General features: G+C 70.5%; 101 protein-coding genes, 2 tRNA genes and 6 pseudogenes (2 of these 109 running past the window's edge). 58 read left to right on the plus strand and 51 right to left on the minus strand.

The features are described from left to right. Positions 1-500: the 3' portion of a DMT family transporter gene (locus ACFVVO_RS23795; protein WP_390057597.1), read on the plus strand. It extends 493 nt beyond the left edge of the window; the window shows 500 of its 993 coding nt (coding positions 494-993); its start codon lies off the left edge, out of view; its stop codon occupies positions 498-500. A 77-nt stretch (positions 501-577) separates the two neighbouring features. Here ACFVVO_RS23795 and ACFVVO_RS23800 read toward each other — a convergent pair whose 3' ends face one another. Together ACFVVO_RS23800 and ACFVVO_RS23805 are read right to left on the minus strand one after the other, a co-directional pair. Next, positions 578-2659: a SpoIIE family protein phosphatase gene (locus tag ACFVVO_RS23800; RefSeq protein WP_390057598.1), complete on the minus strand. Its 2082-nt coding sequence runs from the start codon at positions 2657-2659 to the stop codon at positions 578-580. A 172-nt stretch (positions 2660-2831) separates the two neighbouring features. Then, a complete protein-coding gene (locus ACFVVO_RS23805) occupies positions 2832-3761 on the minus strand; it encodes an amidohydrolase family protein (RefSeq protein WP_390057599.1) in 930 nt (309 codons plus the stop codon). Between ACFVVO_RS23805 and ACFVVO_RS23810 the strand changes: the two genes are divergently transcribed. The 4 genes from ACFVVO_RS23810 to ACFVVO_RS23825 all read left to right on the plus strand — a co-directional run bounded on the left by ACFVVO_RS23810 (position 3755) and on the right by ACFVVO_RS23825 (position 5831). Then, positions 3755-3940: a hypothetical protein gene (locus tag ACFVVO_RS23810; RefSeq protein WP_390057600.1), complete on the plus strand. Its 186-nt coding sequence runs from the start codon at positions 3755-3757 to the stop codon at positions 3938-3940. The genes ACFVVO_RS23805 and ACFVVO_RS23810 overlap by 7 nt on opposite strands. A gap of 194 nt (positions 3941-4134) precedes the next feature. Then, entirely contained in the window at positions 4135-4779 is a 645-nt protein-coding gene (locus ACFVVO_RS23815; RefSeq protein WP_390057601.1) for a lytic transglycosylase domain-containing protein, read from the plus strand. A gap of 66 nt (positions 4780-4845) precedes the next feature. Next, positions 4846-5343, plus strand: coding sequence for a hemerythrin domain-containing protein (locus ACFVVO_RS23820; protein WP_390057602.1), 498 nt, complete (start codon positions 4846-4848; stop codon positions 5341-5343). Between the two features lie 95 nt (positions 5344-5438). Next, positions 5439-5831, plus strand: coding sequence for a DUF2267 domain-containing protein (locus tag ACFVVO_RS23825; RefSeq protein ID WP_390057603.1), 393 nt, complete (start codon positions 5439-5441; stop codon positions 5829-5831). A gap of 60 nt (positions 5832-5891) precedes the next feature. Here ACFVVO_RS23825 and ACFVVO_RS23830 read toward each other — a convergent pair whose 3' ends face one another. Beyond that, a complete protein-coding gene (locus ACFVVO_RS23830; RefSeq protein ID WP_390057604.1) occupies positions 5892-6317 on the minus strand; it encodes a DUF6003 family protein in 426 nt (141 codons plus the stop codon). Positions 6318-6729: 412 nt separating this feature from the next. Between ACFVVO_RS23830 and ACFVVO_RS23835 the strand changes: the two genes are divergently transcribed. Then, positions 6730-7041, plus strand: a complete 312-nt coding sequence (locus ACFVVO_RS23835; protein WP_390057605.1) for a hypothetical protein — start codon at positions 6730-6732, stop codon at positions 7039-7041. Between the two features lie 146 nt (positions 7042-7187). Here the strand turns inward: ACFVVO_RS23835 and ACFVVO_RS23840 are convergent, their stop codons facing one another. From ACFVVO_RS23840 to ACFVVO_RS23850, 3 genes are all read right to left on the minus strand, one after another. Next, positions 7188-8951: an MOSC domain-containing protein gene (locus tag ACFVVO_RS23840; RefSeq protein ID WP_390057606.1), complete on the minus strand. Its 1764-nt coding sequence runs from the start codon at positions 8949-8951 to the stop codon at positions 7188-7190. A 193-nt stretch (positions 8952-9144) separates the two neighbouring features. After that, entirely contained in the window at positions 9145-9825 is a 681-nt protein-coding gene (locus tag ACFVVO_RS23845) for a hypothetical protein (RefSeq protein ID WP_390057607.1), read from the minus strand. A gap of 419 nt (positions 9826-10244) precedes the next feature. Beyond that, on the minus strand, positions 10245-10574 hold the full coding sequence (locus ACFVVO_RS23850) for a helix-turn-helix domain-containing protein (RefSeq protein WP_359556594.1): 330 nt from the start codon (positions 10572-10574) through the stop codon (positions 10245-10247). Between the two features lie 100 nt (positions 10575-10674). Here ACFVVO_RS23850 and ACFVVO_RS23855 point away from each other — a divergent pair, with 100 nt between their 5' ends. Beyond that, a complete protein-coding gene (locus tag ACFVVO_RS23855; RefSeq protein WP_390057608.1) occupies positions 10675-11223 on the plus strand; it encodes an STAS domain-containing protein in 549 nt (182 codons plus the stop codon). On the opposite strand, the gene ACFVVO_RS23860 is transcribed toward ACFVVO_RS23855, so the two are convergent. The 6 genes from ACFVVO_RS23860 to ACFVVO_RS23885 form a co-directional block, all read right to left on the minus strand. After that, positions 11145-12839 (minus strand): RecQ family ATP-dependent DNA helicase, encoded by a 1695-nt coding sequence (locus ACFVVO_RS23860; RefSeq protein WP_390057609.1) that lies wholly within the window; start codon positions 12837-12839, stop codon positions 11145-11147. The genes ACFVVO_RS23855 and ACFVVO_RS23860 overlap by 79 nt on opposite strands. Before the next feature lie 200 nt (positions 12840-13039). Next, positions 13040-13966 (minus strand): SDR family oxidoreductase, encoded by a 927-nt coding sequence (locus ACFVVO_RS23865; RefSeq protein ID WP_390057749.1) that lies wholly within the window; start codon positions 13964-13966, stop codon positions 13040-13042. Positions 13967-14606: 640 nt separating this feature from the next. Further along, on the minus strand, positions 14607-14876 hold the full coding sequence (locus tag ACFVVO_RS23870; RefSeq protein WP_390057610.1) for an HU family DNA-binding protein: 270 nt from the start codon (positions 14874-14876) through the stop codon (positions 14607-14609). A 212-nt stretch (positions 14877-15088) separates the two neighbouring features. Further along, a complete protein-coding gene (locus tag ACFVVO_RS23875) occupies positions 15089-15313 on the minus strand; it encodes a hypothetical protein (RefSeq protein WP_390057611.1) in 225 nt (74 codons plus the stop codon). A gap of 283 nt (positions 15314-15596) precedes the next feature. Then, entirely contained in the window at positions 15597-16076 is a 480-nt protein-coding gene (locus ACFVVO_RS23880) for a DUF3618 domain-containing protein (RefSeq protein WP_390057612.1), read from the minus strand. Continuing rightward, positions 16073-16504 carry a phage holin family protein gene (locus ACFVVO_RS23885; protein ID WP_390057613.1) on the minus strand — a complete coding sequence of 144 codons (432 nt, stop codon included), beginning with the start codon at positions 16502-16504 and terminating at the stop codon, positions 16073-16075. The genes ACFVVO_RS23880 and ACFVVO_RS23885 overlap by 4 nt, the downstream gene beginning before the upstream one ends. Positions 16505-16863: 359 nt before the next feature. Between ACFVVO_RS23885 and ACFVVO_RS23890 the strand changes: the two genes are divergently transcribed. Continuing rightward, positions 16864-17343 carry an ATP-binding protein gene (locus tag ACFVVO_RS23890; RefSeq protein WP_390057614.1) on the plus strand — a complete coding sequence of 160 codons (480 nt, stop codon included), beginning with the start codon at positions 16864-16866 and terminating at the stop codon, positions 17341-17343. A gap of 149 nt (positions 17344-17492) precedes the next feature. On the opposite strand, the gene ACFVVO_RS23895 is transcribed toward ACFVVO_RS23890, so the two are convergent. Continuing rightward, entirely contained in the window at positions 17493-18482 is a 990-nt protein-coding gene (locus ACFVVO_RS23895; protein ID WP_390057615.1) for a magnesium and cobalt transport protein CorA, read from the minus strand. 224 nt (positions 18483-18706) lie between these two features. Between ACFVVO_RS23895 and ACFVVO_RS23900 the strand changes: the two genes are divergently transcribed. Beyond that, on the plus strand, positions 18707-19624 hold the full coding sequence (locus tag ACFVVO_RS23900) for a class I SAM-dependent methyltransferase (RefSeq protein WP_390057616.1): 918 nt from the start codon (positions 18707-18709) through the stop codon (positions 19622-19624). A 47-nt stretch (positions 19625-19671) separates the two neighbouring features. Here the strand turns inward: ACFVVO_RS23900 and ACFVVO_RS23905 are convergent, their stop codons facing one another. Further along, positions 19672-20286 carry a TetR/AcrR family transcriptional regulator gene (locus tag ACFVVO_RS23905; RefSeq protein WP_390057617.1) on the minus strand — a complete coding sequence of 205 codons (615 nt, stop codon included), beginning with the start codon at positions 20284-20286 and terminating at the stop codon, positions 19672-19674. A 73-nt stretch (positions 20287-20359) separates the two neighbouring features. Between ACFVVO_RS23905 and ACFVVO_RS23910 the strand changes: the two genes are divergently transcribed. Then, positions 20360-20968: a peroxiredoxin-like family protein gene (locus ACFVVO_RS23910; RefSeq protein WP_390057618.1), complete on the plus strand. Its 609-nt coding sequence runs from the start codon at positions 20360-20362 to the stop codon at positions 20966-20968. Between the two features lie 31 nt (positions 20969-20999). Here ACFVVO_RS23910 and ACFVVO_RS23915 read toward each other — a convergent pair whose 3' ends face one another. Beyond that, the gene (locus ACFVVO_RS23915) at positions 21000-21569 is read right to left on the minus strand and encodes an ATP-binding protein (protein ID WP_390057619.1); all 570 of its coding nucleotides are present in this window, start codon (positions 21567-21569) and stop codon (positions 21000-21002) included. 178 nt (positions 21570-21747) lie between these two features. On the opposite strand from ACFVVO_RS23915, the gene ACFVVO_RS23920 reads away from it, so the two are divergent. Further along, the gene (locus ACFVVO_RS23920) at positions 21748-22356 is read left to right on the plus strand and encodes a TetR/AcrR family transcriptional regulator (RefSeq protein WP_390057620.1); all 609 of its coding nucleotides are present in this window, start codon (positions 21748-21750) and stop codon (positions 22354-22356) included. Positions 22357-22544: 188 nt separating this feature from the next. On the opposite strand, the gene ACFVVO_RS23925 is transcribed toward ACFVVO_RS23920, so the two are convergent. After that, positions 22545-23810, minus strand: coding sequence for an MFS transporter (locus tag ACFVVO_RS23925; protein WP_390057621.1), 1266 nt, complete (start codon positions 23808-23810; stop codon positions 22545-22547). 141 nt (positions 23811-23951) lie between these two features. Between ACFVVO_RS23925 and ACFVVO_RS23930 the strand changes: the two genes are divergently transcribed. Continuing rightward, positions 23952-24074, plus strand: coding sequence for a hypothetical protein (locus ACFVVO_RS23930; protein ID WP_390057622.1), 123 nt, complete (start codon positions 23952-23954; stop codon positions 24072-24074). Here the strand turns inward: ACFVVO_RS23930 and ACFVVO_RS23935 are convergent. Both ACFVVO_RS23935 and ACFVVO_RS23940 read right to left on the minus strand, forming a co-directional pair. Further along, complete coding sequence (locus ACFVVO_RS23935; RefSeq protein WP_390057623.1) at positions 24049-25230, minus strand: cysteine desulfurase family protein; 1182 nt, start codon at positions 25228-25230, stop codon at positions 24049-24051. The genes ACFVVO_RS23930 and ACFVVO_RS23935 overlap by 26 nt on opposite strands. Continuing rightward, positions 25227-25907, minus strand: coding sequence for an ArsR/SmtB family transcription factor (locus ACFVVO_RS23940; RefSeq protein WP_390057624.1), 681 nt, complete (start codon positions 25905-25907; stop codon positions 25227-25229). The genes ACFVVO_RS23935 and ACFVVO_RS23940 overlap by 4 nt, the downstream gene beginning before the upstream one ends. An 87-nt stretch (positions 25908-25994) precedes the next feature. Here ACFVVO_RS23940 and ACFVVO_RS23945 point away from each other — a divergent pair, with 87 nt between their 5' ends. Further along, complete coding sequence (locus ACFVVO_RS23945; RefSeq protein ID WP_390057625.1) at positions 25995-26255, plus strand: hypothetical protein; 261 nt, start codon at positions 25995-25997, stop codon at positions 26253-26255. Beyond that, positions 26252-27532 carry an MFS transporter gene (locus ACFVVO_RS23950; RefSeq protein WP_390057626.1) on the plus strand — a complete coding sequence of 427 codons (1281 nt, stop codon included), beginning with the start codon at positions 26252-26254 and terminating at the stop codon, positions 27530-27532. Before ACFVVO_RS23945 ends, ACFVVO_RS23950 begins: the two co-directional genes overlap by 4 nt. Positions 27533-27819: 287 nt before the next feature. Here ACFVVO_RS23950 and ACFVVO_RS23955 read toward each other — a convergent pair. After that, positions 27820-28014 (minus strand): annotated as a pseudogene (locus ACFVVO_RS23955) (helix-turn-helix domain-containing protein); the annotation flags it as partial. A gap of 154 nt (positions 28015-28168) precedes the next feature. After that, the gene (locus ACFVVO_RS23960; protein ID WP_390057627.1) at positions 28169-29209 is read right to left on the minus strand and encodes a zinc-binding dehydrogenase; all 1041 of its coding nucleotides are present in this window, start codon (positions 29207-29209) and stop codon (positions 28169-28171) included. A 52-nt stretch (positions 29210-29261) separates the two neighbouring features. On the opposite strand from ACFVVO_RS23960, the gene ACFVVO_RS23965 reads away from it, so the two are divergent. Further along, positions 29262-29429 carry a hypothetical protein gene (locus tag ACFVVO_RS23965; RefSeq protein WP_390057628.1) on the plus strand — a complete coding sequence of 56 codons (168 nt, stop codon included), beginning with the start codon at positions 29262-29264 and terminating at the stop codon, positions 29427-29429. Between the two features lie 177 nt (positions 29430-29606). On the opposite strand, the gene ACFVVO_RS23970 is transcribed toward ACFVVO_RS23965, so the two are convergent. Beyond that, the gene (locus ACFVVO_RS23970; RefSeq protein WP_390057629.1) at positions 29607-30272 is read right to left on the minus strand and encodes a hypothetical protein; all 666 of its coding nucleotides are present in this window, start codon (positions 30270-30272) and stop codon (positions 29607-29609) included. A gap of 251 nt (positions 30273-30523) precedes the next feature. On the opposite strand from ACFVVO_RS23970, the gene ACFVVO_RS23975 reads away from it, so the two are divergent. Both ACFVVO_RS23975 and ACFVVO_RS23980 read left to right on the plus strand, forming a co-directional pair. Further along, positions 30524-30679, plus strand: coding sequence for a hypothetical protein (locus tag ACFVVO_RS23975; protein WP_390057630.1), 156 nt, complete (start codon positions 30524-30526; stop codon positions 30677-30679). A 692-nt stretch (positions 30680-31371) separates the two neighbouring features. Further along, positions 31372-32556 (plus strand): type III polyketide synthase, encoded by a 1185-nt coding sequence (locus ACFVVO_RS23980; protein WP_390057631.1) that lies wholly within the window; start codon positions 31372-31374, stop codon positions 32554-32556. 37 nt (positions 32557-32593) lie between these two features. Here the strand turns inward: ACFVVO_RS23980 and ACFVVO_RS23985 are convergent, their stop codons facing one another. After that, a complete protein-coding gene (locus ACFVVO_RS23985) occupies positions 32594-34756 on the minus strand; it encodes a SpoIIE family protein phosphatase (RefSeq protein ID WP_390057632.1) in 2163 nt (720 codons plus the stop codon). Positions 34757-35084: 328 nt separating this feature from the next. On the opposite strand from ACFVVO_RS23985, the gene ACFVVO_RS23990 reads away from it, so the two are divergent. The 5 genes from ACFVVO_RS23990 to ACFVVO_RS24010 all read left to right on the plus strand — a co-directional run bounded on the left by ACFVVO_RS23990 (position 35085) and on the right by ACFVVO_RS24010 (position 41898). Further along, positions 35085-35312 (plus strand): hypothetical protein, encoded by a 228-nt coding sequence (locus ACFVVO_RS23990; RefSeq protein WP_390057633.1) that lies wholly within the window; start codon positions 35085-35087, stop codon positions 35310-35312. Positions 35313-35670: 358 nt separating this feature from the next. Then, a complete protein-coding gene (locus tag ACFVVO_RS23995; protein WP_390057634.1) occupies positions 35671-36588 on the plus strand; it encodes an aminoglycoside phosphotransferase family protein in 918 nt (305 codons plus the stop codon). Between the two features lie 255 nt (positions 36589-36843). Next, positions 36844-37788 carry an ABC transporter ATP-binding protein gene (locus ACFVVO_RS24000; protein ID WP_390057635.1) on the plus strand — a complete coding sequence of 315 codons (945 nt, stop codon included), beginning with the start codon at positions 36844-36846 and terminating at the stop codon, positions 37786-37788. After that, entirely contained in the window at positions 37785-39140 is a 1356-nt protein-coding gene (locus tag ACFVVO_RS24005; RefSeq protein ID WP_390057636.1) for an ABC transporter permease, read from the plus strand. Before ACFVVO_RS24000 ends, ACFVVO_RS24005 begins: the two co-directional genes overlap by 4 nt. Before the next feature lie 4 nt (positions 39141-39144). After that, entirely contained in the window at positions 39145-41898 is a 2754-nt protein-coding gene (locus ACFVVO_RS24010) for an alkaline phosphatase family protein (protein ID WP_390057637.1), read from the plus strand. Positions 41899-41977: 79 nt separating this feature from the next. Here ACFVVO_RS24010 and ACFVVO_RS24015 read toward each other — a convergent pair whose 3' ends face one another. Continuing rightward, positions 41978-43006, minus strand: a complete 1029-nt coding sequence (locus ACFVVO_RS24015; RefSeq protein ID WP_390057638.1) for a hypothetical protein — start codon at positions 43004-43006, stop codon at positions 41978-41980. Positions 43007-43503: 497 nt separating this feature from the next. On the opposite strand from ACFVVO_RS24015, the gene ACFVVO_RS24020 reads away from it, so the two are divergent. The 3 genes from ACFVVO_RS24020 (at position 43504) to ACFVVO_RS24030 (ending at position 47066) form a co-directional block, all read left to right on the plus strand. Further along, positions 43504-44202 carry a hypothetical protein gene (locus ACFVVO_RS24020; RefSeq protein ID WP_390057639.1) on the plus strand — a complete coding sequence of 233 codons (699 nt, stop codon included), beginning with the start codon at positions 43504-43506 and terminating at the stop codon, positions 44200-44202. A 31-nt stretch (positions 44203-44233) separates the two neighbouring features. Then, positions 44234-45907 carry a hypothetical protein gene (locus ACFVVO_RS24025; RefSeq protein ID WP_390057640.1) on the plus strand — a complete coding sequence of 558 codons (1674 nt, stop codon included), beginning with the start codon at positions 44234-44236 and terminating at the stop codon, positions 45905-45907. A gap of 187 nt (positions 45908-46094) precedes the next feature. Further along, the gene (locus ACFVVO_RS24030) at positions 46095-47066 is read left to right on the plus strand and encodes a hypothetical protein (RefSeq protein ID WP_390057641.1); all 972 of its coding nucleotides are present in this window, start codon (positions 46095-46097) and stop codon (positions 47064-47066) included. A gap of 308 nt (positions 47067-47374) precedes the next feature. Here ACFVVO_RS24030 and ACFVVO_RS24035 read toward each other — a convergent pair. Next, positions 47375-47474: pseudogene (locus ACFVVO_RS24035) on the minus strand. Between the two features lie 359 nt (positions 47475-47833). Between ACFVVO_RS24035 and ACFVVO_RS24040 the strand changes: the two are divergent. Continuing rightward, positions 47834-48580: a dienelactone hydrolase family protein gene (locus ACFVVO_RS24040; RefSeq protein ID WP_390057642.1), complete on the plus strand. Its 747-nt coding sequence runs from the start codon at positions 47834-47836 to the stop codon at positions 48578-48580. 369 nt (positions 48581-48949) lie between these two features. Here ACFVVO_RS24040 and ACFVVO_RS24045 read toward each other — a convergent pair whose 3' ends face one another. Both ACFVVO_RS24045 and ACFVVO_RS24050 read right to left on the minus strand, forming a co-directional pair. Continuing rightward, entirely contained in the window at positions 48950-49498 is a 549-nt protein-coding gene (locus ACFVVO_RS24045) for an ATP-binding protein (RefSeq protein ID WP_390057643.1), read from the minus strand. A gap of 332 nt (positions 49499-49830) precedes the next feature. Next, positions 49831-50262 carry a response regulator gene (locus tag ACFVVO_RS24050; protein ID WP_390057644.1) on the minus strand — a complete coding sequence of 144 codons (432 nt, stop codon included), beginning with the start codon at positions 50260-50262 and terminating at the stop codon, positions 49831-49833. 472 nt (positions 50263-50734) lie between these two features. Between ACFVVO_RS24050 and ACFVVO_RS24055 the strand changes: the two genes are divergently transcribed. From ACFVVO_RS24055 to ACFVVO_RS24065, 3 genes are all read left to right on the plus strand, one after another. After that, a complete protein-coding gene (locus ACFVVO_RS24055) occupies positions 50735-52321 on the plus strand; it encodes an ATP-binding protein (RefSeq protein ID WP_390057645.1) in 1587 nt (528 codons plus the stop codon). 23 nt (positions 52322-52344) lie between these two features. Next, positions 52345-53529 (plus strand): PP2C family protein-serine/threonine phosphatase, encoded by a 1185-nt coding sequence (locus tag ACFVVO_RS24060; RefSeq protein WP_390057750.1) that lies wholly within the window; start codon positions 52345-52347, stop codon positions 53527-53529. Positions 53530-53890: 361 nt separating this feature from the next. After that, positions 53891-54337, plus strand: a complete 447-nt coding sequence (locus ACFVVO_RS24065; protein ID WP_390057751.1) for an ATP-binding protein — start codon at positions 53891-53893, stop codon at positions 54335-54337. A gap of 251 nt (positions 54338-54588) precedes the next feature. On the opposite strand, the gene ACFVVO_RS24070 is transcribed toward ACFVVO_RS24065, so the two are convergent. Continuing rightward, a complete protein-coding gene (locus tag ACFVVO_RS24070; RefSeq protein ID WP_390057646.1) occupies positions 54589-54957 on the minus strand; it encodes a gas vesicle structural protein GvpA in 369 nt (122 codons plus the stop codon). 108 nt (positions 54958-55065) lie between these two features. Here ACFVVO_RS24070 and ACFVVO_RS24075 point away from each other — a divergent pair, with 108 nt between their 5' ends. After that, complete coding sequence (locus tag ACFVVO_RS24075) at positions 55066-55332, plus strand: hypothetical protein (RefSeq protein ID WP_390057647.1); 267 nt, start codon at positions 55066-55068, stop codon at positions 55330-55332. A gap of 361 nt (positions 55333-55693) precedes the next feature. On the opposite strand, the gene ACFVVO_RS24080 is transcribed toward ACFVVO_RS24075, so the two are convergent. The 3 genes from ACFVVO_RS24080 to ACFVVO_RS24090 are packed head-to-tail and all read right to left on the minus strand — an operon-like array spanning position 55694 to position 70487. Further along, positions 55694-56782 carry an alpha/beta fold hydrolase gene (locus tag ACFVVO_RS24080; protein WP_390057648.1) on the minus strand — a complete coding sequence of 363 codons (1089 nt, stop codon included), beginning with the start codon at positions 56780-56782 and terminating at the stop codon, positions 55694-55696. Positions 56783-56805: 23 nt separating this feature from the next. Beyond that, a complete protein-coding gene (locus ACFVVO_RS24085) occupies positions 56806-59271 on the minus strand; it encodes a thioester reductase domain-containing protein (protein WP_390057649.1) in 2466 nt (821 codons plus the stop codon). After that, entirely contained in the window at positions 59268-70487 is an 11220-nt protein-coding gene (locus ACFVVO_RS24090) for an HAD-IIIC family phosphatase (RefSeq protein WP_390057650.1), read from the minus strand. Before ACFVVO_RS24090 ends, ACFVVO_RS24085 begins: the two co-directional genes overlap by 4 nt. Before the next feature lie 1085 nt (positions 70488-71572). On the opposite strand from ACFVVO_RS24090, the gene ACFVVO_RS24095 reads away from it, so the two are divergent. Continuing rightward, complete coding sequence (locus ACFVVO_RS24095) at positions 71573-72649, plus strand: fatty acid desaturase family protein (RefSeq protein ID WP_390057651.1); 1077 nt, start codon at positions 71573-71575, stop codon at positions 72647-72649. Positions 72650-72722: 73 nt separating this feature from the next. After that, positions 72723-73070 (plus strand): annotated as a pseudogene (locus ACFVVO_RS24100) (TrmO family methyltransferase); the annotation flags it as partial. Positions 73071-73223: 153 nt separating this feature from the next. On the opposite strand, the gene rph reads toward ACFVVO_RS24100, so the two are convergent. After that, positions 73224-75821, minus strand: a complete 2598-nt coding sequence (gene rph / locus ACFVVO_RS24105) for a rifamycin-inactivating phosphotransferase (protein WP_390057652.1) — start codon at positions 75819-75821, stop codon at positions 73224-73226. A gap of 313 nt (positions 75822-76134) precedes the next feature. On the opposite strand from rph, the gene ACFVVO_RS24110 reads away from it, so the two are divergent. Next, positions 76135-76830 carry an alpha/beta hydrolase gene (locus tag ACFVVO_RS24110; protein ID WP_390057653.1) on the plus strand — a complete coding sequence of 232 codons (696 nt, stop codon included), beginning with the start codon at positions 76135-76137 and terminating at the stop codon, positions 76828-76830. Positions 76831-76883: 53 nt separating this feature from the next. On the opposite strand, the gene ACFVVO_RS24115 is transcribed toward ACFVVO_RS24110, so the two are convergent. The 3 genes from ACFVVO_RS24115 to ACFVVO_RS24125 form a co-directional block, all read right to left on the minus strand. Beyond that, the gene (locus ACFVVO_RS24115) at positions 76884-77066 is read right to left on the minus strand and encodes a hypothetical protein (RefSeq protein ID WP_390057654.1); all 183 of its coding nucleotides are present in this window, start codon (positions 77064-77066) and stop codon (positions 76884-76886) included. 64 nt (positions 77067-77130) lie between these two features. Then, positions 77131-77640: a tetratricopeptide repeat protein gene (locus tag ACFVVO_RS24120; RefSeq protein ID WP_390057655.1), complete on the minus strand. Its 510-nt coding sequence runs from the start codon at positions 77638-77640 to the stop codon at positions 77131-77133. Continuing rightward, a complete protein-coding gene (locus ACFVVO_RS24125) occupies positions 77612-78028 on the minus strand; it encodes a helix-turn-helix transcriptional regulator (protein ID WP_390057656.1) in 417 nt (138 codons plus the stop codon). Before ACFVVO_RS24125 ends, ACFVVO_RS24120 begins: the two co-directional genes overlap by 29 nt. Before the next feature lie 293 nt (positions 78029-78321). Between ACFVVO_RS24125 and ACFVVO_RS24130 the strand changes: the two genes are divergently transcribed. Together ACFVVO_RS24130 and ACFVVO_RS24135 are read left to right on the plus strand one after the other, a co-directional pair. Then, the gene (locus tag ACFVVO_RS24130; protein WP_390057657.1) at positions 78322-79221 is read left to right on the plus strand and encodes a PIG-L deacetylase family protein; all 900 of its coding nucleotides are present in this window, start codon (positions 78322-78324) and stop codon (positions 79219-79221) included. 77 nt (positions 79222-79298) lie between these two features. Beyond that, a complete protein-coding gene (locus tag ACFVVO_RS24135) occupies positions 79299-79991 on the plus strand; it encodes a DUF4232 domain-containing protein (RefSeq protein WP_390057658.1) in 693 nt (230 codons plus the stop codon). Positions 79992-80205: 214 nt separating this feature from the next. On the opposite strand, the gene ACFVVO_RS24140 is transcribed toward ACFVVO_RS24135, so the two are convergent. Continuing rightward, positions 80206-81120 carry a GlxA family transcriptional regulator gene (locus tag ACFVVO_RS24140; RefSeq protein ID WP_390057659.1) on the minus strand — a complete coding sequence of 305 codons (915 nt, stop codon included), beginning with the start codon at positions 81118-81120 and terminating at the stop codon, positions 80206-80208. A 277-nt stretch (positions 81121-81397) separates the two neighbouring features. Here ACFVVO_RS24140 and ACFVVO_RS24145 point away from each other — a divergent pair, with 277 nt between their 5' ends. Next, positions 81398-82228, plus strand: coding sequence for a dienelactone hydrolase family protein (locus ACFVVO_RS24145; RefSeq protein WP_390057660.1), 831 nt, complete (start codon positions 81398-81400; stop codon positions 82226-82228). A gap of 80 nt (positions 82229-82308) precedes the next feature. Here ACFVVO_RS24145 and ACFVVO_RS24150 read toward each other — a convergent pair whose 3' ends face one another. Next, positions 82309-83394, minus strand: a complete 1086-nt coding sequence (locus ACFVVO_RS24150) for a DUF5937 family protein (protein WP_390057661.1) — start codon at positions 83392-83394, stop codon at positions 82309-82311. 100 nt (positions 83395-83494) lie between these two features. Between ACFVVO_RS24150 and ACFVVO_RS24155 the strand changes: the two genes are divergently transcribed. The 5 genes from ACFVVO_RS24155 to ACFVVO_RS24175 all read left to right on the plus strand — a co-directional run bounded on the left by ACFVVO_RS24155 (position 83495) and on the right by ACFVVO_RS24175 (position 88255). Further along, positions 83495-84721: an MFS transporter gene (locus ACFVVO_RS24155; RefSeq protein WP_390057662.1), complete on the plus strand. Its 1227-nt coding sequence runs from the start codon at positions 83495-83497 to the stop codon at positions 84719-84721. 169 nt (positions 84722-84890) lie between these two features. Then, the gene (locus ACFVVO_RS24160) at positions 84891-85670 is read left to right on the plus strand and encodes a hypothetical protein (RefSeq protein ID WP_390057663.1); all 780 of its coding nucleotides are present in this window, start codon (positions 84891-84893) and stop codon (positions 85668-85670) included. After that, positions 85667-86053 carry a GntR family transcriptional regulator gene (locus ACFVVO_RS24165; protein ID WP_390057664.1) on the plus strand — a complete coding sequence of 129 codons (387 nt, stop codon included), beginning with the start codon at positions 85667-85669 and terminating at the stop codon, positions 86051-86053. The genes ACFVVO_RS24160 and ACFVVO_RS24165 overlap by 4 nt, the downstream gene beginning before the upstream one ends. 222 nt (positions 86054-86275) lie before the next feature. After that, complete coding sequence (locus tag ACFVVO_RS24170) at positions 86276-87598, plus strand: phosphatase PAP2 family protein (protein WP_390057752.1); 1323 nt, start codon at positions 86276-86278, stop codon at positions 87596-87598. A gap of 156 nt (positions 87599-87754) precedes the next feature. Continuing rightward, entirely contained in the window at positions 87755-88255 is a 501-nt protein-coding gene (locus tag ACFVVO_RS24175; RefSeq protein ID WP_390057665.1) for a GNAT family N-acetyltransferase, read from the plus strand. An 88-nt stretch (positions 88256-88343) separates the two neighbouring features. Here the strand turns inward: ACFVVO_RS24175 and ACFVVO_RS24180 are convergent. Beyond that, positions 88344-88535, minus strand: a pseudogene (locus ACFVVO_RS24180) (transposase); the annotation flags it as partial. Positions 88536-88745: 210 nt separating this feature from the next. Here ACFVVO_RS24180 and ACFVVO_RS24185 point away from each other — a divergent pair. Next, positions 88746-88988: a DUF6411 family protein gene (locus ACFVVO_RS24185; RefSeq protein WP_390057666.1), complete on the plus strand. Its 243-nt coding sequence runs from the start codon at positions 88746-88748 to the stop codon at positions 88986-88988. A 654-nt stretch (positions 88989-89642) separates the two neighbouring features. Here ACFVVO_RS24185 and ACFVVO_RS24190 read toward each other — a convergent pair. Then, a complete protein-coding gene (locus ACFVVO_RS24190; RefSeq protein WP_390057667.1) occupies positions 89643-90476 on the minus strand; it encodes a PIG-L family deacetylase in 834 nt (277 codons plus the stop codon). A 265-nt stretch (positions 90477-90741) separates the two neighbouring features. On the opposite strand from ACFVVO_RS24190, the gene ACFVVO_RS24195 reads away from it, so the two are divergent. Next, entirely contained in the window at positions 90742-91080 is a 339-nt protein-coding gene (locus tag ACFVVO_RS24195) for a hypothetical protein (protein WP_390057668.1), read from the plus strand. 45 nt (positions 91081-91125) lie between these two features. Here ACFVVO_RS24195 and ACFVVO_RS24200 read toward each other — a convergent pair whose 3' ends face one another. The 3 genes from ACFVVO_RS24200 to ACFVVO_RS24210 form a co-directional block, all read right to left on the minus strand. Beyond that, positions 91126-91515, minus strand: a complete 390-nt coding sequence (locus ACFVVO_RS24200; protein WP_390057669.1) for a VOC family protein — start codon at positions 91513-91515, stop codon at positions 91126-91128. Positions 91516-91681: 166 nt separating this feature from the next. Then, complete coding sequence (locus ACFVVO_RS24205) at positions 91682-92014, minus strand: sensor histidine kinase (protein WP_390057670.1); 333 nt, start codon at positions 92012-92014, stop codon at positions 91682-91684. Positions 92015-92223: 209 nt separating this feature from the next. Further along, positions 92224-92397 (minus strand): CsbD family protein, encoded by a 174-nt coding sequence (locus ACFVVO_RS24210; RefSeq protein ID WP_390057671.1) that lies wholly within the window; start codon positions 92395-92397, stop codon positions 92224-92226. Between the two features lie 246 nt (positions 92398-92643). Here ACFVVO_RS24210 and ACFVVO_RS24215 point away from each other — a divergent pair, with 246 nt between their 5' ends. Then, the gene (locus ACFVVO_RS24215; protein ID WP_390057672.1) at positions 92644-92814 is read left to right on the plus strand and encodes a hydrophobic protein; all 171 of its coding nucleotides are present in this window, start codon (positions 92644-92646) and stop codon (positions 92812-92814) included. A 775-nt stretch (positions 92815-93589) separates the two neighbouring features. Here ACFVVO_RS24215 and ACFVVO_RS24220 read toward each other — a convergent pair. Beyond that, positions 93590-94258 carry a response regulator gene (locus tag ACFVVO_RS24220; RefSeq protein WP_390057673.1) on the minus strand — a complete coding sequence of 223 codons (669 nt, stop codon included), beginning with the start codon at positions 94256-94258 and terminating at the stop codon, positions 93590-93592. After that, positions 94230-95420, minus strand: coding sequence for a sensor histidine kinase (locus tag ACFVVO_RS24225; protein WP_390057674.1), 1191 nt, complete (start codon positions 95418-95420; stop codon positions 94230-94232). The genes ACFVVO_RS24220 and ACFVVO_RS24225 overlap by 29 nt, the downstream gene beginning before the upstream one ends. Positions 95421-95608: 188 nt before the next feature. Here ACFVVO_RS24225 and ACFVVO_RS24230 point away from each other — a divergent pair, with 188 nt between their 5' ends. From ACFVVO_RS24230 to ACFVVO_RS24240, 3 genes and pseudogenes are all read left to right on the plus strand, one after another. Continuing rightward, positions 95609-96211: a hypothetical protein gene (locus ACFVVO_RS24230; protein WP_390057675.1), complete on the plus strand. Its 603-nt coding sequence runs from the start codon at positions 95609-95611 to the stop codon at positions 96209-96211. Positions 96212-96214: 3 nt separating this feature from the next. Next, complete coding sequence (locus tag ACFVVO_RS24235) at positions 96215-96547, plus strand: hypothetical protein (protein ID WP_390057676.1); 333 nt, start codon at positions 96215-96217, stop codon at positions 96545-96547. Beyond that, positions 96490-97407, plus strand: a pseudogene (locus ACFVVO_RS24240) (IS5 family transposase). Before ACFVVO_RS24235 ends, ACFVVO_RS24240 begins: the two are co-directional and overlap by 58 nt. 192 nt (positions 97408-97599) lie before the next feature. On the opposite strand, the gene ACFVVO_RS24245 reads toward ACFVVO_RS24240, so the two are convergent. Then, a complete protein-coding gene (locus tag ACFVVO_RS24245) occupies positions 97600-98910 on the minus strand; it encodes a lanthionine synthetase LanC family protein (protein ID WP_390057677.1) in 1311 nt (436 codons plus the stop codon). Between the two features lie 302 nt (positions 98911-99212). Between ACFVVO_RS24245 and ACFVVO_RS24250 the strand changes: the two genes are divergently transcribed. Further along, positions 99213-99983: a serine hydrolase domain-containing protein gene (locus tag ACFVVO_RS24250; RefSeq protein ID WP_390057678.1), complete on the plus strand. Its 771-nt coding sequence runs from the start codon at positions 99213-99215 to the stop codon at positions 99981-99983. A 381-nt stretch (positions 99984-100364) separates the two neighbouring features. Here the strand turns inward: ACFVVO_RS24250 and ACFVVO_RS24255 are convergent, their stop codons facing one another. From ACFVVO_RS24255 to ACFVVO_RS24265, 3 genes are all read right to left on the minus strand, one after another. Next, positions 100365-101036, minus strand: coding sequence for a pyridoxamine 5'-phosphate oxidase family protein (locus ACFVVO_RS24255; protein WP_390057679.1), 672 nt, complete (start codon positions 101034-101036; stop codon positions 100365-100367). Beyond that, positions 101033-102184, minus strand: a complete 1152-nt coding sequence (locus ACFVVO_RS24260) for a globin domain-containing protein (protein WP_390057680.1) — start codon at positions 102182-102184, stop codon at positions 101033-101035. Before ACFVVO_RS24260 ends, ACFVVO_RS24255 begins: the two co-directional genes overlap by 4 nt. Before the next feature lie 663 nt (positions 102185-102847). Next, positions 102848-103264: a hypothetical protein gene (locus ACFVVO_RS24265; protein WP_390057681.1), complete on the minus strand. Its 417-nt coding sequence runs from the start codon at positions 103262-103264 to the stop codon at positions 102848-102850. Positions 103265-103476: 212 nt separating this feature from the next. On the opposite strand from ACFVVO_RS24265, the gene ACFVVO_RS24270 reads away from it, so the two are divergent. The 3 genes from ACFVVO_RS24270 (at position 103477) to ACFVVO_RS24280 (ending at position 106323) form a co-directional block, all read left to right on the plus strand. Then, positions 103477-103743 (plus strand): DUF6199 family natural product biosynthesis protein, encoded by a 267-nt coding sequence (locus ACFVVO_RS24270; protein ID WP_390057682.1) that lies wholly within the window; start codon positions 103477-103479, stop codon positions 103741-103743. Positions 103744-104384: 641 nt separating this feature from the next. Next, positions 104385-105563, plus strand: a complete 1179-nt coding sequence (locus ACFVVO_RS24275) for an acyltransferase family protein (RefSeq protein WP_390057683.1) — start codon at positions 104385-104387, stop codon at positions 105561-105563. Between the two features lie 304 nt (positions 105564-105867). Continuing rightward, a complete protein-coding gene (locus ACFVVO_RS24280) occupies positions 105868-106323 on the plus strand; it encodes a hypothetical protein (protein ID WP_390057684.1) in 456 nt (151 codons plus the stop codon). Positions 106324-106430: 107 nt separating this feature from the next. Here the strand turns inward: ACFVVO_RS24280 and ACFVVO_RS24285 are convergent, their stop codons facing one another. Next, the gene (locus ACFVVO_RS24285; protein ID WP_390057685.1) at positions 106431-107429 is read right to left on the minus strand and encodes an ArsR/SmtB family transcription factor; all 999 of its coding nucleotides are present in this window, start codon (positions 107427-107429) and stop codon (positions 106431-106433) included. A 429-nt stretch (positions 107430-107858) separates the two neighbouring features. Here ACFVVO_RS24285 and ACFVVO_RS24290 point away from each other — a divergent pair. Next, positions 107859-107935, plus strand: a tRNA-Met gene (locus tag ACFVVO_RS24290). Between the two features lie 225 nt (positions 107936-108160). Here ACFVVO_RS24290 and ACFVVO_RS24295 read toward each other — a convergent pair. Next, a complete protein-coding gene (locus ACFVVO_RS24295) occupies positions 108161-108814 on the minus strand; it encodes a TetR/AcrR family transcriptional regulator (RefSeq protein WP_390057686.1) in 654 nt (217 codons plus the stop codon). Positions 108815-108900: 86 nt separating this feature from the next. On the opposite strand from ACFVVO_RS24295, the gene ACFVVO_RS24300 reads away from it, so the two are divergent. The 4 genes from ACFVVO_RS24300 (at position 108901) to ACFVVO_RS24315 (ending at position 110264) form a co-directional block, all read left to right on the plus strand. Continuing rightward, positions 108901-109332, plus strand: coding sequence for a DUF4345 domain-containing protein (locus tag ACFVVO_RS24300; RefSeq protein WP_390057687.1), 432 nt, complete (start codon positions 108901-108903; stop codon positions 109330-109332). Between the two features lie 325 nt (positions 109333-109657). Beyond that, positions 109658-109861, plus strand: coding sequence for a cold-shock protein (locus ACFVVO_RS24305; RefSeq protein WP_390057688.1), 204 nt, complete (start codon positions 109658-109660; stop codon positions 109859-109861). Between the two features lie 49 nt (positions 109862-109910). Beyond that, positions 109911-109984 (plus strand) — tRNA-Met (locus tag ACFVVO_RS24310). Positions 109985-110045: 61 nt separating this feature from the next. Next, positions 110046-110264, plus strand: coding sequence for a hypothetical protein (locus tag ACFVVO_RS24315; RefSeq protein WP_390057756.1), 219 nt, complete (start codon positions 110046-110048; stop codon positions 110262-110264). Between the two features lie 13 nt (positions 110265-110277). Here ACFVVO_RS24315 and ACFVVO_RS24320 read toward each other — a convergent pair. Further along, positions 110278-110503: pseudogene (locus ACFVVO_RS24320) on the minus strand (IS110 family transposase); the annotation flags it as partial. 228 nt (positions 110504-110731) lie between these two features. On the opposite strand from ACFVVO_RS24320, the gene ACFVVO_RS24325 reads away from it, so the two are divergent. After that, positions 110732-111097 (plus strand): DUF805 domain-containing protein, encoded by a 366-nt coding sequence (locus ACFVVO_RS24325; RefSeq protein WP_390057689.1) that lies wholly within the window; start codon positions 110732-110734, stop codon positions 111095-111097. A gap of 331 nt (positions 111098-111428) precedes the next feature. Continuing rightward, a complete protein-coding gene (locus tag ACFVVO_RS24330; protein ID WP_390057690.1) occupies positions 111429-111590 on the plus strand; it encodes a hypothetical protein in 162 nt (53 codons plus the stop codon). 296 nt (positions 111591-111886) lie between these two features. Here the strand turns inward: ACFVVO_RS24330 and ACFVVO_RS24335 are convergent, their stop codons facing one another. After that, on the minus strand, positions 111887-112674 hold the final stretch of the coding sequence (locus tag ACFVVO_RS24335; protein ID WP_390057691.1) for an SCO7613 C-terminal domain-containing membrane protein. 1594 nt of this gene lie beyond the right edge of the window; only the last 788 of its 2382 coding nucleotides appear in the window; the start codon falls outside the window, past its right edge — the gene reads right to left on this strand; it ends in the stop codon at positions 111887-111889.

Consider the following 112674-nt stretch of genomic DNA (forward strand, 5'->3'; position numbering starts at 1 on the left):
TGCTCGGGGTCGGCCTGGGTCTCGTCGCGGCCGCGACCTACGCCCTGTACTCCTGGGCCGCGCACCGGCTGATCACCAGCGGGATCCCCTCGCGTGCGGCGATGGGCGCAGTGTTCGGCCTCGGCGGTCTGCTCCTCGTCCCCGTCCTGCTGGCGACCGGCGCCCCGCTCGTGGACTCGTGGTCCAACGCGGCCGTCGGCTTCTACATGGCACTGGTCCCGATGTTCGCCGGCTACGTCCTGTTCGGCTGGGGGCTCGCACACGTGCCGGCCAGCACGGCCACCACCCTGTCCCTGCTCGAACCGGCCGTCGCCGCCGTCCTCGCCGTCCTGGTCGTCGGCGAACGCCTCCCCGTGGCCGGCTGGACCGGTATCGCGCTCGTCATCATGTGTCTCGCCGTCCTCACCGCGCCGACCGGCGCCGGCGCCACGGTGAGGGACGAGGTGACACACCCGAGCGACGCGCCCGTGCCGGCGCAGGCGCGCACGGCCGAGGGATGATCGGCTGAGCGCCAGGAGGTTCCAGGAGACCGTGCACCCAGGACGCATCCGGGTCGGAGCGCGCCGCCCGGGGCCGGCTACGGCGCCAGTGGTTGGGCACGGGCGATGAGCAGGGCGACGTCGTCGTGGCCGGTCGAGTGCCGCAGCCGCAGCAGGAGCCGGTCGCAGGTCTCCTCCACGGTGCGGCCCGGCTCCGCCAGCAGGCGCAGCAGGGCGTCGAGACGGTCGTCGATGGCGTCGTCGCGGGTCTCGATCAGGCCGTCGGTGTAGAGAACCAGCTGGTCGCCGGGCTCCAGGGTGAGGGTCGTGGTGTCGAACGGGGCGCCGCCGACCCCCAGCGGAAGACCGGTGGGCAGGTCCAGGAGTTCGGGCGGTCGCCCGGCCCGGATCAGGACCGGGGGCAGGTGTCCGGCGGAGGCCAGGTGGAGCCGGGTGCGACGGGGGTCGTAGACGGCGTAGAGGCAGGTCGCGATGTAGGGGTCGAGACTCAGGGTGATCCTGTCGAGGTGGGTGAGGACGCGGGCGGGGTCGAGGTCCAGATCGGCGAGGGTGGAGGTGGCGGTGCGCAGGCGGCCCATGGTGGTGGCGGCGTCGATGCCGCTGCCCATGACGTCGCCGACGGTGAGGACGGTTCGGTCGCCGTCGAGGGGGATCACGTCGTACCAGTCGCCGCCCACCTGGCTGAAGGCCTGGGCGGGCCGGTAGCGCGCGGCCACCTCCAGGCCGGGATGGCGGGACGGGAGTCGCGGGAGCAGGCTGCGCTGGAGGGTCTCGGCGGCGCTGCGGATGTGCTCGTGCAGGACGGCGTTGTCGATGCTCAGCGCGGCGGTGGAGGCGAGCTCGCAGGCCAGGGCGAGGTCGTCCTCGTCGAACGGCTGGGGGTTGCGGGCGCGGGCCAGGCCCATGACGCCGATGACGTTGTCGCGGGCGATGAGCGGGATGGCCATGTCGGTGTGCACACCGGCCCGGGCGAGCAGGCCGGCCTTCTCGGAGTCGGCGGCGATGCGGTCGTGGCCGCCGCTGTCCACATGGGTGATCAGCAGGGGCTTACGGGTGCGGACGCAGTGGGCCGCCGGATGGTCGGCGTGGTACGTGGTGAGGCAGCCGGGCGGAACGATCGCCTCGGCGGCGTCGGTGGGATAGGCGGTCTTGACCGCCAGGGCGCGGAACTGGGCGGGGCCCTCGCCCAGCTCAGCCCGCCCCGTCTGCAGGACGGAGTCCAGGAGGTCCACCGCGACCATGTCGGCCAGGCCGGGCACCACGACGTCGGCCAGTTCCCGCGCCGTCCGCTCCACCTCCAGGGTCGTGCCGATGCGAGCCGAACCGTTCGCCATCAGACGCAGCCGCTGCTGAGCCCGGTCGGCTCTCCGTGCGGCCTCGTAGCGGTCGGTGACGTCGATGACGACATTGGCGATGCCCAGCACGTGCCCGTGCGTGTCCTCCAGCCGATAGAGCGAGACCGCCCAGGCGTGGTCGTTGTCCGGGTCGGCCGCGGTACGGCCCACCACCTGCCGGTCCACCATGGGCACGCCGGTCGCCAGGACCTCGCGCATCGCGACCTCGGCACTCCGGAACGGATCACCCGGCAGGACGTCCCGGAACCTCCGGCCGACGTGCTCGGCCTCGGGCCACCCGTGCATCTGGGCCATCGCAGGGTTGACGGCCAGGTACCTCAGGTCGTTGTCCAGGACGGACAGTCCGACCGGCGCCTGGGTGACCAGCCGGGTGGACAGGGCCACCTTGCGTTCCACCTGTCGCAGCGTGGCCCGGTCGGTGGCGAGCCCCAGGGCGTAGTGATCGCCCAGGTTGTCCGTCAGCCGCATGTTGCGGAACTCCACCATCCGGGTACGGCCGTCCTTGTGCCGGACGGGAAACGCCCCCGCCCAGCCCCGGCCGGACTCCATCACCCCGGCGAAGAGCGTGATCGCCGCGTCGCGGTGCTCGGGGTGCAGGAGCAGCGGGGCCGCGTACTGCCCGACCGCTTCCTCCCCGGTGTAGCCGAACAACTCCTCGGCCTGCGGGCTCCACATGTCGATCCGGCCATCGGCCTCCACCAGCACCGCCGCGACACCCAGCAGGTCCAGCAACCCGCTCGGCTCCGCGACGGCACTCTCCTCGCGGTCCGTCGCCCACTGCGGGCGCTGCTCGGCTCGGCTCATCGGCATCGCTCCCTTCCCTCGCCGCAGAGGCACCCCTCTCAGCAGAGCACGTAAGGAAGCCGCCCGCCGCCTCCACCGCCCCGCCGACGGTGCGGCGGCGAGCGCCTCCCACCGGGGTCGAGCCGGCGGACGGCACCCGCGCCACGGAGTGACCACGGCACATCCATCATGCTCACAGCCCGAACAGCTTCGCCGCGTTGCCGTGGCACACCGCCCGCAGCCACTCCTGGCCCAGATCCAGTCGCTCCAGGGCGTGCAACTGGTGCGCGTACGTGTAAGGGATGTTGGGGAAGTCGGAACCGAGCAGAACGCGGTCGCCGAGCCTGGCGAGCCGGGGCAGGGCCCGGCGCGGGAACGGCATGAGCTCCTCGGTGAAGTCGGTGAACGCCATCGTCGTGTCCAGCCGCACCTCCTCGTACCGCTCGGCGAGACCGAGGAAGTCCTCGTACTCGGGCATTCCCAGATGCGCGACGATCAGCCGCAGCCTCGGATGCCGCGCCAGTACCCGCGTGATCGGCCCGGGACCGGTGTACCTGCCCGGCGCGGGCCCGGAACCGCAGTGGATCACCACGGGAACCTCGGCCTCGGCCAGCACCCCCCAGGCCGGCTGGAGCAGCGCGTCGGCCGGGTCGTACGCCCCGACCTGCACATGCGCCTTGAACACGCGGGCGCCCGCCTCAATGGCCTCACGGACGTACGCCTCGACGCCCGGCTCGGGAAAGAGCGTGGCGGTGTGCAGACAGTCGGGGGTGCGGCGGGCGAAGTCGGCCGCCCAGCCGTTCAGCCACCGGGCCATGCCGGGCTTGTGCGGATAGAGCATCGCCGTGAAGGCCCGGACACCGAACTCCCGCAGCAGGGACGTCCGTTCCTCCTCCGCCCTCCGGTAGGCGATCGGCCACTCGAGGCCGGCGGTCAGCGGTCCCTGTTCGTCGAAGTAGTCCCAGACCTTGTGCAGGACACGCTCGGGCATGAAGTGCGTGTGGACGTCGATCAGCCCGGGAAGCCCGAGCCGGCCCCAGAAACGGCGGACCTCCCCGGCCTCGTCCGCACCGGCGGTCACGTCACTGGTGGAGCCTCGCGAACCGGTAGCCGCGGGTGGCATGTGGTGATCACTCATGCCGCCCACGATCGGCCCTGGCGACGGGGCGGGTCCACCCCCTGACGCTGATCGCGCTCTTCCTCGGCGAGGAGACCAAGGACGTCTCCCTGGACGACGGCGAGAGCGCAACGGCGGACGACGGTATCCGCGCCAAGGCCGCCGCCTCCGCGGTCACCCCGTAGCTCCGGCGCCTCTTCCCCCGGCTCGCACCTCGCTCTTCAGCCCCCGGCCCCGCATCCCAGCAGCGCCGGGGGCCGTCGTACGCCCGACCGCCGCGTTGGATTGAGGGTCGGGCGCGCGGGCAAGCGGACGTCACGACGGCGGAGCCCGGGCGGGTCGCCGCGTCCGCCGAGGAGACCAGGGAGAGTGGGCAGGGATGACGCGGGAAACGATCGCGGCGTCGGGAGAATCGTCCGGGCGGGCCGACCGGGGCGACGCCCCGACTCCGCCGTTGCGGCCGGGCGGGTACGACCCGGGCGACTACGCCGCGCTCGTCGTGCGCAGCGCCGAGGAGGCCGGGGTGCCCGCGCTGCTGCTGATGGGCGTGCTCCACAACGAGGCGTACAAGCCGCACCACCCGCTGCTGGAGCGGCTGTGGCACTGGTGGAAGCCCGAAGCCTCCTTCGGTATCGCCAACATGCACCGGGCGACGTTCGAACAGGTGCGGCGTGCACACGGCCTGACGGGCCGATGGAAGGACCTGCGCGACGACCCCGCGTTCGCCGTGCGGACGGCGGCCCTGCACCTGAAGGACCTCGACCGGCGACTGCCGCAGCGGCATGTGAGCCGCTACAGCCGGGACGAACTCCTCGCCCTGGGCTACAACGCCGGTGAGCGCAACATGCGGGCCTTCGCCCGCGGCGTGCCCCCGGGCCCCATGGCCCGGTCCTACCTCCGCCGCCTGCGGGCCAACCGCCGCCGGTCGGCCGAGGCCCTCGCGTCGGTCGCCGGCCGGGGCGCCGCGGCTTCCGAGACCACGCCGATGGCGCCGACCAGGCGGAATCGGGCAAACGGGGTATAAAGGGCATTCGTGGCGGGGGTGCGGGTAACGGGATGTGAAAGTCACTCCTACAAGGAGGCGCATCCCATGACGCCGACTCAGGATGTCGTCGAGATGATCCTCGAGGATCACCGGACGATGGAAGATCTGCTCCGCCTGATGCGCAGCACGGAGTCCGACCGCCAGAGCGCGCTCCACGATTTCGCGCACCTGATGATCGCGCACGGTGAGGCCGAGAGAACTTCGGTCCACCCCGTTCTGCTGTCCTTCGAGGACGCCGACACCGTCGAGCTTGTCGAGGCCGCGCACCAGGAAGCCGTCAAGGTTCTCTTCGCACTCCTCCAGGTGCGCCGGATCGGCTCCGTCGAATGGGACTGGAGGCTGCAGCAGTTGGCCTCCGTCACCGCCCGCCACACGGACGCGGAGGAGCGCACCCTGGTCAACCGGGTTCGGCAGAGCCTCGGTCGGCAGTGCCGGGAGGAACTCGGCGCCGGTTTCGCCAGGACGGAGGCCGAGTTGCTGACGGCACGATGCGGCAGTGTCGCCAACGTGCACCGCATGGTCCACGACGCCGCACCCGCGTGATGTCTCGTCTGCTTCGTGAAGACCCGGCGACCGGACCGTCCCGGTCGCCGCGGAGAAGAGAACCACGACAGAGGGAACCACGACAGGAGGCTGTCATGAACTGGACCCTGGACACCTTCCTCACCCAGGTCACCGAACGCGCGGGCTACGACGGGCCGGAACAGGGAGCCAGGGCGGTGCAGAACGTGCTGGAGGTGCTCGGCGCCCACCTGGTGGGCGACGACCGCACTGACCTGGCCGCGCTCCTGCCCGGAGGCTGCGGAGCACTGCTGACCACGAGCGAGCCGGCCAGCGAACCGCTGACACCCGCTTCGTTCGTCGAGGCCGTGGCCGACCGCAGCCACGAGGACCTCGCCGAGGCCAGACGCGAGATCGACGCCGTACTGCCGACTCTCGCCGAGGTGGCGGACCAGGCACTGCTGCGCCGCCTCCTCACGCAGCTACCGCCGGGCCACGCGGGCCTGTTCGGTCGCACGGACCCTGGATGACCGGCCTGGGCGGTCCAGTTGCCCGCCCAGGCGGCGCCGGCTCCACGCGGGGCCGCTGGATCAGTCGCCGACGGCCTGGACGATGTCCCGCGGATCCAGACCGGTGAGCTGCGCGATGCGCGGCGCGGGGATACCGGCGGTGAGAGCGCGGTGCACCAGCGACTGCCAGTCCTGGGTGGTGTCCCGGAAAGTCAGCAGCTCGGACTCCAAGTCCGTCACGGACCGGGGCGCACAGGCGTGCTCGACCCGCAGTGTCTCCTCCTCGCTGAGGGGCACCGGGAGCCGCTCCGCCTCCTCCGGAATGAGCACCTCGGCTCCGGCCGGCAGGATCCTGACGTGCTCGGAGGAGGCGGGGATCCCGTGGGCGTGCAGCCAGCCCAGCACCGCTGGGCTGTCGGCGCACTCCAACTCGCCGACCGCGGACAAGGCCGCACCCAGACGCGGATGACGCTCCGGGAGAACGAACAGCAGGGCCTCGTCGGCCATGGTCGGCACCTCTCTCACAACAACTGGGCAGGGACCCCATCCCTATCCCCTCCCAACTCGATGTGCCCGCATCGCCATCGCCCACTCACTCCGGAGGATGGCGGGCCGATCGCGTGTACGCGTTCCCGGGATCGATCTTCAGGACAAACCGCAGGCGGCGGTCTCTTGCAGGCGGCGGCGCGCGCGGCCGCCCCCCGGCGGGCCGCCGACTGCCTAGATGAGGACGAGTCCCTCGCCCCGGCCCGAATTGGTTGAAGCGTGATTCCCGTCGGTGGCGGCCGGATCGTGCGTCTGCCGAGGTCACAGCGCTTCGTCAAGGAAAGACGGTACTGCCCGGAAAGACATCCGACGCGTTGCGTCGAGTGCAGTGTCATTGCAAGGCTTCCCTGGCATGGAACCCAGGAGCGAAGCCATGCGAAAGTCGTCCCGCAGCGGGATTCTGACGGCTGTGTGCGTAACCTCTCTGACCCTTCCCGCTCTCCTCGCGGCGCCGAGCGCGGCCGCGCCCCGGACGACGGAGGCAGCCCCTTCTTGCGTAGCGATGTATCAGAGTTGGCGGTACACGGAAGCCGCCAACGACTGTGCCGGCTCGGCGAGTGTGATGGTCCTCTACCAGGACGGCTCGACAAGCCTGTGTTCCACACTCGCGCCGCTCGCGGTCAGGACGGTCGGTGAGGGATACCTCGGCCAGCACGGTCGCGCCGACCACCTCGAGACGTGTTGAGCCGCCGGGACGGTGTTCGGCGGGCCGGACGGCGACGACGAGGTCGACTTCGGCCTGCGATGCCTCCTCGACGGCATCGCCACCACCCGGGAGGACCGCTGGTGTCCCGGATGTCGAGGCGCGTGCCGGGTGCGGTCGTCGGCCGACTACAGATCGAGGACGACTTCGCTGGTCGGTGCGCTGCAGCAGACGAGGACGGTGCCGGCCTCGGGGAGTTCCAGGGGCTGGGTGGTGTAGGCGATGTCGCCGGCCATGAGGTGCGTGACGCAGGTGTGGCAGACGCCGGTGCGGCAGGCCCAGCGGGTGGGGATGTCGCAGGCCTCGGCGAGCCCGAGGAGCGAGGCGTGAACCGGTGACCACGGGGTGCTCATGGCGCTGCGGGCGAAAGTGACGAGCGGGCCCGTGCCCGAAGGCCCGGGCGGCTGGTGCGGCCGGACCGCGGGGGCGGCTGTCACGCCGGGATTGATGGCGGGCAGGGCGCCGAACCGCTCCGTGTGGATCCGCTCAGCCGATAGACCGTGATGACGCAGGAAGCCGCTGAGGTCGTCCATGAAGGCGAGCGGTCCGCAGAGATAGGCGTCGGCGTCGGCCGGGATGCCCATGGCCCTCAGCGACTGCGCGGTGGGACGGCCCCGGGTGAAGCCGGGTTCGTCGGCCCGCGAGGCCGTCGCGGCGGTGTACTGGATGTGCTCGCGCGCGTTCGGCAGGCGGCCCAGAAGCGTGTGGGTCTCCTCCGCGAAGGCATGGTGGGCGCGGTCGCGGGCGGTGTGGATCCACCAGACGGGACGCGGATCTCGTGTGTCGGCGAGTTGGTGCAGCATGGCGAGCAGGGGGGTCGCGCCGATCCCCGCGGAGGCGAGGACGATCGGCCGACTGCTCTGTTCGAGTACGAATGACCCGCGCGGGCTGGCGACCTCCACGAGGTCTCCCGGCCGGAGCACGGCATGGATGTAGCCGCTGAGCGTCCCGTGCGGCTCGTGCTTGACGCTGATGCGGTAGAAGCGGGCCGTGGGCGCGGAGGAGAGCGAGTAGCTGCGCACCACCGGTCCGGCGTCGCCGACCGGGATGCGGACGGAGAGATACTGCCCCGCACGGGCCCCGGGCAGGGGAGTGCCGTCAGCGGCGTCGAGGTAGACCGAGGAGATGGCGGGGGTCTCGGGCACGATACGGGCCACGCGCATGCTCCTGAAGCCGGGCCACCCCGAGGCCTCCGCGGGTCGCCGGGTGCCGGGGTGCTCGCCCGGCGGTTCCGGTTCCCGGGTGGGTGGCCGGGCGTCGGCGAGTTCGCGGAAGGACTGCTTCCATCCAGGGCTCAGCGCGGGGATGTTCAGTGCCCTGCGCAGCATCCCGGGGTCGCGGTCGGGGAGGTAGAGCAGCGCGTCGGTGTCGGCGACGCTGAGTTCCTCCGGGCCCTTACGGACGAGGACGATGTCGTCGCCGGCCTGGACGTGCCCCTCGGTGATCACACGCAGGTAGAAGCCGGGACGGTGGTGGGCGACCAGGAGGGCGGCCATGGTGGGTTCACCCAGGCGCATGCCGACTCGATAGCAGGTGACACGGGGCTGGGTGACTTCGAACTCGGCTTCGCCGATGCGATACCGGTCGCCGATGCACACCTCACGGTCGGGCAGACCGTCGACGGTGAAGTTCTCCCCGAACATGCCGTAGACCAGGTCGTCACGGCCGAGCTCTTCCCGCCAGTACTGGTAGGACTGCAGTTGGTAGACGAGTACGGCGCGCATCTCGCCACCGTGACCCGCCAGGTCTCCCTGGCCGTCACCCTCGATATTGAGCCGCCGAACCATGCGCGGCCCCTGAACGGCGGATTTCCAAGCCCCGGTGTGAACGGTTCTTCCCTGCCAGGAGACGTCTTGGGGCTTGCCTACGTTGACGGAGAGCAGCGTCGCCATTGCGGACCTCCTGCGGAGCGGCAGGCCGGGGCAGTCGCTGATGGCGCGGTGTGCGCCGCGACCGATCCTAGTTCCGGCCCGTGCGTCCCGCCATCGACGCGTTCGCGGGACGAGGGGTGCGCCCGGCACGGGTCTGTCCTCGTGCTGAGCCACCGCTGACGCCTCGGTCGCGCGACCGGCGCTCAGGTGTGGGTCAGGCGCAGCCGTGCCGCCAGTTCCAGCCGACGAAGGTGTGCCGCAGCACCACGTCGAATCGGCAGGAGGCGGTGCCGTCGGCTCGGAGGCCGACGTACGAGTGGTGGCTGTTGGCGTACCAGTCCCCGGTCACGTCGAAGATGCCCCGGTAGGTGAAGTCCGCGTGCGCCGCGGAGCGGGAGTCCGCGCAGTCGGCGGTGCAGTCGGTGCCGTGCGTGACCGATGCCGGGGACCAACCGGCGTTCCAGGGCTCCCGGTTGTGCTGCTCGGTGGCATCGGTGGCGGCGCTGACGACCCGGTTGCCGCCGGTGGTCCAGTCGGACGTCGTGTACAGGCCGGTCATCCGGATGTTGCAGCAGTCGTACATCTCGTTCCAGCTCGAGACGTGGTGGGAGCCGTCCGTCGCGGTGGCCCGTTGTCCATCAGCGACGCCCCTCCCGGCCCGGTCCACGGGCACCAGCCGAACCGCACCGAACCGCGGAGCGCAGTCCGCACCGACCGAGACGTCCTGCTGCACCGCCATGCCCGCGGGCGGTTCCGGCAGCGAACTCGTCAGCCGCAGCGCGCCGCACGGACGAGCCGCGGGCCCCGCGTCCTTCTCGACGGCCAGGGCGGCGGGGCCGATCGCGACGAGCCCAGCGGCCGCGAGCATCACGAAGAGGGCGTAGTGAGTGCGCACATCCCGTTCCTTCCGGTGGAGTCGGCCTCCTGGGCGGTCTCAGACGCGAAACCTAACGGCAGGACCCGCACCCCGAGGCCGTCGCCGGAAACTTGGCGGAAAGGCGTCGGCACGCTGGACGGCCGTTTCGGTGACTTCGGCCTCCGCCCCGTGAGCAAGGTGCCCCCACAGTGGCAGGATCGGACCCCGCCTGATCAGCCACGGCCGATCGTCGTCGGCCGTCCGCGGCGCCCTGTCCGCGGCCCGTCACCGCATTCGAGGCCTTTCGGGAGCGTCGATGCCCAGAACACGATCACGCAGGACACACTCCTTCAAGGCCCGAGTGCGCGTGAGGAGTTGCCCATGCCCGAGGCGAGCCACGGGCCGTGCCGCGGGCACCATGATCAGCTCCGCTCCCACGTCGCGCAGGCCCCGGCGGTCTAGTCGGTGTTCACCGTTCGGTCCGCTTCGTCCTGGGCGAGCAGTGAGAGCAGCGAGGCCACGGTCAGCCCGATCCCGGCCTCCGCCGGGTGACGCAGGACCCTGGTGGGGTCGATCCGATAGGCGTTGCTGCGTCCCTGCCGGGTGTGGGAGAGGTATCCGTCCTGTTCCAGGTCGGTGATGATCTTCTGCACTGCGCGCTCGGTGAGCCGGCAGTGGGCGGCGATATCGCGGATGCGGGCGTTGTGGTTGTCCGCGATGGCGGCCAGTACGCGGGCATGGTTCGTCAGGAACGTCCATCCGCTGTGTGGCTCGGGCACTCCATCCATGTTTCAAGTTTACTGGGCAAGGCTTCATGCATCCAAAAACACGTACTTTATTTCAGGCATCGATTGACGTACTTTGGATCCCGAGGAACGCGTCGAGCGGATGACGGAGGGAGCCATGTACGAGCCGGCCCATCACGGAAGGTCCCGTACGGTGCGGGGGCGCCCCACGGCGGGCGCGGACAGGGGCCGTGGTCCGGTGCCGCCCGGCCTCGTGGTCGTCACCTACGCGTCGAGCGGATGCCGCACCCGCGTGACGGTCCGCGGTGAACTGGACCTCAACGCCGGCCGGCATCTGCACGGCCAGCTCCACACCGCGCTCGCCGACTCGGCCTGCGGCCTCGACCTGGACCTGAGCAGGCTCGGCTTCTGCGACTGCGCCGGCCTCAGCGTCCTGCTGGACCTGCGGGAGCACGCCCTCGGCCAGGGCAAGACCATCACGATCCGTGCCGTCGGCCCGGCCGTCGACCGGCTGCTCGACCTCGTCGGGGCCCGAGAGCTGTTCACCACCCCGCACTCCTGCCCGACGACGGCGTCGCGGTCGGGCGCAGGGGAGCGCCACCCGGCCGCCGGTCACTCCTCGCCGGGCTCACTCACCACCGTGAGCAGTTGTTCCCGGTCGGCCAGGGCGTCCAGGGAGAGCGTTCGGTAGCCGACCTCGTCGAAGAGCACGGTGATGCGGTCCCCGTCCTCGCTCAGCACGGTGCCGCGGCCCCACTCGGCATGCCGCACCGGCGCTCCGGCCGGATACGAGCCGGCATGCGACGGCCGTTCGTCGCGCGCCCCGTCATCGCCTCCGGCCCCCTGTTCGTCACACACGTCGCAGTTGCCGCACGCCGTCTCGGACTGCTCGCCGAAGTAGCCGAGGAGGAAGCGCCGGCGGCAGCCGGTCGTCTCGGCGTACCCCCGGGCCATGTCCACCCTCGACCGGTCCATCCGCTTGTGCGCCTCCGCGCTGTCCGCGGCCCGCCGCACCGCGCTCGAAGGCTGCATGCCCGAGGCCGGCCGGATGGCGCCCGAGACATCCGTGACCACGGCGCCGGCCTCCTCCAGCAGGTTCACGGCCGTGGTGACCCGGGTGCGGGACATGCCGACGTCGCGGCGCAGTTCCTCGAGGTCCGGGGGATCGCCGGTGCTGTCGTGGACGGCTCGCACGACCGCGCCCACGGATTCCGCCCTGACCGTACGGCTGCTGAAATAGGCCTGCATCCCCGTGTCCTCGGCCCGGTAGTGCAGCACGGCGAGGGCGGGCTGCCCGTCGCGGCCGCAGCGCCCGATCTCCTGGTAGTAGGCGTCCAGGGAGCCGGGCAGGGAGGCGTGCAGCACGAACCGTACATTCTCCTTGTCGATCCCCATGCCGAAGGCAGAGGTGGCCACCACGACATCCGTGTCGCCCGCCAGAAACGCCTCGTGGACGCGTCGGCGCTCGGCGGCGCGCAGGCCCGCGTGGTAGGCCTCGGCGGCGAACCCGAGAGAGGCCAGCTCCGCGGCGTACGACTCGCTGTCCTTCCGTGTCGCCGCGTAGACGATGCCCGGCTTCGGAGCGGCGGCGGCCTCCTCGACGACCACGCGCCGCCGCTCGGCGTCATCAAGATGGCGGCGTACCTCGAGTCTGATGTTGGGACGGTCGAAACCCGTGACGAGCTGGCGGGGCCGGTCCATGTCCAGCCGTTCGACGATGTCCTGCCGTACCGGAGGCGCGGCGGTCGCGGTGAGAGCGAGTACCGGTGGCCTGCCCAGCCGCCGTGCCGCCTGGCCGAGGCGCAGGTAGTCGGGCCGGAAGTCGTGGCCCCAGGACGACACGCACTGGGCCTCGTCCACCACGAAGAGGCTGGGGCGCACCTCGGCCAGCCGCCGGACGACCTGGTCGTTGGCCAGTTGCTCGGGAGACAGATAGACGTAGCGCACCGCGCCGTCCCGGACCGCCTCCCAGGCGGCATCGGCCTCCGTCGCGCTGAGGTCGGAGTTCACGGCTACGGCACCCGGGCCGCTGTCGCCACCGGGCAGTCCGGCGATCTGGTCCCGCTGCAGGGCGAGCAGGGGCGACACGACCACCACCGGCCGGGGCAGCAGCAGAGCCGGAACCTGATACACGGCGGACTTGCCGGATCCGGTCGGCATGACGACGAGGGCGTCCCGCCCCTCCAGCACCCACCGCATGGCGGTGAGCTGCTCCGGACGCAGCTCGTTCCAGCCGAACACCTCGGCTGCCGTCTCCCGCAGCCGCCGGGTCGACCGTCTGCCCGTGTGTTGTCCTTCATCGGTCATGGCGCGGAGCCCATCCCATCCTGCGGTCCAGTGCGCCGCTCGACGCGGCGCTGCTCCGGGTCACCTGGTGCGTTCCCGGCAAACGCGGCGCGACGACCGGGGGAGGTCCCGACTTCGCCGTTCGGCCGGACCCCCTGCCCCCTGCCCTCGCCCGGTGGTCCTGCGCGTCGGAGTGGCCGGTGACCCGCGCGTGCGCGGCCCTACGGCTGATCGGTCGGGCGGTTGGCGGACCGGTGGGCGTTCCAGTCGGCGCGACCACCGGCGCCCAGGACGGTGAGATCGGCCGCCAGCTCGGAGGGGGAGTGGCGCCGCAGCTCGCGTCGGGTGATCCGGGCGACGACGGCCGGGAAGAGCGGCCGCAGCGGCTGACACCAGCGCAGCCACGGCGGGGCGTAGACGGAGTGGGCGCGACGGGCGATGCCGGAGGCGAGCCAGGCGGCGACCTGGTCGGGGGTGTGGACGCGGCGCGCGAAGCGGGGCTGATTGCGGCGCAGGGCGCTCAGGACGGGGTGATCGTCGATACCGGCGACCATGTCGGTGCCGGTCCAGTGCAGGTAGGCGACACCCACGGCGATGTGCTCGGGTTCCACCTCGCCGCGCAGCGCCAGGGCGAACGATTCCGCACCGGCCTTGGAGGCGCAGTAGGCGCTCATCATGGGGGCGGAACCGAAGGCGGCCGTGGACGCGATCTGGAGGAAGTAGCCGCGCGTGCGTGCCAATTGAGGGAGGAAGGCTCTGGCCGTGTTGGCGGCGCCGACGAGATTGACGTCTACGACCCGCTGCCACAGGTCCGCCGGCGTGTCGGCGAACGGGCCACCGGTCGCGATACCGGCGTTGGCCACGACCACGCTCGCCGGCCCCAGCCCCCTCTCCACCCTACCGGCGGCGCTTTCGAGCGCTGCGCGGTCGGTGACATCGGCCTCGACGCAGAAGGTCGGGTTCGGCAAGGAGCCGGCCGCCCGGTGGAGGGTCTCCTTCTCGCGCCCGAGCAGGGCCACGCTCATTCCCGCGTCGGACAGGCGCCGCGCCAGGGCTTCACCCACTCCCCGTGCGGCCCCGGTCACGACCGCGACCCGCCCGCGCAGCGGTGCGCCGAGACCAGGGCGGTGCCCGGCCGCGACGAAGATCTCTCGCAATTCCAGCCCTCGTTCCCATAGGCGGATACGGACGGCGCCGTCCCGGCTCACATACCCGGTCGAGGCGGTCGGGTCCGCGCCGTTTCGTCCGTTCGGGGGAGTGGTGGTGCGCAGGTCGGCGTCATCCCAGTGGTTCTGGGGCGAGTGTCAAGGAGCTACTACCGCAAACCGGGCATCCACCATTACGCTGGGCCGAACCTCTGCCGGGCCTGCGGGTGCAGTTCGCGCGCCGCAGCCGCCACCCGCACTGCCAGCAGTCGGGCCGAGCAGAGGTGCCCCATGACCGGCTTTCTTCACCCGCGCCCGGAGCGCTCCGACTGGCGTGACCAGGCCGCATGCTCCGGCGAGGACCCCTAGGTCTTCTTTCCGCTCGCCGACTTGGTCGACGGTTTCGACGACGAAGGCGACACGGAAGCCCATCACCGACTCCACCGTCCCGCTCATGCCGGCGATCAGCCGGCGATCGGCGGTGTGCACAGCCTTGATCTGCGGGGACCACGACGCCCACCGATCCACGCACGTGTAGCGCCGCCAGACCGTCTCGGGGCGGGCCGGGCCCGTGGCCCGTAGGGTCAGGCACCCCATGTCGGATCCGCGGGGCACCGTGCCGGGGAAACCGCCCGTGCGGTGCTCATCCTCGTCCGGTCTGATCCTGCAAGTACTCGGTGAGGGCCTTCCCAGGTCGGAACGTGGCCGCGCCGTCGGCGACGTGGAAGCTGCCGAAGCTGCCCAGGGTGACCGTCTCCCGGGCCTTGAGCGCCTCGGCGATCGTCCCGGCGTGCTCCACCGTGCCGAAGAGGGTGTCGAGAATCCGGCCGATGTCGTCCGCGGGGAGCTTCCCGCCGTCCGCGCGTTCGGCTAGGCGGCGGGCGGTCATTTCGGTGAGCTTCGACTTGTCCATGCGCACATTCCTCGTCGTGTCCCGGTGATGGTGCTCAGCGCTTCCACCATCGCGGGGCGCCGACCCGACCGCATCTCCCGGCGGGCGCTCGGGTGCGCTCGGATCGGTCACGCGCCGCCGGCGCCATGTATCGCGAACACCGGGGGTGGCCCCGCGGTGCCGGATTCGAGCCGTGGTCTTCAGCCGCCGGAGTACCGACAGGGAAGCGCCGGCTACACCTCGCCGGTGGCGAACAGTTCGAGGTGCCCGCACTTGGGGCACCGGTACGCCTCTATCTGCCGCCGGGGCCGCCCCATCCGCTTGGCGCCCCCGAACACGCCCCGTTCCAACGCGCCCTCGATCCAGCGCGCGTACCCGCGCGAGTGCTCGCCGGCGTCCTCGATGAAACCCTCCATCAGGCCGACGGTGCCGCAATGGGTGCACGTGTAGTTGTTCATTTCCGGGAGTGTAGGCAACGGCGCGGCCAGGTACGGCGTGGCTTCGCAGGTGCGGCACTGCGGCGCTGCGGCAGGTGGACAGGACCGCACATGGGACGGGCGGGGCCGGTTGAACTCATCGGCCCCGCCCCCTTGTTGCCGGAGTGCCGGTCATCCCGGCCAGGTGCCGGTCAGACGGCGAACGGCGACCGCGCCCGACGGACGCCGCCGGCCGGCATGCCGCTGACGGCGCCCCGGCGTGGGACCGGCCGGCTTGCAGGCGATCCCGGACGGCTTCACCGCGTCATCCCTTCCTACGGCACACCAGCCACACCATGGCGACCGCTCCGGCGGCGGCGAGCACCAGGCCGCGGTTGTCCCGCGCCATCCGCGCGCCCTGGACCGTCCTGGCCCGCACCGGTTCGGGCACCTTCTCCTCCCAGACCTGGCCGGCCTGCGCGGCCTTCATCCGTGCCTGCTCGGCCACCTGCGCGGCCTGTTCCCTGACCGGATCGGGCAGCTTGTCCTGCACACGCGACACCGCCTGGGCAGCCGCGGTCCTGGCCTGCTCGGCCCTGAGCACCGCCTGCTCCTTCAACTCGCCCGCCTTGACGGCCGCTTGGTCCTTGACCTCCGCGGCCTTCTCCTTGGTACGTGCCTTGACGTCGGTTTTGGCCGCGAGGGCCTCCACCGTGTCTCCGAGTTCCCGGCGAGTGTGCTCCACCTGCTCGCGCAGCTCCTCAGGGGTCTCGGCGGTCGGCTCGTCATGAGGCGGCTGGGTCATCGGTGCGCACTCTCCTTGATCTCGGCCACGTCGGCCTTCACGTTCTCGATCGTCGCCTCGGGCGCGGGCGGCGCGGCCTCGGCGAACTCCTTCTTCCCCGTCAGCGCCATCACCGCCACGATCACCGCGAGGACCGCGGTCACGATGAGGCCGGCGGCCCACACCGGCAGCGTCACCGCCAGCGCGGCGATCGCGGTGGCCACCAGGGCCTGAAGCATCAGGAACCCGACCAGGCCGGCGCCGCCGAACAGCCCGCCACCCTTGCCGTACTTCCTGCCCTTCTCCTTCATCTCCGCCTGTGCCAGGCGCAGTTCGCCGCGCACCAGCTCCGTCAACTGCTGCGAGGCACGCTGCACGAGCTCGCCCACAGGCTCCGACTCCGCCGTGTCCTGGCCGGGGCCCTGACGCGGCTGCGTACTGGACGACAAGGCGATCACCTCCTCCGTACTGATTCCGTCTTCCGGAAAGCGCACCGCGGCGCCCCCGTGAGCGCGCGGGTACCCCGAACAGACCAGTTCAGGGCAGCGATTTCGCTAAGTTGCCGCGTAGGCGGCCGGTGAGCCGACGCGGATCCGCCCGGCGGTCTCGGCACGACGCGGCCACGGCAGCGGTCACCGCCGCGCCGAGCAGGGGCTTTGACGGACGAACCAGGCGGCGGCCAGGCCGATCACGGCGGTACGGCGACTGATGCCGTGGTGAAAGGATCCGACACAGGGGTATCCGGCGTCACTCCTTACCGACGCGGGTATACGCGCGAGGGACGAACGGGGTGCGGAAGATGACGGCGATGGAATCATTGCCCGTGGGCGGGGACGGCGTCACGCCGGGCGAGCGGGCCGTACGGACCACGGTCGCCCTGGACAGGGACGGCACCGACATCGCTCAGGCCCGCCACCTGGCCGTCGACTTCCTCACCCGCGTTCGGACCGAACACGGGTTGCCCGTCTCACAGCGCGCCATGGACCTCACCCAACTGGTGGTGAGCGAGCTGGTCACCAACGCCCGCAAGTACGCCCCCGGCCCGGTACTGCTGGACCTGCGCGTCACCGGCGACACGGTCGAAGTCATGGTGTGGGACTCCGACCCGGAGCTGCCCATGGCCAGGGCCGCGGACGCCGGCCGGGTGGGCCAGCACGGCCTGGAGATCGTCATGGCCGTCGCCCAGGGCTTCGAAGCACAGCGGGAGCCGGTCGGCAAACGCATCACCGCGCGCATCGCTCTGATCGACGACCCCGGCGGTGCCGTCTCCGCACGCCCGCCCCGGTAGAACGACCGGCCGGGCTTCGGGCCCGGCCCTCCGACTCGGCTCGCGCCCACCTCACGCGCCGCTCGCGTCCGCCGGGAGGACGACGAGCGACACGCGGCGCACAGCACGGAGACGACGAGCGACACGAGGCGCACAGCACTGATCGGCTGTCACAGCCAGCCGTTGCGGCGGAAGACCCGGTACAGCAGGCCCGCCCCGAGCACCATCACGCTGAGCGCGCACGGGTAGCCGTAGCGCCAGTCGAGTTCGGGCATGTGGGCGAAGTTCATGCCGTAGATGCCGGCGACCATGGTGGGGACGGCGAAAATGGCCGCCCACGCGCTGATGCGGCGCATGTCGTCGTTCTGCCATGTGCTCACCTTCGCGAGATGGGCGTCCAGGGCGGACCCGAGCAGGTCGTCCAGGGCGCGGACTTCGGCGTCGGTGCGGTTGAGGTGATCGGTGACGTCGCGGAAGTACGGCACGACCTCCTTCGGCCAGCCGTCCCGCGCCGTGGTGAAAGGCTCCATGACCGGCACCAGCGGCTGGACGGCGTCGCGGAATTCCACCACCTCACGCTTGAGCGAGTAGATCTGTTCGGTCAGGTCCTGGCGGGCGGGCGAGAACACGCACCGCTCCAGTTCCGTCAGGTCCGTGCGTACCTGGACCGCGGCCTGGGCATAGGCGTCGACGATCACGTCGGTCACCGCGTGCAGGACGCCGACGGGCCCGAACCGGGCCATCTGCGGCTGCTCCGCGAGCCGGCGCGCGGCCTCCACCGTGGGATCGTTCGCACCGTGCCGCACGGTCAGCGCGAAGGACGGGCCGAGGAAGATCATCACCTCGCCCGTCTCCACGTCCGCGGTCTGCTCGACGAACCACAACGTCTTCACCGCGACCGCCAACACGTCGCCGTACCGCTCCTGCTTCGGCCGCTGGCGGGCTTGCACCGCGTCCTCGATGGCCAGAGGGTGCAACGACAGATACCCGCCCAGTCTCCGCAACTCCTCCTCGCTGGGTTCGTCCATACGAACCCAGGCGAACTCGTCCGGCTTCAGCACGGCCAGTCGGTCCAGGGCGACATCGCATTCGCCGTCCGCCTGCCGGCAGTCGATGTTCTCGCTCTCACCGGTCTTCTCCTGGTAGATCACGCACTCCATGTTCCTTCGGGTGCTTCCGCCGCCGCGTTCCATGCGCCCGGACCCGACGAAATCGCCGCGTAGATCTGTTCGCGCCTCCGTGTTCACCGCGTCGAGAAGGCGCCCGCGGGCGCGGACAGCGGTTGCGGTGCACCACGGACGTTCCCGGCCCCCGCGCCGCACCCACCGCATAGCCGGTCCGTGAAGCTGTGCCGTACGGCGCCGCTGGTGTTGAATACGGCTCCATGAGCGGGAGTGGGCGTGCGGCGAGCCGGACGGCGGTGCTGGTCTGCCAGGGGCGCGCGGCCGCCAACGGGAGGGCTGCCACGGACCAGTTCGCTGATCCGGTGGCGGCAGGGCTGCTGCGTGTCGCGGAACGCAAGCCCGTGGACGAGGTACGCGCGAACACTCCACCGCAGAGCTGGCAGGAGCGCACCGTGTACGAGAGTGTGCGGGCGTGCGCCGAGGTGGTGGTGCCGCGGACGGTCGCGATCGACGAGGCACTGCGCGTGCACGTGACCGGCCAGCTCGTGATCCTCGGCGCCGGCCTGGACACGCGCGCGTGGCGGCTGCCCGAACTCGCGCGGACAGATGTGTGGGAGGTCGATCATCCGGCCTCCCAGCAGGACAAGCGTGCCCGCCTCGCGGAGGCCGCGCCAGGGCTCCGAGGGCCGGACGAGGGCGGTCTCCTCGCCGCCGAGCCACCGGCCGTCGCCCGTTCCGTGCGGTTCACGCCGGCCGATCTCGCCGTCGATGATCTCGGTGCGGCGTTGGATGCCGCCGGGCACGACCCGTCCGCGCCGACGACATGGTTGTGGGAGGGCGTCGTCCCGTACCTCACGCGCGAGCAGGTGCGCGCCACGGTGGCCGCCCTCGCCGCCCGGACGGTCCCCGGCAGTGCACTCGTCGTCAACTATCAGGCGCCGTCGGCGAGGGCGGCCGCAGGGCGGCTGCTGACACGCGTGCTCGGCGGTTCCGTCACCTCGGGTGAGCCGTGGCGCTCGCTGTGGAGGCCGCGGCGGATGGCCGCGCTGCTCGCGGAGTACGGCCTGCGGGTGGTGTCGGACGACGACCTCCTCGCCGTCGCACGTACCCTCGGCAGCCCGGCACGCGGGCGGACATCCTTGCGGTCGGGTCGCGTTGCCGTGGCAGAGAGCCACTGACGGCACAGCCGTCGTGACCCACTCGCACGCGCGCGAGCGCGGCTGTGTCACGCGTCGAGCCCGTCGAGCAGAAGCCTGAGTCCCCCGAGGAACTCCCGGTCGGCGTCCATGTCCTGGGCGGTGCGGGCGGTTGCGGTCATGAGGGGGAAGTCGGTGGGCGGGAGCCGGGTGATGGCTGTGGTTCCCGCTCCGCTCAGGGGGCCGAGGTGTTCGAGCTGGATGGCTCCGATGAGGTAACCGAGCAGGGCGCGCAGGGCGATGACGCGGCGCTCGCCGCTCATTCCGGCCGTGGTGAGGATGGCGAGCACGGTTTCCGACCAGCGCAGCCCGGCGGGGGAGTGGTGCCGGTGGACCACGGTGAGGGGGATGACCTCCGGGTGGGCGCCCACGGTGTCGCGCAGGCGCCGTGCCATGACCTCGACCTGGTCGCGCCATGACGCGCCGGAGTCCGGCAGGTCGGTGTCCACCTCGCTCAGTACCCGTTCCACGACGAGTCTTTCGAGGTCCTCGCGGTCCTGTACGTACCGGTAGAGCCCCATGGTGCTCATGCCGAGTTCCTGCGCGACGGCGCGCATCGACAGCGCGGTCAGACCGTCGCGGTCGATGACGGCGAGGGCGGCCGAGGCGAGCTGACGTGAGGTGAGGGAACGTGGGCGCGGCATGACGGTTGACAGCGTACGGCATACGCCTACGCTGGTAAGCGTACGCCGTACGCCTACGGAGAGAGGCCTGCGCATGGCCCGCAGCCCAGGAAAGCCCAAAGCCACCGTCGAGCGACGCGATCTCACCGCCGTCTCGGGGGATCACGTCGCCGTTCCCGACCCTGACCGGCTGATCCACCTGCAGTTCCGGCGCTTCGCCGGATGCCCGGTCTGCAACCTGCACTTGCGGACGGTGGTACAGCGGCATCAGGAGATAGGGGCCGCCGGTGTGCGCGAAGTAGTCGTGTTCCATTCGCCGACCGAAGAACTGGCACCGCACGTCGTGGATCTGCCGTTCGCGGTGGTCGCCGATCCGGACAGGCGGCTCTACGCGGAGTTCGGTGTGGAGCGGGCGCCGCGTGCTCTGCTCGACCCGCGGGTCTGGGGGCCGATCCTGCGGGCGGTCGTCAGCGGGACCTGGAACGTCGTGCGCGGGCGGGAGCACCTGCCCTCCGCCGGCCCGCACGGCGGCCGGCTCGGTCTCCCCGGCGACTTCCTCATCGCACCTGACGGCCGCGTGCTCGCCGCCAAGTACGGCGAGCACGCCTACGACCAGTGGTCGGTCGACGAACTGCTTGAGCTGGCGGCCCGTGCGGACGCGCGGAAGTCCACCGAGCGGCGGACGCCGGGCTCCAGCATCTGATCAATGCGAGGGGCCTTTTCGCGGTGCCTCGTCACCAGGGTGTCACCCGCACCTGCTCGGACCCGGCGGATCCGTCCGGGCGGTGCAACGCGAACCAGACGCTCTTGCCGGTGGCCGTCCGTACGCTGCCCCAGGCGTTCGCGAGCAGGTCCAGCAGTTCGGTCCCGCGGCCGCCCTCCGAGTCCGGGCCGGCGATGTTGCGCACGGGGCCGGTGGACTCGATGTCCTCGACCTCGCAGAGCAGATCGGAGTCGCGCAGTCGCAGGTTGAGCCTGAGCGGACCGCGGGTGTGCCGCAGCGCGTTGGTGACGAGTTCGCTGACCAGGAGCTCGGCGGTGTCACCGAGGTCGGGCACGGCCCAGTCGACCAACTGTGCGGTGACCAGTTGGCGGGCTCGGCGCACGGAGACCAGTTCCTGCTTCAGGGGCCAGGAGGCGTCCCAGGCGGTGGCGCGTCCACGGGGTGCGTCCAGCGGGCGCAACGGTGCCAGCGTGCGGGACCACAGAGCCCACTGCCTGACGGCCCAGGCGCTTGCGGCGGCGCGCGAGAAGCGCCCCGTTCGGCGAGCGGCTTCGGGGAGGCCGATGGCCAGGACGGCCATGGGGAATCAGTCCTTTCCGGGAGTGAGTGGTTTGCCGAAGTACGTGCTGGACGCGCCAGGCGCAGACATGTAGCGGCTGCTACACCAAAAATATACACGTAATGACTGCTACAGTAAAGATCTGTACAAAGATCTCATGTTGGACATCCATGGGATCGCCCCGTACCCAGGAGCCGTCATGCCCCGCCCACCGGACACGGCCAAACGACGTGAGCTGCTCGACCAGGTCCGCGTCTACGTGCTGCGCAACGGTCTCGCGAACCTCTCCCTACGACCGCTGGCCCAGGCGCTGGGCACCAGTGACCGCATGCTCCTCTACTACTTCGGCACCAAGGAACGGATGGTCGCCGAGGCTCTCGCCCACTACGAACGGCGCCCCCTCCTGCGCGCCCGCGAACTGCTGGAATCGGTCGGCTCGCCCACGGACCCCGCAGCCCTGCGCCGCTTCATGAACGAGGTGTGGCGGCAATTCAGGGCCCCTGACGTACGCGCCGTTTTCCCTCTCTACCTCGAGATCATGAGCGCCGGTCTCCTGCACCCCGACCGCTACGGCTCCGTCATGCGCGACGTCGTCGCCTCGTGGACCGACCTCCTGACCTCGGTCTTCCAGGACCTGGGCATGACCCAGGACCGGGCCCGGACACAGGCCACCCTCCTGGCCGACGCCTCCTTCGGCCTGTTGCTGGCCCCACTGGCGGACGGCCACTGGGACCGTGCCGACAAGGCGTTCCACGCCCTCCTCGCCAGCCTGGAACCCGGGTGGCACGTGGGGGGTTCAGATGGGTAGGCCGTCAGAGTGCCGTAGCGGACCGACCCCGCCTCACCGGTGCCGGCCAGCCGCGACCGAAGGCGGCCTCCACGAAACACTGGTGGTACGCAGCCTCCGCGCCCCGACGCAGGGCCTCTTGCTGGGCGGCGCGCAGTGCGGTTTGGGTCGCGCGCCGCGGATGACTTGGTGTTCCGCCCGGATTGAGCTCATCGGCGGTAGGCGGTGGCGGCCATGGCGGGAAGCAGGGCGAGGGAGAGGATGCCGCCGGTGAGGGCGAGGGCGGGATAGCTGGTGGCGGTGACCATGATGCCGGAGGCCAGACCACCGGTGGCGCCGGCGAAGGCGATGGAGACGTCGACCAGACCCTGGGTCTTGGCACGGGTGGCCAGCGGCACGGTGTCGGTGATGATCGCGGTGCCGGAGACGAGGCCGAGGTTCCAGCCCAGACCCAGCAGAGCCAGGGCGAGCGCGAGGAGGGCGACGGAGTCACCGGGTGCGGTGGCGGCGAGGACGCCGGCGGCCAGCAGGGTGATTCCGGAGGCGGCGGCGATCGTCATGGGGCCGTAGCGGTCGACGAGCCAGCCGGTAAGGGGTGAGGGAAGGTACATGGCGCCGATGTGGACGGCGATGACGAGGCCGGAGGCGGCTGTGCCGTGGCCGTGGTCGTGCATGTGGACCGGCGTCATGGTCATGATCGCGACCATGACGAGCTGGGTGAGGATCATGACCAGCGCGCCCAGGACCACGCCTCCGCGGCTCTCGGTCGTGTCGGCGACGTCGGCGGGGGCCGGGCGCGTGGTGGGGTCGGCTTCCCTGGCCCGGGCCAGGGTGCGGGCCATGAGCAGGGGGTCGGGTCGCAGGCGGAGGGCGAGGACGAGCGCGGCCAGTGCGTAGGCGGTGCCGGAGAGGATGAAGGGCCCGGCGAGGTTCGGGATGCCGAGGTGTTCGGCGGCGGCGCCGGTCGGCGCGGCGAGGTTGGGTCCGGCGACGCCGCCGAGAGTGGTGGCGACCAGGACGGTGGAGACGGCCCGGGCGCGGTGGCCGGGTGCGGCGAGGTCGGCTCCGGCGTAGCGGGCCTGGAGGTTGGTGGCGGTGCCGGCGCCGTAGACGAACAGAGCGATGAACAGCAGGACCGGGTTGCTCAGGACGGCCGCGGTGATGACGCCGGCCGAGCCGATGGCGCCGGTGAGATAGCCGGTGGCGAGACCGGGCCGGCGCCCCCGGGCCTGGGAGATGCGGCCGACGGCGACGGCGGCCAGCGCGGATCCGCCGGTGATCAGGGCGCTGGGCAGCCCGGCGAGGCTGGTGGAGCCGAGCATGTCCTGGGCGAGCAGGGCGCCGACCGTGACGCCGGCGGCGAGCCCCGCGCCGCTGAGGACCTGGGAGGCGACCAGGACACGCAGGGCGCGGCGTTGTGCCTGCTCGGGGGCGGATATGTGGACGGTCGTGTCGGCGGGTCCGGTGCTGGTCATGTTCTCTTCCGGGGCAGGGGCGCGGGGTTGGCGGCGCACCGGCCCGGGCTCGGTTCCGCGGGCCGGCGGGAGGCTGTGGGCCGGTGTGCGCGGAGTGATGCGCCGGCCGGCGTCGAGGGCTCGGGCGAGGTGGTCTCCGTCATGCCTCTCCTGTTCGTCGTCGGTTCTTCTGCGGCGGGCTTCATCGGCCCGGTCACCTGCGTCGGGCTGGTCACCTCCCTGGGGCCGGTCGGTCCGGTCACCGTGGGGCTGCCGCCCGGATGAGGGCTGTTGCCGCTGTCTCGATGTCGCCCGGGCCGGTCCAGCGCCCCAGGGACAGCCGCACCGCGCCGAGCGCGCGGGACGGGGCAAGGCCCATGGCGGTCAGCACGGGGGAGGGGGTGTGAGTGCCGCTGTGGCAGGCCGAACCGGTGGAGGCCGCGATCCGGTCGGCGGCCGCGAGGAGTTCGTGGCCGAGGACGCCGTCGACGCTCACGTTGAGGGTGTTCGGCAGGCGCTGCCTGTCGGGACCGTTGAGGTGGACGCGGCCGGGCAGCCCGTCGGTCAGCCGCCGGTGGAGATCGTCGCGCAGGGCCGCGATACGGGCCGGGGCACCGTCGGCGAGTTCGGCGGCCGCGAGCCGGGCGGCGGTGCCGAGCGCGACGGCCAGGGCGACGTTCTCGGTGCCGGCGCGCAGGCCGTGCTCCTGGCCGCCGCCGTAGACGACCGGTTCCAGCCGCACCCCGTCGCGCACGTACAGCGCCGCCGCGCCCTTCGGCGCGTACATCTTGTGCCCAACGACCGTGAGCAGGTCGACCCCTAGGGCCCGCACGTCGAGGGGGATCTTCCCCACCGCCTGGGCGGCGTCGCAGTGGAAGAGCGCTCCGGACTCGTGGGTGAGGGCGGCGAGTTCGGCGACGGGCTGCAGGGCGCCGGTCTCGTTGTTGGCGGCCATCACCGACACGAGCACCGTGTCCTCGGTGAGCGCGGCGGCCAGGGCGGCCGGCTCGACGAGCCCTTCCCGGCCGACGGGCAGGACCGTCACCCGCGCGCCGTGCAGCCGCGCCAGCGCGCGCACGGTCTCCAGCACGGCCGGGTGCTCCGTGGCCTGGGTGATCACGTGGGGGTGCGGATGGCCGGAGGCCAGGGCCGCCCCGCGCAGCGCGAGGAGATCCGCCTCGGAGCCGGAGGCGGTGAACACGATCTCGCCGGGCCCGGCGCCGATCAGGCCGGCCACCTGGGCGCGGGCCTCGGCCAGTGCCCGGCGGGGCGTGTCGGCGTAGGGGTGGCCGCTGGAGGGGTTGCCGAAGAAGTCGGTGAGGTACGGGGCCATCGCCCGCGCGACACGCGGGTCGACCGGGGTGGTGGCGTTGTGGTCGAGGTAGACCGGCCCGCCGGCCAGTCCCGGATGCGGCGTGAGGTCGCCGCCCGGGCCGGTCACGCCGGGGCCGGGGCGTCGACGGGCAGCTCCGACAGACGCCACTCCAGCATGCCGTCGTCGAGACGGATCGCCCGGCGTCCGCGGCCGGTCAGCAGGCGCACCGCGTCGTAGGCCAGGACGCAGTACTCGCCGCGGCAGTAGACGACGATCTCCATGTCCTCGGGCAGTTCGCCGATCCGTTCGGCCAGCTCCTGGACCGGGATGGAGACAGCGCCGGGAATGTGCCCCGCCCGGTACTCCTCGACCGGCCGCACGTCGAGCACGACGACATCCCCGGCGACGATCCGGCCCCGCAGTTCCTCACGGCTGAGTTCGGTGGCGGCGTCCTCGCCGAGATACGCGTCACGGGCGGCGGGCACGGCTGCCTGGTGGGCCTCCGCGACCTTGCGCAGCAGCGCGAAGAGCTGGGCGACGTCCTCGCCGGCGAGCCGGTAGTGGATGCGCACGCCCTCACGGCGGGTGGCGACGAAGCCGGCCTGCTTGAGGGTCTGCAGATGCGCCGACGCGGTGGTCAGGTTCAGCCCGGCCGCCTTCGCGAGCGCGTCGACGGTGCGCTCGCCCTGGGCCAGCAGATCCAGCAGCTCCAGTCGCTTTCCGCTGGCCAGCGCCTTGCCGCTGACCGCGAACGCGTCGTACAGCCGCGCCTTCGTCGTCGCGCTGGTCGTGTGCTCCGCCATGGCATCCTCCATAAATCCATGGATTATTGTAAGTGTGTATGGGGGAGATGACCACACGCCCCCGCTCCCGAGATCTCGGAGGACACCGTGGGCTTCGCCGACGACCACCTCGTACCGCTCATCGACGAGGGGTCCGGCAACAGCGCCCGCGGCCTGGCCCCGGCAGCCGCCGACGTTCCACCCGGCCCCGTCGTCGCCTGCCGCCACGGTGAGCGCGCCATGACCGCCGCCGGTCTCCCGGAACGGGCCGGCCACCGCGACATCGCCGTCCTCGACGGCGGACCGGCCGACTACGCGGGCGCACAGGGGCGGCAGCTCGTCCATGGTACGGAGGATTCCCGTTCATGAACGCCGCGCCCACCACCACGCCGACCGACTCCTCCGGACGGCCCGTAAGGCTCGGCCTGCGGGAGAACTGGCCGCAGTTCACCCTGCTCGTCATCGTCAACGTCTGCGTCGGCGGCCTGGTCGGCCTGGAACGCACCACCGTCCCGCTCATCGGCGCCGACACCTTCCACCTGACCAGCGACCTGGCCGTCTTCTCCTTCATCATCGCCTTCGGCCTGACCAAGGCCGTCACGAACCTGGCCGCCGGCGCGCTCACGGCGCGCTTCCGCCGCAAGCAGCTCCTGACGGCCGGCTGGCTCATCGGTGTCCCCGTGCCGTTCGCCCTGGCCTGGGCACCCTCCTGGGGCTGGATCGTCGCCGCGAACGTGCTGCTCGGCCTCAACCAGGGTTTGACCTGGTCCATGACCGTCAACATGAAGATCGACCTCGTCGGCCCCGCCCGGCGCGGCCTGGCCACCGGCCTGAACGAGGCCGCCGGCTACACCGCCGTCGGCGTCACCGCCCTGCTCACCGGCTACCTCGCCACCAGCTACGGCCTGCGCCCCGTCCCCGAACTCATCGGTGTCGTCTTCGTCGCCGCGGGCCTCGCCCTCACCCTGGTCGTACGCGACACCGCGGCCCACGTCGCGCTCGAACTCGCCCAGCACGCGACGCCCCTGCCCACCGACGAGGACACCGGCCTGAAGGCCACCTTCGCCCGCACCTCCTGGCACAACCGCTCCCTGCGCGGCGCCAGCCAGGCCGGCCTGGTCAACAACCTCAACGACGGCCTCACCTGGGGCGTCTTCCCCCTGCTCTTCACCGACCACGGTCTCGGCCTCGCCGCCGTCGGCCTGATCAAGGGCCTCTATCCAATCCTGTGGGGCCTCGGGCAGATCCTCACCGGCCACCTCGCCGACCGCATCGGCCGCAAACCCCTGATCGTCACCGGCATGCTCGTCCAAGCCGCCGGCTTCGTCCTCGCCCTCGTCCTCCTGGACCGGCCCCTGCTCGCCGGCATCGCGTCCGCCACCGCACTCGGCCTCGGCACCGCCATGGTCTACCCCACCCTCATCGCCTCCATCTCCGACCACTCCCACCCCGCCTGGCGCGCCAACGCCCTCGGCACCTACCGCTTCTGGCGGGACACCGGCTACGCCGTCGGGGCGCTGGTCGCCGGCATCCTGGCCGACGCCCTCGGCCTCAACGCCACCGTCATCGCCGCCGCCGCCCTCACCGCCGTCTCCGGGCTCCTCGCCGCCCGCTGGATCAGCGAGCACCGACCCGGCACCCGCTGAACCCGTTCGCTGCCGCGGACCGGGGCGACGCTTCGAGCTGCTCCATGGTGCGTGGCCCGATGATCGCCGAGGTGGTTGACGACCAAGGCGACGGCCAGCTCGATCAGGGTGAGGCAGGCCTTCTCCGCCAGGAGCGCGAGCTGCTCGACGGCGTCGAGCCAGGAACACGTCTTCGCGCCGGCCCTTCAGTGCCTTGTCGACGATCTCTTCCGAGACCCGCCGGGGTACACGTCCACGGTGTCGACGAAGTTGATGCCCGCGACGAGGGCGCGGTGGATGATTCGCACAGTGGGCGCGCTCGGCCTCGTTGAGCCGCAGGGCGCGGGCGAGGGCCTCGAGCACCGAGTCAGAGGCGCGCTGAGGGTCCCGCGCTCGAGCCGGACGTAGTAGTCCACGCTCAAGCCCGCGAGCAGGGCGACTTCCTCGCGGCGAAGGCCCGCGACGCGGCGGTTGCCGCCGTAGCCGGGCAGCCCGGCCTGCCGCCCCGCTGATGAGGGCCCTCACCCTCGACCAGGCTTGGTCCCCAAGAACCGTGGTCGACGACGCGCCTTCGCCGAACGGGAGCCCTGACGCACCGCCCACCCCACAACGAAGAGGCACGCCCCAAGGGAGCGCGCCCCTTTCCCGGTTCTCACCTCAGGGCTGGCTGATCCGCAACAGAGACTTGATCGCCCGGCGCTCGTCCATGGCCGCGTACGCGTCGGCGACGTGGTCCAGATCGGTCTCGAAATCGAAGACCCGGCCAGGATTGATCCGGCCGTCGAGGACAGCAGCGAGCAACTCGGGGATGTACTGGCGGGCCGGGGCGACGCCGCCGCGGACACCTACGTTCTTCCAGAACGCGGTCTTGTAATCGAACTCGGAGTAGGTCGGGAACCCGACCGTGCCGACCATGCCCCCGGCCCGGGCCACGCCGACCGCGGTCTCGATGGCCTGGTCAGTGCCCACGCACTCCAGCGCCGCGTCCACGCCGACCCCCTCAGTGAGACACAGCACGGCCTCGACGGCCTGCTCGCCGCGCTCCTCGACGATGTCGGTGGCACCGAACTCGTTGGCCACGGACTGCCGCTCGGGGTGGCGGCTCAGCGCGATGATCCGGGAGGCCCCGAGCAGGTGCGCGGCCAGTACCGCCGAGAGCCCGACCGCGCCGTCACCGACGACAGCGACGGTGTCGCCCTCCTTCACTCCGGCCGAGACCGCGGCGTGGTAGCCGGTGCACATCACGTCCGACAGCGCGGTGAACGACGCGAGCTGGGCGTCGGTGAACTCCGAGCCCGGCACCTTGACCAGGGTCGCGTCGGCGTAGGGGGCGCGCACGCGCTCGCCCTGGCCGCCGTCGGTGTCGCCGTTGCCGAACGAACCTCCGTGCTCGCACTGCGACTGGAACCCGTGCCGGCAGGCCGGGCACGTGCCGTCGTTGTAGGTGAACGGCGCGATCACGAGGTCGCCGGCGGTGAGCCCACGGACCTCGCTGCCGACCTCCTCGACCACGCCGATGTACTCATGACCGATGCTGCCGGCCTTGTGGTCGTTGACGCCGCGGTAGTACCAGAGGTCCGAACCGCACACGCAGCCACGTACGACGCGGACCACCACATCGGTCGGGTCCTGAATGCCGGGGTCGGGACGCTCGCCGACCTCGATCTGCCTCTCGGCCCTGAACAGTGCTGCCTTCACTTCGTTCTCCTGTCGCGGTTGCCCCGGCCCCGTCCTGTACCGCTGCGGGCTCGTGGCCCGGCGGGCGCTCCGTGCGGGCGGCTGCCGCGCCGTGCAGGCGCTGGTGCCCGCCCCGCGCCTGGCCGACGGTGGGCGCAGTCACCACTGCGGTGTGAAGTACCCGGGCCAGGGCGGCCTGGTCATCGAATCCGCCCACGTCCACGGTTCGGCGGGCGGCTGAGACGTAGTCGCTTCTCGGCGTCCATCGAACATCGAGCCAAGAGCCCGCGGGAGACCCTGCTCTGCCCGGTACTGGCAGTACCTCCTTCATGGCACCCTGGGCGACCCACGGCCGTAGCCGCGGGGCGCCGGCCCGGGGCGCCGTCAGGAGGCACTGGAGGGGACGTCGCAGGCGACGTCAGTGCCGCGGCGCCGGTGAGCCGGCGGGCGCACGTCGTGTGGCGCTGCGGTAGAGGGAGATGCCCAGGGCGAGTATCCAGTAACTGAGGATCGCGCCCATCAGGGCGGTGGTGCCCCAGCCGTTCGCCGCGTAGAAGTGAGCGGGGGTGTTGCCGAAGAACAGGGACGGTACGAAGGCCAGGTTGACCCCTGCCAGCACGAAGGCGGAGCGGCCGGTCCACCGCGGGAGCAGGTTCGTGCGTGAGATTCCGTAGCCCACGGCGGTCAGGAAGAGCGCGAGCATGAGGCGGCCGATCGATCCGTACAGGATGTAGGTGCCGTCGACCGTGATGGTCGGGTCGATCGGGTGGTCGGTGGCGATGACCGCGCCGGCTTCCAGCCCGCTGGAGACCAGGGTGATCGTCGCGTAGACCAGCCCGGCGGCGAAGGCCATCGTGCCGACCCATTCGTAGGCGGGGTTCGCCCTTTTGACGAGCTCGCGGAAGGCGGTGACGAACACGATCAGGAACGCCAGCGCCAGGATTCCGATCAGCAGCCTCGCCAGTACGTTCGAGTCCGGTGGTGGGCCGGAGTAGATGAAGTACAGGGGTACTTCGACGATGAGAGCGGCCGCGGTGGCGATTCCCGCGAGGCCCGTCAGGCGCCTGGCGTCGGTTTCGTTCATGGATGTCCCCCTGGACCCGTGTGGCGGGGCCCTCGTCGGTTGGTTGCCGGTGACGTGAATGCTGCCGCCCCTGGCGCTCCTCGTCGCTGGGCGTGGGCACCGGATCAGGGGTGGTCCTACCGACACCCCGGCTGCACGAAGTCCCAAGTCTGGACGGCAAGTTGTTACTGGCACGGAGCGCCGTGACATTGCCATGGCCGAAGTGGTGAGGCGGTCCGGCCGACCGCCAACAGCGTCGGTAGCGTGACCGGGTGGATCGGGGTGAACAGCTCCTGGTCATGCCGGAACAGGAGCGACAAGCCACGTTGAGCCGCAACCGCGCGTTCCTCGCGAGCAGACCGGAGACCGCCCGCGGCGAGTTCACCCTGCCGATGCTGACCGACGTCCTGCGCCTCCGGCGGCTGTGAAGACCGCGCGTACACCCGAATCCCGGCTCATACGGATCGGCTTGTGACCGACCTGCCGGGCAGAACGAAGCAGGGGCGCCTCGGAGCGCCTCGGAGAGCCGAAGAACCGCCGCCCTTTTCAGGGCGGTTCCCCTGGCCCCGCGCATCCCGCACGCGAGCGGACTTCGAAGCCTCAGCGCGGCTGCGCGAAGACACGTGGCGGCGCGCCGTGCGGTCTTCGAGGACGGCGACCCGACGCTACTGGCCGCCGCCGCCGCCGACGACGACGACTACGCGCTTGCCCTCCGGCTGGAGGTGGCATGCGCGCGGGCTGTGACATCGAGGTGCACCGCCGGGGCCGGGGCCGGGGCCAGGGCCGTGGCCATAACCAGGGTCATGGCCCGCCAGGCGGCCCGATGCGTCCGCGCGCCGTAGGCGTCCCCCTCAGACTCCCGGGCTGACGGCAAGTCAGACCAGAACCGTGAAGCCACTCCGGGACCCCTGTCTCAGCGGTGTGTGCCGTGTCACGTACCAAAAGGCCGCCCAAGTTGTCTGCATCACAGCGTAAATGTCCCTTTAGCGTCCATCCTCGAAGCGGCTACCGACTTCCGAAGTGGAGCCAACCGGCATTGCCTTGGGCGTGAAGTTCCTAAGTGGCGCCTGGCACACCACTCGCGACGTTCCTCCTAGTTCCCCCTGGAAAGGTGCCCATCATGGCCGCTTACCTCTGTCCTCCTGCCGTGATACACGGCGAGCACGCAGTGAAGACCAGCCAGATCGTGGCGGAGGTGCGCGACCGGCACCCGCATGCGGCGTGGGCGCCGCGGATCGACGGCATCGCGGCCAGTACGGGCATCGAGACCCGCGGGTGGATGCTGCCGCTGGAGTCGGCCGTAGCGCCGGGCGACGGCGGTGGCCTGCGGGCCGTGGGCGTCGGGCGGGCCCAAGAGGCGCTGGCGCGGGACGGGTTCACCGAGCAGGACGTGGACCGCGTGATCGCCGCCCTCGAGGCGGTACCCGCGCCGCAGACCGTCCAGGAGCGCACCGCGCCGGCCTGGGAGGCCGTGCAGTCCTACGGCGAGCGCGCGGCGCGCGGGGCCCTGCAGATCGCCGGACTGGACGCCGCCGACGTCGACTGCCTGATCACCAGTCACTCCACCACCCCGGCGCTGCCGGGCCTGGACGTCGCCCTGGCCAACAAGCTCGCTCTCCGCCCTGACGCGATGCTGCTGCCTGCCACGCAGTGGGCCTGTGTCGCGGGGACCCGCTCTCTGGCGCTGGCGGCGGAGCTCGTCGCCGCGGACCCCGACCGGGTGGTCCTGGTCGTGATCGCGGAGGCGCTGAGCACGACCTACCAGCCCGCGGACGACACCCTCGAGTCCCTGATCGTCCGATTGCTGTTCGCGGACACCGCGGTCGCCACGGTGGTCACGGGCCGCCCGAGGCGCGAGTCGGTGCTGCGGCTGGACGCCACCTGGCACCACACCCTGCCCGGCACCCAGGACCTGCACCGCCTGGAGACGCGGGCGGACGGCACCCACTTCGTGATGGACCGGCGTGGGCCGCGCGCCGTACAGGAGACGGTCACCGCGATGTGGGAGTGGCTGCGCACCCGGTATCAGGACGACCCCGACTCCTGGCACCCCGACGTGCTGCTCGCGCACCCCGGCGGGACACGGGTGCTGGAGTACATGGAGCAGACGATGCCCGACGCGTGGCCCTCGGGGCTCCTGGACTACAGCCGGGACAGCTACACCAGTGGCAACCGCGGAGGCGCCGCCGTGTTCGACATCCTGCGGCGGGCGCACGACGCCGGGCAGAAGGCGGGCAATCGCGCCGTCCTGTACGCGGCGGCACCGGGCCTCACCGCCACCGCCCTCGAAGGGGAGTGGCTCTAGGACGAGCCCGCCCCCGTCGGTGGACGGCCCGCCCGCGTCACCGGACGACTTCCGCCCAGATCACCTTGCCGGTGTCCGTCCACCGCACCCCCCACCGGCTGGTGAGCCCGTGCACGACGTGCAGGCCACGACCGCCGTCGTCGAGGAGGCCGCCCCGGCGTAGCCGTGGCCTGCCGTTGCCGGTGTCGCCCACCTCGCACAGCAGACCGTGACCGGCCCTGATCAGCCGCACCGTGACAGGACCGGTGGCGAAGCGCACGGCGTTCGTGACCAGCTCGCTGACCAGCAGCAGCACGTTGTCCCGGGTGACGTCCCGGGTGCGCCACTGCCGCAGCCGCGCGGAGACCTGCGCGCGGGCACGGGCGGGCGCGTCGTCGCGGGCGGGCAGCCGCCAGGTCGCGGTGTCCTCCTTGCGGTAGCCGATCATGCGCGCGAGCAGCAGGGTCACGTCGTCGCGCTGACGCGCGGGCGCCAGCGTGGCCACGACGCGCCGTGCGGCCTGCTGCAGGGTGTCCCAGGGGTGCACCGTGGACACGACGTCCGCCAGCGTGCCGATGCCCTCGTCGATCGACACGGCCGGATCCTCCACCAGGCCGTCGGTGTAGAGGGCGAGCAGGGAGCCCGGGGGCGCGCCGAACGTGTGTACGTGGAACGGCTCCCGCAGCGCGAACTCGGCGCCAAGCCCGGGATGGGGCCGTACCGCGAGCGGGCCCGCGTGCCCGTCCGGAGACACCAGGATCGGGGGAAGGTGACCGGCGCTGGACAGCGTCACCTGGTGGCTGACCGGGTCGTAGAGGGCGATGCAGCAGGTCGAACCGAGGGCGCTGTAGCCGGCCGCCAGCCCGGACTCCGAGTCGTCCAGCAGCGTCACGGTCTCGTCCAGGTGCTCCAGCACCTCGTCGGGTGCCAGCCCCGCGGAGAGCAGCGCGCGGGCCTCCATGCTCAGCTGGCCCATGGTCGCCGCGGCTCCCAGGCCGTGCCCGACGACGTCACCGACCACCAGCGCGGTACGGCCGTCCGGCAGCGGAAAGCTGTTCACCCAGTCGCCGCCGACGCCCGCGCTGTCGGGGGTGGCGGGCTGGTAGACGCTGGCGATCTCGATGGTGTCGCCGCCGGTCCGGGGCAGCAGCCGGCGCTGCAACGCCAGCACCTGCGTGTGCTCGCGCTGGTGCTGACGGGCCAGGTCGACGTGATGGGCGGTCCTGGCCACCAGTTCCTGCAGGTCGAACAGCTCGCTGTCGCGGAAGGGGTAGTCCGCCCGCCGCCAGACCTCCGCCACGCCCAGCACGACGGGTGGCGCGCCGTCCAGGACCAGCGGTATGCACGCCACACCCGCCGACCGGTCGCCGGGCACCAGGGCACGCATCACTCGCGGAGTGCCGAGTACCCGCTCGACCGCCTCCCGGTCCGGTATGACGATGGCCTGCGGGGCATCGTCACGCCGTACCGCCTGCGACAGCAGGCGACTCGCGTCGCTGGGAAGATCGTTGCCCGGAGTCACGTAGCCCTCGGGCCAGGCCCGGTCCGGTACCAGGGCCGCCCGCCGCAGCCGGATGCGCCCCCGCGCCTGCTCGATGACTCCTTCGCCCGTCCACACGGCGAAGTCGAGATCGACGGCGGCCACGTCGCCCCAGGCCAGCAGGGACTCCGCCAGCGACTGCGCGGTCTCGCCGATGTCCAGCGAGGTGCCGATGGCGGTCTCGGCGGCGTACAGGTGCAGCCTGGTGGCCATGGCGATCACGGAGACGGTCAGGCCTTCCTGCGCCACCGCGGCGGGCAGGATGCTCAGCGAGACCACCAGCTCCGAACCGTCGCCGCGCCGCAGACGCTGGATCCGGGCGACGTGCGCCTCACCGGTTTCCAGTACCTGCCGCAACCGCCGCGTCACCGTCGGTACGTCCCCGGCGGGCAGGAGATCGACGAAAGAACTCCCGGCCATGGCGTTCAGACCCGCGAAGACGGGGGCGTCCAGATTGCAGCGGGTGATTCTCAGCTCCCTGTCCAGGTTGATCGCGCCGAGAATCTGATCCTGAGGGCCGTCCGCCGCGTCTTCGGGCACGCGTCGGCCGGTGGCGCGGTCACCCTGCGTGTCGGCAGGGCCGGCCGGCGCCGCACGTCCGCCGCGCGGGATGTAGCGCCCAAGAGCGCTGCTGACCAGTTCGAACGGCGAAGAGGACGAAGGGGACGGTGTGGAGTCCATGCGGCTCCCCCAGCAATCCCCGGCGCGGCGCCGGGGCCGTACGCGAACCCGTGCGACGGAGCCCCGAGATCCCTGATCGCACACCTCATTGAATAACACCGGGAGTCGCTTCGCCCACATCAGATCGCTTTGTGCCGGTGATGAGGCGTGTGGCGAGGGTGGGGCTGGGTAATCGAACCCACCGGAGCCACTGATTCCGCTTAGGGATCCGCTGCTAGAGGATGCTGGAGGACAGACCGTGAGCAAGCTGATACGGCGTTGTGCCGTCACGGGCGTTTCCGCTGTAGCCGCTGTAGCCGCTGTAGCCGCTGTGGGCGCACTTGTCGCCGTGGGCAGCCCCGCGAGCGCGACGACGACGCCGCAGGCGTCGCCTGCTTCCGCCCAGGCGGCGGCCGCCGAACATCACCCGTCGCGGCCGTCCGCCGGACACCGGCAGATCGACCCCTGGGTCGCGGGCCAGCTGGCACAGTTCGACCCCGCGGCCGCCCGGCGGCTCGCGATCTACGACCCGTGGGTCAAGGACCAGCTGGCACAGTTCACCACCGACGGGAAGTGACCAGGAGGCCGCCAAAGCCGAGCACTCGGACTCCGGGGTCGGCTTGGACCCGGCCGGGGCGACGGTCGCGCGCCACCTCCAGTTGCGCGGCGAAGGTGAGCCCGAGGATAAGGGGCCATCGAGGGCAGGTGCGCCCACAGCAAGGACATGAAGGCGCTCAGGGGGCCGTAAATGGTGTCGAAGGAGCCGCTGACGTTCAGGTAGAAGGATGAGCGGCGGAAAACGGTGCTCGCGGAGACGAGCGCGAGCGGCAGCCCGAAGGGCCGGCGCGAGATGTCCCAGGCCGCCCGCGTGCTGGAGCCGAAGTGGACCAGCCGACGAATAGCTTGCGGCGCCGGCCCAACTACCGTTGCTCCACATGACGGCCACCGGGATGGACATCACAGAGGACCTGATCCGGGATCTGCTGCGCGAGCAGCACCCCGACCTGGCGGATCGTCCCCTGAAGCTCGGAGCGCTCGGCTGGGACAATCAAGTGTGGCGGCTCGGCGACGACCTCGCCGTCCGCGTGCCCTGGGCGACGCGGTCCGCGGACGCGCTCCTGCGCAAGGAACACGCCTGGCTGCCCCTCCTCGCCCCGTACCTCCCTCTGCCGATTCCCGTCCCGCAGCGCCTCGGTGAGCCTTCCGAACGCTTCCCGCGGCCCTGGCTCGTCACCACCTGGGTACCGGGCGAGCCCGCCGACCGCGCCCCCGCGACGCGCTCCGCGGAGGCGGCCGTCATCCTGGCCGACTTCCTGACCGCTCTCCACCGTCCCGCCCCCGACGGGGCACCGGCAGGCCGAAACCGTGGTGGCCCGCTGGCCGAAACCGCCGAACAGTTCACGCAAGCGCTCGCCTCGGCCACCGAACTCGGGTTGGTCCGCGACCCGGAAGCCGTCCGCGCGGTGTGGGAAGACGCCGCCGCCGCGCCCGACTGGGCGGGCCCACGTCTCTGGCTCCACGGCGACCTGCACCCGGCCAACATCCTGACCGCGAACGGCACCTTCTCCGGAGTGATCGACTTCGGTGACCTCTTCGCCGGCGACCCGGCCTGCGACCTTGCCGCCGCCTGGATCCTGCTGCCGGACGGCGCGGCCGACCTCTTCCACGAGACCTACCAGCCGAGCCCGGACACCGCGACCCTGCGCCGCGCCCGCGGCTGGGCGGTGCTGCGCGCCCTCGCCGGCATCCACATCGCATACGCCGGTGTCCACGGTCGCCCCGGGGGCAAGCCGACCTGGGGGCCGCCCGCCCACGCCGCACTGCAACGTCTCACCGCAGCGGTGCACCAGTGATCAAGCATTTCCGCGAGGTCGGACACCCGGCACCGGCGGCCAGAACAGGCCTGAGCGTGTGCAGCGCCTGACGCGGTCGCCGGCACGATCGAAGAGCGCACCGGCTCCTGCCCAAGTCTGCTCGCATGTCGGCCGTTTCGTGCCTCCGATCTTGTCCATGCTTTGACAACTCGTTCCCTGGGCGTTCAACCGGCCGACTCCGTCCGAGCTGTGTGTCGTCCGTAAGGTCCCTGAGCGTTGCGGAAGAAGGGACTCATGGACGCACTCCTCGCTGTCCGGGCTCGCGGGATCACCAAGTGTTTCGGCGACGTGGTCGCCCTCGACGGCGTCGACCTGGATGTGACGCAGGGTCAGATCCACGGCCTGGCCGGACCGAACGGCGCCGGCAAGACGACTCTGCTCGGCCTGCTGCTGGGGCTGGCGGCTGCCGACAGCGGCCGCCTGGAGATACTGGGCACGCCGGTCGGGCGGGCGCTCAACGCCCCCGACGGGGTCGCCGGCTTCGTGGACGGGCCCGGCCTCTACCCCTCGCTCACCGCCCGGCAGAACCTCGCCGCGCTGGCCGCCCTCCGCGGCAACGACGCGCGGACGACGGGGATCGATGACGCACTCGACGAGGTCGGGCTCACCGATGTCGCCGACGACCGGGTGCGCGGGTTCTCCCTCGGCATGCGCCAGCGGCTCGGGCTTGCCGCCGCCCTGCTCACTCGGCCCCGGCTGCTCGTGCTCGACGAACCCGCCAACGGCCTCGACCCGGCCGGAAAGAGGCAGGTGCACGGTGTCCTCACCCGGCTCGCGGCGGACGGAGCCGGCGTCGTCCTCTCGAGCCACCGCATGGACGACCTCGAGGCGCTGTGCTCCGAGGTGACGATCATCGCCACCGGACGGGTCGTGTTCTCAGGCCCGTTGGACAAGCTGGCCGCCGAGAAGCGCGACCTCGACTACCGGCTGGTGACCTCGGACCCCGAGGCCGCCCGCCGCCTGGCCGCCGACACGGCGGGGATTCACATCGTCGACGGCGCCACCACGCGGTACGGCGCCGAAGTCCTGGTCGTACGCGCGCTGGTGCCCGCCCTCGACGAACTGGTGGCAGGGCTCGTGCGGGCCGGCATCGCCCCGCGCGAGCTCACCCCCGTGGTGTCGCCGCTCGAAGCCGCCTTCCTCGCCCTGACCGAGCAGCACGCGCAGGAGCCGGTATGACCGCAACCCTCGTACCTGGCAACGATGTCCGGCCCAGCCCTGTTCCGCTGCTGCGCGGCTACCGGTTCGAGCTGGTCAAACTGGTCTCGCAGTGGCGGACGCGCCTGCTGATCCTGGCCTGCTGGATCACACCGGCGCTCTTCGTGATGGCGGTGAGCCGGCAGAGCACGCTCCCCGTGGACACCCTCTTCGGCCGCTGGATGCACGCCACGGGCTGGGCCGGGCCGCTGGTGGTGCTCGGATTCGCGGGCACATGGGCGCTGCCGCTGCTGACCTCGGTCGTGGCCGGTGACGTGTTCGCCGCCGAGGACCGCCTGGGCACCTGGCGCCACCTGCTCGTGGCGGTCAGGTCCCCGCGGCGGATCTTCGCGGCGAAGGCACTGGCCGCGCTCACCGTCATCCTGCTGCTGGTGGCCGGGCTGGCCTGTTCCAGCGCGGCCGGCGGAGCCGTGGCCGTCGGCAACCAGCCGCTGGTGGGTCTCGACGGCCACCTGCTGACACCGGCGGACGCCGCCGGCCGGGTCCTGCTCGCCTGGATCTGTGTGCTCGCCCCGACGCTGGCCCTCGCCGCGATCGGACTGCTCGGCTCCGTCACGCTGGGGCGGTCCCCGATGGGACTGCTGCTGCCCGCGCTGCTCGCGCTCGCCATGCAGCTCGCCCAGATGCTGCCGCTGCCCGTCGCCGTGCGGCTCGCCCTGCCCGGCTACGCCTTCATCGCCTGGAACGGCCTCTTCACCAGCCCGGCGGAGCTCGAGCCGCTGCTGATCGGCATAGCGGTCAGCCTCGGGTGGGCCGTGATCGCGACGACGCCGGCCTACCTGCTCTTCGTACGCCGCGACTTCACCAATGCCGCCCATGACGGCTCGGGACGCCGTGCCGTGACCGCCGGGGTGCTGCCGCCGGCCGGGCTGCTCGCCGCGACGGTGGTGGTCGTCGCCACGACGACCGCGGCCACCGGATCCGGGATCGAGCAGGACAAGGTGCAGCGCTCCCTCGCCACGGAGTTCGCCCACCTCTACCGCCTGCAGACCGAGCAACTGCACCGCCCCGACGTCACCGAGGCGCGGCTGAGGGCGACCGCGGCGTGCGACAAGGGCAGCGTCAGGGTCGCCGCCGAGGGGCCGGGCAACGACTGGCGCTGCGTCGTCTCGTGGCATCTGCCCGGCGTCGAGGCCACCGGCTCGGCCGTCTACCAGCTCGACGTCACCGCGGACGGGCGGTTCATCGCCGACGGCGACGGACCGAAGGAGGTGAACGGCTACTTCCTGGTGCGCACCCCGACCGGGGACGCACCGAACCCGCTCTGGCAGTTCGACGGCAACGTCGATCTGCTGTCCACCTCGAAGGGATGAACCCATGCAGGTAACACGCCACCGCAGGCGTGTCCACGAGAACGGTGTCGCTCTCCTCGGCAGACGCGTCGGCCGCCGGACCCTGCTGACCGCCGGCGTCACCGCTGTCGCCGTCACCGCCGCGGGCACCGCGTTCGCCCAGACGCACCAGTTCGGCACCGACCAGGTCGGCCAGGTCACCGACCGGGGCCAGGTCGTCTCCAGCGACCAGTACCTCGCGCCGTACGGCGAACGCCTCGTCATCGACAACGGCAAGATCATGTCGTCCTCGGTGAGCCCGGACGGCACCCACCTCGCCGCCTCGGTCACCGACGGCGGTGCCGCACTGTCCATCGTGGACCTGAAGAAGTGGACGGTGCAGCAACTCGTCGGCGCCGCCGCCTCGTCCAGCCCGCGCGTCAGCGGCAACGACGTGGGCCAGGAGGGCCCCACCTACTCGCCCGACGGCTCGCAGCTGTGGCTCGGCCAGACCGACGGCTACACCAGGTTCACCGTGAACCCGGACGGCAGTGTCGCCGACCCGACGACCGTGAGGATCCCGGCGGACGGAGCCAAGCACGCGCTGGTGGGGGAGGCGGTGTTCTCGCCCGACGGCTCCACCGTGTACTCCGCGGTCAACGGCCAGAACCGGGTGGTCGCCCTCGACGCCGCGACCGGGGCCGTCCGCCAGAGCTGGGCCGTCGGCAACGCCCCGCGTGACCTGGTCCGGGTCGGCGACAAGCTCTACGTGAGCAACGAGGGCGGGCGCCCGGCGAAGCCCGGCGACACCACGCTCAACTCCTACGACACCCAGGTACCGGCCGACTCCAAGACGGGTGCCACCACCACCGGCACGGTCGGCGTCATCGACCTGACGCACCCGGACGCCGCCCCCACGAGCATCGACGTCGGCCTGCACCCGACCGCCCTGTACGCCAAGCGCGGGGCGCTGTTCGTCACCAACACCGCCACCAACGACGTGTCGGTCATCGACACCCGCCGCGACAAGGTCGTGCAGACCATCGCGACCCAGCCCTGGCCCGAGGCCTCGGTGGGCTACGAGCCCGACGCGGTGACGCTCACCGACGACGGCCATCTGCTGGTGACGCTCGGCCGCGCCAACGCGGTCGCAGTCTACCGGTACACCACCCCCCAGGAGCCGGTCAGCTACGTCGGCCTGCTCCCGACGGACTACTTCCCCGCGGAGATCGCCACCGTCGGCGACCAGGTGCTGGTCTCCAACACACGCGGTGTCGACGCCCGCCGTCCCACCAGCGCCGCCGGACACGGCACCCACGACACGACGTCGAGCCTGACACGGTTCGAGCTGCCCGACGACAGTGTCATAAGGTCCCGGACACCCAAGGTCTTCCAGCAGAACGGCTGGAGCCGAGGCTCGGTGAAGTTCGCCAAGGGCAAGGGCCACGAGAGGCCGGTGCCGGTCCCGCAGCGGCTCGGCGACCCCTCGACGATCAAGCACGTGTTCCTGATAGTCAAGGAGAACCGGACCTACGACCAGCTCTTCGGCGATGTTCCGCAGGGCAACGGCGACCCGTCGCTGGCACAGTTCGGCGAGAACGTGACCCCGAACCAGCACGCGCTGGCCGAGCAGTTCGGGCTGTACGACAACACGTACGACATCGGCACGAACTCCGCCGAGGGCCACAACTGGCTGATGCAGGCCGACAATCCGGAGTACACGGAGTCCTCGGCCGGTGAGTACAAGCGCAGCTACGACACCGAGGACGACGCTCTCGGCCACCAGCGAACCGGGTTCATCTGGTCCGGCGCCCAGGCGGCGGGGAAGAGCGTGCGGGACTTCGGCGAGTTCCAGCAGTTCCTGTCGAAGCCGGCGGACGCGAGCTGGCAGAACCTGTACTGCGACGCCAAGAACATGGACTCGACCGGGCAGGACACGGCGTACACCCTGAACTCGTCCTCGCCGATCCCGTCGCTCAACGACGTGTCCGTGCACGGCTTCGCGAAGTTCGACACCAGCGTCCCGGACATCTACCGGCACCAGATCTGGAAGCGTGACTTCGAGAAGAACGGGCCGGCGAACCTCAACATGTTCTGGCTCTCCAGCGACCACACCGGTGGCCCGGCGAACGCGGCCGCCCAGGTCGCCGACAACGACCTCGCCACCGGCCGGATCATCGACGAGATCTCGCACAGCCGGTACTGGAAGGACTCGGCCGTCTTCGTCGTCGAGGACGACTCCCAGGCCGGCCTCGACCACGTCGACGGCCACCGCGCCCCGATCCAGATCATCAGCCCCTGGGCACAGCACGGCACCGTCGACAGCCACTACTACTCCCAGATCACGGTGATCCGGACCATCGAGCAGATCCTCGGCATCCACCCGATGAACCAGAAGGACAGCGCGGCCACGCCGATGCGGGAGGCCTTCACCAGGAAGGCCGACCTCACGCCGTTCAAGGCGCTGCCCAACCGGACCTCCCTGACCGGCGGCCTGAAGACCCCGCCCGCCTGCGGCGTGGACACACCCGCACCGCAGGACCCCGCCGCCGCCCCCGCGCCGTCGGCGAAGGTCCCCGCGGACAAGCGGACACTCGCCGCGAAGTGGGACCGCTGGAAGTCGAAGCAGCGCCTGACCGGACCCCACGCGGTCCCCGACTACGCGAATCCGGCGCAGATGAACCACTTCACCTGGTACGAGACGCACAACTGGAAGAAGCCGTACCCCGGCGAGAACAAGATCTTCGAGCCGGACGACGTGCCGGGTGCCTACATCCCGTCACCGGAGTCCGACGGCTGACGCGCACTTACGGCACGAAGGGGCCCCTGTCCGGCGTCGTCGCCGGGCCGGGGGCCCTGCTGTCCTGGGGGCCGTACGGTCAGCCGGCGGGGACAGTCGTCACCTCGGCGACCTTCAGCGGGGCCGGCAGCGCACCCGATGAGACGAGCGCGGCGAGTTGTCCGGCGGACTGCCGGTCGAAGGTACCGGAGATGACGGCCTCGCCGCCGGTCAGCCGCTGACTGACGTAGGGGGCGGTCAGCACCGCGCCGTCCAGGACGATGGCGAACTCGTTCTGCGGTGCCTGATTCTGCGCCAGCCTGCCGGTCAAATCGGCGAGTTTCGCGGCGCCCTTCACGGTGAAGCTAAGCTGCACCTGCCAGTTCCCCGTCTGCGGATCGCGCGCGGCCTTGGCCGCGGAGACCTCGGTGCCGTCCAGAGCGGCAGGCGCCAGGGCGTATCTGGTGCCGCGAGCCGTGGTGTTGCTGTCGGCGGCGCAGGCGACGACCGGCTCCTGCGGCTCCCCGTCATCCGCACTGTCGGACCGGTGCCCCCTGAAGGAACAGTCCAGTGCGGCGAATTCGCGCTGGAGCGAGTCATCGAGTGCGCCCGACGGACCCGTGCCGGTCGGCACCACGCCGGCGGACGGCGACGCTGTGGTGTCCACCCGGAGCCCTTCGGTGGCGGCGCGCCCCTGCCGCGGCTGTGGCGTGTCCGTAGGCTGCGGGCGGTCCGGGCTCTCCATGGCCAGCACGGGCCGGAAGTGCAGGCGCCCCGTGCTGCCCAGTGCCCGCATGCGGTCCGTCTCGGCGGCCGGGCCGGTGACGACGACGGAGCCCGCCCGCGTGTCGACCCGCACGCCGGTGAGCCCTTGGGCCGTGGCCCGCTGCCGCATGCGCTCGGCGGTAGCGCGCAGCGCGCCGGCGCTCAGCGCGGACGTACCGCGGAAGGTGACGGCCGACCGCGCCCCGCCGGATGTCGCGGGTGGCTCCGCACTGTCGGCGCGTGTGGCACCGGCACCGGCACCGGTGGCCTTCTGCGAGGGGGCCGACGGGCCCGAACAGGCGCACAGGGCCAGCGCGGTGACGAGGGAGAGCACGGCCAGGGGCCGTACGTGAGAGCTACGCATGGAGAGATGGTGACAAGACGGGCAGGGCGCTCGTACTCAATGCCGGAGTGTGATCGCTTTTCGTCTCTTGTCTTCGTTCGGCTTCGTTCATGCACGCCACCAAGCCGACCGGCCGTGCGAGCGCGCGCCGGAGGCGCGCGGAAATCAATGCACACTTGCGTGCGCGCCCCCAGCCCGATTGTGCTTCCGGGCGTGGCACCTGTGCCCCCAACTCCCGTGTGGGACTTGTGCCGCCGTGTTTAGTGTGGTCGCGGCCCAAGGGAGGCGGGCAGCGACTGCCTGGGGGAGAGACCTGGCCGGCACAGGGGAGCGGAACGACAGCCAGGTCCGGGGCCGACGTGACACGTCGACAGGGCCTACGCAGCTGCCCTGATGTGCATGCCCACCCGAAGCCACACCCACGTGTCCTCGTCCAACTCCTCCGCGCGCGAGCCGAACCGCGCGACGGCGTGGATGCGACTCGCCGGGCTGCCGTAAGCACAGGTAAGGGACGGGCAATGGATCTGGAAAAGCAGGAACGGCACACGAGGCGTCGCTGGGGCATCATCCCGAAGTGGCTGGAGCTCCTCGCGGTGTGCGCCGCCACGATGGCCGCGGGCTTCTTCGGCGGCCGGCAGACGGTGGTCCTGACGGGCGACCCGCGCCCGGAGGTCACCGTGACCGCCACGGCAACGGCCACGGTGACGGCGTCGCCCCGGCCGGCTCCGAGCACCGGGGACGACAGCCCCGGTGACCCGTCCGGCAGTGACTCGCCGCCCTCGGGCGACCCGACCACGGTCAACGCGGCCTCGCGGGTCTACCTGGCCGACCTCGATTTCGTGGACCACTCCGGAGACGTGAGCCCGATGCCCATCACCATCCGCGGCCGGCACTACGCCAAGAGCATCCGGCTCGCCTGCGACAGCGCCGGCAACAGCGTCGTGTACAGCACCAGCGGATACCGGAAGCTGCAGGCCAAGGTCGGGATCCTGGCCGACTCGCACAACGCGATCGGCTCCGTCGGCACGATCAAGGTGGCCGACGCGGCCGGCAACCCCGTCGGCGGCGAGGTGACCGTGAAGTCCAGCGAGATCGATGAGCTGTCGCTGGACATCTCCGGCCAGGACCAGATCCGGATCACGTGTGTCATGACGAAGTCGGGCGACGAGGCCAGCACGTACTTCTACGGCGGCCTGGGCGACGCCACCCTCTCCTGACACCTGCCGCACACCCCTGGAAGGACGGTTCATGCCTCAGGCGGACGTCGTGGTCCTGACCGCGCTCGGCGTGGAGTTCCAGGCGGTACGGGAACACCTGGTGGGCCCCTTCGAGGAACACGACGCCGGTGGCGCCCTGTTCGAGGTGGGGACCTTCACCGGTCCGCACGCGCGGTGGCGGGTGGCCTGCCTGGAGACGGGCGAGGGCAACGCCGCGGCCGCGGCGCTGTGCCAGCGCGCGGTCACGGAGTTCCGGCCGCACTACGTGTTCTTCGTCGGCATCGCGGGCGGCCTGAAGGATGTGGAACTCGGCGATGTCGTCGCCGCACGCCACATCTACGACTACGAGCGCGGCAAGGACACGGAGAACGGGTTCCGTGCCCGGACGACATCCCATCTGTCGGCGTTCGCCCTGGTGCAGCGGGCCCAGGCCGTGGCTCGTGGGCAGGACTGGCGCAAGCGGATCACGGCCGCACCGCCCGGAGGCGAGCCGAGTGCACTGGTCAAGCCCCTCGCGGCCGGCTCCAAGGTCGTCGCACACGAGCGATCCGCCACCGCTCGCCTGCTCGCCGAGCACTGCGGCGACGCGGTGGCGGTGGAGATGGAGGGGCACGGCTTCCTCCAGGCCGCCTACGTCAACGCCGGTCTGCAGGCCCTGGTGGTGCGCGGCATCTCGGACCGGTTGTCGGACAAGGGCGACCACAACGACCGCGTCTGGCAGCCGGCCGCGTCCCGGCACGCCGCCGCGTTCACCTTCGAACTGCTCAGCCGGCTGGACCGGCCGCGGCCCCGGGACGACGGCCTCGGCAGACGGGTGACGGACCTGCGGATTGGCCACCGCACGTCGACGGGCCAGTCGACGATCGGCTTCGGACCCGGCCACACGGTCGTCGCGGTGACCGGCGACGGGGCCGTGCACCGCTGGGACCTGGACTCGGGTGATCAGTTGCCCGGAGCACCCGGCGGACCGGATCTGCGGCTCGGTCACCAGGCCGTCGTCTCCCCGTTCCGGCACAGCGTCGCCCTGGCCCGTCCGGGCACTCTCGACCTGCTGCACTTCGCCGGCGCGTCGGGCGAGTATCGCCAGTGTTCGGTGCCGCTCGGCACGGAGGAGTTCCTGGTGTCGGGCGGCGGCGAGGTGGTCGCCACGCATGACCGGCGGCGCGTGGCCCTGCGCGGCTTCGACGACGGCGAGGTGCTCCGGGAGATTCCGTGCCCCTCCGGTCTGGCCGCCTCCTGTGTGAGCGCGGACGGCTCGGTGGTCGCCCTCGCCACGACGAACCGGGTCATCGTCCACCGGCACGGGCAGCCCCTGGCCGAATGGTCCGTGCGCAACCGGCTGGAGTTCCTGCGCCCGGGCTGCTGGCTGGCCGTCTCCCCGCTCGGCACGCACGTGGCGTGCGCCAGTTTCCGTGAACTGCTCGTCCGGCGGGTCGCGGACGGCTCGATCGTGCTGCGCCGCCCGTTCACCGGGCAGGAGAGCCGGGACGGACTGGGCGCCAGGGGCATGCGTCTGCTCTGCACGGACAGCGGCGGCGTGCTGTGGCTACGGCGCGGGCGCCTCTGCCAGGTCACCGACCGCCCCGAGATCCGCCACCTCGAACAGGCGGGCCGCTACGACGACTTCGCCGCCCACCCCGGCGGCGACCTGCTGGCCGCCGCCGGCGACGAGGGTCTCGTGCGGGTCTGGCAGTGGAGCGACTGACCGGGTGGAACCGTGCTCCGCTCGGTGAGGTCACCAAGGCTCGGGTCGCAATTCCGTGGTGTGGATGCGGGATGGTCCGCAGGGTGGAGGGGCGAGTTGGACCAGCGGGGGAGCGGGGTGCGCCTGGGGGCTGATGCGGAGGGGCGTCCGGGCGCCGGACGATGGGGGCCCAGCGGAGGGAGACGTCGTGGAGCGTTGGGACCGGATCGGACGCGCGGCGGCGTACGGGGCGGCAGCGGCCCTCGTGCCGTACCTGGTGATCAAGGTGTCGTGGGTGGTCGGTTCGTTACTGGGACTGCTGCCGGTCGGTCGGGGGTTCAGCCTGGGCGGATGGCTGGTGCTCAACACCGTCACGATCGGTATGGCCGCGGCCGGGATCACGCTGGGGCTGGCTCTGGTGCGGCCGTGGGGGATGCGGATTCCCGGTCGGCTGGTGGCCTTCATCGCCTGGGTGGGCTCTGGGTTCTTGGTGTCGATCCTGCCGTTCGTGGTCATCAGCGCGCTCGTGAACTCCGGTTCGCGGACTGGTGGTTCGGGCGGCTCAGGGAGCTCCGGGGGTGACGCGGCGATGCCGGGCTGGGAGGCGGTGCTGCTGCAGTGCAGCTTCGTGGGCACCGGGATCGCGCTGGCCGTCGCGCTTCCCGCCTATCTGCGGCGGCGCTGGCCCCACGTACTGCGCAGGCCCGAGCGAACCCCCACTTCCACGGGACCGCTGTGGCCCGCCGTGACCGGTGCCGTGACCGGCCTGGCCTGGCTCTACTGGGCGGCCGGTGGCCCCCTGGGGATCGCGCACCGCGATGAGCGGCCGGCCAACTGGCATGTGCTGGTGGGGGTCAGCGCGTGCTGGGCTCTCGCCGCGTCCGCCGCCGTACTGGCTCTCGTCCGGGGCCGGTCGACCCGGTTGCCGTATCCGCTCCTGCTCGCGCCGGCGTGGCTCGGCTCGGGGTCGATGTTCGCGTGGAGCGGCTGGCGGCTGCCGGCCACGCTGTACGTGGCGCTGGCGCACCCGAGCGACGTCAGCTACCCGGAGAACGTCGCGGTCGCCGTGACGCTGCACCTCACGGCCGTGCTGACGGGGGCGGGGATCATGCGGACCCTGGTACGCGGCCACCGCGGGCGGCTGAGCGTGCCCGCCGAGCGAGTGGGCGGTCGCCTGTGAACCCGGCAGCTCAGGAAGCCGGGTGCCCCCCCCACGCTCATCTACAGTTGCCGTCGCGACTCGGGTTCTTGGGCCAGGCGGAATCCAGTGGTCGTTGTGCGGGCCCCAGGCCATCGAGTACGTGACCGCCCTGGAAGAAGGCGACGTCGTTCCCGCACACCCCGTCGAAGTCGCCACGCGAGAACTGGTGCCGCCAGGCAATCCGGTGCTGTCGGTGACAACCATCAGCAGAGCTCGGCACCGCCGGACACCCTGACCCGGGTGGCGGTCCAGGGGTGCACCCGGCTCCGAAGCAGGGGCGTGCCATGTGGCGGAGAGGGCAGGATTCGAACCTGCGTGGGCCCTCGAAGGGGCCCGACCGTGAGGCGAGCTCGCTGGTCCCCGATCAACCACTCCGGGCACCTCTCCCTGTTCCCGGCCCCGGTCTGTCCCGCTGCCGTTCACATGAACAAGAGTGACAGCAGCCCCTGACACGGACCTGACGTACCCCTGACGGCGGCCTCCGGTGAGCCGGACCGTCCACCGGCGGTACACGGACATCTGCGACTGGAAGACTGGCATCGCCCCTGTCCGCTGGGCTAGGTTGTGCGCCGATGACTACCGGGACGGCCTCGCGCCATACACAGTTTGGTGACCCGGTGCTCCGCTGAGCGCCGTAGGGGCCGGTACCGGCCCGCTGTTGGATCAAGGATCCGGCGCTGCTGCGCGGGACCCGCCTCCTGTCGTGTTGATCACCGCTCGACGTGTCAACCACGACAGGAGAACTCATGTCCACCAAGATGCTGCACATCCCCACCGCTGACGGCCGGGCCGACGCCTTCGCCGCCTTCCCCGACGACGGCGAACGGCACCCAGGGGTGCTGATGTACGCGGACGGCTTCGGTATCCGGCCCGTGCTGCGGGAGATGGCCTGCGAACTGGCCGGGCACGGGTACTACGTGCTCGTCCCCAACCTCTTCTACCGGCACGGCCCGGCACCGGTGATCGAATTGCCCGAGCACATCGGGGATGAGGTCCGGCCCGCGGTCTTCGCCCAGCTGATGCCCTTGATCGAGGCGCACACCGCCGAACGCGTCCTCAGCGACGCCACCGCCTACCTGAAGTTCCTCACCACCCGGCCCGAGGTCAGCGCCGGCCCGGTCGCGGTGACCGGCTACTGCATCGGCGGCCTCCTGGCGATGCGCACCGCCACGGCTCATCCCGGCCAGGTCGCGGCCGTCGCCGGCTTCCACGGCCCCGTGGGCGCCGACGGACCGGACGCCCTGCACCGCCTTCTGTCGACGCTCACCGCTCAGGTCCACCTCGGGCACGCAGAAACCGACCTGACGCCCGAGGCCCTCGGCGAGCTCAACCAGGCCCTGGACGCCGCGGGCGTCGACTACACCTCAGAGATCTATCCCGGCACCGTCCACGGCTTCACGATGTCCGACACCGACGCCTTCGACCCCGCCGGGCTGCAGCGCCATTGGGACCGTCTGCTGCCCCTCCTCGACCGCACCCTGGCCGGCAGCTGAGGCTCCGGTTCGGAAACCGAACCCGAAGTCATGGCTCCGAGTCCCAGCGAGCGGTTGGGCCGTCATCGCTGGGTGGGGCGACCTCGAAGTGTTCCGCGGGCGGGTGATCAGTGGTGCCGACTCGGCAGACTGTCAACCGAGTTGAGTCACATTCCCGACGCCGACCGGCGGGTGCGCAGCTTGTCGAAGAGACGCTGGGCCTGGGCTCGGCGGCGGGGATCGGCCGCGGTGCGGCGTGCTTGTTCGATCGTGCGCCGACCCTGCGGACTTTGTGCGAACTGCTTGAGTCGCTGGAGAACGCCTGGCATGTCACTCCTTTCGCCATGGGTGCCCGGCTTCGGCCGGGCCCCGTGGAGTTCGGCTACCCGGTCACCGGCCATCCAGCCTCGGTGAGTCGAGAGAGGCGGCCGCAGTCTGTTCGGTGACGACCGCCGCGCGTACTGGCCGGCCGGGATTCCGCTGTGTCTGATCGGACGGGGACCCGTGCAGGTGGAGGTGGGCCACCACCTGCTTGCCGGTTTCCGATGCAGCGGTGTGCAGCTGCGCACACAGCCGGGTCACCAGGCGGAGGCCATGGCCGCCGACGCGGCGTGCGTCATGCTCTCGCACCTCGGGCCGGAGGGGAGAGCTGTCGCGGACGGTGATCCGTAGCAGGGCGGCGTCGCGTATCAGCTCCAGCTCCAGCCCGCCGGGGCCGGGCGCGTGGCGGTGCGCGTTGGTGACGAGCTCGCTGACCACGAGCTGGGCGTCCTGGCACGCCCGATGTCCTGGAGAATGTCCTGCCTGCGCCAGCAGTGTGCGCACAGCTTGACGAGCGCCGGCTATCGGCGGTTGCTCCTTGTCCCAGGCGGTGCTGTACCGCAGGGGCGCTGCCGGTTCTCGTCCATCCGGCGCCTGATTCCTAAGCGGGATGACCATGAGTATTCCTGTGGGGTTGTCCTTGCCTTCTGGCCACGTGATCTCTTTGTCGTGCGGTTTCGCTTACCCGCTGCCGTCATTCCCATGGGAGGTCCGCTGTCCGCTGGTGGCCGTCGCCTTGCTTCCTCGGCGCCTCGCACCAGGCACCGGCTGCCGACGCAGCCGTTTCCCGCGTTTCGGCAAACGGCTGTTCTCGGGCATGAGGATGGCCATGCGCATGGGTGAGCACACGACGGCGGGGCGGCGCGGCCGCTCGGAGTGGGCGGATGCGCGGCTGGGCAGGGGGGCCGTCCAGGCGTCCTCATACGGCGGACAGGACGGCTGCTCGGGTTCTAGTCCTTGGGCGGCTTGACGGTGATGTCGAGGTAGAAGGTGTCGATGCTGCGGACCGCCGCTTCGAACTCCTCGAGGTTGACCGGCTTGGTCACGTAGGCGTTGGCGTGGTGGTGGTAAGCACCGGTGACGTCGTCGGGAGCGGCGGACGTGGTCAGCACGACGACCGGAATGGTCCGCAGGTCGGCGTCCTCCTTCACCACGGCGAGGAACTCGCGGCCGTTCATCCGCGGCATGTTGAGGTCCAGGACGATGAGGTCCGGGCGCTCGTTGTCCGGGTCGCGCAGGTATTCCAGGGCTGCCATACCGTCGGAGACCTGGGTGAGGTTGCGGGTACCGCGCTCGGCGAGGGCGTCCTGGATGAGCATGGCATCGGCGACGTCGTCCTCGACCAGCAGGACGTCGTAGGGGCGGGTAGCGGCGGCGGCCATGTGTCACAAGCTCCGGGGTTCGGGAGAGGGCGGGGTGGGTGTGCTGTTGGTGATGAGACCGGGCCAGCGGCGTCGGGCCCCTTGCCGGCTCATGCTCATGGCCTGGCCGATCTCGGGGTAGCCCGCCCCGCTCGCTGCCGCCGCATGCGCCGCCTGGTCCTCCAGACGTCTGACGGCCTGCTTGACATCGCGCAGCACACGCAAGCGCGCAAGGGCATGCCGACGGGCGTCACCGGCCGTGTCCACGAGGTCCGCGGGTGGGTGGGGGACATCCTGCGCAAGTCGCCGGGTGAGCTCGTCCACCACCTGGATCACCAGTGCGGCCGTCTCCCCGGACAAAGGCGGAGTGGATGCGGGACCAGGCATGACGCCACTCTACGGTGATGTTCCCGACAGGGACAACATGCGTTGTCGAGCCCTGGGTACAGTGTGGTTGCCACATGGCAACAGCGGCCCACTCGTCGAGGACAAGATGCAGACCGCCATAGAAACCGAGTCGTCCGACAAAGGCGTTCTCTCCAGCTGGACGACGCGGCGCTGGCTGCGTACCGGAGTCGCCACCACCCTGGCGGTCCTGGCGGTCCTGGGCTCACTGGGTGGCTGGGCGATGTGGCGTACATCGCAGATCACCTCCGAACTGGTCGACCGGCGCTCGCCCGCTCTGATCGAAGCCATGCGGGTGGAGCAGGCCTTGGTCAACCAGGAGACCGGGATCCGCGGATACGGCCTCTCCGGCCGCGCCGATTTCCTCCAGCCCTACGCCCAGGGCGTGACCGACGAGAAGGCCGCCCTGAGCCTGCTGCGACCGCTGGTCAAGGACGACCGGGCCGCCGCCTCCGACCTGGCTGAGGTCGAGAGGCTGGCCGGCACCTGGCAACGGCGCGTCGCCGGTCCCGTCTCGGGAGCCTCAGCCGGTGAGGCTGTGAAACTCGCCACGGAGCGTGCGGCGGAGGGCAAGTCCGACTTCGACGCGCTGCGGCGTGCCATGGCGCGTCAGCAGGACCACCTGCAGAGCGAGCGGGGGGCGGCCACGAGGACGCTGAGGCGAGCGGAGACGCTGCGGAACTGGATGTTCGCCGTCATCGCCGTCGTCATCATCCTGGTGGCGGTCCTCATTTCCGAGGGGCTGCGTCGTGGCGTGACCCGTCCGCTCACCCGGCTCGGCTCGGCGGCCCGTGTAGTGGCGCAGGGCCGATTCGACAGCTCCCTCGCCGGCACCGGACCCGCCGACCTGCGGCAACTGGCCTTCGATGTGGAGGCGATGCGACAACGGCTGGTCGAGGAACTGAAGTTCAGTGAGCAGGCGCGCACGCTTCTGGACGAGCAGGCCGAGGACCTGAAGCGCTCCAACACGGAATTGGAGCAGTTCGCCTACGTGGCCTCGCACGACCTGCAGGAGCCGCTGCGCAAGGTGTCCAGTTTCACCCAGCTCCTGCAGCGTCGTTACGGCGGCCAACTGGACGCGAAGGCCGACCAGTACATCGCCTTCGCCGTCGACGGCGCCAACCGTATGCAGACGCTCATCAACGACCTCTTGGCCTTCTCCCGGGTCGGCCGGGTTCACAACGATCAACAGACCGTCGATCTTGAATCAGTGATGGGCAAGGTCCTGGACGACCTGAGCGTGACCATGGAGGAGACGGGCGCCGAGATCACCCACGACCCGCTTCCCACCGTCGTCGGGGACACCACCCAACTGGGCATGCTCTGGCAGAACCTGCTCTCGAACGCCATCAAGTTCCGCAGTCCCGACCGGCCGCCTCGCGTCCAGGTCGGTGCGGCGTGCCACGCGGGCGTGTGGACGTTCTCGGTGACCGACAACGGGATCGGCATCGCGCCCGAGTTCCATGAGAAGGTCTTCGTCCTCTTCCAGCGCCTGCACACCAAGGACGCCTATCCGGGCACCGGCATCGGCCTGGCGATGTGCAAGAAGGTCGTGGAGTTCCACGGCGGCACGATCAGCATCGACGCCGACCACACGCAGGGTACCCGCGTCGTCTTCACCCTGCCCGCCACCGAAACCTCGTCCGCGGCCCCGGAGAGAGGGGCCCAGCCGTGACCGATCCAGCCGCGGCCCGCGACATGCGGTACGCCGTTCTGCTCGTGGAGGACGACGACGGAGACGCCCTTCTCGTCGAGGAACTCCTCCACGACACCGACCTGCCGCACACCCTCACGCGCTGCCGTACGGCAGCCGAGGCCCGCGCGGCACTGGTCTCGGATGCCGTGGACTGCGTTCTCCTGGATCTGCACCTGCCCGACGCGTCCGGACTGGAGTCGGTCCAGGCGATTCAGTCGAACACCCACGCCGCGATCATCGTTCTGACGGGACTGGACGAACCCCGCGCGGGCGTCGACGCCCTTGCGGCCGGCGCCCAGGACTACCTGATCAAGGGCAAGATCGAACCCGACCTGATGCAGCGGGCCCTGCGCTACGCCGTCCAGCGAAAACAGGCCGAACGCGCCAACGCCGCACTGCAGATCGGCCGCCTGCGCGCCGAGGAGAACGCACGCCTCGAACGCGGCCTGCTTCCCGAACCTCTCCTGTCGTCCTCCAGCGTCACCGTTTCCAGCCGCTACTACCCCGGACGGGCCCAGGCCCTGCTGGGAGGAGACTTCCTCGACGTCGTCCAGACCGACGACGGACACATCCACGCCGTCATCGGAGACGTCAGCGGCCACGGTCCCGACGCGGCGGCACTGGGTGTCTGCCTGCGTATCGCTTGGCGGGCCCTCATCCTCGGCGGACACCGCGACCAGCATCTGCTCCATCTGCTGGAGCAGATCCACATCGCCGAACGTGCCGGCAACGACCTCTTCGCAACCTGCACCCTCATCACCCTGAACCCGGAGGCGGCCACCGTCACCCTTCATCTGGCCGGCCACCATGAACCCCTCCTCGTCACCGCCGATGGCGCCCGGGTCGTGACCGCGGCCCACGGGGTCGCTCTGGGGATCATTCCCGGGCTGGGCAAGTGGCCCTCCACCACCATCGCCCTGCCCGCCCGCGGCGCGCTCGTCGCCTACACGGACGGCCTCATCGAAGGCTTCGCGGACGACAACTCCGCCCGGCTCGGCGTCGAGGGCCTCCTGGACATCATCGACACCATCGACACGCCGGATCCCGGCTCCCACCTGGATCAACTCATCGCCCGCAGCCGCACGCTCAACGCCGACCGGCACACCGATGACCTCGCCGTGCTGCGCCTGGACTGGAACAACGCCCACACCGGCCGCACCCCGAGCGCGTGGCGCACAGTGCCGTAGTTCCCGGAACCGGGCAGAGCCGGGTGAGGCTCGCCGCGCGTGCGGCGGCACGGGCAGCGGCACAGGTGGTGCCAGGGCCTCGCCCTCCGCAGGAGGTGTCGGTCTCCACCACTGTGTTCCTCAGCATCCTCGAGATCGATACGACCAGGCATACCCCTTCGGAATACCGCCCGGCAGTGGTCCTGGCATATCCCCCTGGTCAGTGCCCGGCAGCGTACGAGGCGACGCCCGCGGGTGCCCATCCCGACATATGCCCGCGTAGCGCACAGGTGTGATGTCCTGGCGTCTCCGGGTACCTGTACCTGAAGTATGAGGTAGTAGCTGCAAGCGGATGGAACGGACCTTGTCTGGTGAGGACAGCATGATGCTCCACGACGACGGCCGTCCCCGTGCCGCGGCAGCCCTGGACGGGCGGAGCCCCTGCATCGCCGAGGCCCGCCGCCTGGCCGCCGGCTTCCTGTCCCGGATGCGCACCGAATACAGGACCCCTGTCTCCCAGCGGGCCGTCGAGCTGACGCAGCTGGTGGTGAGCGAGCTGGTCACCAATGCCCGCAAGTACGCATCCGGGCCGATCCTGCTGGATCTGCGGATCGCCGACGATGTGGTGGAGGTCCAGGTATGGGACTCCGATCCCGTGCTGCCGGTGGTACGGGCCACCGACGCGAGCCGGGTGGGGCAGCACGGCCTGGAAATCGTGAGGGCCGTCTGTCAGAGCGTCGAAGCCGTGCGGGAGTCGGTGGGAAAACGCATGACCGCTCGCCTGGCTCTCACGGACCCCAGCGGCGACCACGCCGCGTGCCTTTCATAGGCCGGCGATCACCCCAGGCCCGCCCTTGACCCCCGCCTGACCATGGACGTGATCGCCGGCCGCGCCGAGGTGGGCCGCTGTATTGATCACGCCTTCGCGGCGAGTGGTCGCCGGGCGGCCCTGACCACCTTCAGCGGCCGCCGCTGTGCGTTTGAGGGCGCCGGACACGCTCCGACAGGTGCCGGTGACATCTGTCAGGCATCGGCGCAGGTCGGCGGGTGCCCCCGAAAGGGCGGGCGGGCCTCGCCGTCCTATCGTTCCCGGTGCTCGGCGCGTGCCTGCTTGAAGGCGTCGGAGATGGTCTCCGCGGCGCCGGAGAGGGCTCCCTTGGCCGCCCCGTGGGCGCCGGACTCCGTGAGCTTTCCTTTCAGCTCGGTGAGGCCGGCCGGCTTGCGCGGCCCCGATTCCAGGTCGAGGCGGTTGCACGCTTCTGCGAAGCGCAGGTAGGTGTCGACGCTCGCGACCACGATCCGTATGTCGATCTTGAGTATCTCGATACCGACAAGGGAGACCCGCACGAACGCGTCGATCACCAGTCCGCGGTCGAGAATGAGTTCCAGAACGTCATACAGGCCACTGGAACCGCCCCCGCCGCCGCCCTGCTGTGTCGCCACGGTCATCGCGACCAACCCCTCGTCGTCTGGTTTCGGCATGGTCTCGTCCGCGGAGCCCGTAAGCAGCGCGATGGCCGCACCGGCCCACGCCGCGCCCCGAGCTTCAAGGTGCGGATGCCCCCATCACCTGCGAGAAAACACCAGTACGAGGCGGCGAAGCGGACCATCCCGCCGGCCCGCCTGGCGGTGGCGAGTACGTCGGTCGCCGGATTCTGGCTCACTCCGCTCACCACCAGCGACGGGGCGGGCGGCAAGGTGCTGGAGGAACTGCTGGACCTCACGGCACGCGGCCGCCTGCGGCTGCTGGTCGGCTCCGAGTACGACCTCGGGCGCGCTCCCGATGCACTTGCGGAGGATGCCGCCGGGCTCACCATCTGGTAGCAGTGACCCCAGTCAGCTCCCGTGCCCTTCACGGAACGACCTGTCGAGACGTCCGGTTGCCGTCCGGACCCTTTGCCCGGGGCCCGGTCAGGCGCGCCGGAGTGGCGAGCGAAGGTGAGCAGGACTGGGGGAGCGGCTGAACAGAGGCTGCGCAAACCCCCGAGTTCGGCTGCGCCACCCCACTCGAAACCAGAGCCCTGACGGCCAGAGACCTCGCCCCCGCAGCGTAACCACCCGCTGTCCGTGATCGTGGGGGAACTTGAGGGCGACGCACTTCCTCTCGGGGCACAAAGCCCACACCAGAGATGCGGGCACTCACGCCACAGAGCCCCGAGAGGTGCACGTCACCGCCCGCCGCGAATCACTCTTGGAACGATGCGGCGGCTCTTTCGTCGAGGAAATCGACGATGTGGCCGAACACGTCAAGGGCGGCACCGCGGCCGATGAAAGGGTCGACGTGGCCGTAGCCCGGAATCTCGACGTAACGAAGGTCGAGGTCCGGGTAGCGGCTGGACAGGATGTCGTAGCAAAGCTCGTTCGAATCGTGAAAGGTTTTGTTGTCACTGCCGGCGAGCAGCAGGACGGGGCAGTCGATGCGGTCGGCGTTGTCCAGGGCGTTCTCCGGCAGTTGGCCATGGCCCTGGCTGCCCGTGTTCCAGGGCATCGCCGTGTGTGCCAATTCCATGCGCCGCAGGTGCGGACCTATCCAGGTGGGCGCGGAACCGAACAGTTCGGCAAGCCGATTGTGCGTTGTCTCGTGCAGGTTCTCGTGGACGTAGAGTGACGCGCCGGTACCCCAGGCGGAGTTGTGCAGGATATGGCAGGTGGGGTCGTCGCAGTCGCCGGCCGAGAGCGAAGCCAGCGCGAACATCGGCGTGTAGCGCGAGCGGAAGCCCACCTTCGTGAAGTCGACCGGAAGGTGAGTCCAGCGGGAGCGGCCCCACTCGCCGCCGAGGTGGCCGAGCAGCCGGGACTTCCCGGAATACTTCGGCGTCATGAACACCCCTTGTGCCACCACTCCGGCGAGGCCGGGCACCAGGCCGGCCGTCATGCTCAAGGACAGCGACAGTGCTCCGAGACAGTGGGCGACCACGAACAGTTGGCGTCGGCCGATCCGGTCGCGGATGTACGACACCGCGTCCGGGATGTCATGGAGCGCCACGTCATCGAAGGTGTAGCGGACGCGGCCCTCGTTGTACGGCAAGCGGCAACTGCCCCGCCAGTCCAGCAGCCACGGTTCGTAGCCCGCGCTGAGCAGGACGTCCACGAGGTTGCGGGTCTCGGGGAGTACGAACATGTCGGCCGAAGCCGTGAGACCGTGCAGGAGCAGGACCGCGGGACGGTCGGTGCCGTTCTGATCGGTGGGGGAGTTGGCGATCAGTCGGCACAGGCCGAGTTCCGTGCCGTCGGACGCATGGAACGGGATCTGCTCGACGGTGACGCGGTCCATCGGGGCGAAGAGCGGTCGTGGTGTCATCGAAGGTGCTTCCTGTCCTTTTCCCACTTCGTGAGTTTGGCCTGGTACCTGTCCTTGTCGCGGTCGATCGCGTCCGGGCGCAGGTCGAGCAGTTCGGCGCCGGCGCGCAGCGTGGGCTCCAGCAGGCCCTGGCCCAGTTGCGTGCTGAACCAGCTCAGCCAGGTGAACTTGGCGATGCGCTGCTCCCGCATCGACAGATCGGGATTGACCCGGATGCCGTCTATCTGCTCTCGCTTGTAGGACTTTTTGGGCACCTTCATCGTTCCGGCCAGGCTCGCCGGTTCGCCCTCACGGCCGGCGCGGATGGTGAGAGTGCGTGCCTGCTGCAAGTAGTCGAAGCGGGCCCGGGCTGTCTTCCAGCCCTCCAGCCACCAGCCGTTCCCGTCGGAATCGCGCAGCGCCAGGCGGTAACGCAGCAGGGGGTGGTCCAGGCTGTGGCGGTGAGGCACTCCCTCATGGGGACGGACCCAGATCTCGCCGTCGTCCACGGTCAGCGGATCCGCGTGCAGCAGGGAACAGGAGACCGTGCCGCGTACGTCGATGGTGCGGTGCTGCACCAGTTGGTACATGCTGGCGATCGACAGGGTCAACGCGAAGGTGCAGCGAGTGTCGGGCTTGGCGTCGACCGGGCCCACTTTGCCGCGCATCGTCTCCCGGAACCACAGATACGGTGGGTCGTCACGACTGGGCAGGATCACCAGGCCGTCACGGGCCATTCGCTCGTAGCTCTTCAGCCGGGCCTGCGCGTCGACGCGGGCAGGCGGTGGCAGTTTGTGCCGGGCGACGAACGCCTCGGTCCGGTCCCCTGTCGCCATCGGGGCCGTGACGCTCGCCTCGACGATCTTCTGGCCGGCGGGGTTGCGCAGCACCCGCGCCATGAATTCGAGTTCGGGGACCGGATCGGTCTCACAGCGGTCCAGGAAGTCCTTGAGCCAGACATCCCACGGCATCACCCGAACGTTCAGCCCACCGAGTTCCTGGTCGCGGACCATCTCGGTGAGAGTGTCCGGCCGTCCCGTGAGGTGGTAGTTCTGGCCCCAGCCGCTCGGCTCGCAGATCACAGCGGTCGCGACGCGGCTCACCCAGTCCACCGGGGCGGAGTTCGAATAGTTGATCTTGGGTGCGACGCGGTAACGGGAGATGGCGGAGAAGAGGCCCGTATTGATGTCGTGTGGGTTGTAGGCGCCGGTGCGGGTGTGGCCGACGATGCCGCCGGGGCGCAGGAACGTCGCCTTCAGGCCGCGGTCGCGGGCTCGCCTGAGCGCCGCCTCGGCCGCCCACTTCGACTTGTCGTACCCCGCCGCCAGCCGGTCCACATGTGCCAGTGGATCGTCCTCGCCCATCGAGGCGATGCCGATCTCGTTGAACACGGCGATCGACGAGATGTGGTGCAGCGGTTTGGGCCGTCCGGTCATCGCGAGTTCGGCAAGGGACAGCACGCCGAGGACATTGGTCCGGCGCAGCGACGGGTAGCCGCGCAGGAAGTCCACGGCCGCCGCCACGCTGACGACCGAGTCGAGTTCGTTCGCCAGCAGGTTCCACTGTTCGTCCGTCAGACCGAGTCGGGGTTGGCGCAGGTCGCCGGGCAGGACAGTGACCCGTCGTCGGATCTCGGCCGACCAGGGGAGGGAGAAACCGGCGAGGCCCTCGGCGAGGCGCCGCTCCGCGTCCCGCACGCTGTCCCCGCGCACCAGGCAGACGACATGTGCGTCGCTGTGCCGCAGCAGATCGAGCAGCATGTGGCCACCCAGGAAGCCGTTGGCACCGGTCAGCAGGACACGGCGGGGCGGGACCGGATCCGGGTCACCGCACCAGGGGAGCAGGTCCGCACGTGCGAGGTCGGCCGTGATGAGGGCGAGGTCCTCGGCATGGTCGTCGAGCGCGGGGAGCGTCTCGTCCGGCGCGACGGGATCGGCCGGCACGAGGTCGGTGCCCGGCGACGCCGTCGTGGTGGCGGACGACGCCGAGGCCACCGGAAGTTCAAGGGCTCCGGTGGCCGCCGGTGCCTCGGGCAGTGTGCGCTTCGTCGAACCGCCCAGCCAGCGTTGAGCGAGGCGCCGGGGCCTGGCGTCGGCGAAGACGTCGTCCAGGCTGAGTCTGACGTTGAGGTCACGGTCGAGCACGGCGACGAGTCGGACGGCGTCCACCGACGTGGCACCGGCGTCGAAGAGATCGGTCTCGGCGTCGATCTCCTTGCCGCCCAGCAGTGCGGCCGCCTTCGAGACGATGGCCTTGGCAAGTTGTTCGAGACCCCAGACCGGTGCGCCGTCGACCGGGCCCTCCGGGTCATTCGCGCTGTCCATCGACTGCGGTCGCACGGTCGGCGGCTGAAAACGCGCCAGCAGACCGGCGATCGCGGCGGACCCGCGCGCACCGCCTTCGAGCAATTCCCCCTCGTACTGCCGGTCTAACTCGTGATTGCGGGCCGGTGCGTCGTCGCCGGTATCAGGGCTGGGTTTCATGCGGTTGCCTCCACGTTTTCGTCGGTTGTGGTGTCCCACGAGCGGAAGTCTCGGAGCCGGTCCGCGGGGACCAGCGCCTCCAGGCGCGGCGCCTCCGGGTCCCCGCCGGCCAAGGCGGCCACCAGCCGCCGTACGGGTACATTGCGGGGGGTACGCTCGGCGATCAGACGCACGGCCGGGCAGCCCAAGGCCACGGCTCGGTCTGCCAGCCAGCCGAGAACCCGTTCCTCGGCACCGCGGCCGAGCACCCGACAGCTCATCATCCAGCCCAGGACCTCGAGCGTCTCGCCGTCGGGACGGATCATGACGACGGCGATCTGCCCGTAGTCGCCGAACCTGTCCCGCGCCCGTACGGTCCACACCTCGCCGTCCTGTTGCCGGCGCGTCAGCTCCGCCTCGTCCACCGTCGAGGGGCGGAGATTGAACTGGTTGGTGCGCCGGGCCAGTTGGACAGAGCGTTCCATCGTGTCGGCGCCGAGTGGCTGGAAGTCCATTTCCAGGTTCAGCCGTTCCAGGAAGTCGGCGAAGGTGGTCCGGGAACGTGCTTGCTCGCGCACCCTGTCCTGCCGGTAGAAGTCCGCCCGCGCTGCGTCCTCCTGTGTCGCCGCGCGCGGGGTGACCGGCCAGAGCCTGGTCAGGAAGTCCGGCAGGCCTTCTCCGGACGGGCAGGTCACGCAGAGCACCTCGGGCAGAGCCGCCCTCATCCTGGCGATCTCGGCCGGGTTGTCGTCGAGGAACATGAACGTGTCCAGGCCGAGCCCGAGTTCCTCCGCGACCTCCCTGAGGCGCACGGGCTTCGGTGACCAACCGGCGGAGATCACTTGGAAGTGCTCAGCGCGGAGCGGACTGTCGGGCCGGTCGAGTACGGCACGTACGGTGGCCTCGTCGTTGTTGGAGACCAGCACCAGCAGAACACCCGCGGCACGCCATTGCAGCAGTCGGCGGGCAAGCTGGGCACGGCCCCCCATGAGGCCGACGTGCTCCGGCCCGTTCTCCCCTGCGATGCCGTCCCAGAGAGTCTCGTCGCCGTCCACCGCGATCACCTTGGGCGGGGTGCGGCGGGAGGCCCGCACCACTTCGGCGAGGGCAAGCGCCACCGCGGCCTGGAACTCCGTCCGGAACGGCAGGTGTGCCAGCGCGTCCGTCTCGGCGTCGAACGGGTTGGCGAAATCGTCGCCGCTGAAGCAATCCGGCCCCAGTACCGCGATGCCCGGCTGGTCCCGGAGGCGGGACCTCACCTGCTCCTCCCAGTCCCGGAGCCTCTCCTCGGTCGAGTGGGCGGGAAGCAGGCCGACGATCACCGGCCTCCCCGTGCGTTCGGCCAACGCGCGCAGGGCCGCCGGGTACTCCTCGCCCAGTTCGGCCAGCAACTCGTCGCTGATCTCGCCGTAACGCCCCAAGTCGGCGGCGCGCAGCAGGACAAGGGCTGCCGCGGTCGACGGATCGGAGAGAACGCCGGACGGGTCGTGCAGGGCGGCCAGGACCTGGTGATAGGGAGCTTCGGCGACGGTGAGTCCGGTGCCCTCGAGAGCGAGGCCGAGCAGCGCGGAGAGGTTGCCCAGAGCGAAGGTGGCTGTCAGAGCGACGGATCGGGGTGCCGATGAGCGTGACGGGGGCACGGGCAACGCTTCCGGCGTGAGCCCTGCCGTCTCCTTTTCCTTCGACGACGGCGCCACTGGCCCCGCTGTCCGGCGCACCGGAAGAGCGCCCACTGTGCCCGTGCCCGCTTGGCCGATCACCTCGGCGATCAGGTCGAGGAAGTCCCGGCCGAACCGGGCGCAGCTGGAGCTGTCCAGGATGTCCAGGTTGTAGTCGAGCCGGATATGCCCCAGATCCGGCGACACACTGATCATCAGATCGAGGTCGGAGTGGCCGGTGCCCGCGGGGAGCATCTCCAGTCCGGGCAATTTCAGGCCGCGCGGTGGAAGGTAGTTGAAGTAGACCTCGACCAATGGCGCGTTCTCGCGATACAGCCCCTCCGCCACCAGCGTGGACATGGTGTCCGAGAAGGAGATGCCCTTTTCGAGATGCACGCCCAGACGGTCGTCGGTCCGGCGCAGGACCTCGGCCACCGACTCGCCCGGGGAGGCCTCGGCGGGGAACGGTATCGGAACGCCGAAGAACCCGACCGCGTCGAGCGCTTCCGCGTGCATCCGGGTGTCCACCGGAACCGCCAGCACGAACCGGCTGCGCTCCCGCAGCCGGGCGAGGAACATGGTCAGCGTGCCCAGCCAGAAGGCGGCCGGGGTGATCCCAAGCCGTCTCGCCTCGGTTCCGACCCGCTCCGAGAGCCCATCGGGGACCTCCACGAGCGCGGTCGCCGCACGGTACGACCGTGCCGCGGGGCGGGGCTTCGCGAGGGTCAGATCCAGCCTGCGGATCCCGGAGAACCACTCGCGCGGCTGCGCCGCCGAGGCCTCCCGGCCGTCCGCCTCCTGCCGCGCCGGCTGGGCCCGCATCAGACCGTCGATATCGGCCAAGGAGGGAGCCGACGGCAGATGCTCACCCGTGAGGTCCGCGCCGATCTCCGCCGCCACCAGCCCGAGAGAGGACAGATCGGACACCGCGTGGTGCGCACCGTACAGCAGCACCTGCTTCCCAGACGGGTACTCGAGCAGCTCGAACCGCCACAGCGGCGCCACGGCAAGCTCGAACGGTACTTCCAGCAGCTCGCGCAGTCGCCGGTCCGGGTCCGTGTCCTCGTCGACGGGCGACCATCGCAGCAATGCTCCCGGCAGGCTCTGCCCGACCTCCAACCGGAGGCCGTGCTCGGGGTCCGCGACGATCGCCGTCCGCAGGGCCGCGTGCCGGGCGGCGAGGTCGCCCAGTACTCCGGTCAGCCGTTCCCGGCCGACCGGAGCGGCGAGCTGCACGGCGGAGCCGATGTTGTGGGTGGCTCCCGGGGTGCCCAACTGCTCCGTGCGCAACATACGTATGACGTCACGGGTCGCCGGGCATCGTACGGTTCCGTCGGCGCCCGGCACGACGAGCGGCTCGGCGCCTTCCCGGCGCGTGTCCCTCCCGGGCACCAGCGGTTCCCTGGCCTCCGCGCCGGTCTGGCCGTCGAGAATCCAGTCCGCGATGTCCATGACACTCGCCCCGCCGAGCAGCGCCGCCACCGGCGGTGCCTGTCCGAAGTCGGCCTCCACCAGACCTCGGGTGCGCATGGCCGTCACCGAGTCGATACCAAGCTTGGTGAGCGGGGTCGAGACGTTCAGCTGGTCGACATCGAAGCCCAGCAGTTCCGCGACATGGAGCCGTATCCGGTCCATCACCTGCGTTCGGGCGCCGGCATCCCCGGTCAGGGGGGCGTCGGTCCGGGCTCCGACCATGGCGGGTTGGGCGTGGGTGGGCGCGGCGAGGTCGCGAGGCGGCGTGGGCGGCGCGGTCTCGGCCGCGGGGGCCGGCACGGGCAGCCGGGGTGCGCGGCCGACCCAGTAGCTGCCCGGTTCGAACGCGGTCGGCGGGAGCGGTGCCATGCGGCGCGGCCCGGCGTGGAGGCCGTGCCACGGTACGCGTACACCGCGCACCCACAGCTCGGCCAGTTGCTCCAGGACGTGGTCCTCGACGAGGCCGGCGAGGAAGGAATCCCCCCGGGCGCCGGACAGGACAGCGGTCATCGGTCCGGCGTCCTCGTCGGCGTTGCCGCGATGCGAGGTCGCGCCGCCCGCCGTGGCGACCGCGCCGTCGGCCAGGTGCTGTTCGAGGGCGTGCCCGAGCTGCTCGCGGTCGGCGGCGACCAGGGCGAGCCGCTCGGGCAGGTGCTCCCGGCACAGTTGGGACGTGTAGGCGATGTCGGCAAGGCTCGCCGTGTCGTCGCCTTCGAGGAAGTGGTGCAGGCGGCCTGCGGCCGTGCGCAGCAGCTCGGGGGTGCGGGCGGACACCAGGACGACCTGGGGCGCGGGGTCAGGGGCGCTCCGATCGGGGTGGGCGGTCACTGGCGGTGCCTCGACGACGAGGCTGACGTGGCTGCCGCCGGCCGCGACGGAGTTGACGAGGGCGCGGCGAGGTGCGACGCCGCGGGGTGCCCAGTCCGTCAACCGGTCGGCGAGCCGGAGGGCCGAACCCTCCAGGTCCAGACGTGGGTTGGGAGTGCCGACGTCGACGAGCGGCGCGACCCGGCCGTGCTGGAGCTGGAGCACGACCTTGGTGAGCTGGGCGATGCCGGAGGCCGCCTCGGGGTGGCCGAGGTTGGACTTCACGGTGCCGACGTGGACGGTGTCACGGACGTCGGCGAACACCTCGCGCAGGGCGCGCACTTCGACCTCGTCGGAGAAGGCGGTGCCGTTGGCGGCGGTCTCGACGTACCCGATGTCGGCCGGTGCGGCGGCGGCCCGTTCCAGGGCCCGTCGCATGGTGGCGACCTGGGTGCGGTGGTTCGGCGTCATGAAGCCGTTGGAGCGGCCGCTGTGCAGTGAGGCGGTGCTCTTGATGACGGCGTGCACGGTGTCGCCGTCGCTAAGGGCGGCCTCCAGCGGCTTGAGCAGGACGGCGCCGACCGCCTCGGCGGGCAGGTAGCCGTCGCCGTCGCGGAAGCTGCGCGCGCCGGGGTGGGTGCCGAGCAGTTGCATCTCGCCGAGTGCCAGGTACTTGTCGGGGTGGACGTTCAGGTTGACGCCGCCGGCGACGGCCAGCTCGCACTCGCCGCGCAGCAGGTCGGCACAGGCGAGGTGCACGGCCATCGCGGAGGACGTGCACATGCTGTCCACGGCCAGGCTCGGGCCCTCCAGGCCGAAGAAGTGGGAGACGCGGTTGGCGATGAGGTTGTACGAGGCGGAGGCGGTGAGCGCCGCCAGGGCCGGGTCGGCGGCCGCGTCCGCCCGGTACATCTGGTAGGCGGCGCCGACGTAGACCCCGACACGCCGCTGGTAGCGCCGCTCGACGACCTCCTGGGTGACGCCGCCCTGCTCCAGCAGGTGCCACACGGTCTCCAGGAACAGCCGCTGCTGGGGGTCCATGGCGGCGGCCTGGCGGGGCGAGATGCCGAAGTGCAGCGGGTCGAAGCGGTCGATGCCGTCGAGGAACGCCCCCCACTGGGCCCGGCCATCGGTGTCCCAGCGGTCGGCCGGCACCTCGGTGACGCAGTCCCTGCCCTCGCGCAGCGCCGCCCAGAACTCCTCCAGGCTGTCGGCGTGCGGGTAGCGGCCGCTGATACCGGTGATGGCGATGTCCTGGCTGCGGTGATCCTGCTCGTGCCGGACCGGTGAGGGGGCCTGCACAGCGCGGGGGTCCACGGCGGCCCGGGCCCGTGCGGGGGCCGCTGCGGACGAGGGCTCGCCGACGAGATCGCGCAGCGCCTGCGGGTGGTCGGCGGCGAGATAGTGGGCGAGGCCGCGTACGGTCCGCACCTCGAACAGCAGCGTCCGCGACAGCGGGCCGAAGGTCTCCTCCAGCGGCTGGAGCATGGTCACGGCGAGCACGGAGTCCATGCCGTACCGCTCCAACGGGGTGTCGGGGTCCAGCCGCTCGGGACCGAGCTTGAGGGTCGCCGCCAGCATCCGCCGCAAGTGGGAGACGGCGCGCTCTTCGAGCACCGGTACGGCGGTATCGGCGGCGGAGGGCGTGGGGTCGGGGCCGGCAGGGGCGGGGACCGCGAGCGTGGTCCCGCTCGGCGGGGCCGGAGCCGCGGGTGCGCGCTCGGTCGACGGGGCCGGCGCGTAGCCGTCCGTCAGCTCGGCCGGCAGGGCCTCGCGACGGCCCGCGACGACCAGCAGACTGCCGTCCCTGCGGACGTCCTCGTCGGCGAGCGCGAACCGCAGGGCGGCCAGGCCGCGTTCGGTGTCGAGCGGCACGAGTCCCGTGGCGCGCAGTTGCTCCCGGACCGTGTCTCCGGCTCCCATGCCGCCCTCGTCCCACAGCGGCCAGCCGACGGACACGGTACGGCCGCTGCGCAGGCCCGTGTCGACGAGCCGGTTGCGGTGGGCGGCGTAGGCGTCCATGAACGCGTTGGCGGCGGCGTAGTCGGCCTGGCCGGGGTTGCCGAAGGCGCCGGCGATCGAGGAGAAGCAGACGAACAGCTCCAGCGGCTGCTCGCGGGTCAGCTCGTCGAGGTGGACGAGACCGGCGACCTTGGGGGCGAGGACGCGCTCCAGTTCCTCGGCGCTCTTGCGGACGAGGAAGTTGTCGTGGACGACGCCGGCGGAGTGCAGCACGCCGGTCAGCGGCCCGTGCTCGTCGGTGATGTGGGCCAGCAGACGGGCCAGGGCGTCGCGGTCGGTGACGTCGGCGCGCCGGTGGTCGACGGTCAGGCCGGTGGCGCGCAGGGCGTCCAGCTCGGCCCGCTGGGCGTCGGTCAGCGGGGAGCGCCCGGTGAGCACCACGGTGGCCGTGCCGACGGCGGCGGCGATGTCCCGGGCCACGATGAGGCCCAGTCCGCCGACCCCGCCGGTGACAAGGTAGACGCCGCCCTCCCGCCAGGGCGTCGGCGCGGGCCGCAGCGGGACCTCGGTGGGGCGGCGCACCAGGCGGCGGCCGTCACGGTGGCGCACCTCCGGCTCCGGGCCGGTGGTCGCCTCGGCTGCGAGACGGGCGGCGACGGTGGCGGGGGCGGCGCCGTCCAGGCACTCCACGTACTGCGTGTGCAGCCGCGGGTTCTCCAGGTGGGCGGTGCGCAGCAGCCCGGCCAGCCCGCCGAGGCAGGCCGGTTCGCCGAGATCCGCGGTGCCGACGGAGACGACCTGCAGCAGGACAGGCCGACGTACGCCGCGCTCCAGGAGCTCGCGGATCAGCGTGAACAGCCCGCGCGCCGCGTCGGTGTACAGGCGGTCCGGCGGGCCGTCGGCGAGGTCGAGGACGGTGCAGGTCGTGTCGGCGGGCAGGGCGGCCCGCAGGGTGTCGCGGTCGCCGTCGGTGAGCCGGCCGAGCACCACGACGTGCCGTTCGGCGAACGGCTCGCCGGACACGGCCGGTGCGCTGGGGCGCGCGGCCCACTCCGGCCGCAGCAGCACGACGTCAGGGGTGTCGCCGCCCGCGGAACGCTGCGGTGCGCCCTCGGTGTCGAGGTCGAACCAGCAGCGCTCGCGGGCGAAGGGGTAGCCGGGCAGGCTGATGCGGCGCACGGGGGTACCGACGGGGCGAGCGTGCTCCCACTCCACCACGGCGCCATCGGCCCACAGCGCCAGCAGCGTCTCGTACGAACCCCGCCGCGTCCAGGCAGCCAGGGCAGAGCGTACGGCGTCACCGTCCGCGGGACGGTCCGGGCGGACGGTGCCGCGTACCCAGGGGCCGGTCACGGCAGGATCGGTGGTGAAGGCGGCGAGCCGCTCGCGGGCCTCGGCGAGGGAGGCCGCGGCGAAGGCGAGGCGCTCCTCCAGCGCCATGCGCCCGGTCTGCAGGGTCCAGGCCACGGCCGGGAGATCGGCGTCGGACAACTCGCCGAGCCGGGCGTGCAGGCGGCGGGCCTGCTCGACGAGCTGGGCCTCGCTCTTGGCGCAGAGCACGAACAGCGACGGGCCGGCCGACGTGACCGCGGGGCCGACGGGTTGCCGGTACTCGGCGATGACGACGTGGGCGTTGGAGCCGCCGCCGCCGAAGCTGGAGATCCCGGCGACGCGTGGCACAGTGCGCCGTTCGCCGCCACCGTCCACGACGGGCCGGTGCCACGGCTCCAGGGTGCGCTGGACGCGCAGCGGGCTGCGGTCGAAGTCGATGTACGGGTTGAGGGTCGCGGAGTGCAGGCTCGGCACCAGTTCGCCGTGCCGCATCTGCAGTAGCACCTTGGTGACGCCGGCGATGCCGGCGGCGCTCTCGCAGTGCCCGATGTTGGACTTCACGGAGCCGATCGCGAGGCGCTCGGGCGTGCCGCCCGCGCTGCGGAAGGCCCGCTCCAGGCCGGAGACCTCGACGGGGTCACCGAGGGACGTACCGGTGCCATGCGCTTCGAGGTAGCTCAGGGAGCGCGGGTCGACACCGGCGGCGGTGAGCGCGTCGGCGATCACCTCGCCCTGCGCCACCGGGGTGGGCACCGAGTAGCCGCTGGTGCGGCCGCCGTGGTTGACCGCGGTCCCCTTGACGACGCCGTGGATCTGGTCGCCGTCGGCGATGGCCCGCGCCAGCGGCTTGAGCAGGACGGCGCCGACGCCCTCGCCGGGCACGTAGCCGTCACCGCCCTCGCCGAAGCTCCGGCACCGGCCGTCGCTGGAGAGGAACCTGCGCTGCCCGAGCACCAGGTACTTGTTGGGGTGCGGGGTGAGATTGACGCCACCCGCGAGCGCGGTGTCGCACTGCCCACTGCGAATGGCCTCACAGGCGAGGTGGATGGCGGTGAGACTGGACGAACACATGGTGTCCACGGCCAGGCTCGGGCCGTGGAAGTCGTAGAAGTACGACACCCGGTTGGCGACCGTGGAGGCGCTGCCCCAGAGGGCGTCGGGCCTGCCGCGCTCCTGCGCCTGGGCGCCGAGGAGCTGGTACTCCTGGTACATCACGCCGACGAACACGCCGACCTTGGCGTTCCGGGAAAGACGGTCGGCGGTGTACCCGGCGTCCTCCAGGGTGTGGTGGGCGCACTGCAGGAACAATCGTTCCTGCGGGTCGAGGTGGTCCGCCTCGAGCAGGGATATGTGGAAGAACAGCGGGTCGAACCGGTCGATGTCGTCCAGGAATCCGCCCCAGGAGCCGGCGCCGGCGTCCGCGTACCGCTGCCGGTTCCAGCGGTCGGCCGGGACCTTCCGGATGGAGTCCCGGCCTGAACGCAGGTTCTGCCAGAACTCGTCCAGGTCGGCGGCCTCCGGGTAGCGGCCGCTGACCCCGATGATCGCGATGTCGCCGTCGCGCACGGGCTCCGGCCCGACCGCGTCGTCGGAAGAGGAGTCCCGCAGGTGGCGTGTGGACAGGCCGGTCAGCTCCACGCACACCCGGCCGTGCTCGTCGAGGACGGTGACGTCGAGCCGTGCCGCTGTGGTCTCCATGGCGCCACCGGGCCGTTGGCGGATCCACGCGTACGCGGTGGTGGGGGTGGCGGCGACGGCTTCGGCTCGTTCGAGGGCGAAGGGCAGCGCGAGGCCGGCCGACCGGCCATCCGCCGCCTCCGCCAGCCACAGTCCCACCGTGGCCTGGAGGGCGCCGTCGAGGATGCTCGGGTGCATCAGACCACCGACGCCCAGAGGCTCCGCCTCGGGCGGCAGGCGCAGTTCGGCCAGGACCTGGGGGCGTCCGTCGGGGTCGGTGCCGACGCCCAGCCGAGCGACCGACCGCTGGGAGGGGCCGTAGACCATCCCCATGCCGTCGTAGAGTCCGTAGATGTGCTCGCCGGTGTGGACGGTATCGGCGCAGGCGGCACGCAGGTCGTCGAGAAGGGGCGGGAGCCGCGGGGCGTCCTGGGCGAGTGCCACGCGCCCCTGGCTGCACAGGGTGGTGTCACCTCGTTCGTCCACGCTGTGGATCTCGTACGTGCAGCCGCCCGCAGTGGTTGTGCACACGCGCACCCGCAGCACGAGTCCCTCGGGACCGCAGACGGCGGGCCGCAGCCACACCACGTCGGTCAGCCGGACGGCGGCGGCGTCGCCCTGTCCCAGCGCCCTCGCGGCAGCCACCCGGGCCATCTCCAGATGGGCGACTCCAGGCAGAACCCTTCCGCCGTGCACCCGGTGGTCGCGCAGGCAGGGCTCGTCGCCGGTGAAGCGTGTCTCGTACGTCGTGCCGTCGCCGTCACCGGTGACGGTCCGATGGAGCAGCGGATGGGGCTGCGCTGCCGGTATCTGCCGGTCGGAGACGGCCGGGTTGCGGTGCTCATGGCCGAGGTGTTCCGCGAGGGCCCGCAGGGTGTGGTGCTCTTGGAAGGCGGTGAGCGGGACGGTCAGGCCGAGGCGCGCGTTCACCCGGTCGGCCAGGTGTGCCAGGCCCCGCACGTCCAGCCCGAACTCGGCCAGCTCGGCGTCGGCGTGGAGTTCGGCGACGGGGACACCAAGGAGCGTGGACACCTCTTCGGCGAGGGCGGCGCGTAAGGCGGAGTCGGAGTACGGATCGTCGCTCCGGGCGCTGGGCGATGGAAGGGCAGCGGCAGCCGGAGCCGGGACGACGGCAGCCGGCCCCCGATCGGATGGGGCGGGAGCCGTGGGGGTGGTCGCCGGGACCTGCGCGGGCACTTGCGACTCCAGCCACACCGCCAACTCCGCGACCGTCCGATGCTCGAACATCACCGTCGGCGACAACTCCACCGACAGCCGCTCCTCCAACTCCGCCACCAACGACAGCAGATCGGCCGACGCCAACCCCAACTCGTAGTAACCAAGGTCCACATCCACCTGGTCCGCGGCCATCTCCAACCGGGCAGCCACCAACCCCCGCACCACCTCCGCCAGGCCACCCCCAGCCGAAGCAGCCACCACCGCAGGCGCCGCGGTAGCCGGTGCCGGCAAGGTGGAGGCGTCGCCGCTTACGTCGAGGGACGCCGCGGCGCGGACCCGCTTGGCCACGAACTGGCCCACCTCGGCGACCTTCGCGCCGGTGGCGTCGTAGAACTCCACGCTGAGCCGTATGAGTTCCTCGTCCCGGCGTACGGAGTCGGCGCGGACGCGGACGTAGCAGCGGCTCCCCAGCGGTCCGGTGGCGCGGAACCGCTCGAACATGAGCGGCAGGTAGAGGCCGGGACCGTCGTTGTCGCCGTACAGCATGCCGATGGCGACACCACCGCCGAGGAGGCCTGCCTCGAACAGGGCCGGGTGGAAGAGGAACGTGGCGTTGGTTCCCTGGTGTTCGGGGGCGAGTTCCACTTCGGCGATCCAGTCGCCGGGCCGGTGGTGGACCACTCCGCTGATCTTCATCAGGCCGGAGTGGACCAGGTCGTACTCGCGGCACCAGGTGTAAATCTCATCGAGCGTGGTCTGCCGGGTGGCCCCGTCGACAGGCAGTGGAAGCCGTTCGGTGTAGGCGGAGGGGGCACAGCGGCGCACGGTCGCGACGGCGTGGACAACGTCGACGGTGTCCTCGGGGCGTCGGCTGCGGACCTCGACACGCCAGCCGCCGTCCGGCCCGGGGCGTCCTTCGACGGTGGTGAGGGCGCGCCGCGCGGACCCGACGACGAGCGGAGCAAGGATCGTGAGGTTGCGTAACTCCACGTCCTGCATGGGGAGGCCATGCCGAGCGAGGACCTGGAGGACCAGGTCCACGTAACCGACTCCGGGCAGGAGGCTGCGTCCGTAGACGACGTGCCCGTGCAGCAGCGGGTTGTCGGCGGTGACAGTGAAGGTCTCGCTGAACGTGGTCGATTCGGTCATCGGTGTCCGTCCCAGTAGGAGCATCAGGCCGGTGGGCAGGCCTGGTGGGGGCATAGCCGGTGGAAAACAGCCGGAGTCGCACCACGGGAATCCCCGAATGCCGGCGCATGGGCATGCGGTTCGGACAGGAACCGCTCTGCGGGCCGGAGGGCAGTGCGTTCAGTTCAGGACGACGGCGGTCAGGAAAAATCCGTCGCGGATAGTCGGCATTCGCTGATACGGCGAAAACCGGGTCTCCGGCGGCCATCGGAGCGGGCGCCGGGAATCGCGGAATCGCGCGAGGAGTCCCCGTCAGGTCCGATGCCGATCCGCTCCGCGCCGAATCCTGGAAGGCGCAACTAAAGAATGCGCACGCGGCCTACGCGGATCTGAACAAATTGGCTGGGAAAAGGCTTGATCGCCGCGTGCTGAGCTGCTGGACCTGGCGTGTTCGTCGTGCGGCCCGATCATTTCCAGACGGTCTTCGGGAGCGGTTCTCCGCGTTCCGTCGGCGACTTCCGCTGTCCAGCAGGACATGCCGTCCCCGCTGCACGTCAGTGGTTCCTGGCCATGGCGAGTACTGCTCTCTTCGAGAGACCTCGCTGAGGGTGGCCGGCATCAGGAGTCGGAAGTTGAATGATGAGTGAACAACGCGAAGCGGAGCGGACGTTCAACACTCACGCTCACACAATCCCCACTTGGTCTCGACCATCATGGTTGGATTCACCCCCCGAGAGTTTCGCAACCTTGATCGAATAGAAAGGGAGCTTAGGTCATCCGCTGCAAGCCGTCAACCATGATCGGCGACCCGGAACACCGCGGCTGCCCAATATCTGAATCGACCAGGTCAGGCGATGTGCCGGGACTCGTGAATCACTCCCACATGCCGGTCTCGGCGAGTATGTCCATACGGGGGATTCGCCATCAGTGAACGGTGGGGGACAAGCCCACTGGGGCGACCGGGCGGTGGCGGGAGCCCGGAGAGCGGGGCCCGGCCTGCCGGCGCACCGGGGGATAACCCCCGGTTGCCCAGGGGGAATGCCTCGCACGCGGAGGGTGGCTGGCAGGCTTCCTCAGGTCGCGGGGCCGACCGGAGACTTTCGGACATGACGACTTCCCCCGATGTCTCCTTGACGTCCCAGTCCGCTCCCGCCGTCGCGGAAAGGTCCGGCGCCGACGGCGGCAGTGACTTCGCACGGCTCTCCCAGCGGATAGCCGCGGCCGGCCTGATGCGTCGGCGCCCCGGCTACTACGCGACACGCGTCGGCCTGGTGGCCGTGCTGTACACGGCGGGCTGGGGGTCCTTCTTCGCTCTGGGTGACACCTGGGGGCAACTGGCCGTCGCGGCCTTCTTGGCCTTCGTGTTCGGGCAGGTGGCCCTGCTCGCGCACGACCTGGCCCACCGGCAGGTCTTCCGGCGACGCCGGCCCAGCGAGATCATGGGCAGGCTGTTCGGGAATCTGGGTGTGGGGATGAGCTACGGCTGGTGGATGAACAAGCACACGCGCCACCACGCCAACCCCAATCACGAGGACCTCGACCCCGATGTCGCCCCCGACATCCTGGTGTGGTCCACCGATCAGGCGCGCGCCAGCCGTGGTGTGGCGCGTCTGATCGGCTGCCACCAGGCCCTGCTGTTCTTCCCGTTGCTGACCCTCGAAGGCTTCAACCTGCACGTCGCGAGCCTGCGGGCGCTGCGTTCGCCGTACATGAGGAAGCGAACCCTGGAGGGCGCCCTGCTCCTGCTGCACATCGCGGGCGTGCTGTCCGCCCTGTTCCTGGTCCTTCCGCCGGGCAAGGCGGTTGCGTTCCTGGCGCTGAACCAGTGCCTGTTCGGCGTGTATCTCGGCTGCACCTTCGCCCCGAACCACAAAGGTATGCCCACCTTCACCGGTGACGAGCGGCCCGACTTCCTGCGGCGCCAGGTCATCACCTCCCGCAACGTGCGTGGCGGCCGGTTCACCGACGTGATGCTCGGCGGCCTCAACTACCAGATCGAGCACCACCTGTTCCCGAGCATGCCCACGCCCCATCTGCGCCGCGCCCAAGCCGTCGTCCGGCAGTACTGCGCCGAGATCGGGGTGCCCTACCACGAGACCGGACTGATCCGCTCCTACCGCGAGGCCCTGATCCACCTGCACCGGGTGGGGGAGCCGATCAGGCGGCAGCGAAGGGCACGGTGACAGCCGATGGCCGTGCCGACCTGCTGGTCGTTCACGCCCGGCGTGGAAGGCCTGGACCCCGGGTGCGACGGGGTTGGCCTCTGGCCATGCCGAGCTTCGAGATCACACCGACAGGTACGGTCCGGAACGACCGAACGGACGCCAGCACACGGACAACTGGGGTGCCGTCCGCAGCACGATCACCGTCGACGAGCGCTTCGGCGAGGCCTGCCCCCAGGGTCTGGAGGGTTTCTCCCACGTGGAGGTCCTCTTCGCCTTCGACCACTTCCCGGAACACGACGACTACCGTGAACCCCGTCCCTACCGCGGCCGCTCCGGCCTCCCGCCCGTGGGCGTCTTCGCCGGCCGCGGCCCCCGCAGACCGAACCGCATCGGAGTGACGTCCTGCGCCATCGAATCCGTCCGCGGCCGCGAACCGACGTTGGTGGGCCTCGACGCGGTCTCGGGCACTTCGGTCATCGACCTGAAGCCGACGATGGAGGCGTTCCGCCCGGTGGACATCGAGCAGCCGGACTGGGTCAGCCGCCTGATGTCGGAGTACTTCCAGCCGAAGGACGTGACGCGAAAGGGCCGGTCAAGGAAGGATCTCGACGTACCCGTCGGTGCCGTGCACCCGGATCCGCTGACCGTCGCGGATCAGCCGGGTGGCCCGCTCCACACCGACCACGGCAGGCAGGCCGTACTCCCGGGCGATCACGGCGCCATGGGTCATCAGGCCGCCCACCTCCGTCACCAAGCCCGCGATCCCGACGAACAGGGGCGACCAACTGGGGTCCGTGTAGGGCGTGACCAGGATGTCGCCCGCCTCGAGATCGGCCTCGGCGATGTCAAGGACGACGCGGGCCCGGCCCTCCACGGTCCCGGCGGACACCGGCAAGCCGATCAGGGCACCGGCCGGCACGTCGTCGCGGTGGTACGCCCCGTTGACGGACTCACCTTCCGACGTCAGCACCCGGGGAGGTGTCAGCGCCTGATACGACCGGAAAGCGTCCTTGCGCTGCTGGATGAGCCGGTGATCCACCTGGTTCGAGCGCACGACGTCATGGAACTCCTGGAACGTGAGGTAGAAGACGTCCTCCCTCTCGGCGAGCACACCGGCCTGCACCAGGCGCTCGGCCTCCTCCAGCAAGGCCTGCTTGTAGACGAAGTAGCGGCTGACGATGCCGTACTTCGGGTACTCCCGGTAGCCGATGAAGGTCCGGACCCGGTCGATCATCCGCTTGGCCTCGTCCGCCTTCCGCTCCCCGTCCGGCAGGGCCAGCAGGCGTGACAGCACATCCAGTTCCTTCTTCCGCGCATCCAGGCGCCCTTCCTCGAAGCGCCGTTCCGCGGCACCCGGCTCGAAGTTCCTGACGTTGTCGAGGATCACGGGTACGAGCGTGGTGGGGCGCTCGCGCCAGCGCGGCCTCGTGATGTCGATCTCGCCGACGCAGCGCATGCCGTACCGGTCGAGGTAGCCCTCGATGGCGTCGCGTGCCTCGGTCCCGCCCGGGAGCTTCGCCAGCTCGTCCAGGAAGCTCTCGTCCTCGACGCCCCGCAGGAAGGCGACCACCTCCGCATGCGGGCGGATGACGTCCGCGACGTCGAGCAGCGCAAGACCCATCTGCGAAGTGACGTTGCCGGGCGCGGACAGCGTGAGCGTGTCGGCCGCGTTCTTCTCGCCGAGCCACTCGTGCAGCTTGTCGTTGAGCCACCACGTGGCCTCCATCCCCGCCATGATCACCTGAAGGTTCAGCGGATCACCGAGGACCCGCTTGTGCTCCTCGAAGGCCTCCAGCAGAAAGTCGAACAGCGCCGGCCCGGTCTTCGTCCGGATGTCGCGCTCCAGGGCGGCGACGGACTTCTGGCTGCGTTCGATCAGCTCGGTGACGATGGCCGGATCGGTCTCGACGGAGGCGGAGGCGCCGCGGGCCGGCGGCCCGCCGGGTGCCCCGTCCGGGAGTGACGGGACGAAGCCGTCGCGGTCCAGGACGGTCTGCAGCGCGTCCCTGATCAGCGGATCGGACCTCCCCATGAGGTCCAGGAGGCCGGCGCGGCTCGCGGGCGAAGCCAAGCGCCCGGTGACGTCGACGAACAGCCTCCCGCCGGCGTCGTGCATCCGCACCATGGCCGTCAGCTGCCACATGGAGAGCCCCAGGGGCTTCATGGGGTCGGTCATCATCTGCTGATGACCGACGGAGACGTACACGTGGTTCTCCTGGTCATCTGTCTCAGGGACGGGGAACAGCGTCGTGATCGGCCGGCTCTGAACGATCTGGAAGTCGCCGTCGGCCAGGCACCATTCGATGTCCTGCGGGCGGCCGAAGTACGCCTCGATCCGCCGCCCGAGCCGCACGAGCCGAACCACCTGTGCGTGCGTCAGCGCCGGCTGCTCCTGCCGCTGCGCGTCGATCGCGACTTCCCGCGTACCGCCACCCGGCAGGGCCTGAACGGCGCGGGGCTTGGCAGCGATCGCCTCGGCGACGACTTCGCCGTCCCGCACCTTGAACACGTCCGGGTTCACCAGACCGGAGACCAGTGCCTCGCCGAGGCCGAAGCCGGCGTCCACGGTGGCGACCTTCCGGTTGCCCGTCACGGGGTCGGCCGTGAACAGGATGCCGGCAGCCTGCGGGAGGACCATCTGCTGCACGACCACGGACATGTGAACCGTACGGTGGTCGATGCCGTTCCGCCGGCGGTAGGTGACGGCACGCTCGGTGAACAGCGAGGCCCAGCACCGGCTCACGTGCTGAAGGATCGCCGTCGGCCCCACGACGTTCAGATACGTGTCCTGCTGACCGGCGAAGGAGGCCGTCGGCAAGTCCTCCGCCGTCGCGCTGGACCGGACGGCGTAGGCGGCCTGCTCGCCGTTCCGGACGAGCGCACGCGTGATCTGTGCCGCGAGATCGCCGGGGATGGCGATGTCCTCGATGGTCCGGCGGATCTGCGCGCTGAGCGTCCGGATCGCCTCCCGATCGCCCAGGGGCAGGCGGGACAGCTCCTCGAGCCGATCGTCGATCGACGGCGCTTCCGCCATGATCCGCCGGAAGGCGTCCGTCGTCACGCAGAAGCCGGCCGGCACGTGGATGCCGGCGATACGCGACAGCCGGCCCAGGTTCGCGCCCTTGCCGCCGACCGCGCCGACCTGCCTTTCGTCGACCTCTCGAAGATCCAACACGTACTGCTCGGTCATTGACCCTCCCACTGCTGCTTCGACGGCACCTCACCCCCGTACGTCGGCTACGACACACACGTCGCGCCCCGTTTCCGCAGGTTGTGGGCTCGGCCGACGATTCTGCGCCAGGACCCGGGCCTTGCCGCAAGCCCCCCAGTGCGCTATAAGTTGAGAGTGGCGAGGAGAGGGATCTCCTCGCCTTTGGCATTGGTCATCCGCTCGTCCCATCGAGGGGTGAGTGCAGCGCTGTTCGTGAGCTTCTTCCAATCAAGCGTTCTGCTGTCGGCCAAGACTGTCGCGGCTGCGACGGCATGGGCGACAGGATCGTCACATGCAGCCGATCTTCGTTCTCGTGCACAGTCCGTCCGTGGGCCCCTCGACCTGGCACCCTGTGGCCGAACACCTGACGGCGGCGGGATACCAGGTACGGGTGCCGTCCCTGCTGAACGTAGGCGCCGGTGCTCCGCCCTTCTGGCCCCGCGTCGTCAACGCCGTCCGCGACGAGGTCCGGCAGATCCCGGCCGGCAGCCCCGTAACCTTGGTCGCACACAGTAACGCCGGCCTGTTCCTTCCGGCGATCCGCTCGGGCCTCGACCATCCGGTGGCCGACTCGATCTTCGTCGATGCCGCGCTGCCGGCCCGGATCGGCTCAACCCCCGTCGCCTCACCGGAGTTTCTGGAGTGGCTCCGCCCGATGGCGGTGAACGGCAGGCTGCCGCGCTGGACCGACTGGTGGGACGAGGCAGACGTCGCGCCTATGTTCGCCGGTTCGGTGGTGCGACAGGCGGTCGTCGAGGAGCAGCCCACCCTGCCGCTCTCCTACTACGAGCAGCACATCCCGGTCCCTGGCGGCTGGGACGACCATGCCTGCTCCTACTTGCTGTTCGGCCCTCCGTATGACGACCCTGCCGTCGAGGCGCGCGAACGCGGCTGGCGTGTGGCACACCTGCCCGGGGCACACCTCCATCAGATCATCGATCCCGCCGGCACAGCCCGGCACCTCGTCGAGCTCGCCACTACGACCTGATCCACTTCCGGCTCGAACTCCGATGGCACGAGCTCAGCGCTCCTCCACGGCGGTCACGGGCACAACGGGCCCGTGTCCGAGACGGTGCAGCTCACCTGCCAGGCGGTCCACGCGCCGCTGGAGCAGCGCAGCCGGAACCAGTAGTTGCCGTCGCTGCCGATGGCCGCGATGGTGAAGGTCGAGAGGCTGCCTTGCAGATGGTCGATCTGGATCCGGCTCCTCACCCATCCGCCCATGGACACCCATCGCGTACCCGGACAGCGCCCGGGCGGCGGCCGGCGCACGCGGACCGGTCGGGCCTCACATGCCCGTGGTGCCCTGGCCGAGCGCGGCGAGTGCGGTGGCGGCCTCGGCCTGTCGCGGGCTCCTCAGCACGGCGAGGCCGTCACGGGCGACGAGCAGCGTCTCCCGGGCCTCCGGGTGGCCGGTGGCGCCGAGCACCTGACCCAGGTCGAGCCGAGCCTGTTCGGCCCAGGATGGCATCTGCGCGGCCTCGAAGAAGGCCAGGGCCTGCCGGAGCGACGGCTCGGCCTCGTGCCAGCGCTCCAGGGCCGCCAGGTCGTTGCCGATCTGCTGTCGGTGGACAGCGTGATAGAACGCGATCAGCTCGTCCGCCCGGCCCGGGACACCGGCCCGGCAGATCTGTTCGCCGCGGCGGTGGATGTCCAGGGCCTCCGCCGCCCGGCCGATCTGGCGCAGCAGGGTGCCGAGGGCGTTGAGGATCGACAGCTCGGCCAGCCTTGCCTGCGGGGAGCCCAGCGAGGCGAGGCAGCCGGCCGCCTCACGCAGTCGCGTGTGTGCCTCTTCCAACCGGCCCAGCCGCTGGAGTGCCCCTGCGCCGTAGCCGAGTGCCCAGCCCTGCTGGAGCCCGTCCTCGCTGTCGCGGGCCGCTGCCAGCGCGGCGTCGGCGGACACCAGGGCGGCCCGGGGGTCGTGCGCGCAGAGGAAGACGCGGACGCCCCAGAGCGGCGGCCTCCTCCAGTCCCGCCGCCTCGTCCTCGTCCAGCCCCAGCGCTTCGGCCAGAGCCTGAACCGTACGGCGCTGCGGCCCTCGGGTACGCCCGCGTTCCATGTCGGCCAGCGCCCTGACGCTGACCCCGGCCGCATGCGACAGCGCCTCCTGGCTCAGTCCGGCACGAGCCCGCAGGAGGCGCAGCCGCTGCCCGAAGTCCTCCGTGGAAGGCGTGCCACCGCGCACCGTCGACGTCCTCGATCATCCGGCTCGTCCGAGCGCGAGCCCCCCGGCAGAAGTATGGCCACGGTACTTCTGCCGGTGGAACCGCCTGGGATGCGAGGGCCGTTGGTGTTCGACTGAGAACAGGCGCGGGACGCCTTCCCCCCAGACGGATGGAGTCCGGGCGGCCGATCCCCAACGGGAGGAGCCGCCGGAGCACGGACCCTGTGCGGGCCGGGGCGTGGCGACAGACCACCCGACGTCGAGCGACCACCGAAGACGCACGACGCGACGATCATGAAACGGGGCGACCTCACATGAACAGCAGCGATGAGCAGACCAGCGCAATCTCCAGGCGGAGCGTCCTGGCGGCGGGTGCACTGACCGCCGCCGCCGTCGCCTACCAGGCGGGCCGGGCCCCCGCGGCGTCCGCCGCCGCCAAACCCGCCATCTTCTACGCCCCTCACCAGGACGACGACGCGATCGGTCTGGCCGGATCGATCCTGGAACACAAGGCGGCGGGCCGGCCCGTCTACCTCGTACTGGTGAGCAATGGCAGGAACCCCGATCTGGCCCAGCTCATGAACACCGACCCCTGCCCCCTGACCACTTGGGACAGCCCGCACCCGTGCGCCGCGGGCGGCAGGCACAACCTGTCCTGGCCGACCGACGGAACCACCAAGGTCGTCGCCGCCCGGACGGCCGAGTTCATGGCCTCCGCGAAGGCACTGGGCGTGGACAAGGTCATCAACTTCAAGGTCGTGGACGACGGGTTCGCCAGCGTGTCCGCCTACAACAAACTCGTCGACCGGATCGAGGCGAAGGTCAGGGCACTCGCCGCGCAGTACCCCGGCGCGTCGCACAAGTTCACGGCCGGCTGGCTGGAGCGCACCGAGACCCACAAGGCGTGCAGCGACGTGGCCTACCGCCTGATGAACGACCGCACGATCTCCGACGTGCGCTTCAACCACGTCTACGCCTACGGGCGCCCCCGGGAGCAGCGCGCGGACGGCGCGGCATACGTGCTCGACATCCCGAGCTCGCACATGAACACCAAGCGCATCGCGATGTACGCCTACAACACGTGGGACCCGAGCCGGAACCTGTATGCCCTCGGCTATCACAGCGTCCCCGAACTGCTGGAGGCCGCGCACGCCGACCCCCGCGAGTTCGTGTACACCCTGCCGTCCGACTACCGGCCGGGCAAGGGCAACTGAGAACCGCACAACGCCACCAGGACGACCTCGGCCGACGGCACGAGCCGCGGCCCCGCACCAATCACGGGGAACTCTCCATGAACATCCCGCGTCACCACTTCACGCTGCTCGCCACCGCGGGCACCGCCCTTGCCCTGTCCCTCACCGCCTGCCAGAGCGACGCGCCCACCAAGTCGGCCCCCGCGGCGACCTCCTCGGCGACCGGGACGGCGACGGACGACGGACAGACCAGCGCGTCCGGAACGACGGGCTCGAGCGATCCGGCGCGCTCGACGGCATCGAAGAGCTCGACGGACCGCACCGACAGCGGCGGCTCCGCGGGCTCGACAGGTGAGCAGGCGACCGCCGCCACCCGGGTCTGCACCGCGCGGGACGTCACCGTCACCGCCGCCACACAGGGTGGTGCTCCCCACACCCACCTCGTCCTCACGGCGAGGAACACCTCCGGTCACTCCTGCCGGCTCGCGGGCGCGCCGCACATCCAGTTCCTGGAGAGTCACAAGCAGGACGTCCCGGTCGTCGCCAAGAGCAAGCCGGCCGCGCCGGTCGTGCTCACGGCGGGAGCTCCTGCGTACGCCCTCGTGAAGTTGTCGGACGGCGGAGTCGACGAGGACAACGAGCCCGTGTCGGCGTTCTCCGTCATGCTGGAGGGCGACTCCAAGGTCATCGCCGTCACCGCGCCCGGCAGCGGCGGCATCGCCGTCGACCCGGCGAAGGCCCTCACCGGCTACTGGACCCCCGAACTCCGCAACGGCGCGGACGATTTCTGAGACACGCCGCGGGGCATGACATCAGCCCGGAGCACCCCGGCGTCGCGGACACCACGGCAGGCCCAGACCCAGACCAGGACCGGCGTGACCGCCGCTGCCGGGCCGCCCTCCACCTGGCCGCCATCTTCGTCCGGACACGGCGCTGACGACCAGAGAGACGTGACCCGGTGCCGTGCCGGGCGTCGCGAGCCGGTGAACCTTTCCGGCCACAGGACTAGGCACCATCGTCCGGGGCGGATGCCCGGACCGTGCGGCGGAAGGCGGCCCGGTAGGCGCTCGGGCGATGGCCGGTGTGGCGGGCGAAGAGGGCGGCGAAGGTGCCGGGGTCCTGGTAGCCGACGGCCGCGGCGACGGCGGCGACGGTGCGGTCGGTGGTCTCCAGAAGGTGGCGGGCGCGGCGGACCCTGGAGGCCTGCAGATGGGCCAGCGGACTGCGGCCGGTCTCCTCGGCGAAGCGGCGCAGCAGCGTGCGGGTGCTGACTTGGAAGGTGACCGCGAGCGTGGCGAGGTCGTACCGCTCGGCGAGGTTCTGGTCGAGCTGCCGCATGATCCGCTGGGAGAACTCCTGTCCGGGCTGGGGGAGGAGCCGCGGGTCGACGTATGGAGTCTGGGAGGTCCGCGCATCGTCGACGAGGGTCAACCGTGCTGTAGTGCGGGCGACTTGGGCGCCGTTGTGCCGGCGGATCAGGTCCAGCGCGAAGTCGTACATGGCGCTGAAGGCGGCCGTGGTGGTCACCCCCCTGTCGGTGACGACCAGGTGCTGGGGCCGTACGTCGGCGTCCGGGCAGCGGCCGGCCAGTTCGGCGGCGTACAGCCAGGAGGTGGTGGCCCGGCGCCCGTCGAGGAGCCCGGCCCGGGCGAGCAGGAACGAGCCGACGCACAGGGAGACGACGGCGGTACCGGCGGCGGCCTGCGCGCGGATCGCCGCGATTTCGGGGGCGAGCCGGGAGAGACATGCGTCGAGATCCGTGTCCGGGCGTAGTTCGAAGCCGGGGACCACGAGGACGTCGACCTCGCGCAGGGGACGCACGTCCAGGCCGGCGCCGCCCGAGGCGGTGACCCGGCGGCGGGGCGAGACGATCGACACCCGGTAGCCGGGCTTGTCCGGTCCGGCGACATGCCCGGCCATCGTCAACAGGTCAGGGACGCCGAACACTTCGGACGCGAAGCAGCCCGGGTATGCCAGGATCCCGACCCGCAGCGCACCCGGTGCCGCGCACGGACCCGCATCGTTCCGTGTTTGCCGCGCCGCCGCCTCAGCCATTGCTTCTGTACCCCCTGGTGCTTCCGGCTTCGGGGCGCCGTCCGAGTAACGCCCGCCCTTCCGTTGCGCGTGGCGAGATTACCTCTGGCCTTGGCGATCCCGCCTCTCACCCGGCGACCGGCCCCGGGACCAGGCTGGCACCATGAGCGACGACGACCCGATCACGGACTTCACCCGCCGGAGCGTGGCCGTGGAGGGAGTGGAGAAGACGGTGTACGTGGCCGGGGCCGGGCCCGCGGTCGTGGTGCTGCCCGAGATGCCGGGCATCAGTCCCGACGTCCTGCGGCTCGCGCGCTGGGTGCGCGACGCGGGCTTCACCGTCCATGCGCCCTCCCTGTTCGGGACGGACGGCGCCTTCCCCACAGTCGAAGGCGGCCGGGAGGTGGTCCGCCGCGCCTGTGTCAGCGCGGAGTTCCGCGCGTTCGCCGGGGGCGGCACCAGCCCGGTGACGGTCTGGCTGCGCGGCCTTGCGCGCCGGGCCCACGCCGAGTGCGGGGGGCCGGGGGTGGGCGCGATCGGCCTGTGCTTCACCGGCAACTTCGCCCTCACCATGGCGCTGGAGCCGGCGGTGATCGCCCCGGTGGTCAACCACCCGTCGTTGCCGCTCGACGACCCCGGCGGGCTCGAACTCGACGAGGCGGACGCGCGCGCGGTGAGCGACCGGCTCGACCGCGACGGACTCACCGTCCTCGCCTACCGCTTCGAAGGCGACCGCTGGTGCACCGGGCAGCGCTTCGCCGCCTACCGGAAGCTGCTCGGCCAAGCCTTCGACGGGCGCGTCCTCCCGGACAGCGCCGCGAACCCTGCCCCGCCGCCCTTCTTCGCCGACGTGGTCGGCACCCCGCACAGCGTCGTCACCGCCCATCTCGTCGACGAGGCCGGCCACCCCACGGTCCGGGCCCGCGACGAGATCCTCGCCTTCCTCACCGACCGCCTGCACCCGCGGGGGAACCGACCGCTGCCCGCCACCTGAGCGGCTCGAACCGCCCTGGTGACGTGCCTCCTCCAAAAGAGCGAATCGCCTGACGCGCGCGGCCCGCGCACCGGGGCGGCTCAGCGCAGTACGGCCGCCAGCAGGTCGGTGCCCAGCGTCGTCAGGTCGGGCAGGTTGAGGGTGTGGCGGACGTAGCGGCCCTGCCGTCGGGCTGTGAGGAGGCCCGCGCGGCGAAGGACGGCCAGATGGCGGGAGACCTCCGGGAGTGAGAGCTCCCAGGCGTGGGCCAGCTCGCCGGTCGTGTGCGGGCCGCGCGCCAGGGTGCGCAACAGCCGCATCCGTACCGGATGGGCGAGCGCCTCCAGCCGTAGCGTCATCGTTTCCAGCGGTACCGGCTCCGACGGACACGGCTCGACCACGGGGTACTGCACCACCGGATGCCACCCGGGCGCGTGGACCGCCACCAGGTGCGGGCGGCCGAAGACACTGGGGATGAAGGTGACCCCGCTGCCGCGGGCGGCGGTCGCCTTGTCCTGCAGCTTGTCCACGACGATGCAGTCGCCGTCCGGTGCGAGGGTGACCGCGCCGGAGACCGAGGCGAGCGCCGCCCCGACGCCCTCGCGCTTCAGCAGGTCGTTCTTCAGCCGCAGGTCGGTGGCGAGTCGCACGGTGATGCCCGCCCAGGCGGCGTCGAAGAACGCCGCTGCGCACTGTTCCAGGGTTCGACGCACCCGCGCCCGCACCGCGGTGGGGTCCGCGAGCAGTCGTTCCGCGAAGGCCTCCTGCAGTGCGCCCCGGGCCTGTGCCACGTCCAGGGCGCGCTCGCGCGCGGTCGGGTCGGTGAGTGGAGATCTCCCGGCGAAGTGAACCCGGTTGCTGCCGCACGTGGTGACGAGTGCGGCGGTCACATACCTTTCGTCGTCGATCCGGTCCACGTCGTCCAGTTCCTCGGCGAGGGTCGGCCGGGGCCGGCCGGGGATCAGGAAGTCGGCCTGTGAGGAACGCCAGAGGAACTCCGCCTCCCTGAGCCGATCGGCCAGCTCCGGTGGCAACCCGGCCCAGACGTCCCCGGCCCAGCCGGCGAGCCGCGGGTGATGCGCGGGTTCGGCCAGCACGTGCAGCATCGCGGTCAGTTCGGCCAGCGGGGAGGCGGCGAACCGCACCCGTTCGGCCGGCAGACCGCTGATGTCGATCCTCAGCGTCATCCCGTCATCATCTCGGCCCGGACGGCCGTCGCCGCCGTCGGTTGACGGTTTCCGTCAACCGACGTGACCGGCGGTTCGGTTGTCCGCAGTGTCTGACGCCATGGCAACCACCACCAAGATCCGTCCCCGCGCCCTCGTCCGCGCGTCCGGAGGCCCCCGCTATGCCGTCGCCCTGGCCGTGGACGCGCTCGGCACCGGACTGCTGCGGCCGTTCCTGCTGCTGTACGGGGTGACGGTGCTGAGGCTGTCCGCGCCGGTCACCGGCACCGCCATGACGGCCGGAGTGGTCGCGGGTCTGGTGTGCGTGCCCGCGGTGGGCCGATGGCTGGACCTGGGCGCACGCAGCACGGTCGTGGCGGCGTCGATGCTGGTACGGGTGCTCGGCGTGGCACTGCTGCTGGCCACCCCGGCGGAGCATGTCTGGCCGTTCGCCGCGGCGGCTCTCTTCCTCGGCATCGGCAACCAGGCCTGGCCGGCCGCCCACGCGGCTCTCGTGGCCACGGTCGCCCACGGCCGGGAACGCGACACCGCGCTCGCGGCGGGCCGCGCCCTGCGCAACGCCGCACTGGGCGTGGGCGCGCTCGTCGCCACGGTGACTCTGGCGGGCGGCACCACCGCCTTGCGGGCGCTGGCAGCCGTCACCGGGCTCGCCTACCTCGCCGCGGCGGTACTGGCCTGGTCGGTCCGGCTGCAGGCGCGTCGTCCGGACGCCACCCCGGGTAGAGAGGCTGGTGACTTTCCCGCGCCCCGGATGCGCGCGCTGCTCGCCGCCAACGTCGTGTACGCCTTCTGCCTCAACGTCCCCGAGATCGCGCTTCCCCTCATCCTGGTGACACAGTTGCACGCGTCCCCGGTGTGGTCGGCGGCGATCTTCGTGGGCAACACGGTCCTGGTGGTCACCCTGCAGGTGCCGGTCACCTTGCTGATGTCCCGGTTCCCCCGGCGGACGGCGTTGGCTCTCGCCGGCGTGATACTCACCGTCTCCTACCTCGGCTTCCTCGCGGCCACCTCACTGGGCCACGGCTGGGGTGCCCCGGCCGTCGCCACGGTGGCCGTGGTCTGCACCGTCGGCGAGATCGTCTACGCCGGCAGCGCCACCGCGCTCGTCACCCACCTCGCCCCCGCCCATGCCCTGGGACGCGTACTGGCCCGCTTCGAACTCTCCACGGGCTTCGGCCTCGCCGTCTCCCCGGCCGCCATCACCGCCCTCGCGCCCCACGGCCCGACCGCCCTCTGGGGCAGCCTCGCCGCCGCGACGCTCCTGTCCGCCTCCGCCGTCGCCACCGAGGCACGAACGGCTCCCGGGCCCTGTACGAGGTCCTGCTGATGAGCCGCCGCATGCTCGTGCAAGCGCGACCGCGCCGCTCGGTGGTCCCTTCCTGGCTGATCGCCGACTTGTAGCAAGGTGTTGACACAAGTCCGCCGGGACGGCCATCTTGTACTCACCCATTGATACAAGCACTGGGTGCAAGTCGCTCTTTTACGGGGGTACTTCCATGGCTGATACCGACGTGAACACGGCACCGACCACCTCCCGAGGCGCGGCCGACCGCTACGCCCGATTTACGGGTTTGGCGGTGGGCGCCCTGGCCGCCTGCCTCCTGGCCCCGCTCCACGACGGTGACGGCGTGCTCTACGCCATCCCGGCGTTCGGACTGTGCGCCGTCGGCGGCGTGCTGCTGGGGGACGCGCTGACCGCGCCGGCCCGCAGCGGCGTCCGCGCCGCCAGCCTCACGCCACGCCGGGTACGCGACTATGTACCGCCCCGCATGACCGTGCTGCTGCTCGTTCTCGCGGTCGCCCTGTTGGCCCTGCTGGCGATCGCCGGCGCGGTGGCCACGCCGGACGACCTCGGGCGGGCGGGCCGTCAACTCACCCTCACCTGCGGGGGTGTGACCGAGGGGCGCGGCCCTTGGCCCGGGTTCTACTACGGTGTGCCCATACTGGCTGCCCTCGCAGTCGCCACGATCGCGTGCGGTTGGTCGCTGCGGCGGATCGCCACCCGGATCGGCGACGAGCGGTCGCGCCGCGACCGCTCGCTGGCGATCGTGGCCGCCTGGGGCATCGTCGTCTCCACCTCGCTGCTGGGCACGGCCTCGACGGCCGCGGGCGCCCTGTCGGAGATGACATGTGACGGCACCGCCGGCACCGTCGCCCACGCGATCCTCCTGCCCCTGGCAGTCGTCTCCCTGGTGACCGCGCCCTGGATGCTCTTCACCGTCTGCTCGCCCCGAGCGGCATGGTGGCACCGGACGAACCGAGGAGCGCGTCCGTGAGCGGCGCCGCCATTCGGGTCGACACGACCAAACCCGTCCCGCCCTACGAGCAGATCCGCGCCCAGCTCGCCGACCTGATCGGCACCGGCCGGCTGGCCGAGGGCGAGCGACTGCCGACGGTACGGCAACTGGCCGCGGACCTCGGCCTCGCGACAGGAACCGTGGCCCGCGCCTACCGCGAACTGGAGGCGGCCTCCCTGATCCGCACCCGCCGCGGCGCGGGAACACGGGTGGCTCCACCACCACCGGGCGCCCACCTCCGGGAACCACCCGAGCTGAGTGCGGGAGTACGGGACTTCGTCGCCTGGGCAGCCGCTCTGGGCTTCGAAGAGGACACCGTGCTGGCGGCCGTACGGCGTGCCTTCCAGGAGCGAGAGAGCTGAACCGTCCGTACGCGTGCCGGCGAGGCGACGTGGGGGAGCGGAGCAACTGGTGACGCTCCCCCCGGTGGCCCGTGGAAGTCACGCACCGCTCCGATAGCATGTTCGAGCTCGCGATGACTACTGTCATCGCTTTCCGTCCATTTAATCCATATCGAGCAAATCGGCTGACGAGTGATATCCAAAGCATCGCGGGTGTTTTCGCGAACAAACGGCAGAGCTGCGTTGGCGGCGTGCCGTCAACGGCGAGCCGTGCTGTGGGCCGTGGCGGGTGTGGCGGCTTTGGGAATCCTCATCACGCTTGAGATCTCCGCACGCCGCTACGGTCAGCCGGGGCCGATTACAGACCAGTTGAACGGCCTGGTATTCGCCCCGAAACCGGGACCGCTGTACGGCGGTATGGCGTTGATGATGGTGGTCCTCACCTGGCGGCAACGGTTCATCGCGGCTGGTGTCGCCATCGGCATCGACACCCTCTTCGTGCTGGTGCGGTGGGCGGTCGGCGCGAGGACAACCGAGGGCCACTTCTTCGGCAACGGCGCGTTGTGGGTGATGTTGGGCTGCGCGGTCATCGCCCTCACGCGCCGCACCGGCGCCGAACGCGTCCTGTTGCTGAAGGGCGTCGGTCTGGGCCTGCTGCTGGTGGCGGGCCGCAAGACCGGCGACACCTGGCTGCTCATCACCGCGAAGACCCGGCCGGCGGTGCTCGACCAGTACGTGGCGACCGCCGATCACGCGCTGGGCAACCCGTCGTGGCTGATGGGCCGGATCGTCAACGCCACCGACCCGATCGGCACCCACCTTCTCCACCTGGTCTACGCGCAGCTTGCGGTGGCCGCGGTCGTCGTCGCGCTGTACCAGCTGCGCAACGTGGCGGTCGAGCGCCGATTCCCACGCCATCATCTGGTGCGCACCTTCCTGGTGATCGGCCTCCTCGGGCCGGCCGTCTACATGATCTTCCCGGTGGTCGGGCCGGTGTTCGCCTACGGCCCAGGCGCCTCCGGCACCGGCGGCGTGCAGTGGGCGGTGGCCAATCTGTGGCCGGACACGCCGCCGACGATCAACACCCCGCACCCGGTGTCGTACGACGGGATCACCCCCCGCAACTGCATGCCCAGTCTGCACACCGCGTGGGCCACCGCGATATTCATTCATTCCCGCAAGGCCCCACGGATTCTGCGATCCGCGGGCACGTTCTGGCTGATCGCAACGCTCAGCGCAACGCTGGGATTCGGCTACCACTACGGCGTGGATCTCGTCGCCGGCGTGGTCTTCGCGCTCACGATCGAGGCGACGCTGCGCTCGCTCGACCGTGGCTGGGACCGCGCAGGAATCCAGCTGGTCAGCTACGGCTCTACGGTCTTCGCCGCGCTCCTGGTGTCGTACCGCTGTCTGCCGATGGAGATGGCCGGACATCCGTGGGTCTTCGGGCCACTTCTCCTTCTGGCAATGACGTCGGTGATCTACGGCTACGTACGGACCACCGAACTGTGGGAACCGACGGCCGCACCAACGCGGCAACCGGAACCGCAACTCGAACCAGTTTGAACCGTGCCGCATCAGGTTGCGGCCGAACCGGCCGCCATGGAGACCCCTCCGGCCCAGTACTCCAGCCGTAGATCGTTAGGTGCTCTGGTCTGGAGGCTGTCTGCCGCCGGCGGAAACTCAGGTGGCCTCGGTGCGCCGTCCGGGTAGAGTCGGGCAGTGCCCGAGCTGAAGCAGCTGCATGCTGGTCATGCCCCGGCGGTTCTGGCCTTTGAGCTGGCGAACCGCGCCTACTTCGCTGCCTCGGTCTCTGACCGCGGCGACGACTTCTTCGACCAGTTCACCGACCGGTACAACGCCTTGCTGGCTGAGCAGGAGGCCGGCATCTGCGCTTTCTACGTGCTCGTCGCCGAGGACAACTCGGTACTCGGCAGGTTCAACCTGGTCGACATCCAGAACCGCACCGCGGCACTTGGCTACCGGGTCGCGCAGCGCGTCGCCGGCCGCGGCGTGGCGACCACGACCGTTCGGGAGCTGTGCCGACTGGCGGCGACGCGGCACGGGCTGCGCACATTGCGGGCGGCCACCGCCCACGAGAATGCCGCGAGCCAGAAGGTGCTGTCCAAAGCCGGGTTCGTCCTGGTCGGCCCAGCCGACCCCGCTGACCTCGGCGGTAAGCCAGGCAGCTGGTATCAGCGCGGCTTGGTGCTCCAGCCGTAGTCCGCGATCCTGCTGGTGGACCGACTGCGGGGAGGTTGCGGCCACTGCTGATCATCGGTGTGTGAAGTCTGAAGATCTTGCGCCACTTCCGCAGGCGGTTGTGGGCTCCCTCCCACGAGCCGAAGTGCTCGGGCGGGTCCATCCACGGCGTCCCGGTGCGGTACTCGAACGCGATCGCGTCGATCACCTGCCGGTGATCGCGCCACCGCCCGCCCCGCTTCGCTGTCCGGTCCGGCAGCAACGGCTCGACGCGTGTCCACTGGGCGTCAGTCAACGACACACATCAACCAAGGATCAGATGATCCGAAGGAAACGGCCTAACTGGGCTGGGGCCTGTCTGACGGGCCGGGGTGTTGAGGATTTCCGTCATGCTTGGTGGAGGCACGCGACCGCACGCCCGAGCGTGAGCGGTGTGGCCAATGGCTGACGGGGCAGTCGGTTGAGCGAAAGGGCAGTGGACCTGCACGCCGCGGAGTATTTGGAGACTGAGATGGTCATCGGCATCGTGATCGCCGCTTGTGTAGTCCTGGCCGTGCTGGCCTTCCTGCTGCCGCGTCTGTCGCGGCACCCGCAAAACGGAGCCCAGCGTGGCCTGGGAGCCGGCTCGCGTGCCGGATCGAAGGCGCCCGGCATCCTGGGCCGCCTGCTGAGCAAGTCGTTCAGCTCCAGCTCGCGGGCAGTGGGCCGCAGCGGTACCGCCGGACGTCAGGCCCGGGGTCGTATGCCGTTCTGAGCCGGAGTCCACCGTGGTACCGGCCGATGGCGTGGTCGGCCGGCTCCCCGGCCGGGGCCCTTTTTGCGGGCCCCGGCCGCGTGCTGGTGAACTCGCCCGATCGTGGAATCCACGGACACGGCCCAGGTCAGGTCCCCATCCGCGTCAGCCTGGGCCATCAGCGCGCTGAACACCCGCTCCCAGGTGCCATCGACGGCCCACATGCAGCCGGTTGTAGACGCGCCGCCAGTTGCCGTACTTCTCGGGCAGATGGACCCACTGCGTTCCGGTCCTGGAACTTGAAGGCGATCGCGGCGATGTTCACCGACGGGTGGTTCATGGGCGTATGGAGTAGGCGGTTTCGTTTAGATCACTCGGTCGATGGACGGGTGTGCCGTTGACTGACGCCCAGTGGGTGCGATTCAAGCCGCTACTCCCGGACCGCGCGCCGAAGCGGGGCGGTCGCTGGCGGACAAGTGTGCCGACGGCATCGGCGGGACGTTTCAACGGCCCTGCTCGATCAGCGGACGGGCGTCCTCGCAACCGCCCCGCTACTGAGCAGGGCCATCTCGATGATCAAGGGCCGCTGGAGCGGACCCTACGTAAACATGCCTCCGGGTGTGCGAGCACGCTCGCTCGAGCCTTACGGAGCCTGAGTCTTATCAGGCCGATGGATCAGCGCAGTCCGGCGAAGAGGTCGTTCTCGGGTACGGCCGCGCCGGTGGTGTCCTGGACACGTACAAAGGTCTCGACGCCCATCAATTCGGTGAACCTTTCCTGGCCCATCCTGAGGAAGAAGATGTTCTCGCCCTGGCTGGCGTGGGCTGCCAGCGCATCGAACTTCTGACCGCCGAACGCGGTGGTGTCCACCCACGTGGTGATCTCATCGTCGGGGAGTCCGATCTCGGCCATCGCGGCGGCCTCGGCGGGATCCGGCTCCTGCCAGTCCGCGCCGAACTCGCGCATGACCTCCCCGAACCGCTGCATCATCGAGCGGGGCGCCGTCGTCCAGTACACCTTCGGTGTCAGCGCGGTCATGGTCAGCGCCGTCATCGTGATGCGGTTTGCCTGGATGTGGTCGGGGTGGCCGTAGAAGCCGTTCTCGTCGTAGGTGACGACGACATCGGGTTGGTAGCGGCGCAATAGTTCCGCGAGTCGGGCAGCGCCCTTCTCCACGGGGGTCTGCCAGAAGGATCCGGGGGCGTCGTTCGTCGGCCAGCCCATCATTCCGGAGTCGGCATAGTCCAGCATCTCCAGATGACTGACCTTCAGGATGCCGCAGCTCGACTCAAGTTCTTGACGCCGCATCAAGGCGACGGCTGCCGGATCGTGCCCGGGATCGCCCGGCTTGACACCCCCCGGTCCGTCACCGCAACTGCCGTCGGTACACGTCACGAGGACCGTGCGGATCCCCTCCGCCGCGTACCGCGCGAGGACACCTCCCGTTCCAGTGGCCTCATCGTCGGGGTGGGCGTGCACCGCCATGAGCGTCAAGGGCCGGTCATTCATGAAACATTCCTCCTGTGTGAAAACGCCTCGGTCCGAGTCTGCGGCAGGCGTGTAGGAGTCGCCCGGACATCGGATGACCGGGCGTTACCGCGGACCCGGGGGCCCGGATCGCGTCGGAGCGGACGATCTCTCAGCCCCTCTGCTCCCCGCCCGCGCGGCGCCGGTCCCTCGGCTGGTGCAACAGCGCCGGCCGGATCAGCTGTTCCCGCCGCGCACGAGAACTCCTGGGCTTTGGCACTCGCTCCCGTGCAGTTCACTTCCGGACTTGTCCGGAACCTTCACGAGTTCGCCGGCCCGGGCCCTGGCACGCCGGTTACCCCTGCTGGGCAAGATCCCGGCCCTGGCCGGCGTCCTCGGCTGTCGCAGGCACTGGCCCCAGATGCTGTTCGCCGACCGCAGCTACGACCACGACGAATACCGGCGTCTGTTCCGGCAGCGGGGCAGACGCCTCGTTATGGCCGAACGCGGCCGGCAGCACGGCACAGGCCTGGGCACGTTCCGCTCGCGCATCGAGCGGAAGATCTCTTGGCTCCATGTCCTCCGCCGCCTGCGAATCCGCTGGCAGCGACACCGACGACGACCACGAAGAGTGCGGCACGGCTGAGCTGGGAGCGCCACTGGCCGACCCGGCGGTTCAGAGCAACGCCGGTCAGTGGAGGTAATGCGTGCGTCCCTTGTCGTCGAGTTCGAAGGGGCCCTCCGGGATGATGCAGAACTCGTTGCCCTCAGGGTCAGCCATGACCAGGAACCCTCCGTCCGCGTACTGCTCCAGCCTGCGCCCGCCGAGCGCCTCGACCCGCTGCTGCTCGGTAGCTGGGTCAGGTGAGGTGATGTCGAAGTGCATGCGGTTCTTGACCGACTTGGGTTCAGCCGTCTGCTGGAAGCCCAAGCCCAGACCGTTCTCGCGCCGCAGCCATACGTACGGTCCGGTACGGCCTACGACCGGCCTGCCAAGCAGCTCGGACCAGAACGCGGCAAGCCGCTCAGGGTCGGTGGCATCGACGATGAGGGCATTGATGTGCATGGGTGAGTCCGCCATGTTCCGATCCTCTCAAGGCGAGAGCTGCCCAATTTGCCAGGCCGAGGAGGGCGCACGATGAGAGCGGCGGCGGCATCAACTTGCCGCACGACTTCGACCGCATCTGGGCCACCGGATCCTGGCGCACGACCCTGCGGGCGCTGCCCCGCCAGTCGCCCGGTGCCGGTCAGCAGGGCAGACGGAGGGTGACAGCAGCCCCGTTCCCCGCGTTCTCGGCGTGGGCGGTCCCGCCGTGAGCGGTGGCCACCGCGTGTGCGAAGACCAGTCCGAGTCCGGATCCGTCGCTGGTGCGGCTGGTCTCGGCGCGGGTGAAGCGGTCGAACGCCCGTGGCAGGAAGTCGGGTGTGAAGCCTGGGCCCTCGTCCGTGACGCACACACTCACCACGCCCTCGTGCACTGTCGCTGCGATGCGGACCGTGCCCTCTCCGTGCCGTAGGGCGTTGTCGACGAGGTTGCTGAGGGCCGGTCGTAGCCATCGGGCGTCGATGTCGACGCTCACGCGGGTGGTTTCGACGGCCAGGTGGCGCCCGGCGCGCTCCGCGGTAGGCCGGAGGCGGTGACGGCGGCGTCAGGAGTCGGCCCTGCGTTCGACCGTGACCTGAGACCTGAGACCTGAGACCTGAGACCTGAGACCTGAGACCTGCGGGCACAGGCGTGGGGGCGGTCCCGGTACCGGGACCGCCCCCACGCGCAGTTGGTGATCGCCGGTCAGGGCCGGTTCGTATCCTTGAGTGACTCCTTGGCCTCGCGGGCGTTGCCCGCCACCTCGGCTGCGTGGCCCTTGGCGACCAGGTTCTCGTTACCGGTGGCTCGTCCGACTGCCTGGGCAGCCTTCCCGACGGCCTGCTCGGCCTTGGCCCGGGCCTTCTCGCTGGCGGCCATGCTGCTCATCCTCCTCGGCTGTCGTGTGAGGTTCTGGCTCTTCGCATGTCCCCACTCGGTGTCGGCAAACCTTGGGCCAGAGACTTGCGCTAGGTGATCGTCAATGGGTGGCTGCGGTGCATCACATGCCGAAGAGGGGGAATTCTGCGTCGCGTGCGCGTGCCCTTCACTCCGTGGAAGTAACTTTCATTTTGTGTGCTTGTAGAGGCGAGATAAGGGCATCCGGTGGCCAGGAGGTTGATAACAATGGTTCCCCTGCTTCTGGTTCTTCTGCTGGCTCTGATCCTCTTCGGTGCGGGCTTCGCCCTGAAGGCACTGTGGTGGATCGCGGTGATCGTTCTGATCGCGTGGCTGCTGGGCTTCGTCGTCCGGTCCGCTGACGGCACAGGCCGCAAGGGCCGCTGGTACCGCTGGTAGGCGCAGTCCTCGGAGTGAGGAGCGCTGCTGGTAGCGGAGATTGACGTGGGGACCGGCCGGGGACGGCCGGGCCCCACGTCGTGGATGAGGGCACATTCCGTTCGGGCGGCGGGGATGGATCGGGCGCATCGAAGGTATGTGTGCCATGCATCGGCCCCGCGGAAGCCGCAGTGGAACCCTGCGCCTCCTATCTCTGCGGGGCCGATGCACCCTATGTGGCGCGTTGACCGCCCAGCTCGCGGCGAAGAACGGCCGCCCTCCTGACGGGGGTCGCCCCCTCCTCCGGCTCGTCCGGCGCGGTCCTCATGCACGAGCGCTGCGGAAGGTGGCCAGGCGGGGTGTGCGGGCGGCGTCAGCCGACGTTCTTGGTTCTGCTGACCCACTGCGACAGCGTGAGCCGTCCTGCCGTGGGAGCCGGCTTGCGACGAGAGAGCTGCGCGTGACTGCTCCCCGATCGGCCGTCGAGGTATCCGTGCTGGTCGCGCCGGGTTTCTCTGGTCAGGGAATGCCGCAGGAGAGAGAGATGCGGTGCCACGGCTGCGAGGCAGTCGTTCTCCTGGCGGTTCGCCACCGCTGTCCGGTCGCCATCAGTGATCCGGCTGGGAGCTTCAATCATGGTGAGACCTCCGTTCGCCATCCCACCTTCGCCCAGCGACAGCCCCTCGCGCGTCGTCCTCCCGCAGCGATTCCCGGGTACCACGGCTGCGGTACCCGGGACGCCCGCCTACAGCCGGGACAGACATGCCGGCACCCGCTTCGGAACGAGAGGCCCTGGTCATGGCACCGCACTGGCCAGGCCGCACTGGTAGGCGATGACCACGAGCTGGGCACGGTCGCGGGCCGCCAGCTTGGTCATGGCCCGGTTGACGTGGGTCTTCGCGGTCAACGGGCTGACGAACAAGTGCTCGGCGATGTCATCGTTCGACAGACCCAGGGCCACCAGAGCCACGACATCGCGTTCCCGTGGCGTCAGGCACTCCAGCCGCTCGTGCACCTCTCCCGGGCAAAGGTCCGGCTGCGCGAGGAAACGCCTGATCAGCGCGCCTGTCGCCGCGGGTGACAGCAGTGCATCACCGGCGGCGACCGTGCGGACGGCCTCGACCAGTTCCTCGGGGCGCGCACCCTTGCCCAGAAAGCCGCTCGCACCCGCGCGCAGCGCTTCGGCCACGTGCTCGTCGTCCTCGAAGGTGGTCAGGATGAGCACCTTCACCGCCGCGAGATCCTCGGACTCACTGATCAGCCGGGTGGCGTCGAGGCCGTCCATCTCCGGCATGCGGATGTCCATCAACACCACGTCCGGGTGCCGGGTCCGCGCCAGCTCCACCGCCTCGTGACCGTTGGCCGCTTCGCCCACCGTCTCCATGTCGCCGGTGGACTCGAACAGCATCTTGAAGGTGCCCCGCAGCAGGGCCTGGTCATCGGCAAGCAGTACGCGAATCGTCATGCCCGTCTCTCCTCGGTGTCTCGCTGATCAGCCGGCCGGGACGCAGCGGAAGGTCGGCCGTCACGCTGAAGCCGCCCTCAGGCCGCGGTCCCGCGTGCAGTCGGCCCCCGACCGTGGCCACCCGCTCCCGCATCCCGATCAGCCCGTGCCCGGTACCGGCAGGCGCAGGGTGATGGCGCGCGGTTCCCCCGTCGTCCTCAACGGTGATCGTCAACCGCTCGGGGTGGTGGTGCATGATCAGCCGGGCATGGTCGGCGCCGGCGTGCTTGCGCACGTTGGTCAGGGCCTCCTGAACGATGCGGTACGCGGTCAGGTCGACCGCCGGCGTCAGCGGGGCGGCGGTGCCGTGCCGGGTGTGGTCGACGGTCAGGCCGGCACGGGCGAAGGACGCCAGAAGCACCGGTATGTCAGCCAGCCCCGGCGCAGGGGTGCGCGGCGCGACCGGATCACCCGATTGCCTCAGCAGCCCCACGGTCACCCGTAGCTCGTCGAGCGCCGACCTGCTGGTGTCCCGGATGTCCTCCAAGGCGGTCAGCAGCTGTTCCGGTTGCCGCTTCGCGAGATGGGCGGCCACGCCTGCCTGGGCATTGATCAGTGCGATGTGGTGCGCGACGATGTCGTGCAACTCGCGTGCGATGCGCACACGTTCGGCCGCCACCCGTTGCTGCGCCTCCTGCTCACGCGTGCGTTCGGCGTGCGCCGCCCGTTCCTCCACGGCCGCCACATACGCGCGGCGGGAGCGGAGACCGTCACCGACAGCGGCCGGCAGCGCTGTCCAGGCCAGCAGTGCCACGTTGTCGGGGTTCAGCCATGAGCGAGGGGCGCACAGAATGGCGGCGCCCACCAGAATCGAGGCCGTGGTGGACGCGGTGATCCAGGTGGTACGCCGGTCGGTCAGAAGGGCGACAGTGTAGACGGACAGCAGAACCGGGCTGAGCACCAGCGGGCTCTCCCGGAACCCGAGGACCAGGAAGCTCACCCCGCAGCCGAGTGCGACGGCCAGTACGCCGATCGGGTGGCGGCGCCGCCGGACGAGTGAGGAGCAACCGACGCCCGCCAGTAGCACGGCAGTCCAGCGCAACGAGAAGCGGTGCTCGTGCGGTTCGATCGAGGCAGCCACCACGGACAGCAGGAACAGGACAGCCAGGCCCAGCGCGTCCACCACACCGGTCCGGGCCGGCGCGTGCCGACTTTTGCCGCTGATCACCACCATGCCCCCACCGTAGGGTCGGCCACGGGATCGAGCATTGCGTCGTCTGCCCCGCACACGACGTGTGAACGGGGGAGGGTGCGCTGGTGCAGTTACCCGTCACCAGTGTGCTCATCGGGCGGCTGGCACAGCCTTCACCGATGAAAGCATCCACCGGACGCCCAGGACGTTCGCGGGGGATGGGGGCTGCACATGCTGATGGCCGCGACGGTCAGATCGGCGGACAGGTGGGCGTCGAAACCGACGACTCCCGCCGCAACCGGATCTACCTGCGCAGACGCGGGGGCCGGGGCAACCATCCCGATCCCCGCGCGGACCGCGTCCGAAAGCGGCACAAGCTCCGATCCCGGGGCGGTCGGCCACCGAAGTTCGACAAGGTCGACTACCGCGAGCGTCCCGCCGCCGCCGGGATCAACCGTCTCAAGCGCCACCGGGCCGTGGTAAGGAGATGCGACAGGCTTGCCGTCCGCTACCAGGCGACCGTGCTGGTCGCAGTCCTCAACGAGTGGCTGCGACCAGCACTGATCCGATATGCCCCAGGCCGTGTTGCTAAGGAAGCTGGTGAGCCGGGTGCACCCCAGACTTCGACGTCGAGCAGCGTCATTCCCAGCACGGGCCACGCCTCCCGCCTGCGACGGTGCAGCCGCGTGGTGTCCATCTCGCTGCGTAAACTGTTGGCTCGTATGCCCGTCTGTGATGGCTACGCGCACACGGACGGTTTCCCGTTCGACCCGAAGGACTGAGCCGTGCCCGACCGACCTGAGATTGTCTGCATCTGCGGCTCTACCCGGTTCGTGGACGAGATGAGCGCGGCGAACCGTGATCTGACCTTCGCAGGTGTCATCGTCGTCGCGCCAGGCGTCTTCCTGCGCGCCGAGGATCACGAAGCAGACGAGTTGATCACCAACGAGCAGAAGACCGCGCTGGACGCCCTCCACCTGCGTAAGATCGACCTGGCTGACCGGGTTCTGGTCGTCAACCCAGGCGGGTATATCGGCGAGTCCACGAGCAGGGAGATCGCATACGCCCACGCCACCGGCAAGCCGATCTCGTTCACCGATCCCTCTTCCCGGGCGTGAAGGCCACGGGCCGCCCGCCTGTCGATCGACGCACGGTCGTCGAGGCGGCGGCGTGGCGGTTTCGCACCGGGGCGCCGTGGCGGGATCTGCCGGAGCGGTTCGGGAACTGGAACACGATCTACGAGAACTTCGATCGGTGGTCGAAGGCTGGGGCGTAGGCGCGGGTGCTCGAGCAGGTCCAGGCGATGGCCCACCGGGGCGGCGACGTCGACTGGATCGCGTCGATCGACTCCACGATCGTGCGCGTCCATCAGCACGGCGCGACCCTGCCACGGGACACAGGGGCGAGGTCGAACTACAAGAAGTTCGGTGATGAACCCGCTGATCACGCGATCGGCCGCTCCCGCGGCGGGCTGACGACCAAGTCGCACCTGGTCGCGGACGGCAAGGGACGGGTACTGGCGTTCATCCTTACCGGCGGCCAGGCCGCGGACACAACCATGCTGCCCGACACGCTCGACGAGATACGCGTCGCCGGTGCGACGGGGCGTCCGCGCAAGCGCCCGGACCGCCTGCTCGCGGACAAGGGCTACCCGTCACAGGCGAACCGGGCCTGGCTGCGCGAGCGTGGCATCGCCACGACAATCCCAGAACGCGACGACCAGATCGCTCACCGTCGCAAGCGGTCGGGCCGGCCGATCGACTTCGGCGATGAGCAGCGTCAGTGGTACCGGGGCCGCAACGTCGTAGAGCGGTGCTTCAACAAGCTGAAGCAGTGGCGCGGGATCGCGATGCGATCCGACAAGACCGCCCGCAACCACCACTCTGGCCAGTGCCTCGCGTGCCGAACTGCTGTTCGCCAAGCAGGTCGGAGAGGGCTTCTTCGGACAGTGGGCGAGGCGCTGGTCCTTGAGTCATGACATGTCCAACGTCCTTGGCTGCCCGTCAATTTCATGAACGCCGTAAGCCCGGCGCCCACTTCAGAACACACCCTAGGGAACGAGACGAGGGCGACGAGGTGAGGTGCGTTCACGGCTCGCCACCCTTGCTGCCCGGCTCGACGAGCTTGGACACCATCGCGAGGGCACTGCGTACTCCTACGCAGCGGTGCGTCACAGCACGTCGGCATCAGCCGTTGGCGGGTCGGGGTTGATATCGGAACGGAGGACGGTAACCGGAGGCTGGTCCGGCCAGGCGAACGCGTAGTGGGGATCGCCTCCGCGGCTCAGGCGTACGAATCGCAGGAGTTCACGGACGATGCCCGCATTGCCCATCGCCCAGCCGCTGCACGGTTCGAGGTCGCTCGGGGTGGCCCGGTGCTCGAAGTTGGACCAGCGGGCGCCGTCGATGTCCCGGATCGCACGGGCGACGAGGTCCGCGACGAGGACGTGGGCGAAGTCGTACGGGTCCTGCTGTTCTGCGATCCGGTCGCAGGCCAGGGCGAGAACGCCCGCGGTGCCGCAGCAGCGGCCGTTGTTGTCCCAGAAGCCGGGGCGCAACCGCTGGGGCAGGCCGGAGTGGAGGACCGTGTGCCAGCAGCGGTCGGCCAGGGCGGTCCAGACGGGGTCGGCCGTGACGTCCCGCAGCAGCCGGAAGACCTGGGCGTCGCCGGCTGGGCCGTGGCACCAGCCGTAGCTGACGGGATCGATCACATCGGGGCGGTACAGCGGAGTGGAATGCAGCACCAGAAAGCCCTCGGGCCCCGCTTCGTCACGCGCCACCACGTCAGCGGCTCCGGCCAGCGCCAGCTCGACCAGGTCCGCGCGGCCGGTGGCCTGGCCGACCCGGGCGAGAGCCAGGGCGATGCCGAGCGTGCCGTGCGAAACGTGATGCAGACGGGAATCGACACCCGTACGCCAGGCCCAGTGGACACCTGCCAGGGTCTGCTCAGCCGTCCGCAGATACGGCTCCACGGCGAGGACGGCAAGTTCGGCGTCGCCGGCCACGAGCGCGCCGAGGCCGATCCCCGCGTTGCCGCCCATCAGCTCGAACAGTTCGCCCCAGCGCAGCCCGTCGAAGCGTGACCGCACAAGTCCCAGCGCGCGGTCCGCGGCTGCGCCGGCGTCCGCGTCACCGAGTTCGTCGTTGACGGACCGCAGAACGAGCGCCATTCCAGTGCGACCGAAGTAGAGGGAGTCGTCGTCCATGCCGTCGACGGAGTCCGCGATGCTGCGGGCCGCGCGCAACGCGGTGTCGGCGTAGGAGTCGTCGCCGAAGTGCCGCCACGCCTCCAGGAGCACGGGAACGATCCCGGCCGTACCGCTGTAGAGAGTCGGAGTGAGCTCGTCGTCCGAGAGCCTGTCCGTCCAGGCGAGACCCCCGTCATCGGTCTCCCGCGCCGCCTCGGTCAGCCATCGCAGGCCCTCCACGGCGAGGTCCTCAACCTCGTCCACCGCCACGACCGTGGCTTCCGGTGCCGTCATGGACCCACTCTCGCATGATTTCCCGGACCCACCCAGGGGGAGGTGATCCTCCGCGGGGCGACACGAAACAGCGTCAGGCGGCGGGAGCTGAGGCCCCGTAGGGGGTTCGGCAGGACCCTGGGCACACCACTGACACGGCATGCTGTTCGGAGCCGGACCACAGCGCCGAAGCCGCCTGCATGTGCCGTGCCACATCGCCCGAGTTCGAAAGCCGGAACGCTCATGAAAGGCCCGTAGTGCGCCGAATCCCCACCTGCGTCCTGAGCAACGCCGCTCCACCCGCAGTCAGCAATGGCCATGCCGTGGACCGCTTTGTCGAGATCGGCTCGCTCACCAAAGTCATCACCGGCACCGCTCTGACCTTCATGGCCGAGGCAGGGATGCTCGGGCTCGAAGACCCCCTCGAGCGGTGGCTTCCGGCGACTCCCGGAACCGGGATCACGCTCCTCCATCTTGCTCAGCACACGTCCGGTCTTCCGCGTCTGCCACCTCGCCTCTCGCGTCGGGACCCGTACGCGAGGTTCGACCGTCGTGCTGTGCACCAGTTGCTGTACCGGCTCGACACCATCGTCACCCGCCCACCCGGCCGGCATGAGGAGTACTCCAACCTTGGTTACGCCATCCTCGGCGAAGCCCTGACCGCTGCGGCCGGCACCACCTATGAGGAGTTGGTGACCGAGTACGTCCTGCGTCCGCTGGCCATCACAGAAGTGACCGCAACTCCGGACCCGGGCAGCCGCCTACTGGCCCGAGGCCGCTTGGGAAACGTCCGAAATCCCTGGACGATGCATGGCGCGATCCTGCCCGCAGGGGGCCTGTGGGCCACCCCCCGTGCGGCCGCCGAACTCGTCGTACGACTATTGGTGGAACGCAGGTTGGGGGATCCCGCGCCATCCTGGCAAACGGCGGGCTCCCTGCGCTGGCACAATGGCGCGACGCGCGACGCCTCGCTGTTCGCCGGAGCAACACACGACGGTCACTGGGTCATGATCCACCGCCTCGGCGGAATACCCGAGGAAACGGACCAGGCAGGCATTGAGGTGCTGAGGCGAAGCCATGAAACTCTCGGCTAGGACTTGTCCGGCCGATCGTGTCGGGCTGCTCGGCGGTTACGGCCCGGGGATCTACCACTCGAAAGTGTGCGGCTGAGCTGCTCGTCGTTCGAGCACGGGCCGGGGTGATCTCACGCAGGGCAGGGCAGGGCAGGGCAGAGGCGTGAGGGCGGCCCGATAGCGGGACGCCCTCACGCGCCGAAACGGGACTCTGCAGCCACGCAGCGGTCAGCCGGTTGGTGGACGGGCCGTCCGGGCCGGCCGGATCCGGGGTGACGGTGACCCGTGGAACCGCTGCCCGGTCACCGCCTGGTCGCGACACCCGAACCTCGAACCGATCAGCCCCATCGGGATGAGAGGCGTTCTCGGGGGAGGAGGTGTCGCTGGACCGGCGAGAAAGGCTCAGTGGCGGATCCGCAGGCGGTCTCGCCACGAGGTGCGGCCGGTTTCGGCGTCGACCGGTTCGGGGGCCTGCTGAGCAGGGGTCGACTCCGGGAAGTATGCGCTGTCCTTGGGACGGTTTCGGTCCGTGGTCGAGCGGGGACGCGGGGCCGGCTCAAGGTGTGGAATGTGCTTGGAGCAGTGGACGTAGGCCTCCTCGACGGTGAGGTGCACCCACAGGTGAGGTTGGCGACCGGGCGCGGTGTCGGTCGGCAGATGCGGGTACCACGCGCGAAGCTCGTGGTCTGTGTACAGCCGGACCGTGCCGTTCACGTGCAGCCCTATGTGGTCATGGGTGAAGTCCATGAACAGCAAGCCGAGGTGGGGGTTTTCGGTCATGTTGCCCGCACTGGCCAGGACACCGTTGCCCCGGTATTCGGGGTAGGTCAGAGAGCGGTCGTCGGGGGAGACGCAGAAGCCCGGCGGTCCGGAGCGGAAGCTGGCGTCGCAGGCTCCCCGGATGTCGGCGGTCGACAGGAACACCATGCTCTGCCGGGCTATGAACTCCCTCATGGCGGGGGTCAGGTAGGGGTGTACCTGACGGTCGTAGAAGACGGCCGCCCGGTCGGTGGTGCCGAGCTGCTGCTGCAGCAGCCGTTCTCCGGAGGAGCCGGTCGTCTCGGGGCCGTTCACAGCTGGTCGGTCTCCTCGTCAGGCGGGGGCGGCCCCAACGGGGCGGTCAGCACGGGGGTGTCCCAGGGGTCGTAGTGGATGTGACGAGGCGGGACGCCGTGGCGCCGCAGGGCCTGCACGGCTTCACCCAGCATTTGCGGTGGGCCGCACAGGTACGCCTCATGCCGGTACCAGGGGCCGAATTCCGCCAGTACCTCGGGCAGCGTGCCCTCCAGCCCCACGATGCGCTCGTGGGAGACCGCTGCCCGAACGCGGAGCCAGTGGTAGCGCTGGGACATGCGCAGCATGTCATCGAGCCCGTACAGTTCGTCCGCCGTTCGGGCGCCGATGAACAGAGTGACTTCCCGTGCGTTACCGATGCCGTCCCGGGCCGCTTCCTCGATCAGGGCGCGAATCGGAGCAAGGCCGGTGCCGCCGGCCACGAAGAGCAGGTCCCGTTGCCGGGTTGGACGCAGGACCATGTCGCCTTCCGGCGGGCCGAGCCTGACTGGGTCTCCCGGACGAGCGTGGTGGACGAGCGCGTTGCTGACCTTTCCTCCTGGTACGGCACGTACGTGGAAGGTCAGCTCGGAACTGGGTCGTGGGGCGTGTGCGGGGGAGTACTGACGCCACAGTCTCGGTGCCCACGGCGTTTCGATGCTCACGTACTGGCCCGCCACGAACGGGTACGGCAGCTGTGGCTGGACGGTGATCTCGGCGATTCCGTGTCCGCGGTGCACGTGCCCGACGATGTCCGCGTCCCACACGGCCGGGCGGTCACGGGCGTCCTCCTCCGCGGCCCGGACCATCACCTCCGCGGCAGCGGTGTAGGCACGATGCCATGCCGCCGCCAGCGCCGGGCTCCATGCCGGGCCTGCGAAGTGGGCGAGGGCCTGCAGCAGGCATTCGCCGACGGCCGGGTAGTGAGCGCTTTGTGTGCCGAACTTGCGGTGGCCGCGTCCCAGACGGGAGCAGAACGCTATGAGGTTACCGGTGTCGTCGACCAGTTCCACGATGCGCAGCAGGGCGCGCACCAGACGTTCCCGCTGGACATCGAGCTCCGCCGGAAACAAGTCCCTGACCTGTGGGTAACGCGCGAAGAGGATGCTGTAGAAGTGCGCGGCCAGCTCGGCGACGTGAGGAGAGACGACCGCGAGGCTGGCCCGCACCAGCGCGACGTCCTCAGCACTGACAGCGGGCGGGGCGGTTGCGATGTGACCGGGTGCCGCAGGAGGAGCCGGGGGGGCTGTGCCGGCCCTGCTCCATCCGTCTGCCGGCCCAGGCGGTCTGTCGGGGTGCGAGGTGAGTTGCATGGACTCGAACCTGCCCGTCACCGTCGACCCCAGACGTGTTCCGCTGCCGAAGCGGCACGGACTTGAAGACAGGGCACTTCTTCCGCGAGTCGAACTCCTCCCCCCACCTCCCTCGCTCGTTCCCGCGCGGTGAACAGGACACCCGGTTGGGGCGAGTTGCGGCACTCTCTTCGTGCACTTCCCGGCGCCTGGCGATGTCGGCCCGACGCGGTCCGAGCCGGGGACGTCTGCATAAGAGCAGGGACGGGGGCCGGGCACTCTGCCACGGGTACCGCGGGATGGCTTTCGGCATGGCCCTCACCACATTGCGGCAGTGGTGCGACATGCGTGACGTCAGTGCGCTGGCGAGCGCTGTTTATGGAACTCACGTACCTTCTTCTCTCCACGCCGACACCCTCAACACGAGCGGGACGACGTCGTCAGACGATGGATCGAAACTGCCGAGAGCCCCCCGCACGCGTGAGCAGATGCCTACGCCGACAGCCCGGCTGCCTGGGACGGGCAACCGTCAGGCGCCCGTCACCCTAGCGTTCGAAGGCGTCGGCGAATGACCCAGGAGAGGGCGGCCACGGGATTTACGGGGTTACAGGGCGGTACGGGTTCCCAGGTCAGCGGTCCACTGTGACGATGTCGCGATCCAGTCGGGCAGCCCCAGGTGTCGCAAATCAGCTGGGTCAGCTGCTCCTCATAGGTCTCGTTCTGATGGTCCAGTGCGGCTGCCGTGATGAGAGGGGCCATCTCGTTGGGCCGGTATTCCCCGACATAGTCGGGATCCTCGTAGTCGATGCAGGACGATGTCTGGCCATCCTTGTAGTGATCCGCCTTGGGCCCATGGGCCTTGGCAACGCACGAGTTGGGAACGAACACCATCAGCTCAGCACCCTGGGAGCACAGCTCGCGGTAGTCGATCTCGTCGTAGTCGTCGCGGTTGAACATGTGGTGCACGATCACGCCCCACGCGCCGGGTGCCGGGTCGGTACCGTAGGCGAACGGCGGCCGGTGCTGCGCGGACAGACCCTTCTGCCATAGGTATTACGACGTCCAAAGACGAGTAGCGGGTGATGTGCGGGCACTCACGGTTCACCTGGCGCTGTTCCCGCCGGCTCATCGGTTCGTTTCCTGGGGAGGTGTCAGGGCATCCGAGTCCCATGAACCAAGGTGTCTTAACGCAAATCGCCTCCGAGGGCGGCGATGGCAACCCCGCCCTCGTTCCGGTGCTCTGCTTCCTTTTCGCCATGGGCCTGGTTCAGGTCGTACGCCCGCAACTGCTCTGGCGGTTGAACAGCCGCCTTCAGCGCGGCTGGGTGAAGAACCCTGCTGCCACCGAACCCACTGGCAAGGGCTATGCGATGCAGCGAGTGACCGGTGTGCTCTTCCTGGCCGTCGCCACCTGGATCCTTGTGCGGCAGATCTGACCCGGAACGGACGCCGGAGCCGGCCGCATCAGGTGTCCGTGGCCGTGGAGCCGGGGCTTGCGAAGCACGTGTGACGCAGTCGCCGGCCGGTTGCGGGCAGGTAGGGCAATCGAAGAAGAGAGGCCACGCATGCCACAGCAAGGTGATTCTCATGCCCCGCCCTCGTGGGCGACGCCGGGCAACCGATGGGGCCCACGGCTCTATTGGCCGATGCTCGGCGTAAGCATCGGCTTGCTGGTGTGGCGCCTGATCGATCACGATGCCGTGAGCCGCGTACTGCCGGCGGCGCTCCTGGTCCTGGTATGGGCCTCGCTACTGGCGGCCAACCGGGCCGGACGCAAGCGGACCAGGAGCCGGACAGACCGGTGACCAGGCTCGGCGCCTCGGGGCGCCACCCGGGCGGGCAGCCCTGATCGTTGTCACGCGCCGACTACTCGCACACGCCGGTCGGGTGCGGTGACGGGCGTGACCCGCATCCGGCGGGGGTCGTCCGGCCTCTGCCGACGCCTGGACCGCACCGGCGACCCATGTCGTACACGCTCCGTTCACCGTTCGGGCCGCGAGGTGTAATCGGGCGCTCCACAGGGGTCGCGAAGGTGGCTTTTCTGTTGCCTCAGCCTTGTCAGGAGCATGCGCCCGCGATGGACAGCCCGCCGCCAAGACCCGCCGAGAACCGCGGCCCCACCGGTCTCTCCGACCGGACGAGTTCCACCGGGGGGAGCCCAGCCCGTAACCCCTGGTGGGACAACACCAGGTTTGTGTCCGCCTCACTGATCGTGGTCCTGCACACCATGGGCAGCATCATGGACCGCTACGGCCCGCTGCACGCCTTCCATGTCGCGGCCTGGGCCTTCCGAGTCCCCGCCTTCGTGGTACTGGCCGGGGTGTTCAGCAGCGCCGGACCCCTCGGCCCGCGCCATCTGCGTACCCTGCTGCGCGGCATCGTGCTCCCCGCGCTCTTGTTCAGCCTGTTGTTCTCGGCGGAGTCGTATGCCCTCGGCTCGCCCTTCGTCCTGCACATCACCCAGCTTCCGTGGACCCTGTGGTTCCTGATGTCGCTGTTCTTCTGGAGGCTGCTGCTGCCGCTGGTGGCCCAACTGCGCCATCCGCTGTCGGTGACCACGGCCGTGGCACTCGCGGTCGGATACGTGGAGGAGTTGGGCCTGCAGTTCTCGGCCAGCCGGACTCTGGTGTACATGCCGCTGTTCTACTTCGGCTGGCGGCTGGGGCAAGGCATGTTCAGCAAGTGGTTCGAGAGCCGGTGGAGCCTCCCGGTGGCAGTGGCCGGAGTGCTTGCCGCCGGACTTGCGGCCTGGCAGTGGCACTGGGACATCCAGGGCACCTGGCTGTCGATGCGCCACGCCTACAGGGCCGACACCTCGCTTGGGATGGAGGGCGCCTGGCTGGTGCGGCTGGTCGTCCTGGCCTCGGCGGCGACGCTGGTGCTGTGCCTGCTGCGACTGATGCCGAAGCGGCGGGTGCCGCTCATATCCGCGCTCGGCGCGGGCGGCTTCACCGTCTACCTGCTGCATCCGCTAGTCATACTGCCGCTGCGGGAGAAGGGCCTGATCGAGCGGGCCGACACCACGCCGGAGCTGATCGCCCTGCTGCTGGGCGGCGTCCTGCTCACTGCGCTCCTCGCGTCACCGCCCGTGCGCCGTCTGGCTCAGCCGCTGACCCGGCCCCCGGTGGGCTGGCTGCTGGCCCCGGCGCCGGCCCCCACGCCCGCCCGGGCGTCGGCGGCCGTGCCGGAACCCGCGTCGCACGCTCTCCCGCAGCCCAAGCAGGCGCTTGGAGAAGACCTGCGTGTCACACCGTGAGGACCGTGACCGATGGCTCATGCAGGGGCACTACGCGGCGGCAGCGGTGACGGCGGGGCCGCACGCACGGCTCGCACGCGCCCCGGGGCGGGCCGCCGACGGCCGGCACGGGCGGACGCGGCGCCCGCTTGCGGATCGTGTCGGACGAACCTCTGCCCGAGCCCGCACGGTCCATGGTGACGAAGGAACCGCAGCGACACAGCGACGTGCCTCGAGACATGGCCTTTCCGGGCTCGAGTCCGGCCCTTCCCGCTGTTCGAGATCGGTGGCATGGGGGCTTCGCCAGCCCGGCGATACTGCCCCTATGAGCAGATACGCCGAGGTCATCGTGCTTGCCCTCTACGCGGACAAGGTCATGGAACCGCTGACGCGCGAGGACGAGGAGCGCAGCTGGCGCGGGCACTTCGTGCCGATCGAGAGCCAGTGGAGCGGCTCCTTCGGCTTCGGGTGGGCCATGGAGTTCGAGAGGGTGCGCGCACGGGGTGGGCTGCTGAAGGATCTGGAGTCGCTTGCGTGGCCCTACCCCGGAAGCGTGCAGGTGTTGATCCATGACCAGGACGACGACTGCTTCGGGCTGTGGATGCTTCACGACGGCAAGCTGGTCGAAGTCGACCTCCCGCGCACGCGACGGTTCCACCAGCCTGCGCCGCCGGACCAGAGTTTCGATCCCGATCCCGGAATGCTGTTGCGAACCGACCTGGACGGGGCCTTGCCCGAGCAGACTCCGAGAGAACTACGCGATCCGCGCCCCGCTTGGTGAGGCGCTGGGTGCGCGTGGCGGATGGGAGGTCCGGTGGACGCCGAGGACATGGTGCAAGACGCCATCGCCTGCGTGCTCGCTCCGCGTCCATCGAGTAGATGCTGCGTCTACCGGCCTTTGGTCAGCCGGGATCCTTCGGGGGTGCGGCGGTAGAGCACCGATCGGCCGGCTCGGGTGCGGGTGACGAGGCCGGCCCGGTGCAGTACGCCGAGGTGGTAGGAGACCGTGGCCGGGCTGAGGAAGTGACGTGCGGCCAACTGCGCGGTGGAGACCGGTTGTGCCAGCGCTGCGAGCAGTCCGGCGCGGGTGGGGCCGAGCAACTGGGCCGTCTCCGCGGAGGGAGACTGCGGGGCGGTGGCGCTGGCCATGGCTTTGTCACGGATGGGATAGACGAGCATGGGGGGCCGATTTTCGTCGCGTGTCGGGTCCACGGCCACGGCCGGGCGAGGCGCGACAAGCGACGGCACGACGACCACCAGGGGCACGCGCAACGCGATCCGGAATCGGCTCTCGACGCGCAGCGTGCCGTCAGCCCACTCGATCTCGGGATGTAAGGAGTTGAAGAGCTTCGCTGCTCCGTGCCCGGCCAGCACGCCGGCGCATCGGCCGACTTCCGCGTCGAGAATGGCCTTGGCGGCCTCCCAATGCGGGGCGAAGGCCAGCTCCCAGTAGCGCTGCATCTCCTCGGCGGCTTGCCGGGCCACGTGCGTACCGCCCCGCGCTATGGCCTGCTGCAGCACCGCCGACAGCTCGGAACCGGCGAGGGCGTTGCGCGGCCGCCCGTCGCGCAACGCCTCCAGCTCACTCAGGATGCGCTCGGGCGGGGTGGAGCGGACTCGCTGCAACTCCTCCTCGACGGTGGGGGAGGGGCGGGACGGGTACGGGTTGAGGAAGTCGGGCACGTATCCGGGTCCGTCCAGGGCCAGTTCGGACAGCAGCGGCAGCCGGGCCCGGCGCAGCACGCGTCGCGCGCGAGCGACCCATGGATCCGCATGGGGGGCCGGTTGAAGCCCCCAGGACAGCAGTGTGGCGACGACCTCGTGCAACGGCGAGACCGCGAAGCGGGAGCGGGCAAGGCCGGCGGCATCGACGGTGAGCTCGATCATGATCCTCCCGCTGTCTGGCCCTGCCGGCCCGACGGCCGTCCCTTCAAACCTGCTCGAATCGTGGCACGAAACCTCGCGGTGGCGGACCCGACCGGAGCAGAGTGGCGGCAAGTAATCGCATATGCCAACCGCCACACCGGACAAGTCGCTGCGCCGTGAACTGCAGGACGATGTCGGTGCCTTTCTGAGTCGTCCGATCAGACGGGGAACCCGTCAGTCGGCGCTGCCCCGGGGGAAGGCGTGCGCATCACCCCGGGTCATGGCCAGGGGTGACGCCGAAGACAAGTGGCCGGCAGCGGCCGTCGGCCCAGGGCGCACCGCACCTGCGGGTGGTGCGGTGGGTGGGTGGGTGAAGGACAGCGGCAAAGAGGCCCCGCGCTGGCCTCCGACCCGAGTCGCGTGATCCACCGTGTAGGGTGGTGTCACCGACGCGGGGTGGAGCAGCTCGGTAGCTCGCTGGGCTCATAACCCAGAGGTCGCAGGTTCAAATCCTGTCCCCGCTACCAGGAAGAAGGGGCCCGCAGCAGCGGGCCCCTTCTGCATTGGCTCTCACTGTTACCCGTGCCCCGTCGGGCAGGGGCCTGATCGCTGCGTGATCCCACGGAGGTGCCGGCCCTCATGCGGTGAGCGCTGTGACGGGTTGCTGCGGCGACCGGGCGGCGAATGCTGGATATCAGTGCTTGACGCCGTCGGTGCGGCGCTGCCTTCGGGCGGCCGAGTGGTTGGGCTTCTCACGCCTTGCCGTATGGCGGGCCTGGGGAACCTGCAGTTGGTTCGTGGTGCGGCCAGTGCGGGGCCGGGTCCTGTGCGAGCAGTGGTCGCAGCGCGCCGAGGACGGCGCCGATGCACACGTCGCGCAACTGGGTGCGGGTGCAGGTCTCGTGGGTCAGCCAGTCGACGCAGAGGACCTGGACGAAGACCAGCCAGCTCTTCAGGACGCCGGACACGGCCTCGCGGGCAGTCTCGTCCGCGAGGGGCAGTACGGCCAGCAGTCGCGCACGGAGCGCGTCCAGCTCGTTCGTCATGATCGTCTGAATCACCGGGTCCCCCGCGAGGACCCGGTTCGCGGTGAGGACGGCGTTGCGATTCGCCACGAAGTAGTCGAGGTGGACGTCCATACCCTGGGTCAGCTGATCCACCAGGGAGTCGGCGGGGTCGAACCGGGTCTCGGCGAGCAACTGGTCCGCCGCCTGCTGGTAAATGGCCGCGAAGAGGGCGTGCTTGCTGGGGAAGTGACGGTAGAGCAGGGCCCGGGAGACTCCGGCCTCTTCGGCGACCTGCTCCATCAGTACGTCGGCGTACGGGTGTGCGGCGAAGAGCCGTGCGCCGACGGCGAGGAGTTGGGTCCGGCGGGCAATGGGAGTGAGGCGTTGGCGAGAAGACACGCATGAAGCCTAGTTGACATGCGTCTACTAGTGCACTCACTGTAGTAGACGCATGTCAACTAGGCACCCGACGGCGTGGGGGAATGATGGCCAAGGCTCTGCGTGCACTCGCACAGCTGATGGGCTGGACTTGTGTGGCGATCGGTCTGTTCCATGTGGCACTGGGCAACGCGGCGATTCCGGGAGCCGGTTCCGCCGGCGCGACGGTCGACAGCTGGGGCCGGTTCATGGGGGCCAGCTTCGTCGGCTACGGGCTGGCCTGGCTCTGGGCCGCACGGCAGCGTCCGATCCCTGCTCGGGCGGTGCGGTGGCTGGCAGGTGTATTCCTGCTGGGCGGCGTGGGCCGGCTGCTCTCGCTCGCCCTGCACGGTTGGCCGCAGTGGTTCCAGACCGCGCTGGCGGTGATCGAGCTCGGCCTGCCGCCGGTCTTCTTCTGGCTGGCTGATGCGGAGGAGCGGGCGCCGCGTAGCGATGTGGAAGCCGTGCCCGCCGGCGGACGCGGCACCCTTCCTGAGTGAACGTGTGAGAACCGCTGCTTCGAGAAGCACGGTCAGCGCCAACTGCTCCCCGCGGGATGGTCCCAGACGCCGGATGAGATCCAGTGCGAGCTCGTTCTGCTCCCCGCACCCGTGGGAGGGGCCAGCCAGTCCGTAACGCCCCCCGGCCCCCCCGCCCCCGGCCGCCGGCAGACACCGTCGCGCGTCAGGACAGCCCCCCTTGAGCGACGTGAGCAGAAAGTCGGATAACCCGGAGGTGCCTCGGGTAGAAAGGACGCCGGGTGCCCTTATGAGGGCGCCCCTACCCACCAGCCGGGTCTGCCCGGCGAGAACGAAGGACGACAGCATGGCCAGCGGCACCGTGAAGTGGTTCAACGCCGAGAAGGGCTTCGGCTTCATCGCCCAGGACGGCGGCGGACCGGACGTCTTCGCGCACTACTCCAACATCGCCGGGAACGGTTACCGCGAGCTGGTGGAGGGGGAAAAGGTCACCTTCGAGGTGACACAGGGACAGAAGGGGCCTCAGGCGGAGAACATCGTCCGGGCCTGACGTCGGCACCCTGCCCCGTCCCGCGTGTGTAGAGTGGCGGTACCGACGACGCGGGGTGGAGCAGCTCGGTAGCTCGCTGGGCTCATAACCCAGAGGTCGCAGGTTCAAATCCTGTCCCCGCTACGAGATGGAAAAGGCCCGGTCATCCGGGCCTTTTCCATGCAGTCATGGCGCCGCATGTGCGATGTGCCGGTTTGGTTCGCCCGGCTTCGGCGGGCTGCCGGGTGCCGAGGACCGGGGTGCCGAAGAAGACGAGCCTGGGTTTCTTCGTGCGATCGGGCGTCGACCGGGCAAGCCAGTGGTGATGATGCCCGAGGGTGACTGGGAGCGAAGCCATCCGGTGCTCGGGTTCGATGTCGAGTCCGACCAGATGGTGCTGTTGGTGGAGCCGCGGGTCGGCTGACTGCCCCCGCCGGGCGCACTTCGTAGAAGGTGCCGTCGCGGAGCATGGCGAAGAGGACGTCAGCCCGTCGTCGCGCAAGGCAGAGCAATGCCTGGGTGTGGTGTGTGCCCCGGGCGATCTTCTTGGTCGTAGTAGGACTGCGAGGCCGGGCCGCCCAGGGCGGGACCCTTCAAGTCCGATCGACCACCTCGGACGGACTCGGTTGGAGATCGTTCCGGCGTCGGATCGGTGGCGGACTGGCTGCGATGTGCTGTCGTTTGAGCAACGGAATGAACTCGGCCTCGCGAACGACCGTCATCCAGCCGGGTCACTTGGTGATCATGGACGGATCTGCCCCGGATGGCGGTATCGGGAGCATGCCCGAGCGCACACCCCCTGGATGAAAGACACGCTGCTGCTCACCCCCTACCCTCTGCGCCGGGCCTGATTTGTTTCAGGTGGCCGAACATCGATCCCTGGGGGGACACATGAGCTGGTTCATTGCGGCGTTCAAGAAGTACGCCGTCTTCAAAGGCCGGGCGCGCCGCAAGGAATACTGGATGTTCACACTGGTCGTGTACGCCATCTATGGCGTGCTGGGCGGGCTCGCGGTTGCGACCCGCATGCCGACCCTTGCCGTCGGCTTCCTCATCGCCGTTCTCGTGTTCGCGCTGCCGACCTGGGCTGTGACGGTCCGTCGCCTGCACGACTCGGGCCTTTCCGGCTGGTTGGTCTTTATCGGGCTCGTCCCGACGATCGGCTTCGTCGCTCTGACGACCTTCTGCTGCACGAAGAGCAATGAGGGCGCGAACAAGTACGGCCCGAACCCGAAGGTGGTCCCGGCCGTCGCGTGACGCCGCGACGTCGGTATCCGCCGCTCCGGGGCCGCCGGGCCGGCGTGGCCCGGCGGCCCCGGCATCACCCGTTCGCCGATGTGCAGCCGTGTCCGCGCCCCCGTCGGGGAGGAGCCGCTCCCCACCGCGCCGCTCCTGGGGGGACTGGCTTCACCGGCCGCGCGCAGCGATCAGATCAATGCCGGCTGCGTGCGTCGGGTGGCTGCCCCGGGGAACCTGTGCTGCAAATGGAGAAAGGAACGTGTGGAGCGGTCATCCCGGCCGCGCAGGTCGCCGATGCGATGGTGCGCCGGGCTGCTATCGGATCCGTACCGGTGAGAGGGGCGAACTGATGAGTACCTCCGAGGAGAACGACACCCCGCAGGTCGACGAGGAGACGAGGGAGCGGTCCGCGGAGCAGCGGAATATCACCGCGCCCACCCCGCCGGACGTGCGTGCCAAGGGCGAGGCCGACGACACGGACCCGCCGGCGGCCGAGCCTGAAGCCCCCTAGGGCCTGTCGTCAAATTCCCGTCTGCCCCGCGACGTCTGGCACGCTCCCCCAGAGGGGGCACCCCCACTCGCCGCACCGGGCGAAAGCCCAAGTACGTCCAGTACGAGGACTTCCGCCCGGCACGCCGAGAGCACGCACCAGACGCCGCAGGGCCGCCCTTCGGGCGACGACGGGAATTTGACGACAGGCCCTAGGTGCTACGGGCGGTAGCGGCCCGTCGGAGGCGAGTTGCTTCCGGCGGGTGTGCCGCCCGGTCTCGGAACGCGCGGATTCCCGGGTGCTCGGGGAGGAACGGCCTAGTTCATCCGGCCCAGGGCGTTCCGTGCCCGCCGCACGTCCCGCAGCCGCTGTTCGTACGTGGCGCCGACGGCGAGCAGCAGTAGGCCGGCGAGTGCGGGAGGCGCCCAGCGGGGGAGGAGCCCGGTGATCTGTATCAGGTAGGGGGCCAGTTCGTGCAGCGCGTCCAGCACGAGCACCCCGCCGCCGAGCAGTAGCGGCGTCCGCAGCCGGTGCCGGGCGCCCACCAGGGTGACCAGCAGTGCCGCCGCGCCCAGCAGCCACGGGCGGGTGGCGTACGAGTCGGTCCAGGCGGTCGCGAGGCTCGGGATGAGCGTGGCGGCCAGACCGGGGCCGTACGCCACCCACGACGACGCCTGCGGATCCCGGCGCCGGCGCAGTGCGCCCATCACGAGCGCCGGGACGGACAACGGCACTGTGTACGCCTCCGGTGCCGTGACGCCCCAGGCCGCGAGGCGCGCCCAGGCGGCCAGAGCGAACAGCGCGGTGGCCGCGTAGGCGGCGGGGCGGCGGTCGGCTCGCACGGCCGTCCCGCTCGCGATCACCGCGGACAGGGACAGCACCAGGGAGAGCATCGCCGGATCGCTGACCGTCAGGGCGATCGCCAGGAGACCGGCGGCCGCACCCGTCACCTCGACCACCACGGTCGTCCGCGCGTCGGCGGCCCGTGCGGCGAACAGCGCGGCCACGGCCGGTACCAGGAGCACGAGGAGCGCGGTGTGCTGCGGCGCCCAGCCCGCCGCGGCGCCCACCGCGCAGGCCCAAGCGGCGCCGTACCCGAGCGCGG

The organism is Streptomyces sp. NPDC058145 (assembly GCF_042884245.1).
In the GTDB taxonomy this organism is placed as follows: domain Bacteria; phylum Actinomycetota; class Actinomycetes; order Streptomycetales; family Streptomycetaceae; genus Streptomyces.

Coding starts and splice junctions, on each gene's coding strand:
- ACFVVO_RS23800 (WP_390057598.1), bottom strand. CDS start 2,659: ATGAGCCGAGCCGAGCAGCGCCCGCAGTGGGCGACGGACCGCGAGGAG.
- ACFVVO_RS23805 (WP_390057599.1), bottom strand. CDS start 3,761: ATGCCACCCGCGGCTACCGGTTCGCGAGGCTCCACCAGTGACGTGACC.
- ACFVVO_RS23815 (WP_390057601.1), top strand. CDS start 4,135: ATGACGCGGGAAACGATCGCGGCGTCGGGAGAATCGTCCGGGCGGGCC.
- ACFVVO_RS23820 (WP_390057602.1), top strand. CDS start 4,846: ATGACGCCGACTCAGGATGTCGTCGAGATGATCCTCGAGGATCACCGG.
- ACFVVO_RS23825 (WP_390057603.1), top strand. CDS start 5,439: ATGAACTGGACCCTGGACACCTTCCTCACCCAGGTCACCGAACGCGCG.
- ACFVVO_RS23830 (WP_390057604.1), bottom strand. CDS start 6,317: ATGGCCGACGAGGCCCTGCTGTTCGTTCTCCCGGAGCGTCATCCGCGT.
- ACFVVO_RS23835 (WP_390057605.1), top strand. CDS start 6,730: ATGCGAAAGTCGTCCCGCAGCGGGATTCTGACGGCTGTGTGCGTAACC.
- ACFVVO_RS23840 (WP_390057606.1), bottom strand. CDS start 8,951: ATGGCGACGCTGCTCTCCGTCAACGTAGGCAAGCCCCAAGACGTCTCC.
- ACFVVO_RS23850 (WP_359556594.1), bottom strand. CDS start 10,574: ATGGATGGAGTGCCCGAGCCACACAGCGGATGGACGTTCCTGACGAAC.
- ACFVVO_RS23855 (WP_390057608.1), top strand. CDS start 10,675: ATGACGGAGGGAGCCATGTACGAGCCGGCCCATCACGGAAGGTCCCGT.
- ACFVVO_RS23860 (WP_390057609.1), bottom strand. CDS start 12,839: ATGACCGATGAAGGACAACACACGGGCAGACGGTCGACCCGGCGGCTG.
- ACFVVO_RS23870 (WP_390057610.1), bottom strand. CDS start 14,876: ATGGACAAGTCGAAGCTCACCGAAATGACCGCCCGCCGCCTAGCCGAA.
- ACFVVO_RS23875 (WP_390057611.1), bottom strand. CDS start 15,313: ATGAACAACTACACGTGCACCCATTGCGGCACCGTCGGCCTGATGGAG.
- ACFVVO_RS23880 (WP_390057612.1), bottom strand. CDS start 16,076: ATGACCCAGCCGCCTCATGACGAGCCGACCGCCGAGACCCCTGAGGAG.
- ACFVVO_RS23890 (WP_390057614.1), top strand. CDS start 16,864: ATGGAATCATTGCCCGTGGGCGGGGACGGCGTCACGCCGGGCGAGCGG.
- ACFVVO_RS23895 (WP_390057615.1), bottom strand. CDS start 18,482: ATGGAGTGCGTGATCTACCAGGAGAAGACCGGTGAGAGCGAGAACATC.
- ACFVVO_RS23900 (WP_390057616.1), top strand. CDS start 18,707: ATGAGCGGGAGTGGGCGTGCGGCGAGCCGGACGGCGGTGCTGGTCTGC.
- ACFVVO_RS23905 (WP_390057617.1), bottom strand. CDS start 20,286: ATGCCGCGCCCACGTTCCCTCACCTCACGTCAGCTCGCCTCGGCCGCC.
- ACFVVO_RS23910 (WP_390057618.1), top strand. CDS start 20,360: ATGGCCCGCAGCCCAGGAAAGCCCAAAGCCACCGTCGAGCGACGCGAT.
- ACFVVO_RS23915 (WP_390057619.1), bottom strand. CDS start 21,569: ATGGCCGTCCTGGCCATCGGCCTCCCCGAAGCCGCTCGCCGAACGGGG.
- ACFVVO_RS23920 (WP_390057620.1), top strand. CDS start 21,748: ATGCCCCGCCCACCGGACACGGCCAAACGACGTGAGCTGCTCGACCAG.
- ACFVVO_RS23925 (WP_390057621.1), bottom strand. CDS start 23,810: ATGACCAGCACCGGACCCGCCGACACGACCGTCCACATATCCGCCCCC.
- ACFVVO_RS23930 (WP_390057622.1), top strand. CDS start 23,952: ATGCCTCTCCTGTTCGTCGTCGGTTCTTCTGCGGCGGGCTTCATCGGC.
- ACFVVO_RS23940 (WP_390057624.1), bottom strand. CDS start 25,907: ATGGCGGAGCACACGACCAGCGCGACGACGAAGGCGCGGCTGTACGAC.
- ACFVVO_RS23950 (WP_390057626.1), top strand. CDS start 26,252: ATGAACGCCGCGCCCACCACCACGCCGACCGACTCCTCCGGACGGCCC.
- ACFVVO_RS23970 (WP_390057629.1), bottom strand. CDS start 30,272: ATGAACGAAACCGACGCCAGGCGCCTGACGGGCCTCGCGGGAATCGCC.
- ACFVVO_RS23980 (WP_390057631.1), top strand. CDS start 31,372: ATGGCCGCTTACCTCTGTCCTCCTGCCGTGATACACGGCGAGCACGCA.
- ACFVVO_RS23985 (WP_390057632.1), bottom strand. CDS start 34,756: ATGGACTCCACACCGTCCCCTTCGTCCTCTTCGCCGTTCGAACTGGTC.
- ACFVVO_RS23995 (WP_390057634.1), top strand. CDS start 35,671: ATGACGGCCACCGGGATGGACATCACAGAGGACCTGATCCGGGATCTG.
- ACFVVO_RS24000 (WP_390057635.1), top strand. CDS start 36,844: ATGGACGCACTCCTCGCTGTCCGGGCTCGCGGGATCACCAAGTGTTTC.
- ACFVVO_RS24005 (WP_390057636.1), top strand. CDS start 37,785: ATGACCGCAACCCTCGTACCTGGCAACGATGTCCGGCCCAGCCCTGTT.
- ACFVVO_RS24010 (WP_390057637.1), top strand. CDS start 39,145: ATGCAGGTAACACGCCACCGCAGGCGTGTCCACGAGAACGGTGTCGCT.
- ACFVVO_RS24015 (WP_390057638.1), bottom strand. CDS start 43,006: ATGCGTAGCTCTCACGTACGGCCCCTGGCCGTGCTCTCCCTCGTCACC.
- ACFVVO_RS24020 (WP_390057639.1), top strand. CDS start 43,504: ATGGATCTGGAAAAGCAGGAACGGCACACGAGGCGTCGCTGGGGCATC.
- ACFVVO_RS24025 (WP_390057640.1), top strand. CDS start 44,234: ATGCCTCAGGCGGACGTCGTGGTCCTGACCGCGCTCGGCGTGGAGTTC.
- ACFVVO_RS24040 (WP_390057642.1), top strand. CDS start 47,834: ATGTCCACCAAGATGCTGCACATCCCCACCGCTGACGGCCGGGCCGAC.
- ACFVVO_RS24045 (WP_390057643.1), bottom strand. CDS start 49,498: ATGGTCATCCCGCTTAGGAATCAGGCGCCGGATGGACGAGAACCGGCA.
- ACFVVO_RS24050 (WP_390057644.1), bottom strand. CDS start 50,262: ATGGCCGCCGCCGCTACCCGCCCCTACGACGTCCTGCTGGTCGAGGAC.
- ACFVVO_RS24055 (WP_390057645.1), top strand. CDS start 50,735: ATGCAGACCGCCATAGAAACCGAGTCGTCCGACAAAGGCGTTCTCTCC.
- ACFVVO_RS24060 (WP_390057750.1), top strand. CDS start 52,345: ATGCGGTACGCCGTTCTGCTCGTGGAGGACGACGACGGAGACGCCCTT.
- ACFVVO_RS24065 (WP_390057751.1), top strand. CDS start 53,891: ATGATGCTCCACGACGACGGCCGTCCCCGTGCCGCGGCAGCCCTGGAC.
- ACFVVO_RS24070 (WP_390057646.1), bottom strand. CDS start 54,957: ATGACCGTGGCGACACAGCAGGGCGGCGGCGGGGGCGGTTCCAGTGGC.
- ACFVVO_RS24075 (WP_390057647.1), top strand. CDS start 55,066: ATGCCCCCATCACCTGCGAGAAAACACCAGTACGAGGCGGCGAAGCGG.
- ACFVVO_RS24080 (WP_390057648.1), bottom strand. CDS start 56,782: ATGGACCGCGTCACCGTCGAGCAGATCCCGTTCCATGCGTCCGACGGC.
- ACFVVO_RS24085 (WP_390057649.1), bottom strand. CDS start 59,271: ATGAAACCCAGCCCTGATACCGGCGACGACGCACCGGCCCGCAATCAC.
- ACFVVO_RS24090 (WP_390057650.1), bottom strand. CDS start 70,487: ATGACCGAATCGACCACGTTCAGCGAGACCTTCACTGTCACCGCCGAC.
- ACFVVO_RS24095 (WP_390057651.1), top strand. CDS start 71,573: ATGACGACTTCCCCCGATGTCTCCTTGACGTCCCAGTCCGCTCCCGCC.
- rph (WP_390057652.1), bottom strand. CDS start 75,821: ATGACCGAGCAGTACGTGTTGGATCTTCGAGAGGTCGACGAAAGGCAG.
- ACFVVO_RS24110 (WP_390057653.1), top strand. CDS start 76,135: ATGCAGCCGATCTTCGTTCTCGTGCACAGTCCGTCCGTGGGCCCCTCG.
- ACFVVO_RS24115 (WP_390057654.1), bottom strand. CDS start 77,066: ATGGGCGGATGGGTGAGGAGCCGGATCCAGATCGACCATCTGCAAGGC.
- ACFVVO_RS24130 (WP_390057657.1), top strand. CDS start 78,322: ATGAACAGCAGCGATGAGCAGACCAGCGCAATCTCCAGGCGGAGCGTC.
- ACFVVO_RS24135 (WP_390057658.1), top strand. CDS start 79,299: ATGAACATCCCGCGTCACCACTTCACGCTGCTCGCCACCGCGGGCACC.
- ACFVVO_RS24140 (WP_390057659.1), bottom strand. CDS start 81,120: ATGGCCGGGCATGTCGCCGGACCGGACAAGCCCGGCTACCGGGTGTCG.
- ACFVVO_RS24145 (WP_390057660.1), top strand. CDS start 81,398: ATGAGCGACGACGACCCGATCACGGACTTCACCCGCCGGAGCGTGGCC.
- ACFVVO_RS24150 (WP_390057661.1), bottom strand. CDS start 83,394: ATGACGCTGAGGATCGACATCAGCGGTCTGCCGGCCGAACGGGTGCGG.
- ACFVVO_RS24155 (WP_390057662.1), top strand. CDS start 83,495: ATGGCAACCACCACCAAGATCCGTCCCCGCGCCCTCGTCCGCGCGTCC.
- ACFVVO_RS24160 (WP_390057663.1), top strand. CDS start 84,891: ATGGCTGATACCGACGTGAACACGGCACCGACCACCTCCCGAGGCGCG.
- ACFVVO_RS24185 (WP_390057666.1), top strand. CDS start 88,746: ATGGTCATCGGCATCGTGATCGCCGCTTGTGTAGTCCTGGCCGTGCTG.
- ACFVVO_RS24190 (WP_390057667.1), bottom strand. CDS start 90,476: ATGAATGACCGGCCCTTGACGCTCATGGCGGTGCACGCCCACCCCGAC.
- ACFVVO_RS24200 (WP_390057669.1), bottom strand. CDS start 91,515: ATGGCGGACTCACCCATGCACATCAATGCCCTCATCGTCGATGCCACC.
- ACFVVO_RS24210 (WP_390057671.1), bottom strand. CDS start 92,397: ATGGCCGCCAGCGAGAAGGCCCGGGCCAAGGCCGAGCAGGCCGTCGGG.
- ACFVVO_RS24215 (WP_390057672.1), top strand. CDS start 92,644: ATGGTTCCCCTGCTTCTGGTTCTTCTGCTGGCTCTGATCCTCTTCGGT.
- ACFVVO_RS24220 (WP_390057673.1), bottom strand. CDS start 94,258: ATGACGATTCGCGTACTGCTTGCCGATGACCAGGCCCTGCTGCGGGGC.
- ACFVVO_RS24230 (WP_390057675.1), top strand. CDS start 95,609: ATGAAAGCATCCACCGGACGCCCAGGACGTTCGCGGGGGATGGGGGCT.
- ACFVVO_RS24245 (WP_390057677.1), bottom strand. CDS start 98,910: ATGACGGCACCGGAAGCCACGGTCGTGGCGGTGGACGAGGTTGAGGAC.
- ACFVVO_RS24265 (WP_390057681.1), bottom strand. CDS start 103,264: ATGTTCAACCGCGACGACTACGACGAGATCGACTACCGCGAGCTGTGC.
- ACFVVO_RS24270 (WP_390057682.1), top strand. CDS start 103,477: ATGAACCAAGGTGTCTTAACGCAAATCGCCTCCGAGGGCGGCGATGGC.
- ACFVVO_RS24275 (WP_390057683.1), top strand. CDS start 104,385: ATGGACAGCCCGCCGCCAAGACCCGCCGAGAACCGCGGCCCCACCGGT.
- ACFVVO_RS24280 (WP_390057684.1), top strand. CDS start 105,868: ATGAGCAGATACGCCGAGGTCATCGTGCTTGCCCTCTACGCGGACAAG.
- ACFVVO_RS24285 (WP_390057685.1), bottom strand. CDS start 107,429: ATGATCGAGCTCACCGTCGATGCCGCCGGCCTTGCCCGCTCCCGCTTC.
- ACFVVO_RS24300 (WP_390057687.1), top strand. CDS start 108,901: ATGGCCAAGGCTCTGCGTGCACTCGCACAGCTGATGGGCTGGACTTGT.
- ACFVVO_RS24305 (WP_390057688.1), top strand. CDS start 109,658: ATGGCCAGCGGCACCGTGAAGTGGTTCAACGCCGAGAAGGGCTTCGGC.
- ACFVVO_RS24315 (WP_390057756.1), top strand. CDS start 110,046: ATGTGCCGGTTTGGTTCGCCCGGCTTCGGCGGGCTGCCGGGTGCCGAG.
- ACFVVO_RS24325 (WP_390057689.1), top strand. CDS start 110,732: ATGAGCTGGTTCATTGCGGCGTTCAAGAAGTACGCCGTCTTCAAAGGC.
- ACFVVO_RS24330 (WP_390057690.1), top strand. CDS start 111,429: ATGAGTACCTCCGAGGAGAACGACACCCCGCAGGTCGACGAGGAGACG.